At 68.3% G+C, this 113,825-nt stretch carries 102 protein-coding genes and 1 pseudogene; 55 read left to right on the forward strand and 48 right to left on the reverse strand.

What is annotated here, in order from left to right; all coding sequences use genetic code 11:
* Positions 1–77 precede the first annotated feature (77 nt).
* Together KPB06_RS26785 and KPB06_RS26790 are read left to right on the forward strand one after the other, a co-directional pair.
* Positions 78–344, forward strand: a complete 267-nt coding sequence (locus KPB06_RS26785) for a lipase chaperone (protein ID WP_059582530.1) — start codon at positions 78–80, stop codon at positions 342–344.
* A gap of 202 nt (positions 345–546) precedes the next feature.
* On the forward strand, positions 547–1,098 hold the full coding sequence (locus KPB06_RS26790) for a DUF3005 domain-containing protein (protein ID WP_275905910.1): 552 nt from the start codon (positions 547–549) through the stop codon (positions 1,096–1,098).
* 129 nt (positions 1,099–1,227) lie between these two features.
* Here the strand turns inward: KPB06_RS26790 and KPB06_RS26795 are convergent, their stop codons facing one another.
* Both KPB06_RS26795 and KPB06_RS26800 read right to left on the reverse strand, forming a co-directional pair.
* Entirely contained in the window at positions 1,228–1,989 is a 762-nt protein-coding gene (locus tag KPB06_RS26795) for a DUF4397 domain-containing protein (RefSeq protein WP_275905909.1), read from the reverse strand.
* 496 nt (positions 1,990–2,485) lie between these two features.
* On the reverse strand, positions 2,486–2,671 hold the full coding sequence (locus KPB06_RS26800) for a hypothetical protein (protein WP_230951184.1): 186 nt from the start codon (positions 2,669–2,671) through the stop codon (positions 2,486–2,488).
* On the opposite strand from KPB06_RS26800, the gene KPB06_RS26805 reads away from it, so the two are divergent.
* On the forward strand, positions 2,610–2,852 hold the full coding sequence (locus KPB06_RS26805) for a hypothetical protein (RefSeq protein ID WP_230951180.1): 243 nt from the start codon (positions 2,610–2,612) through the stop codon (positions 2,850–2,852). The genes KPB06_RS26800 and KPB06_RS26805 overlap by 62 nt on opposite strands.
* Positions 2,853–2,968: 116 nt before the next feature.
* Here the strand turns inward: KPB06_RS26805 and mmsB are convergent, their stop codons facing one another.
* The 3 genes from mmsB to KPB06_RS26820 all read right to left on the reverse strand — a co-directional run bounded on the left by mmsB (position 2,969) and on the right by KPB06_RS26820 (position 6,848).
* Positions 2,969–3,859 (reverse strand): 3-hydroxyisobutyrate dehydrogenase, encoded by an 891-nt coding sequence (gene mmsB, locus KPB06_RS26810; RefSeq protein WP_059582520.1) that lies wholly within the window; start codon positions 3,857–3,859, stop codon positions 2,969–2,971.
* 17 nt (positions 3,860–3,876) lie between these two features.
* Positions 3,877–5,403, reverse strand: coding sequence for a CoA-acylating methylmalonate-semialdehyde dehydrogenase (locus KPB06_RS26815; RefSeq protein ID WP_059582517.1), 1,527 nt, complete (start codon positions 5,401–5,403; stop codon positions 3,877–3,879).
* A 125-nt stretch (positions 5,404–5,528) separates the two neighbouring features.
* Complete coding sequence (locus tag KPB06_RS26820) at positions 5,529–6,848, reverse strand: MFS transporter (protein WP_275905908.1); 1,320 nt, start codon at positions 6,846–6,848, stop codon at positions 5,529–5,531.
* A gap of 158 nt (positions 6,849–7,006) precedes the next feature.
* Between KPB06_RS26820 and KPB06_RS26825 the strand changes: the two genes are divergently transcribed.
* Complete coding sequence (locus KPB06_RS26825) at positions 7,007–7,966, forward strand: LysR family transcriptional regulator (protein ID WP_089465524.1); 960 nt, start codon at positions 7,007–7,009, stop codon at positions 7,964–7,966.
* 98 nt (positions 7,967–8,064) lie between these two features.
* Positions 8,065–8,856, forward strand: a complete 792-nt coding sequence (locus tag KPB06_RS26830; protein WP_089465525.1) for a uracil permease — start codon at positions 8,065–8,067, stop codon at positions 8,854–8,856.
* 56 nt (positions 8,857–8,912) lie between these two features.
* Here KPB06_RS26830 and KPB06_RS26835 read toward each other — a convergent pair whose 3' ends face one another.
* The 3 genes from KPB06_RS26835 to KPB06_RS26845 form a co-directional block, all read right to left on the reverse strand.
* Positions 8,913–9,635, reverse strand: coding sequence for a haloacid dehalogenase type II (locus tag KPB06_RS26835; RefSeq protein WP_089465526.1), 723 nt, complete (start codon positions 9,633–9,635; stop codon positions 8,913–8,915).
* A 241-nt stretch (positions 9,636–9,876) separates the two neighbouring features.
* On the reverse strand, positions 9,877–10,278 hold the full coding sequence (locus KPB06_RS26840) for a hypothetical protein (protein ID WP_275905907.1): 402 nt from the start codon (positions 10,276–10,278) through the stop codon (positions 9,877–9,879).
* The gene (locus tag KPB06_RS26845) at positions 10,229–11,737 is read right to left on the reverse strand and encodes a sulfatase family protein (RefSeq protein WP_275905906.1); all 1,509 of its coding nucleotides are present in this window, start codon (positions 11,735–11,737) and stop codon (positions 10,229–10,231) included. Before KPB06_RS26845 ends, KPB06_RS26840 begins: the two co-directional genes overlap by 50 nt.
* A 135-nt stretch (positions 11,738–11,872) precedes the next feature.
* Between KPB06_RS26845 and KPB06_RS26850 the strand changes: the two genes are divergently transcribed.
* Together KPB06_RS26850 and KPB06_RS26855 are read left to right on the forward strand one after the other, a co-directional pair.
* The gene (locus tag KPB06_RS26850; protein ID WP_089465778.1) at positions 11,873–12,922 is read left to right on the forward strand and encodes a LysR substrate-binding domain-containing protein; all 1,050 of its coding nucleotides are present in this window, start codon (positions 11,873–11,875) and stop codon (positions 12,920–12,922) included.
* A 285-nt stretch (positions 12,923–13,207) separates the two neighbouring features.
* Positions 13,208–15,457, forward strand: a complete 2,250-nt coding sequence (locus KPB06_RS26855) for a putative bifunctional diguanylate cyclase/phosphodiesterase (RefSeq protein WP_059582503.1) — start codon at positions 13,208–13,210, stop codon at positions 15,455–15,457.
* 27 nt (positions 15,458–15,484) lie between these two features.
* Here the strand turns inward: KPB06_RS26855 and KPB06_RS26860 are convergent, their stop codons facing one another.
* Both KPB06_RS26860 and cheB read right to left on the reverse strand, forming a co-directional pair.
* Complete coding sequence (locus KPB06_RS26860) at positions 15,485–16,546, reverse strand: response regulator (RefSeq protein WP_275905905.1); 1,062 nt, start codon at positions 16,544–16,546, stop codon at positions 15,485–15,487.
* A 67-nt stretch (positions 16,547–16,613) separates the two neighbouring features.
* Positions 16,614–17,618, reverse strand: a complete 1,005-nt coding sequence (cheB, locus tag KPB06_RS26865) for a chemotaxis response regulator protein-glutamate methylesterase (RefSeq protein WP_275905904.1) — start codon at positions 17,616–17,618, stop codon at positions 16,614–16,616.
* Between the two features lie 311 nt (positions 17,619–17,929).
* Here cheB and KPB06_RS26870 point away from each other — a divergent pair, with 311 nt between their 5' ends.
* Complete coding sequence (locus tag KPB06_RS26870; protein ID WP_059582492.1) at positions 17,930–18,358, forward strand: hypothetical protein; 429 nt, start codon at positions 17,930–17,932, stop codon at positions 18,356–18,358.
* 43 nt (positions 18,359–18,401) lie between these two features.
* Here the strand turns inward: KPB06_RS26870 and KPB06_RS26875 are convergent, their stop codons facing one another.
* Complete coding sequence (locus KPB06_RS26875; protein WP_050013757.1) at positions 18,402–18,626, reverse strand: hypothetical protein; 225 nt, start codon at positions 18,624–18,626, stop codon at positions 18,402–18,404.
* A 274-nt stretch (positions 18,627–18,900) separates the two neighbouring features.
* On the opposite strand from KPB06_RS26875, the gene KPB06_RS26880 reads away from it, so the two are divergent.
* From KPB06_RS26880 to KPB06_RS26895, 4 genes are all read left to right on the forward strand, one after another.
* Complete coding sequence (locus tag KPB06_RS26880; protein ID WP_059582489.1) at positions 18,901–19,590, forward strand: DUF969 domain-containing protein; 690 nt, start codon at positions 18,901–18,903, stop codon at positions 19,588–19,590.
* On the forward strand, positions 19,587–20,537 hold the full coding sequence (locus KPB06_RS26885) for a DUF979 domain-containing protein (protein ID WP_099317303.1): 951 nt from the start codon (positions 19,587–19,589) through the stop codon (positions 20,535–20,537). Before KPB06_RS26880 ends, KPB06_RS26885 begins: the two co-directional genes overlap by 4 nt.
* 19 nt (positions 20,538–20,556) lie before the next feature.
* A complete protein-coding gene (locus tag KPB06_RS26890) occupies positions 20,557–21,579 on the forward strand; it encodes a DUF2891 domain-containing protein (protein WP_059639264.1) in 1,023 nt (340 codons plus the stop codon).
* A 156-nt stretch (positions 21,580–21,735) separates the two neighbouring features.
* Positions 21,736–22,800, forward strand: a complete 1,065-nt coding sequence (locus KPB06_RS26895) for an asparaginase (RefSeq protein WP_099317304.1) — start codon at positions 21,736–21,738, stop codon at positions 22,798–22,800.
* 58 nt (positions 22,801–22,858) lie between these two features.
* Here the strand turns inward: KPB06_RS26895 and KPB06_RS26900 are convergent, their stop codons facing one another.
* Positions 22,859–23,833 (reverse strand): LysR family transcriptional regulator, encoded by a 975-nt coding sequence (locus KPB06_RS26900; protein WP_275905903.1) that lies wholly within the window; start codon positions 23,831–23,833, stop codon positions 22,859–22,861.
* A 142-nt stretch (positions 23,834–23,975) separates the two neighbouring features.
* Here KPB06_RS26900 and KPB06_RS26905 point away from each other — a divergent pair, with 142 nt between their 5' ends.
* Together KPB06_RS26905 and KPB06_RS26910 are read left to right on the forward strand one after the other, a co-directional pair.
* Positions 23,976–25,382, forward strand: coding sequence for an aspartate ammonia-lyase (locus KPB06_RS26905; protein WP_060311148.1), 1,407 nt, complete (start codon positions 23,976–23,978; stop codon positions 25,380–25,382).
* A 77-nt stretch (positions 25,383–25,459) separates the two neighbouring features.
* Positions 25,460–26,965: an amino acid permease gene (locus KPB06_RS26910; RefSeq protein ID WP_059582475.1), complete on the forward strand. Its 1,506-nt coding sequence runs from the start codon at positions 25,460–25,462 to the stop codon at positions 26,963–26,965.
* A 73-nt stretch (positions 26,966–27,038) separates the two neighbouring features.
* On the opposite strand, the gene KPB06_RS26915 is transcribed toward KPB06_RS26910, so the two are convergent.
* Positions 27,039–27,722 (reverse strand): alpha/beta hydrolase, encoded by a 684-nt coding sequence (locus KPB06_RS26915; RefSeq protein WP_089465528.1) that lies wholly within the window; start codon positions 27,720–27,722, stop codon positions 27,039–27,041.
* Positions 27,723–27,981: 259 nt separating this feature from the next.
* On the opposite strand from KPB06_RS26915, the gene KPB06_RS26920 reads away from it, so the two are divergent.
* The 9 genes from KPB06_RS26920 (at position 27,982) to KPB06_RS26960 (ending at position 35,774) form a co-directional block, all read left to right on the forward strand.
* Positions 27,982–28,224, forward strand: coding sequence for an antitoxin (locus KPB06_RS26920; RefSeq protein ID WP_089465529.1), 243 nt, complete (start codon positions 27,982–27,984; stop codon positions 28,222–28,224).
* Positions 28,221–28,628, forward strand: a complete 408-nt coding sequence (locus KPB06_RS26925; protein ID WP_275905902.1) for a type II toxin-antitoxin system VapC family toxin — start codon at positions 28,221–28,223, stop codon at positions 28,626–28,628. Before KPB06_RS26920 ends, KPB06_RS26925 begins: the two co-directional genes overlap by 4 nt.
* 399 nt (positions 28,629–29,027) lie before the next feature.
* Positions 29,028–31,415: an MCP four helix bundle domain-containing protein gene (locus KPB06_RS26930; RefSeq protein ID WP_275905901.1), complete on the forward strand. Its 2,388-nt coding sequence runs from the start codon at positions 29,028–29,030 to the stop codon at positions 31,413–31,415.
* A 22-nt stretch (positions 31,416–31,437) separates the two neighbouring features.
* Positions 31,438–32,166, forward strand: a complete 729-nt coding sequence (locus KPB06_RS26935) for a methyl-accepting chemotaxis protein (RefSeq protein ID WP_059583079.1) — start codon at positions 31,438–31,440, stop codon at positions 32,164–32,166.
* The gene (locus tag KPB06_RS26940; RefSeq protein WP_059582463.1) at positions 32,163–32,744 is read left to right on the forward strand and encodes a hypothetical protein; all 582 of its coding nucleotides are present in this window, start codon (positions 32,163–32,165) and stop codon (positions 32,742–32,744) included. The genes KPB06_RS26935 and KPB06_RS26940 overlap by 4 nt, the downstream gene beginning before the upstream one ends.
* Before the next feature lie 22 nt (positions 32,745–32,766).
* Positions 32,767–33,726 carry a chemotaxis protein CheX gene (locus KPB06_RS26945; protein ID WP_275920557.1) on the forward strand — a complete coding sequence of 320 codons (960 nt, stop codon included), beginning with the start codon at positions 32,767–32,769 and terminating at the stop codon, positions 33,724–33,726.
* Positions 33,727–33,762: 36 nt separating this feature from the next.
* Positions 33,763–34,128 (forward strand): response regulator, encoded by a 366-nt coding sequence (locus KPB06_RS26950; RefSeq protein WP_059583076.1) that lies wholly within the window; start codon positions 33,763–33,765, stop codon positions 34,126–34,128.
* Positions 34,129–34,326: 198 nt separating this feature from the next.
* Positions 34,327–34,797 carry a DUF3592 domain-containing protein gene (locus KPB06_RS26955; RefSeq protein WP_059582456.1) on the forward strand — a complete coding sequence of 157 codons (471 nt, stop codon included), beginning with the start codon at positions 34,327–34,329 and terminating at the stop codon, positions 34,795–34,797.
* Between the two features lie 23 nt (positions 34,798–34,820).
* Positions 34,821–35,774 (forward strand): hypothetical protein, encoded by a 954-nt coding sequence (locus tag KPB06_RS26960; RefSeq protein ID WP_059582453.1) that lies wholly within the window; start codon positions 34,821–34,823, stop codon positions 35,772–35,774.
* 21 nt (positions 35,775–35,795) lie between these two features.
* Here KPB06_RS26960 and KPB06_RS34520 read toward each other — a convergent pair.
* Positions 35,796–35,976: pseudogene (locus KPB06_RS34520) on the reverse strand (LysR family transcriptional regulator); the annotation flags it as partial.
* Between the two features lie 205 nt (positions 35,977–36,181).
* Between KPB06_RS34520 and KPB06_RS26965 the strand changes: the two are divergent.
* Complete coding sequence (locus KPB06_RS26965) at positions 36,182–36,976, forward strand: enoyl-CoA hydratase (RefSeq protein WP_059582451.1); 795 nt, start codon at positions 36,182–36,184, stop codon at positions 36,974–36,976.
* Positions 36,977–37,172: 196 nt separating this feature from the next.
* Here the strand turns inward: KPB06_RS26965 and alr are convergent, their stop codons facing one another.
* Entirely contained in the window at positions 37,173–38,294 is a 1,122-nt protein-coding gene (alr, locus tag KPB06_RS26970) for an alanine racemase (RefSeq protein WP_059582448.1), read from the reverse strand.
* Positions 38,295–38,595: 301 nt separating this feature from the next.
* Between alr and KPB06_RS26975 the strand changes: the two genes are divergently transcribed.
* Positions 38,596–38,967 (forward strand): MAPEG family protein, encoded by a 372-nt coding sequence (locus KPB06_RS26975; RefSeq protein ID WP_059582445.1) that lies wholly within the window; start codon positions 38,596–38,598, stop codon positions 38,965–38,967.
* A 46-nt stretch (positions 38,968–39,013) separates the two neighbouring features.
* Here the strand turns inward: KPB06_RS26975 and KPB06_RS26980 are convergent, their stop codons facing one another.
* A complete protein-coding gene (locus tag KPB06_RS26980; RefSeq protein ID WP_059582443.1) occupies positions 39,014–39,961 on the reverse strand; it encodes a LysR family transcriptional regulator in 948 nt (315 codons plus the stop codon).
* Between the two features lie 119 nt (positions 39,962–40,080).
* Between KPB06_RS26980 and KPB06_RS26985 the strand changes: the two genes are divergently transcribed.
* The 6 genes from KPB06_RS26985 to KPB06_RS27010 all read left to right on the forward strand — a co-directional run bounded on the left by KPB06_RS26985 (position 40,081) and on the right by KPB06_RS27010 (position 48,172).
* Positions 40,081–43,620: an ABC transporter ATP-binding protein/permease gene (locus tag KPB06_RS26985; protein WP_275905900.1), complete on the forward strand. Its 3,540-nt coding sequence runs from the start codon at positions 40,081–40,083 to the stop codon at positions 43,618–43,620.
* A gap of 186 nt (positions 43,621–43,806) precedes the next feature.
* Complete coding sequence (locus KPB06_RS26990) at positions 43,807–44,184, forward strand: hypothetical protein (RefSeq protein WP_275905899.1); 378 nt, start codon at positions 43,807–43,809, stop codon at positions 44,182–44,184.
* A gap of 15 nt (positions 44,185–44,199) precedes the next feature.
* On the forward strand, positions 44,200–45,534 hold the full coding sequence (locus KPB06_RS26995) for an aspartate aminotransferase family protein (protein WP_275905898.1): 1,335 nt from the start codon (positions 44,200–44,202) through the stop codon (positions 45,532–45,534).
* Positions 45,535–45,559: 25 nt separating this feature from the next.
* Positions 45,560–46,114: a carboxymuconolactone decarboxylase family protein gene (locus KPB06_RS27000; protein ID WP_275905897.1), complete on the forward strand. Its 555-nt coding sequence runs from the start codon at positions 45,560–45,562 to the stop codon at positions 46,112–46,114.
* A 207-nt stretch (positions 46,115–46,321) separates the two neighbouring features.
* Positions 46,322–47,221 (forward strand): lipid A hydroxylase LpxO, encoded by a 900-nt coding sequence (gene lpxO / locus KPB06_RS27005; RefSeq protein ID WP_060311132.1) that lies wholly within the window; start codon positions 46,322–46,324, stop codon positions 47,219–47,221.
* A gap of 159 nt (positions 47,222–47,380) precedes the next feature.
* Complete coding sequence (locus tag KPB06_RS27010; RefSeq protein ID WP_275905896.1) at positions 47,381–48,172, forward strand: extensin; 792 nt, start codon at positions 47,381–47,383, stop codon at positions 48,170–48,172.
* Positions 48,173–48,267: 95 nt separating this feature from the next.
* Here the strand turns inward: KPB06_RS27010 and ahpF are convergent, their stop codons facing one another.
* From ahpF to KPB06_RS27035, 5 genes are all read right to left on the reverse strand, one after another.
* The gene (gene ahpF / locus KPB06_RS27015) at positions 48,268–49,869 is read right to left on the reverse strand and encodes an alkyl hydroperoxide reductase subunit F (protein WP_060311130.1); all 1,602 of its coding nucleotides are present in this window, start codon (positions 49,867–49,869) and stop codon (positions 48,268–48,270) included.
* A 118-nt stretch (positions 49,870–49,987) separates the two neighbouring features.
* Entirely contained in the window at positions 49,988–50,551 is a 564-nt protein-coding gene (gene ahpC / locus KPB06_RS27020) for an alkyl hydroperoxide reductase subunit C (protein WP_011547973.1), read from the reverse strand.
* Positions 50,552–50,775: 224 nt separating this feature from the next.
* Positions 50,776–51,141, reverse strand: a complete 366-nt coding sequence (locus KPB06_RS27025) for a type II toxin-antitoxin system VapC family toxin (protein WP_089465535.1) — start codon at positions 51,139–51,141, stop codon at positions 50,776–50,778.
* Positions 51,135–51,353: a ribbon-helix-helix protein, CopG family gene (locus tag KPB06_RS27030; protein ID WP_089465536.1), complete on the reverse strand. Its 219-nt coding sequence runs from the start codon at positions 51,351–51,353 to the stop codon at positions 51,135–51,137. Before KPB06_RS27030 ends, KPB06_RS27025 begins: the two co-directional genes overlap by 7 nt.
* An 89-nt stretch (positions 51,354–51,442) precedes the next feature.
* A complete protein-coding gene (locus KPB06_RS27035) occupies positions 51,443–52,339 on the reverse strand; it encodes a LysR substrate-binding domain-containing protein (RefSeq protein ID WP_060311128.1) in 897 nt (298 codons plus the stop codon).
* Positions 52,340–52,518: 179 nt separating this feature from the next.
* Between KPB06_RS27035 and KPB06_RS27040 the strand changes: the two genes are divergently transcribed.
* Genes KPB06_RS27040 through KPB06_RS27050 form a run of 3 tightly spaced genes read left to right on the forward strand, consistent with a single transcriptional unit; the run spans position 52,519 to position 55,478 of the window.
* Positions 52,519–53,685, forward strand: coding sequence for a branched-chain amino acid ABC transporter substrate-binding protein (locus KPB06_RS27040; RefSeq protein ID WP_226094274.1), 1,167 nt, complete (start codon positions 52,519–52,521; stop codon positions 53,683–53,685).
* Positions 53,686–53,710: 25 nt separating this feature from the next.
* A complete protein-coding gene (locus KPB06_RS27045; RefSeq protein WP_275920558.1) occupies positions 53,711–54,235 on the forward strand; it encodes an L-2-amino-thiazoline-4-carboxylic acid hydrolase in 525 nt (174 codons plus the stop codon).
* Positions 54,228–55,478: a Zn-dependent hydrolase gene (locus KPB06_RS27050; protein ID WP_275905895.1), complete on the forward strand. Its 1,251-nt coding sequence runs from the start codon at positions 54,228–54,230 to the stop codon at positions 55,476–55,478. The genes KPB06_RS27045 and KPB06_RS27050 overlap by 8 nt, the downstream gene beginning before the upstream one ends.
* Positions 55,479–55,514: 36 nt before the next feature.
* On the opposite strand, the gene KPB06_RS27055 is transcribed toward KPB06_RS27050, so the two are convergent.
* From KPB06_RS27055 to KPB06_RS27100, 10 genes are all read right to left on the reverse strand, one after another.
* Entirely contained in the window at positions 55,515–56,351 is an 837-nt protein-coding gene (locus KPB06_RS27055) for a c-type cytochrome (protein ID WP_060967646.1), read from the reverse strand.
* Between the two features lie 277 nt (positions 56,352–56,628).
* Complete coding sequence (locus KPB06_RS27060) at positions 56,629–57,897, reverse strand: hypothetical protein (RefSeq protein ID WP_275905894.1); 1,269 nt, start codon at positions 57,895–57,897, stop codon at positions 56,629–56,631.
* Positions 57,894–59,717 (reverse strand): glutamine--fructose-6-phosphate transaminase (isomerizing), encoded by a 1,824-nt coding sequence (glmS, locus tag KPB06_RS27065; RefSeq protein WP_060311123.1) that lies wholly within the window; start codon positions 59,715–59,717, stop codon positions 57,894–57,896. The genes KPB06_RS27060 and glmS overlap by 4 nt, the downstream gene beginning before the upstream one ends.
* 119 nt (positions 59,718–59,836) lie before the next feature.
* The gene (locus KPB06_RS27070) at positions 59,837–60,325 is read right to left on the reverse strand and encodes a hypothetical protein (RefSeq protein ID WP_060311122.1); all 489 of its coding nucleotides are present in this window, start codon (positions 60,323–60,325) and stop codon (positions 59,837–59,839) included.
* Positions 60,303–61,574, reverse strand: coding sequence for a poly-beta-1,6-N-acetyl-D-glucosamine synthase (pgaC, locus tag KPB06_RS27075; protein WP_275905893.1), 1,272 nt, complete (start codon positions 61,572–61,574; stop codon positions 60,303–60,305). The genes KPB06_RS27070 and pgaC overlap by 23 nt, the downstream gene beginning before the upstream one ends.
* Entirely contained in the window at positions 61,571–63,664 is a 2,094-nt protein-coding gene (pgaB, locus tag KPB06_RS27080) for a poly-beta-1,6-N-acetyl-D-glucosamine N-deacetylase PgaB (protein WP_275905892.1), read from the reverse strand. Before pgaB ends, pgaC begins: the two co-directional genes overlap by 4 nt.
* A gap of 13 nt (positions 63,665–63,677) precedes the next feature.
* Positions 63,678–66,290, reverse strand: coding sequence for a poly-beta-1,6 N-acetyl-D-glucosamine export porin PgaA (gene pgaA, locus KPB06_RS27085; protein ID WP_275905891.1), 2,613 nt, complete (start codon positions 66,288–66,290; stop codon positions 63,678–63,680).
* A gap of 52 nt (positions 66,291–66,342) precedes the next feature.
* Positions 66,343–67,101 (reverse strand): hypothetical protein, encoded by a 759-nt coding sequence (locus KPB06_RS27090; protein WP_275905890.1) that lies wholly within the window; start codon positions 67,099–67,101, stop codon positions 66,343–66,345.
* Between the two features lie 63 nt (positions 67,102–67,164).
* Entirely contained in the window at positions 67,165–67,590 is a 426-nt protein-coding gene (locus KPB06_RS27095) for a hypothetical protein (RefSeq protein ID WP_060311732.1), read from the reverse strand.
* Between the two features lie 634 nt (positions 67,591–68,224).
* Positions 68,225–69,220, reverse strand: coding sequence for a LysR substrate-binding domain-containing protein (locus KPB06_RS27100; RefSeq protein WP_059582392.1), 996 nt, complete (start codon positions 69,218–69,220; stop codon positions 68,225–68,227).
* Positions 69,221–69,797: 577 nt separating this feature from the next.
* Between KPB06_RS27100 and KPB06_RS27105 the strand changes: the two genes are divergently transcribed.
* The 7 genes from KPB06_RS27105 to KPB06_RS27135 all read left to right on the forward strand — a co-directional run bounded on the left by KPB06_RS27105 (position 69,798) and on the right by KPB06_RS27135 (position 81,050).
* The gene (locus KPB06_RS27105; protein ID WP_059582390.1) at positions 69,798–71,213 is read left to right on the forward strand and encodes a circularly permuted type 2 ATP-grasp protein; all 1,416 of its coding nucleotides are present in this window, start codon (positions 69,798–69,800) and stop codon (positions 71,211–71,213) included.
* Between the two features lie 64 nt (positions 71,214–71,277).
* A complete protein-coding gene (locus tag KPB06_RS27110) occupies positions 71,278–72,219 on the forward strand; it encodes an alpha-E domain-containing protein (RefSeq protein WP_059582387.1) in 942 nt (313 codons plus the stop codon).
* Positions 72,220–72,227: 8 nt separating this feature from the next.
* Positions 72,228–73,247, forward strand: a complete 1,020-nt coding sequence (locus KPB06_RS27115) for a transglutaminase family protein (RefSeq protein WP_059582386.1) — start codon at positions 72,228–72,230, stop codon at positions 73,245–73,247.
* 93 nt (positions 73,248–73,340) lie between these two features.
* A complete protein-coding gene (locus KPB06_RS27120; RefSeq protein WP_275905889.1) occupies positions 73,341–76,754 on the forward strand; it encodes a transglutaminase family protein in 3,414 nt (1,137 codons plus the stop codon).
* A 214-nt stretch (positions 76,755–76,968) separates the two neighbouring features.
* Positions 76,969–79,575, forward strand: a complete 2,607-nt coding sequence (locus KPB06_RS27125; protein WP_059582381.1) for a circularly permuted type 2 ATP-grasp protein — start codon at positions 76,969–76,971, stop codon at positions 79,573–79,575.
* The gene (locus tag KPB06_RS27130; RefSeq protein ID WP_059582378.1) at positions 79,569–80,600 is read left to right on the forward strand and encodes a transglutaminase family protein; all 1,032 of its coding nucleotides are present in this window, start codon (positions 79,569–79,571) and stop codon (positions 80,598–80,600) included. Before KPB06_RS27125 ends, KPB06_RS27130 begins: the two co-directional genes overlap by 7 nt.
* A 177-nt stretch (positions 80,601–80,777) precedes the next feature.
* On the forward strand, positions 80,778–81,050 hold the full coding sequence (locus KPB06_RS27135) for a hypothetical protein (protein ID WP_059582375.1): 273 nt from the start codon (positions 80,778–80,780) through the stop codon (positions 81,048–81,050).
* A gap of 60 nt (positions 81,051–81,110) precedes the next feature.
* Here KPB06_RS27135 and pip read toward each other — a convergent pair whose 3' ends face one another.
* Positions 81,111–82,043 (reverse strand): prolyl aminopeptidase, encoded by a 933-nt coding sequence (gene pip, locus KPB06_RS27140; RefSeq protein ID WP_275905888.1) that lies wholly within the window; start codon positions 82,041–82,043, stop codon positions 81,111–81,113.
* 327 nt (positions 82,044–82,370) lie between these two features.
* Here pip and KPB06_RS27145 point away from each other — a divergent pair, with 327 nt between their 5' ends.
* Positions 82,371–83,522, forward strand: coding sequence for an acyltransferase family protein (locus KPB06_RS27145; protein ID WP_275905887.1), 1,152 nt, complete (start codon positions 82,371–82,373; stop codon positions 83,520–83,522).
* 29 nt (positions 83,523–83,551) lie between these two features.
* On the opposite strand, the gene KPB06_RS27150 is transcribed toward KPB06_RS27145, so the two are convergent.
* Together KPB06_RS27150 and KPB06_RS27155 are read right to left on the reverse strand one after the other, a co-directional pair.
* Positions 83,552–84,370 (reverse strand): PA3715 family protein, encoded by an 819-nt coding sequence (locus tag KPB06_RS27150; RefSeq protein WP_059582371.1) that lies wholly within the window; start codon positions 84,368–84,370, stop codon positions 83,552–83,554.
* Positions 84,371–84,691: 321 nt separating this feature from the next.
* Positions 84,692–84,979 (reverse strand): hypothetical protein, encoded by a 288-nt coding sequence (locus tag KPB06_RS27155; protein WP_081066423.1) that lies wholly within the window; start codon positions 84,977–84,979, stop codon positions 84,692–84,694.
* 347 nt (positions 84,980–85,326) lie between these two features.
* On the opposite strand from KPB06_RS27155, the gene KPB06_RS27160 reads away from it, so the two are divergent.
* Both KPB06_RS27160 and KPB06_RS27165 read left to right on the forward strand, forming a co-directional pair.
* Complete coding sequence (locus KPB06_RS27160; protein ID WP_059582368.1) at positions 85,327–85,563, forward strand: hypothetical protein; 237 nt, start codon at positions 85,327–85,329, stop codon at positions 85,561–85,563.
* Positions 85,564–85,655: 92 nt separating this feature from the next.
* Positions 85,656–85,973 carry a hypothetical protein gene (locus tag KPB06_RS27165; protein ID WP_059582365.1) on the forward strand — a complete coding sequence of 106 codons (318 nt, stop codon included), beginning with the start codon at positions 85,656–85,658 and terminating at the stop codon, positions 85,971–85,973.
* Positions 85,974–86,067: 94 nt separating this feature from the next.
* On the opposite strand, the gene KPB06_RS27170 is transcribed toward KPB06_RS27165, so the two are convergent.
* The 7 genes from KPB06_RS27170 to KPB06_RS27200 are packed head-to-tail and all read right to left on the reverse strand — an operon-like array spanning position 86,068 to position 93,288.
* Positions 86,068–87,132: a 2-aminoethylphosphonate aminotransferase gene (locus tag KPB06_RS27170; RefSeq protein ID WP_059582362.1), complete on the reverse strand. Its 1,065-nt coding sequence runs from the start codon at positions 87,130–87,132 to the stop codon at positions 86,068–86,070.
* Positions 87,132–88,313 carry a phosphonopyruvate decarboxylase gene (aepY, locus tag KPB06_RS27175; protein WP_059582360.1) on the reverse strand — a complete coding sequence of 394 codons (1,182 nt, stop codon included), beginning with the start codon at positions 88,311–88,313 and terminating at the stop codon, positions 87,132–87,134. The genes KPB06_RS27170 and aepY overlap by 1 nt, the downstream gene beginning before the upstream one ends.
* Positions 88,310–89,995: a phosphoenolpyruvate mutase gene (gene aepX / locus KPB06_RS27180; protein WP_089465543.1), complete on the reverse strand. Its 1,686-nt coding sequence runs from the start codon at positions 89,993–89,995 to the stop codon at positions 88,310–88,312. The genes aepY and aepX overlap by 4 nt, the downstream gene beginning before the upstream one ends.
* Positions 89,992–90,759 carry a phosphocholine cytidylyltransferase family protein gene (locus KPB06_RS27185; protein ID WP_059582354.1) on the reverse strand — a complete coding sequence of 256 codons (768 nt, stop codon included), beginning with the start codon at positions 90,757–90,759 and terminating at the stop codon, positions 89,992–89,994. Before KPB06_RS27185 ends, aepX begins: the two co-directional genes overlap by 4 nt.
* 35 nt (positions 90,760–90,794) lie before the next feature.
* A complete protein-coding gene (locus tag KPB06_RS27190; RefSeq protein WP_059582352.1) occupies positions 90,795–91,796 on the reverse strand; it encodes an HpnL family protein in 1,002 nt (333 codons plus the stop codon).
* Complete coding sequence (locus tag KPB06_RS27195) at positions 91,793–92,602, reverse strand: HalD/BesD family halogenase (RefSeq protein WP_059582349.1); 810 nt, start codon at positions 92,600–92,602, stop codon at positions 91,793–91,795. Before KPB06_RS27195 ends, KPB06_RS27190 begins: the two co-directional genes overlap by 4 nt.
* Positions 92,599–93,288, reverse strand: a complete 690-nt coding sequence (locus KPB06_RS27200; protein WP_059582348.1) for a CDP-alcohol phosphatidyltransferase family protein — start codon at positions 93,286–93,288, stop codon at positions 92,599–92,601. The genes KPB06_RS27195 and KPB06_RS27200 overlap by 4 nt, the downstream gene beginning before the upstream one ends.
* A gap of 654 nt (positions 93,289–93,942) precedes the next feature.
* Between KPB06_RS27200 and KPB06_RS27205 the strand changes: the two genes are divergently transcribed.
* Together KPB06_RS27205 and KPB06_RS27210 are read left to right on the forward strand one after the other, a co-directional pair.
* Positions 93,943–95,457 (forward strand): acetyl-CoA hydrolase/transferase family protein, encoded by a 1,515-nt coding sequence (locus tag KPB06_RS27205; RefSeq protein WP_059582345.1) that lies wholly within the window; start codon positions 93,943–93,945, stop codon positions 95,455–95,457.
* Positions 95,458–95,745: 288 nt separating this feature from the next.
* Entirely contained in the window at positions 95,746–96,171 is a 426-nt protein-coding gene (locus tag KPB06_RS27210) for a helix-turn-helix domain-containing protein (protein ID WP_059582342.1), read from the forward strand.
* A gap of 148 nt (positions 96,172–96,319) precedes the next feature.
* Here KPB06_RS27210 and KPB06_RS27215 read toward each other — a convergent pair whose 3' ends face one another.
* On the reverse strand, positions 96,320–97,201 hold the full coding sequence (locus KPB06_RS27215) for a helix-hairpin-helix domain-containing protein (protein WP_059582339.1): 882 nt from the start codon (positions 97,199–97,201) through the stop codon (positions 96,320–96,322).
* Positions 97,202–97,383: 182 nt separating this feature from the next.
* Positions 97,384–98,907, reverse strand: a complete 1,524-nt coding sequence (locus tag KPB06_RS27220; protein ID WP_059582337.1) for a sigma-70 family RNA polymerase sigma factor — start codon at positions 98,905–98,907, stop codon at positions 97,384–97,386.
* A 298-nt stretch (positions 98,908–99,205) separates the two neighbouring features.
* Here KPB06_RS27220 and KPB06_RS27225 point away from each other — a divergent pair, with 298 nt between their 5' ends.
* A complete protein-coding gene (locus KPB06_RS27225) occupies positions 99,206–99,661 on the forward strand; it encodes a hypothetical protein (RefSeq protein ID WP_059582334.1) in 456 nt (151 codons plus the stop codon).
* 33 nt (positions 99,662–99,694) lie between these two features.
* Complete coding sequence (locus tag KPB06_RS27230; RefSeq protein ID WP_059582331.1) at positions 99,695–100,540, forward strand: SH3 domain-containing protein; 846 nt, start codon at positions 99,695–99,697, stop codon at positions 100,538–100,540.
* Between the two features lie 121 nt (positions 100,541–100,661).
* Here KPB06_RS27230 and ilvD read toward each other — a convergent pair whose 3' ends face one another.
* From ilvD to KPB06_RS27255, 5 genes are all read right to left on the reverse strand, one after another.
* Positions 100,662–102,521, reverse strand: coding sequence for a dihydroxy-acid dehydratase (ilvD, locus tag KPB06_RS27235; RefSeq protein ID WP_059582328.1), 1,860 nt, complete (start codon positions 102,519–102,521; stop codon positions 100,662–100,664).
* Between the two features lie 304 nt (positions 102,522–102,825).
* A complete protein-coding gene (locus tag KPB06_RS27240) occupies positions 102,826–103,848 on the reverse strand; it encodes an Ldh family oxidoreductase (protein ID WP_059582324.1) in 1,023 nt (340 codons plus the stop codon).
* On the reverse strand, positions 103,841–105,433 hold the full coding sequence (locus KPB06_RS27245; protein WP_059582321.1) for an aldehyde dehydrogenase (NADP(+)): 1,593 nt from the start codon (positions 105,431–105,433) through the stop codon (positions 103,841–103,843). Before KPB06_RS27245 ends, KPB06_RS27240 begins: the two co-directional genes overlap by 8 nt.
* An 83-nt stretch (positions 105,434–105,516) precedes the next feature.
* On the reverse strand, positions 105,517–107,142 hold the full coding sequence (locus tag KPB06_RS27250) for an APC family permease (protein ID WP_059582319.1): 1,626 nt from the start codon (positions 107,140–107,142) through the stop codon (positions 105,517–105,519).
* A gap of 234 nt (positions 107,143–107,376) precedes the next feature.
* On the reverse strand, positions 107,377–108,297 hold the full coding sequence (locus tag KPB06_RS27255; RefSeq protein WP_059582316.1) for a dihydrodipicolinate synthase family protein: 921 nt from the start codon (positions 108,295–108,297) through the stop codon (positions 107,377–107,379).
* Positions 108,298–108,548: 251 nt separating this feature from the next.
* Between KPB06_RS27255 and KPB06_RS27260 the strand changes: the two genes are divergently transcribed.
* The 7 genes from KPB06_RS27260 (at position 108,549) to KPB06_RS27290 (ending at position 113,823) form a co-directional block, all read left to right on the forward strand.
* Positions 108,549–109,481 (forward strand): 4-hydroxyproline epimerase, encoded by a 933-nt coding sequence (locus tag KPB06_RS27260; RefSeq protein ID WP_059582314.1) that lies wholly within the window; start codon positions 108,549–108,551, stop codon positions 109,479–109,481.
* A complete protein-coding gene (locus KPB06_RS27265) occupies positions 109,478–110,605 on the forward strand; it encodes an NAD(P)/FAD-dependent oxidoreductase (protein WP_059583062.1) in 1,128 nt (375 codons plus the stop codon). The genes KPB06_RS27260 and KPB06_RS27265 overlap by 4 nt, the downstream gene beginning before the upstream one ends.
* 127 nt (positions 110,606–110,732) lie before the next feature.
* On the forward strand, positions 110,733–110,966 hold the full coding sequence (locus KPB06_RS27270; protein WP_059582312.1) for a 2Fe-2S iron-sulfur cluster-binding protein: 234 nt from the start codon (positions 110,733–110,735) through the stop codon (positions 110,964–110,966).
* Positions 110,963–112,231, forward strand: coding sequence for an NAD(P)/FAD-dependent oxidoreductase (locus KPB06_RS27275; RefSeq protein WP_059582310.1), 1,269 nt, complete (start codon positions 110,963–110,965; stop codon positions 112,229–112,231). Before KPB06_RS27270 ends, KPB06_RS27275 begins: the two co-directional genes overlap by 4 nt.
* A gap of 393 nt (positions 112,232–112,624) precedes the next feature.
* Entirely contained in the window at positions 112,625–112,975 is a 351-nt protein-coding gene (locus KPB06_RS27280) for an ArsR/SmtB family transcription factor (RefSeq protein ID WP_059582307.1), read from the forward strand.
* Positions 112,965–113,399 (forward strand): YeeE/YedE family protein, encoded by a 435-nt coding sequence (locus tag KPB06_RS27285; protein WP_060009452.1) that lies wholly within the window; start codon positions 112,965–112,967, stop codon positions 113,397–113,399. Before KPB06_RS27280 ends, KPB06_RS27285 begins: the two co-directional genes overlap by 11 nt.
* A 1-nt stretch (position 113,400) precedes the next feature.
* On the forward strand, positions 113,401–113,823 hold the full coding sequence (locus KPB06_RS27290) for a DUF6691 family protein (protein ID WP_059582301.1): 423 nt from the start codon (positions 113,401–113,403) through the stop codon (positions 113,821–113,823).
* Positions 113,824–113,825 lie beyond the last annotated feature (2 nt).

Here is a 113,825-nt window from a genome sequence, read left to right on the forward strand (position 1 = left end):
CGGCCGCGCCGGCCGGCGCGCGGCACGCAAATTGCGGGTCAACGGGTTCCCTTCACATCGACATCAGCGGAGGTGTCATGCAGCGATATTCATTTCGTCACGTATCGCGAGCCGTCTTCGCCGGCATCCTGATCGCGGGCCTCGCGGCAGGCGCCGGCTGCCAGAAGAAGAGCGACAACGCCGACTCGGGCGCATCGAGCGGCATGTCGGCCGCGCCTTCCACCGCGCCCTCCACCGCGCCGTCGGGCATGCCCAGCAGCGGGGCGGCCGGCAGCAGCGGCGACACCGGTGCGAGCCTGCCGGGCGCGGCTTCGGCGCCGGCCGGCGCGAGCGGCGGCGGTTGACCCGCGTCCGGGCGGCAGGCGGGCGGCGCGCGAGCGTGTCGCCCACTTCCCGGCCGCCGCAGTGCCCGACGGCAGGTGGGCCAGGCGGACGACGCGCGCGCGCAGCGCTGCGCATGAAAGATTTGCAAGGACCGTTGTAGCGATTTCCGGCCCGGCGGCGACGGCGTGACGCCGGCGTGCGTCGGCCGGCCAAGGAGGTGCGATGCAGAACGCGGAATCGAACCCTACCCCCGAAAAGCAGCGGGAACAGATCGAGAAGAGCCCGGTGAAGACGCCGGCCGCCGGCGACATGCCCGACGCGGCGACCCAGGCCGAGCAGGTCGCGCGGCGTCCGCTGACGCCGGAGGCAGTCGCCGGCAAGATGCCGACCGGCCTGCCGGAGATCGACGTCGATGCGCATGCGGTCGACAGCGGCGATCCGGTGCGTCGGGCCGCCGGCCGGATCGTCACGCTCGACAACGCGAACATGGCGATGACCGACAACACGGTCGACGTCGACGGCAAGGGCATGGAGGCGCGCACCGGCGCGTCCGAACTGCAGGACAACGTGATCTATTCGAACGCGTCGCTCGACGAAGCGGTCGATACGCCCGACGAAGGGCTGGGCGGGATCGAGAGCCGTCCGTCCGGCAACATGCCGCAGATCGCGACGCGGCCGGGCTGGCGCGTGCGCCATGTCGGCGACGTGGATATCGCGCACGGCGACGGCTCGCGTGCCGAGCACGTGATCTGCCTCGAGCGGGTGGACGACTGATAGCCGGCACTGATGCTGGCGGTTTGATCCCGCGACGTTTGATCCCGCGACGTTGGATCCCGGTATACGACACGCGGCGGCCGATGCAATCGCACCGGCCGCCGCGACCGTTTTCGGACCCTTGCCGCGTTACTGCGGCCCCAGCTCCTGCGCGGACGTATCGGCGTCGTTGCCCTGCGCGACCAGCACGTGGATGTCGTTCGGCGTCACGTCGCCGATGCCGCCGGACGGAATCGTCAGAAGCAGCCAGTCGGCGTTGTTGCCGATGTTGACCGGCGCGGTCTTGAGGATCGGCGACTTGCTGCCGGCCGTCGTGACGACCACCTGGTAGGTGCCGCCGTTCAGGTACACCGAATCCTGCGTCGTTGCCGGCACGGCATTCTGGTAGGCGGCGCCCGCCATCGTCGGGCTGACCGTCGTGATGTCGGTGCCCGGCGCCACGATGTACACGTCGACGTTCTGCGCATTCGGCGACGCGTTGAAGCTGCGCACGCGCGCCTTGTCGGACAGCAGCCCCTTGTCGTATGGATCGTCGATGACGGAGATCAGCGACGTCGTGCTCGGCAGCGCGATCGTCGTGTAATGGTGACCGTTCGCCGCGCTGAACGACTGGGACGCGATGGTCGTCGTCGTGCCCGATACGTCATAGCTCGCGGTCTGATTACCCGAATCGATGTCGTGATAGCGCGTCACGCCCTTGTAGGCGACGCCCGCCTGGTCGACCTTCGCATTCAGGTAGTAGTCGAGGTTCGGGCCGGCCGGCACCGCGTTGATGAAGCGCGCCTGCGGCTTCGAGATGCCGAGTACGGTCCCGGCGTCGTCGCCGCCGCCGCATGCCGTGAGCATGGAAATGACCGAGCACAGGGCCACTATCGTTCGTATTGATTTCATGTCGTCCTCTCGTTCAGGAAACCTGTATTGCGATGCCGGACCGCCGCGTGAACGATCGCGCGGGGCGCAGCGCCGGTTGGAAGGAAGTTGGCTGTCCGCCGGAGGGCGGGCGCGAGGATGACGCAATCGACGTGCCTGCGGGAAGACCAGGCGCGACGGACGCAGGCGGGCGGGCACTGGCCGGGATGGCGGCGCGAGGCGCGGGCGCGAACCGCGTGAGCGGCGCGGTTGTAAAAAGGGCGTGGCGCGTGCGGTCGCTAACCGGGCGGCATTAGGCAAGCGCCAGTGCGCCGCCGATCCCCATGCCCGCCGGGCGGCCCGACGCATCCCGCGTGGCCAGCGCGCCGGGCGAAATGACCTGCCGCACGAAAACGATGGCCGGCGGCGGCTGTAATTCTTGCCGGGTTCGGCCATCGTTTAACCATTCGAAACAATGTGTTCAGCGAAAGGGGCATGATCTCCGGCGATCGAGCAGGCATACTGTCGCCTATGTTGCTCAATGCGCGTCGAACGGCGTGCGCTTGCCCTCCATGTCCATTCCAGTCTCTTTTCGAACCTTGCGATGGTTGACCGTTGCGGCTACTGCATGCTTGCTCGCCGCGTGTTCGACCGCTTCCGACGTGACCACGACGTCGAACCCGAACGTATTCACCGTGACGACGCGCACGCTCGGCGTGTCCACGACATGGGCCGACGCCCATGCGAAGGCCGTCAGCGAAGCCACCAACTACTGCTCGCAGCGCGGGATGCGCGCGAGCGTGAAGCAGGAATCGCTGACCGGCGGCCGCCGCGTCGACGCGCGCTCCGAACTCGCGTTCGAGTGCCATCCGACCTTCGAGACGGCGTCTAACCCGCGCGGTTGACCGGCCGGCGGCATGACTGCGCCGCCCGCGTTTTCCTTCCCCCGCATGGCAAACCGACCCGCGATGCCGTACCGGCACGTCGCGGGCCGGCGCACGTCCGGCGTCGGCCCGGCGGGTCAGGCCGGCTGCGCCTCGTACAGCTTCACGCATGCGGAGAAGTCGAGCGTGCCGAGCCCCTGCTGGCTCATCGACTGATAGAGCTGCTGCGCGAGCGCGCCCATCCACACCGGCTGATGCGCGCCGCGTGCGGCTTCCGTCGCCAGCCCGAGATCCTTCAGCATCAGGTTCGCCGCGAAGCCGCCCGCATAGCCGCGCGCGGCCGGCGCCGCGTCGCTCACGCCCGGGTACGGGTTGTACGTGTCCGAGCTCCAGCAGCGGCCGGTCGACGTGTTGATGATGCCGGCCAGCACGGCCGGATCGATGCCGAGCGCGGCGCCGAGCGCCATCGCTTCCGCCACGCCCATCATCGAGATGCCGAGCAGCAGGTTGTTGCAGATCTTCGCGATCTGCCCGGTGCCGGTGCCGCCGCAGTGCACGACGTTCCTGCCCATGTCGAGCAGCACCGGGCGGATGCGCTCGAACAGCGGGCCGTCCGCGCCGACCATGAAGGTCAGCGTGCCGGCCTGCGCGCCGCCGGTGCCGCCCGACACGGGCGCGTCGGCGAGCGGGAGGTCGCGCCGCGCGGCGGCGTCGGCCACCGCGCGCACGGTGCCGGGATCGATCGTGCTGCAGTCGACCAGCGTCGCGCCGGCTCGGGCGCCGGCCAGTACGCCGTCGTCGCCGAGGTAGACGGCGCGCACGTGCTGCGCGGCCGGCAGCATCGTGATGATCAACGCGCCGCGCGCGGCGGCGTCACGCGGCGACGCCGCCGCCGTCGCGCCCGCGCGCACCGCGGCGTCGACCGCGTTCGCATCGAGGTCGAACACCGTCAGCGCGTGGCCGGCCTTGAGCAGGTTGGCGGCCATCGGGCCGCCCATGTTGCCGAGTCCGATGAAGGCGATTTCCATGTCCGGGCTCCGTCGGGTCAGCGCAACGCGATCGTCGTGTTCACGCCGCCGGCCGTCGCGTCGTCGTCGAACCAGCGCGCGGTGACCGTCTTCGTCTGCGTATAGAACTGCACGACCTGCTTGCCGTACGGGCCGAGATCGCCGAGCTTCGAGCCGCGCGAGCCGGTGAAGCTGAAGTAGGGCACCGGCACCGGAATCGGGATGTTGATGCCGACCTGGCCGACGTCGATTTCGCTCTGGAACTTGCGCGCGGCCGCGCCGCTCTGCGTGAACAGGCCCACGCCGTTGCCCATCGGGTTGCGGTTGACGAGCGTGATCGCCTCGTCGAGCGTGTCCGCTTCCATCACGACCACCACCGGCCCGAAGATTTCCTCCTTGTAGATCGACATGTCGGTCGTCACGCCCGAGAAGATCGTCGGGCCGACGAAATTGCCGTGCTCGTAGCCGGGCACCTTCACGTCGCGGCCGTCGAGCAGCAGCGTCGCGCCTTCGTTCACGCCGGCGTCGATCAGCGACAGGATGCGCGCCTTCGCCGCCTTCGACACGACCGGACCGACGTCGGTGCCGGCTTCGGCGCCCGCGTTGACCTTCAACGCCTTCGCCTTTTCGACGAGATCGGGCAGCCAGTCGCGCGCCTGGCCGACGAGCACGACGACCGACGTCGCCATGCAGCGCTGGCCGGCCGCGCCGAAGCCCGCGCCGACGAGCGCGTTGATCGACTGCTCGCGATGCGCGTCGGGCAGCACGACCGCGTGATTCTTCGCGCCCATCATCGACTGCACGCGCTTGCCGTGCTGGCTGCCGAGGTTGTACACGTGCGTGCCGACGCGCGTCGAGCCGACGAACGAGATCGCCTTGATGTCCGGGTGCGTGCACAGGCGGTCGACCACCGTCTTGCCGCCGTGCACGACGTTCAGCACGCCTTGCGGCACGCCGGCCTCGATCGCGAGCTCGACGAGCTGCATCGTCGACAGCGGGTCCTGCTCGGACGGCTTCAGCACGAACGTGTTGCCGCACACGATCGCCATCGGGAACATCCACAGCGGGATCATGCCGGGGAAGTTGAACGGCGTGATGCCCGCGCACACGCCGATCGGCTGGCGCAGCGTGTAGGTATCGACGCCGCCCGCGACGTTCTCCGCGAATTCGCCTTGCTGCAGCGTGCCGATCGAGCACGCGTGCTCGACCACTTCGAGGCCGCGGAAGATGTCGCCCTGCGCGTCGGGCAGCGTCTTGCCTTGTTCGGCCGTCAGCGTGTGCGCGATCCGTTCGAGATTGCGGCGCACGAGATCCTGGAACTTCAGCATGATGCGCAGCCGCGCGCCGATCGGCGTCGTCTTCCAGGTCTGGAACGCGCGCTGCGCGGACGCGATCGCGGCATCGACCTCGTCGAGCGTCGCGTACGGCACGCGGCCGATCACTTCCTGCGTCGCGGGGTTGACGATGTCGCCCCATTCGGCGCTTTGCGAATCGACGAACGCGCCGTCGATCAGCAGCTTGGCGGTGGGCAGGGCGAGGGTGGTCTGGGGGACTGCGGCGTTCATGGCATGCTCCGGGGAAACGGTGTGACGATGAAAAAGGGGCTGCGTCCGCCGCGCGCGCTGGCACGGCGGGCGGCAGGTCGAAGGGAAATCGAATGAATGCGGGCGGGCGATGCGAGCCGGTGGGCTTACGTCCGCGCCGGACGCATCAGCGCGGTACAAGCAAGCGCGAACACACCGAAGCCGACGAGGTACGCGATCACGTAGTGCGGCTGGCCGCCGCCGGCCTTCAGCAGAGACGTCGCGATCATCGGCGCGAAGCCGCCGCCGATCACGCCGGCCAACTGCACCGACAGCGAGATGCCGCTGTAGCGGATTTCCGCGGGAAACTGCTGCGCGAACAGCAGCGATTCCGGCGCATAGAGAATCGGGAACACGACGCCGAGGCCGAGCACGATCGCCCACCACGCGGTCGACGTCTGCTGCGTGCCGAGCATCATGAAGAACGGCGCGGCGAACGCGCACATCAGCACGAGGCCGATCGCGAACATCCGGCGCTGGCCGATGCGGTCGCTCAGATGCCCGCACAGCGGCATCGTCACGAGCGACAGCGCGGCGCCTGCCGTGATCGCGTGCAGCATCTCGGCCTTCGGCAGATGCAGCTGCTGCGTCGCGTAAGCGAGTGCGAACGTGACGACCATGTAGAACCACGTGTTCTCGGCGGCGCGCGCGCCGACGATCGTCAGCACTTCGCGCGGATGGCGGCGCAGCGCGGCCGTCACCGGCGATTTCTCGGCCTTGCCCTGGCGCTGCATCTTCTCGAAGTCGGGCGATTCGGGCACCTTCGCGCGGATGAACCAGCCGAGGCCGACGAGCGCGATGCTCGCGAGGAACGGCACGCGCCAGCCCCACGACAGCATGTCGCCTTCCGGCAGCGCGGCCACCGCGGCCATCGCCACCGACGACAGGATCAGGCCGAGCCCGACGCCCGTCTGCGGCAGGCTGCCGAACAGCCCCTTGCGGCCGTTGGGCGCGTGCTCGACGGCCATCAGCACCGCGCCGCCCCATTCGCCGCCCACGGCCATTCCCTGCAGGAAGCGCATCGCGATCAGCAGCGCGGCGGCCCAGTAGCCGATGCTGTCGTACGACGGGATCAGCCCGATGATCATGCTCGGTACGCCCATCAGCAGCAGCGTGATCATCAGCATCGACTTGCGGCCGATGCGGTCGCCGAAGTGGCCGAACACGATGCCGCCCATCGGTCGCCCGATGAAGCCGACCGCGAACGTGCCGAACGCGGCGAGCGTGCCGACGACCGGGTCCAGCGACGGGAAGAAGATGCGGTTGAACACGAGCGCGGCGGCCGTGCCGTACAGGAAGAAGTCGTACCACTCGATCGTGGTGCCGGCCATGCTGGCCCAGCCGGCCAGCAGGTAGTGCTTCGCGGTGCGCTCGGGCGCCGGCGTCGCGATGGTCGCATGCTCATCGAGGGTGGATCGGGTCTGCATGGTGTCTCCGGTTTTATTGCCCGCGGCTCATGGTCCGCAGGTCACGGTCGAGTATAGTTATGCGCGGATTCATGATGTACCGACAAAGAAACCGGTTGGATGTGCATTTATGCATATCGACGGCCGGCCCGGAGACGCCCGCCTTTTTCCCCTCGCCGATGCGACATGCCACCGAGCCGGTTTCCGGCAACCTGAACTGGGACGACCTGCGCTTTTTCCTCGAAGTCGCGCGCACGCAGCGCGCGAGCGGCGCGGCGAAGCGTCTCGGCGTCGACTACACGACCGTCGCGCGGCGCATTCGCGCGCTCGAGGCCGCGATGGGCACGCTGCTGTTCGACAAGTCGCGCTCCGGCGGCTTCACGCTGACGGCCGAAGGACAGCGGCTCGTCGCGTATGCGGATGCGATGGAGACGACCGTGCAATCCGCGTGCGATCAGGTCGCGAACACTGGCGAGGCGCTGTCGGGCCACGTGCGGATCGGGTCGACCGAGGGGTTCGGCTGTTTTTTCCTCGCGCCGCAGCTCGCGCGGTTCCGCGCCGCGCATCCGCACGTGACGGTCGATCTGCTGCCGGTGCCGCATTTCGTCAACCTGCCCAAGCGCGAGGCCGATCTCGCGATCACGCTCGAGCGGCCCGAGCGCGGGCCTTATGTGGTCACGAAGCTGTGCGACTACCAGTTGCGGCTCTATGCGACGCGCGACTATCTGGCGAACCACGCGCCGATTACCTGCACGGACGATCTCGCGCGGCACGCGTTCATCAGCTACGTCGACGATCTCGCGTTCAGCAACGAGCTGCTGTACCTCGATCGCGCGGTCCCCGGCGCGACGGCCGGGTTGCGCACGACGAGCGTGATCGCGCAGGTTTTCGCGGCGCTGCAGGGCGGCGGCCTCGCGATCCTGCCGTGCTTCATCGCGGCCACGCAGCCGGCGCTGGTGCCCGTGCTGCCGAACGACGTGGTCGTCACGCGATGTTTCTGGCTGACGTGCCGCGAGGATCTGCGCAAGCTGCGGCGCGTGACCGCGCTGTGGGATTACCTGCGCGCGGCGGCGGATGCAAACCGTGCGTTGCTGGCGGGGGAGTCGGGGGCGCTGAGGTTCGTTGGCGAGCCGGCATAGCGGGTTGCACGCGCGTCGCGACGGCGGCGCGATCGACATGACCGACGTGGATGACGAAACAGCCGGCGGCGATTCGACCGGCTATCGGGGGGAGGCAGATGGCTTTGACGCATGCGGGCAAGGTTTTCGTGGTGTGCGTGGTCGTATTCGGCGTGGCCGCTTACTGGCTCGCGTCGCGCATGGTGCGCCGCCAGACGGGCGGCAAGCGCGGCTCCGGCGGCGCGGTCGCGTTCTGGTGGCTCGTGTGTTTTTGCCTGGTGTCGCTGTTGTTCCCGTTCGCGTACTGGATCGGCGACGAGATTTACGCGCTTGCGGTGTCGCCGACGTACGAAGCGACCGTCGTGTCCTACCAGTCGGAGTGGGACACCTGCGAGCGCCGCGAAAGCTCGGGGCGAACCTCTTCGTACCGGTGCATCAAGTACACGTCGATCCTGGAAGCCGTGATGCCGAATGGCGAGCGCATCGTGCTGCCCGGCAACATCCGCTCGGGCGCCGTGCCCGAAATCGGCGAGAAGGTCGATGTCGTGTTGCCGCAAGGGGCGCGTCAACTGCACGAGCGCAGCGTGCGCAGTATCGGCCTGCTGGCCGGCGGCGCGGTGATGGTCGCGATCATCGGGTATTTCGTCTATCTGATCGCGGCGTACGGGGCCGGGAAGAAAATCGACAGCGCGGCCCGCTTCGGCATGGCGGCGGTGGTGAACGGGCTCGTGCCGCTCGGCGCGCTGCTGATGGAAATCGCATTCCTGAGCGTGCCGTACCGTTACTGGGTGCACGGGAATCCGCAGCAATGGCCGGTGTGGGTGCTCGCGCTGGGCATGCTGTTCGCGCTGGCGCTGCTGCCGTTGCTGCTGCTCTATGCGCGGGCCGCATGGCGGGCGGTCGTGAAGTAACGGCGCCCCGTCGCCTCGCGGTCGCGGCGCGGGGGGGGCGGCCGCGCCGCCGGTAGTCAACCGGGGCAGCCCAGCCGATCGGCGAGTTCGTTCAGATCCCTGACGTCGAAATCCCACGCGTCGTCGGCCTGCAGGTCGGTCGTCTGGCCGGGCCCGTGCTCGGTCGGCCGCAGCACGAACGCGGTCGACAGCCCGAGCCGGCGCGCGGCGGCCAGATCGCCGTTGTGCGCGGCCACGAGGCACAGCTCGGCCGGCGCGAGGCCGAGAATCTCGACCGCTTCGGTATAGACGGCCGGCGACGGCTTGTACGCGCGGGCGACCTCGGCGCCGAGAATCGCGTCCCACGGCAGCCCGCCGTGTTTCGCGACGTCGACCATCAGCCGGATGTTGCCGTTCGACAGCGGCGCGATGATGTAGCGCTGCTTCAGCCGGTGCAGCCCGGCGACGGAGTCGGGCCACGGATCGAGCCGGTGCCATGCGAGATTGAGCGCGTCGATGTCGGCATCGGGCGCGTCGACGATCCCGAAACGGTCGAGCGTGCGCACGAGGTTCTCGCGATGCAGCACGTCGAGCCGCACGTAGCGGCGGCGTCCGCTGCGGATTTCTTCCATCGACGGCGAATATTCGGCGCGCCACGCGTCGGCGAACGCGAACGGGTCGAGCGTCGGCGCGTGACGCTCAAGGAATGCGGCGGCGCCGCGCGCGACGCCGCTTCTCCAGTCGACGATCGTTCCGAAGACATCGAAAACGAGCGCCTTGATTTCGGCAGGGTTCGTCATGGTGATCGAGTGAAGGTCGTTCGATGAGGGGTCACATCGCCGTGCCGCCGGATGGCATGGCGCCGGTTCGATCGACATTGAATCACGGATACGAAAACCCGGCCCGGGAGGGCGCGGTGCGTGGCTCGCGCGCCGGTCGCGCCAGAGCCGGCGCGCGCGGCGACGGCGCGCGGCGGCCGGCCGGACGGTACCGGCTGACGCGCGCGCCGAACCTCGACTGGGGCCCGGTGCGTTCAGGCGGTCAGTGCCGCTTGCGGACCTGCACCTGCACCTTCCCGTGGCGAATCGGCATCACGTCCGGGCTGTCGTCGCCGACTTCGCTGGCGATCAGGTCGTTCAGGCGGCCGTTCATCGCGAGCAGCAATTCGCCGTGCTGCTTCCTGTCCATCGCGAGATTGCGCATCTCGCCCGGGTCGCTCGCGATGTCGAACAACTCGACGTCGTTGCGCGCGAACAGATCCTCCATCGTCGTCGGCCGGTTGAATTCGAGCGGCGAGAAATAGCGCGTGAAGCGGTAGCGGCCGTCGAACACGCTGCGGATCGTGCCGCGCAACCGGAAATCCGGCTGCTGCGCGAGCGCGCGGCGCAGCCGTTCATCCTCCGGCACGCCTTTCTGCCGCAGCGTGCCGAGTTCCTTCAGCATCCATTCGCTGTCGTAGTACAGCAGCATCGCGTAGTTGAACAGCGTCGCATCGCGCGCCGCGCCGTTTCGCGTCCGCCGGTTTCGCGAGCCAGCGCGTGAGGTCGTGCCCCTTCAACGCGCTGCCGCGGATCGTCGCGAGCCGCGCGGCGTCGAGGCCGGTGAGTCCGAGCAAGGTCGGCGCGATGTCGATGTGCGACGTCAGCGCATCGCACTGCATGCCGCCCGGATACGCGGGATGCCGGATCACGAGCGGCACGTGATTCTGCGGCTGGTACGCGGCCGCGCCCTTGCCGACGAGCTGGTGCGCGCCGACGTGGTCGCCGTGGTCGGCCGTCATCACGACGATCGTGCGTTCGTCGAGCTGGAGCGACCGCAGCGTCTGCAGCAGGCGCACGACGTGCGTGTCGCAATCGCGGATGCAGTTGAAGTAGTTGTCCTGATAGAGGCGCACGCGTTCGTCGGTGAACGGGTAGCGCCCGACGAGGTTCGCATGCGCGGCGTTGAACATGCCGTGCGCGGGCGGCCGCCCCGGCTCGTCGTACGGCTGCCGCCGCGACGCCGCGAGCGGCACGTCGCGCCATGACGTGCGGTACAGCGCGTCGTTCGGCGGCGGCGCGTTGCCGAGCATCGGATGGTTCGCATCCTGCACCGTCGAGCCGTTCGTGTCGGTGTTCACGAACATCGCGTCGTGCGGGTTCACGAGATTCACCGCGAGGAACCACGGCCTGCCTTCCTTCGCGAGGCGCGGCGCATGGTTGCGCATCCAGCTCACCGCGGCCTCGGCCGTGAGCCCGTCGTACTCGTAGCCGCCGCGCACCATGCCGATCAGGTCGCCCACGCCGAAGTAGTCGTCGAAGCCGTACGCGCGGATCGTGCGGTTGTAGTCGGCCACGGGCGCCGTGTACGGGCTCGCGGTTTCGTGCATCGACGCGCTCAAGTGCCACTTGCCGAGATACGCGGCGTAGTAGCCGGCATCGCGCAGCATGTGGCCGACGGTGCGTATGTCCGGCGACATGTCCTGTTGCCAGGGCAGGCCCGCGTTGTCGAGCACGCCGGTGTGCTGGATGTGCTGCCCCGTATAGACCGTCGAGCGCGACGGCGAGCACACGCATGCGGCGATCTGGTGATGCATGAACGTGATGCCGTCGCGGCGCAGCGCTTCGCGGCCGGGCACCGGGAACGGCCAGCGGTCGAAGTGGCGTTCCTGGTCGGTCAGGATGAACAGGATGTTGTAGCCGGCGGGCGGGGTGGCGGGCGCCGTTGCGGCGCCGCGCAAGCCGGGATCGACGGCTGAGGCGGTCGCGGCGGTCGCGGTACCGGCGGCCGGGGCCGGCGGCGGCGGGTTCGCGGCCAGCGCATCGGCGCCGATGCCGGCCGACGCGACGGCCGCACCGGCCAGCTTGAGGAACCGACGCCGCGCGGTGGGCTCGGTGGCGGGGGCGTCCTGATCGTCTTTCACGTCGGCTGTCTCCTGGTCATGCACGGCTCGTGCCGGGGGTTTTCATGCCGACGACTATGCGGCAGGATCGCGTATCGATCGATGAAAGATCAGGGTCGATCGATAACCTGACGAACATGAATGACGGAGGCGCCCGTGACCCTCGACCCCCGCGGCCCGGCCGGCCGCACGCGACCGGGCCCGCTCGCGCCGCCCGGCGCGCCGGCCCACGAGCAGCGCATCGCGCAGGCGCTGCGGCGGCTGCGTGTGCGCGACATGGAAACGCTCGATACGCTCGGCCGCACACGCAGCTTCGCGCGCACGTCCGAGGCCGCGTCGATCACGCAGCCGGCGTTGTCGAAATGGCTGCGCGAGCTCGAGGACTCGCTCGGCCTGCCGCTGTTCGAGCGCACGTCGCGGCGGGTCGCGCCGACGGCATACGGCGATGCGCTGCTCGAATGCATCGGCCGCGTGCTGACCGACATGCGCGGCGTCGCACCCGCGTTCGACGCATTGCGGACCGGCGCCGGCCGACCGGTGTCGATCGGCCTGCTGCCGAACATGGCACCGCAACTGATTCCGGGCGCGCTCGCGTGGCTGCGGGAAGCCGGCCGCCCCGTACAGCTCAATGTGCGGGAAGACACGCTCGACCGGATGCTCGTGCAGGCGCGGCGCCACGAGCTCGACCTGCTCGTGTGCCGGCTCGACGCGTCGGCGTTGAGCGCGGGACTCGCCGTCGCGCCGTTGTACCGCGACGACATGATCGTCGTATGCGGGCCGCGCCATCCGTTGCTCGGGCGTGCGCGGATCGGCTGGCGCGACGCCGCCGCGTTTCCGTGGATCGCGCCGCCGTTCGGTTCTCCCGCGCGCACGGCGCTCGATGCCGAGTTCGCGAAGGCCGGCCTGGCGCCGCCGGCCGTGCTGATGGAGTCGGTGTCGTGGCAGACCAACCGCGCGGTCGCCGACCAGTCGCCGTGCCTGTTCGTGCAGTCGGCCCGCGCGTTCGACCTCGCCGCGCGGGCTGGCGAGCGCGTCGGCCGGCTGCCGCTGAAGTTGTCGACGATGCCGGAGACGGTCGGTGCGTTGTATGCGGCGCCGGCGAGCGTGTCGGTCGCCGCGGCGATCGACGCGCTGAGCGCGGTGACGCGCACGCATCCTGGCGCGGACGACCGACCGGCGACGGAGCGGGGCACGGACACATTCTGACGGATCGCTTTCGGAGAACGCGCGCGCGGCCTTCGTGCGGTGCAGCAACCTGGCGGCGAACCGTTCGCCGCTGGCGGGGGCAGCGCGGCAACCGAGCGTATCCCCTGATGGAAGCAGGTATGCCGATCGTCACGGATTGGTGTTAAATAGATTTCGGCGCGCCCTCGCTCGGCGCGCAAACGGGGCGCACCGGGCATCGGCGTAAACCCGAGGCGGAACAGGGCACGAAATATCGAAAACGAATCGGGCGCATCAGACCCGGTCGGACAGACGGCAGGATTCACTTTGAATACCGAACCGCAAAGTTCTCGCTACAGCCTCGGGCTCGCCGCGGAAGTGCTCGCATCCGAGCAGAGCGTGCTGAGGCTGATCACACGCAACACGCCGCTGCCGGAACTGTTGATCGAGGTTTGCCGGCGTGCCGAGGCTTTGCTCGGCGACGGCGCGTCGTGCACGATCCTGCTGCTCGATACGGACGGCATGCACGTGCGCGTGGGCGCGGCGCCGTCGTTGCCCGCGCAGTACAGCGCGGCGATCGACGGCGCGACGATCGGGCCCGCGGCCGGCTCGTGCGGCACCGCGATGTACGAGCGCCGGATGGTCACCGTCGAGGACATCGAAACCGATCCGCTATGGGCCGACTACCGCGCGATCGCGTTGCCGCTGGGCTTGCGCGCGTGCTGGTCGGTGCCGTTTCTCGACGATGCGGGCGCCGTGCTCGGCGCGTTCGCCGTCTATCACCCGCGGCCGTGCCGGCCCAGCGACGAGGAAACCGCGCTGTTGCGCGATATCGGCAACAGCGTCGGCCTCGCGGTGCATCAGGACCGGATCGCGCGCCAGCTCGCGCGCAGCGAGGAACATCACCGGCTCGTCGTCAACAGCCTGAGCGAGGGCATCCTCGTCGTCTCGCGCGACGGCGTCGTGATCGCGAGCAATCCGAGCGCGAACCGGATGATGCGCGTGAAGGGCGAGCTCGTCGGCCGCCGGCTGTCGACGGTGATCCTGCGCAAGCTGCGCGAGGACGGCACGCCGATCGAGCCGCACGACTGGCCGAGCCGGCGCGCGCTCGAGACGGCCACGCCGATGCTCGACTATACGGTCGGCTTCGGTCTCGCGGACGGCGACATCATCTGGGTGCGCGGCAACGCGGTGCCGATCGTGAGGCCGGGCGACACGCAGGCCGATTCGGTGCTCGTGTCGTTCAACGACATCGGCCCCGTGCGCGAAGCGCAGCAGCAGTTGCGCTACATGGCGACCCGCGACGCGCTGACGGGCCTCTACAACCGCCGCTGGCTCGGCGACCGCATGCGCGAGCTGTTCGGCGCGCCCGACGCGGCGGGCGGGCCCGCGCGCGTCGCGATCCTGTTCATCGATCTGGTCGGCTTCAAGAAGGTCAACGACACGGCCGGCCACGACGCGGGCGACGCGCTGCTGCGCAGCGTCGCGTCGCGGCTCGCGGCCTGCGCGGACGGCCGCTACGCGCTCACGCGCGTCGGCGGCGACGAGTTCGTGATCCTCGTCGACGACTGCGACGATCCCGACCGTCTCGCGGTGCTCGCGCGCGAGGTGATCGACGCGATCGCGAAGCCGTTCGCGATCGCGAACAACGAATACTGGCTCGGCGTATCGATCGGCATCAGCGTCGCGCCGCGCGACGGCGACGATGCGGTGACGCTGATGCGCAACGCCGATTCGGCGATGTACGACGCGAAGCAGCGCGGCCGCAACCACTTCACGTTCTTCACCGCGCAGCTCAACCTGCGGCTGCAGCGCCGCTTCGCGATCGAGCAGTCGCTGCGGCGCGCGCTGGCGTCGGACACGCTGCGGCTCGCGTATCAGCCCGTCATCGATGCGCGCAGCGGCCGCACGGTCGGCGCCGAGGCGCTGCTGCGCTGGACGAGCCCCGAGCTCGGGCCGATGTCGCCGGCGGAATTCATTCCGGTCGCGGAAGATACGGGGCTGATCGTCGCGATCGGCCAGTGGGTGCTCGAAACCGCGTGCCGGCAGGCCGCCGAGTGGCGTCGCACGATCGCGCCGGACCTGATGCTGGCCGTCAACCTGTCGCCGCGGCAGTTCCATGAAGGGCTCGTCGAATCGGTCGGCCGCTGTCTCGCGCAAACGCGGCTCGACCCGTCCGCGCTGGAGCTGGAGATCACCGAAGGCGTGCTGATGAACGACACGGACACCGTGCTGCCGATGCTCGAAGCGCTCACCGACATGAACGTGCGGATTTCGGTCGACGATTTCGGCACCGGCTATTCGTCGCTCGCGTACCTGAAGCGCTTTCCGCTGCACAACCTGAAGGTCGACCGCTCGTTCGTGTCGGGCGTGCCCGATCATCACGACTCGGTCGCGATCACGCAGGCGGTCGTCGCGATGGCGCATTCGCTCGGGATGAAGGTCACGGCCGAGGGCGTCGAGACGCAGGCGCAGTCGTGGTTCCTGCAGCAGATCGGCTGCGACATGCAGCAGGGCTACCTGTTCAGCCGCCCGCTGGACGCGGGCGACTACGCGCGCCGGCTCGGCGCCGCCTGAGCGCGGCGCGTTCGCCGGTTGCAGCCGCTACCGAGCGCCGAACCCGCCGGCGCCCGGCGGCGTCGACGACGGATCGATCTCGACCCGGTTCTTGCCCGCGTGCTTCGCCCGATAGAGCGCGCGGTCGGCCGCCTCGATCAGGACGGTCGTCGGCAGGCCGGGCGCGGGCACGATGCTCGCGCCGCCGATGCTGATCGTCACGGTCTGGTTGCCCGTCGACGAATGCGCGTGCCGCAGTCGCAGCCCCTCGACCGCGAGCCGGATCTTCTCGCCGAGCAGCCGCGCGGCGCCGGGCGACGTGCCGGGCATCACGACCGCGAATTCCTCGCCGCCGAAGCGCGCGGCGAGATCGCCCGATTGCCCGAGGCAGCGCTCGATCGTCGACGCGATCTGCTTGAGCACGCTGTCGCCCGACACGTGCCCGTACGTGTCGTTGTACAGCTTGAAGTTGTCGACGTCGATCATCAGCAGCGACAGCTCGCTGCGCTCGCGCGCGCCGCGCCGCCACTCGGCGGCCAGGTATTCGTCGAGATAGCGGCGGTTCGACAGCCCGGTCAGGCCGTCGGAGTGCGTGAGGCGCCGCAGTTCGAGATTGGCCTCGAGCAGTTGCTGCTGCGACTGCCGCAACGCGCGATAGGCCTCGTCGCGCTGCAGCAGGTTCAGGTACGAGCGCGAGTGGTAGCGGATGCGCGCGACCAGCTCGATGCGATCGGGCAGCTTGACCAGATAGTCGTTCGCGCCGGACGCGAACGCGGCGCTCTTGATCACCGGCTCTTCCTGCGTCGACAGCACGATGATCGGCACGTCGCGCGTGGCCGGATTCGCGCGGTACGCCCGCACGAGGCTCAGCCCGTCGGTGCCCGGCATCACGAGGTCCTGCAGGATCACGGTCGGGCGCGTCTCGATCGCGGCGGCCATCGCGTCGTCCGAGCGCGGGCAGTAGTGGAAGTCGATGCCTTCCTCGTCGACGAGCGCGCGCCGCACGGCTTCCGCGACGATCGTCTGGTCGTCGACCAGCAGCACCATCGCCGGCGCGTCGGCGGGCGACGCGCTCGGGCCGCCGGGCGGGCGAGTCAGGTCAATCGTCATGGTCGATGCGGGTTGTTGCGGTTGTTGCAGGAGCAGGCATGGGTGTTGCACGTGGTCATCGTCGGGCTCAGATACGCGCGAGCGCGGCCAGTTCGCCCGCGATGCGCCCGAGCGGCAGGATCGCGCGCGCCGCGCCGAGCGTCGCGGCCGCCTTCGGCATCCCGTACACGGCGCTCGTCGCTTCGTCCTGCGCGATCGTATGGTAGCCCTTCATCCGCAGCGCCTTCAGGCCGATCGCGCCGTCGCGGCCCATCCCCGTCAGCAGCACGCCGATCACGCGGCCCGGCCAGTGCTCGGTCAGGCTGTTGAAGAACACGTCGACCGACGGGCGATACGGCGTGGCGGCCGGTTCCCGCGTGTATTCGAGCGTGCCGGCGCGCGTGACGCGCAGGTGATCGTCGGTCGCGGCGAGCAGCGCGACGCCCGGCTGCGGGCGGTCGCCGGCGCGGGCGACGCGCACGGTGAGCCGGGTCTGGCCGTCGAGCCATTGCGCCATGCCTTCGGCGAACGCGCGATCGACGTGCTGCACGATCACGATCGGTGCATTGAAATCGGCCGGCAGGCTGCCGAGGATCGACGCGAGCGCGCCGGGGCCGCCGGCCGATGCGCCGATCGCGACCAGCGGGCCGCCGCCGATGCGTGCGGCCGCGCCGGCGACGCGCGCGCCGCCCGGCGCGTCGAGCAGGTGGCCGATCTGGTCGATCTTCGCGAGCAGCAGTTTCGTCGTGTCGCCGGCCGCGCCGTCGCCGAGCCGCGGCGTGTCGACCGCGTCGAGCGCACCGGCGCCCATCGCCTCGAACACGCGCCACGCGTTCGCGCCGATGCAGCTCGTCACGATCAGGATCGCGCATGGCCGTTCGGAACGCATGATCCGGCGGGTCGCCTCGATCCCGTCACATTTCGGCATGATCAGGTCCATCAGGACGATGTCGGGCGGCTGCGTGGCGCACAGTTCGACGGCCTGCGCGCCGTCGGTCGCGACCCACAGCACGCGGTGCTCGGGCCGTCGCGCGATCGCGCGGCGCATCGCCTCGACGGCTAGCGGGAGGTCGTTGACGATGCCGATGTTCACAAGCGGAATTCTCCGGTCGGTTCGTGGTGTTGGAGCTGGGCCGGGTTCATGGAGGGGGCAGCCTGTTCGGCGCGGCCGAACGGCATCGGCGGCCGGACGGCGCGGCATTCTTTTCGGTTGGCGACGCCCGAATGCTGTCATGCGGCGCGGGCGGCGGCAATCGAAAAATTTGCGCATTGCGCCGTTTCAGTACGTTTCCTCTATGGCGATGCCGCATTGCGTGCCAGCGGGCCAGTCGATCCTGTCCCGGCAGGCCGCGAAAGTCCGCATGTTACCGTGCCGGCATCGACAAAAAGAAAGGAGGGAACCGGATGACCGCGCCCGAAACCGTACTCGTCAGCCGCGCTCCATACGCGCCGATCGTGATCGAGCAGGACGGCCGTTTGCTGTACCGAATCCACATCGAGAGCGGGCACGCGTCGTTCCACCGCGATTTCCCGGTCGAACCCGACGCGGTGCGCGTGCTGCGCGACGATGCCGAGCGCTACTACTTCCTGTTCGCCGCGCTTCACCATCCGTATCAGCTGCGCGCGACGAACCTCTCCGACGCGGAGCGCGAGCGCCATTTCGGCACGATCCTGTTTGCCGGCCGCGACGAGGTCGAAGCCTTCATGACGGAACGCGATCGCGCGAGCAACGGCGCGGTGGCGAACCTGCTGAGGATCTTCACGCAGGCCGATTACCGGCAAATGCGCGAGGGCCGGTGGTTCGGCGTGGGCGCGGGCACGCCGGCCGCGTAGCGGGCCGTACCGCGCATCGGGCAGCGGCCGCGCCGCCGCGCCGTCAATGGCTGCGCGCGTAGCCCTGGATCAGCGCGCGCATCATTCCCTCGACCGTCGCATCGCGCAGGTCGTCTTCCTGCTCCGCTTCCTCGACGAGCGCGGCATAGGCGGTCGCGAGCGTCACGCGGTCGACTTCATGGCGTTGCTCCATCAGCGTCACCATCCCGTCCTTCGCCAGATGGGCGGAGAACGCGCGGCTGCCGATGGTCTGGAATACGTCAATCATGGCGGCTCTCCCGTACGTTGCCGATGCTTTCCAGTGTAGTCGGCGTGCCGCGGCCGCGCCACGCGGGCGGGCCGGCACGCCCGATTCATCGGATGAAAGGCGGCCGACACACGGTGCGCGCACGGTGTGCCGCTTCAACGTTTACCCGAACCTGCAAATTGTCGACTTTTTATCGATAAAGTCTCGTGTTAGATTTCGCCGTCCGAGCCCGATGCAAACCGGGCCGGCCGCGCGTGGCCGACGTGCCGCGCGTCCCCAGACACGAGGAGGAGAAATGCTGGTGCTGATTGGGGTGCCGATCGTCGTGATCGGCTTCGCGCTGCGCTTCAATGCGCTGCTGGTGGTCACGATCGCGGGGCTCGCGACGGGGCTGGCGGGCGGGCTGAATCTCGTCGACATCGTCAGCGCGTTCGGCAAGGCGTTCACCGAGAACCGCTACATGGGGCTGATCTGGCTCACGCTGCCGGTGATCGCGCTGCTCGAGCGCAACGGGCTCAAGGAGCAGGCGAAGCGGATGATCTCGCGGGTGCAGGCGGCCACCACGGGCCGCGTGCTGATGCTGTACTTCGTGCTGCGCCAGGGGACGGCTGCGCTCGGCCTCACGTCGCTCGGCGGCCATGCGCAGATGGTGCGGCCGCTGATCGCGCCGATGGCCGAGGCCGCCGCGGTCGGCCGGCACGGCGAGCTGCCCGAGTCGGTGCGCCAGCAGATCCGCGCGCATGCGTCGGGCGCCGACAACGTCGCCGTGTTCTTCGGCGAGGACATCTTCATCGCGATCCAGTCGATCCTGCTGATCAAGGGCTTTCTCGAACAGAACGGCATCTCCATCGAGCCGCTGCACCTGTCGGTGTGGGCGATCCCGACCGCCGTCGCCGCGCTGCTGATTCACTGCACGCGCCTCGCGCTGCTCGATCGCCGGCTCGCGCGCGGCTTCGGCCTGGTGAAGCAGGAGGGCGCGCGATGATCGGCCTCGAATCGCTGTACACGCTCGCGGGGCTGATGTTCGCCGCGTTCGCGTACTTCAACCTGACGGACCGCACGAACCCGCGTCGCGTCGTCAATTTCGCGTTCTGGGCCATTTATGCGGTCACGTTCCTGTTCGGCGCGCTGCTGCCGCATTTCGTGACGGGCTGCCTCGCGATCGCGCTCGCGGTGATCGCCGGTTCGGGCAAGCTTGGCCGCGGCCAGTCCGACGAGGCGGGCGGTGCGGCGGCGGTGCGGCGCGAGACGCTCGCGCAGCGGTTCGGCAACCGGCTGTTCCTGCCCGCGCTGCTGATTCCGGTCGTCACGCTGATCGGCACGTTCGCGCTGAAACTCCTGCCGTTCGTCGAGCCGAAGAGCGTGACGCTGATCTCGCTCGTGCTCGGCACGATCGTCGCGTTCGTCGTCGCGCTCGCGATGCTGCGCGATTCGCCCGTGCATGCGCTGAAGGAAGCGCGTCACACGATGGATGCGGTCGGCTGGGCCGCGATCCTGCCGCAGATGCTCGCGGCGCTCGGCGCGCTGTTCGCGGTCGCGGGCGTCGGCGGCGTGGTGTCGGGGCTCGTGAAGGAGTGGGTGCCGATCGATTCGCCGTTCGCGGTGGTCGCGGCCTATACGGTCGGCATGGCGCTGTTCACGATGATCATGGGCAACGGCTTCGCCGCGTTTCCGGTGATGACGGCCGGCATCGGGCTGCCGTTGATCGTCCATCAATTCCACGGCAATCCGGCGATCATGGGCGCGATCGGGATGCTGAGCGGCTTCTGCGGTACGCTGATGACGCCGATGGCCGCGAACTTCAACATCGTGCCCGCGGCGCTGCTCGAACTGAAGGACAAGAACGGCGTGATCAAGACGCAGTGGCCGACGGCCGTGCTGCTGCTGGCCGTGAACACGCTGCTGATGTACGCGTTCGTATTCCGCTTCTGATTCGATGGAAGAGATCCTCATGACCGACCGACTCACCCCCGAACTCGCGTCGAAATTCGCGTCGCTCGCGCTCGCGCACCTGACTCGCGAATATCCGAACAAGCTCACGCATGCGCTCGAAGGGCCGCACGACGTGCAGGGCCCGCGTGCGCTGCACCCGATCTTCTACGGCAGCTACGACTGGCACTCGTGCGTGCACGGCTACTGGCTCGTGCTGCGCGTGCTCGAACGCTACCCGGCATTGCCGGAGGCCGAGCGCATCGTCGCGATCGTCGACGCGCACTTTACCGACGCGAACGTCGCCGGCGAACGCGCGTATCTCGCGCTGCCGCACAACGCGGGCTTCGAGCGGCCGTACGGCTGGGCATGGCTGCTCGCGCTCGCCGCGCAACTCGAGCGGCTTGCGCTGAAGGGCGCGCTGCCCCAGGCCGCGCGCTGGGCGAAGACGATGGCGCCGCTGGCCGACCTGTTCGTGTCGCGCTTCGAGACTTTCCTGCCAAAGGCCACCTATCCTCTGCGTGTCGGCACGCACTTCAACACCGCGTTCGCGCTGGCGCTTGCGCTCGATTTCGCCCGCGACACGCAGCGCGACGGGCTCGCCGCGCTGATCGTCGATACCGCGAAGCGCTGGCACCTGAACGACGTCGCGTGCCAGGCGTGGGAGCCGTCGGGCGACGAATTCCTGTCGCCCGCGCTGATGGAAGCCGAACTGATGCGGCGCGTGCTGCCGGCCGCCGAATTCGACGGCTGGTTCGCACGCTTCCTGCCCGATCTCGCGCGCGGCGAACCGGCGACGCTGTTCGAGCCGGCGACCGTCAGCGACCGCAGCGACGGCAAGATCGCGCACCTCGACGGGCTGAACCTGAGCCGTGCGTGGTGCCAGCGGTCGCTGGCCGGCGCGCTGCCGCACGGCGATGCGCGGCGCGCGAAGCTGCTCGACGCGGCCGACCGGCATCTCGCGAGCGCGCTCGCGCATGTGGCCGGCGACTACATGGGCGAGCACTGGCTCGCGACGTTCGCGTTGCTCGCGCTGGACGCGTAGCGCGCCCCAGGCGTTCGTGGGGCGCGCTTGCCTTTGCGTCGCATGCAACACCGCTTTCCATGTCAGGGCCGACGCGCGGCGGCGACGACTCGCTACACTGCCGTACCGGTTGGACGGGCCCCGGCATCAGGCCCCCGAGCAAGGAGACAAAAGAGGATGGACACCCCACGCGCAGCGGTCGTCACGTACCGCGGCAATGCGATCGAGAACACGCACGTCGCCCATGTGGCGGTCGTCGATGCACGCGGCCGGCTGCTGGCCCGGTTCGGCGATCCGTTCCGGATGACGCTCGCGCGGTCGGCGGCCAAGCCGGCCCAGGCGCTGTCGGTGATCGAGACGGGCGCGCCGGAGCGCTTCGGCTTCGACGACGCGGACATCGCGCTGATGTGTGCATCGCACAGCAGCGAGGACCGTCACATCGAACGCACGCGCGCGATGCTCGCGAAGGTCGCCGCGCACGAAGCGGATCTGCGCTGCGGCGGCCATCCGCCGTTGTCCGACGCGGTGTACCGTTCATGGATCAAGCGCGACTACACGCCGACCGGCGTATGCAGCAACTGTTCGGGCAAGCATGTCGGGATGCTGGCCGGCGCGCAGGCGATCGGCGCGGCGATCGCCGATTACCATCTGCCCGACCATCCGATGCAGGTGCGCGTGAAGCAGGTGGTGGCCGATGCGTGCGGCCTGCGCGACGACGAAGTCGTCTGGGGTATCGACGGCTGCAACCTGCCGACGCCGGCGTTTTCGCTGGATCGGCTGGCGCGCCTGTACGCGTCGCTGGCCGACGGCGCGGACGCGGTGGAAGCTGGCGGTGCCCACGTGACGGACCGGATCCGCGCACTGGCGCGCATTCATCGCGCGATGACCGCCCATCCGGAACTGGTCGCCGGCGAAGGACGCTATTGCACGGTGCTGATGAACGCGTTCGGCGGGCAGGTGGTCGGCAAGCTCGGCGCGGATGCGTGCTACGGGATCGGCGTGCGCGCGTCGGAACGCACGCGGCAACTCGGCGCCGATGGCGCGCTCGGCATCTCTGTGAAGATCGAGGACGGCAATCTCGACGTGCTGTATATGGTCGTCAGCGAAATCCTCGAGCGGCTGCAGATCGGCACGGCCGAGCAGCGTGCGCAACTGGCCGGCTTCCACCGCCCGCCGATGCTCAACACGCAGGGCGTCGAGTTCGGGCACGCGACGTTCCCGTTCGAATTGCAGGCGGCCTGAGCGCGGTTACCGCGCCGATGCCGCCGGCCCGTGACCCGGGCATGCGCATCGGCGCGCGCTACGCGCGGGCGTCGCGAATCCTCGCGAGTTCGCGCGCCGACAGCTCGCCGATCTGCGCGAGGTGTTCCACCAGAAAGTCCTTCAGCACGCGCAGCTTCGCCGAGCTGCGCCGGTTCGCCAGATACGCGATGTAGATGTATTCGCCGGTCAGCCGGTTCTGCAGCCGGTGCCGCGGCAGCACGGGTTCGAGCTCGCCGCTCGCGAGCAGGTCACGCACCAGCCAGATTTCGAATTCCGCGATACCGAGCCCCGCGCAGGTCGCTTCCAGTAGCAGCTCCGAATGGTCGGTGACGAGATTGCCGGCCGGCAGCACGCTGTGCCGCGCATCGCCGCTCACGAGCTCCCAGCGCGGATCGCCTTCGGGGTGCACGTAGCGCAGGCAGTTGTGGTGCTTCAGGTCGTCCGGCGTCGCCGGGCGCCCGCAGCGGTCGAGGTAGCTGGGCGTCGCGCACAGGATGCTGTCGTTGCGCGACAGCCGGTGGACGACCAGGTTGTCCAGGTAGTTCTCGCCTTCGTGGATGTCGAGATCGAAGCCGCCGGCCACGAGGTCGTTGTGGTTGTCGGTCAGCCGCACGTCGAGCTGGATCGTCGGATAGCGCGCCAGAAACGGCGCGATCAGCGGCGCGAGATGACGGCGGCCGAACGCGACGGGCGCGGTGAGCTTCAGCGGGCCGCTCGGCTGCGCATTCAGTTCGGCGACGACACGCAGCGTGTCGTCGAGATCGGCGATCAGCGTGACCGCGCGTTCCAGGTAGATATGGCCGGCTTCGGTGAGCGTCACGCTGTGCGTCGAGCGGTGCAGCAGCGCGACGCCGAGTGCCTCCTCGATCGCCGTGACCTTGCGCGCGACGGTGGACGTCGACACGTGCATCTCCTTCGCCACCGCCGAAAAACTCCCCGTTTCGACCACGCGCACGAACGCGCGCATCGCGCCGAGGTGATCGATGCCGGTTTCTCTCGCACCTTTTTTCATTCGATTCTCGCTGTTGCGTCCCACGCAAAACCGCTTTCGATAATACAGAAGCGAGCTTGTTTTTGCAAAGGCATAGAATGCGAACCCGTCGCGTCGGCAAGCGGCGGCCGGCGAGCGGCACGAGACATTTCAGGAGGGCACGATGGCAGAAAGCGGCTTCCGCGTCGAAGCGGATCTTTTAGGGAAACGAAGCATTCCGGCTACCGCGTACTACGGCGTCCATACGCTGCGCGCGAAAGAGAATTTCGACATTTCGGGACGCACCATCGCGTCGCTGCCGTACCTCGTGATGGCGCTCGCGGCCGTGAAGGAAGCGGCGGCCGACGCCAATTGCGAACTCGGTCTGCTGCCGCGGCCGTACCGCGACGCGATCGCCGCGGCGTGCGTCGAGATCCGCGAAGGACGGCTGCACGACCAGTTCGTCGTCGACGTCATCCAGGGCGGCGCCGGCACGTCGACCAACATGAACGCGAACGAGGTGATCTGCAATCGCGCGCTCGAAATCATGGGGTACGCACGCGGGCAGTACGAATATCTGCATCCGAACGAGCACGTCAATCTCGCGCAGAGCACCAACGACGTCTATCCGACCGCGATCCGGATCGCGACGTGCTTCGCGGTCGAGCACCTGCTCGAGGCGATGGCGCGGCTGCGCGATGCCTTCGCGGAGCGCGCCGACGCGTTCGCCGGCTTGCTGAAGCTCGGCCGTACGCAGTTGCAGGACGCGGTGCCGATGACGCTCGGCCAGGAATTCTCGACCTACGCGGTGATGCTGACGGAAGACATCGCGCGGCTGCAGGAGGCCGGCTGGCTGATTCGCGAGATCAACCTCGGCGCGACCGCGATCGGCACGGGCATCACCGCGCATCCGGAGTACGCGGAGAAGGCGCTGGCCGCGCTGCGCCGCATCACCGGGCTCGACCTGAGCACCGCGCCGAACCTGATCGAGGCGACGCAGGATTGCGGCGCGTTCGTCCAGGTGTCGGGCGTGCTCAAGCGGATCGCCGTCAAGCTGTCGAAGATCTGCAACGACCTGCGGCTGCTGTCGAGCGGCCCGCGCGCGGGCTTCGGCGAGATCAACCTGCCGCCCGTGCAGGCCGGCTCGTCGATCATGCCCGGCAAGGTGAATCCGGTGATCCCGGAGGTCGTCAACCAGGTCGCGTTCGAGGTGTTCGGCAACGACGTGACCATCACGTTCGCGGCCGAGGCCGGCCAGCTTCAGCTCAACGCGTTCGAACCGGTGATCGCGAGCGCGCTGTTCCGCAGCTTCAGCCATCTGACGGCCGCCTGCACGACGCTCGCGCAGCGATGCGTGAGCGGCATCACCGCGAACCCCGAGCGGCTGCGCGAAACGATGGAGCGCTCGGTCGCGCTCGCCACCGCGCTGAATCCGTACATCGGCTACAAGCGCGCGACCGCCGTGGCCGCCGAAGCGCACGCGACCGGCAAGTCGATCCGCGAGGTCGTGCTGGCGCGCGAACTGATGACCGAGGCGCAACTCGACGAAGCACTGCAGCCCGAAGCGCTGATCCGGCCGCGCGTGTTCTGACGCCGGCCGGGTCGCGGCCCAACCGAAAGCGCCCCCGCAGCGGGGCGAAACACATCGACAAACAACGGAGACTCACGATGAAACACCCCACCGAGCGCCCGGCCGGTCCGGCCGGCGGCGCGGATGCCGCGCATGCCGATCCCGATGCGATGTTCGCGTCGCACGAAGCCGGCTATGCGAAGCAGTTGAAGCCGCGGCACGTGCAGATGATCGCGATGGGCGGTGCGATCGGCACCGGCCTCTTTCTCGGCGCGGGCGGGCGCCTGCAAAGCGCGGGGCCGGCGCTCGCGCTCGTGTATCTCGTGTGCGGCGTGTTCGCGTTCCTGATCATGCGCGCGCTCGGCGAGCTCGTGATGCACCGGCCGACCAGCGGCAGCTTCGTGTCGTACGCACGGGAGTTCATGGGCGAGCGCGCATCGTTCGTCGCGGGCTGGATGTACTACCTGAACTGGGCGACGACCGGCATCGTCGACATCACCGCGGTCGCGATCTACATGAAGTACTGGGCCGTGTTCACCGACGTGCCGCAATGGGTGTTCGCGCTCGGCGCGCTCGGGATCGTGTCGGTGATGAACATGATCGGCGTGAAGGTGTTCGGTGAGATGGAGTTCTGGTTCTCGCTCGTGAAGGTGGGCACGCTCGCGGTGTTTCTCGCGGTCGGCGCCGTGTTTCTCGCGAGCGGCCATCCGGTGGCGGGACAGATGACGGGGCTGCATCTCGTCGCGGATCACGGCGGGATCTTCCCGCACGGGATCCTGCCGGCGGTGCTGATCGTGCAGGGCGTCGTGTTCGCGTACGCGAGCATCGAGCTCGTCGGTGTCGCGGCGGGCGAGACCGCCGACGCGCGCAAGGTGCTGCCGAAGGCGATCAACAGCGTGATGTGGCGCATCGCGCTGTTCTATGTCGGCTCGGTCGTGCTGTTGACGCTGCTGCTGCCGTGGACGGCGTACAGCGCGCACGAAAGCCCGTTCGTCACGTTCTTCAGCAAGCTGGGCGTGCCTTACGTCGGCACCGTGATGAACGTCGTGGTGCTGACGGCCGCGCTGTCGAGCCTGAATTCCGGCCTTTATTCGACGGGCCGCGTGCTGCGCTCGCTCGCGATGGGCGGCTCGGCGCCGCGCTTCGTGTCGCGGATGAACGCCCGCGGCGTGCCGTACGGCGGCATCCTGATCACGGTCGCGATCAATGCGATCGGCGTGCCGCTGAACTACATCGTGCCGGCCCAGGCGTTCGAGATCGTGCTGAACATGGCGTCGCTCGGGATCATCACGACGTGGGGCTTCATCGTGATGTGCCAGATCCTGTTCCGCCGCGCGGTCGATCGCGGCGAGATGAAGGCCGTGTCGTTCCGGATGCCCGGCGCGCCGTTCACGTCGTGGCTCACGCTCGCGTTTCTCGTCGGCGTGCTGGTGTTGATGGCGTTCGACTATCCGGGCGGCACGTGGACCATCGCGACGATTCCCGTCGTCGTGCTCGCGTTGGTGATCGGCTGGAAGCTGGCGAAACGTGGCGCCGAGCGCGAGCGGGCGGCGGCGGTGCCCGCATCCGTGCGTGGCGTGGCGGATCCCGCGCGGAACGCGTGACGAACGCGTGACGTCATGCGCCGGGGGTGCCGGTCCGTTCGCGGGCTGGCGCCCCCGGTCCGTTTGGTTCGAGTCAGTTCAACCCGGCGCGCTCACCGACCCATCGGCTGAAATCGCCGGCCATCTCCGCGGTCAGCTCGTGGCCGGCCGCATACAGCCGCGTGTCGTGCGCGACGCCGAGCGCCGTCAGCTTCGCGTCGGCCGTGTCGGCCCATGCGACGGGCAACTTGTCGTCGAAGCGGCCGTGCATCACCAGCGCGTGCAGCGTGCTCAATGCATCGCGCGGCGCGATCAACGGATCGATTTCCGGCAGGATGCGCCCGCACAGCACGGCGAACGCGCTCACGTCGCCCGGCGACGTGAGGCCGACGCTCGCGCTCATGATGCCGCCCTGGCTGAAGCCGGCGATCACGGTCGGCAACGCGGGGGCAGCGCCATCCCGCGCGCGGAGCGCATGCAGCAGCGTGATCAGTTGCACGCGGCTCTCGTCCGCACGCGCCGGATCGATTTCAGGGCCGTTCGGGCCGAAACGCACCGGAAACCATGCATGCTGATTGGGCCCGAACGTGAGCGGGCCGCGCAGGAACGCGATTTCGATGCGCGGATCGATCGTGTCGGCCACGTTCAACAGGTTGGTCTCGTTTCCGCCGACGCCGTGCAGCAGCAACAGGCGGGCGGCCGGGCCGCCAGTGGCCGGACGCAGCCGGTATTGAAGGCCGGATTCGGGCTCGGTGGTCAGCGGCAGGACGTCGGTCATTGCGTGGGTCCGAAAGGGGAGCGATGCAACAGTCTAGAGCGGGCGGATCGGGAGGGGAATCGCCGGGGCGGGATTGATTGTTTCGTGACCGGAACGAATCGGGGCCCGGTACGTTGCAGGAACGGATCGCGACGTCACGCGATCGGGCATGGGCCGGCGGCCCCGGCAATCCGTTCACGCCAGGCCGATCGGACGACTCGTCATTCTCACGTTCAATTGATAAAATAGATACATTCTGTAGATACGTGAGGGCGGGAACATGGATACTGCAAAGCTCTTCAAGCATGGCGGTTCGCAGGCCGTCCGGCTGCCGAAGGAATTTCGCTTCGATACGGCCGAGGTCCGCATCCGCCGCCACGGGGCGTCCGTCGTTCTCGAGCCGATGCCGCAGGACTGGGCCTGGCTGACACCGCTGATCGGCCCGGTCGACGCCGATTTCGAGGCTGCCGCGACTACGCAGCCGTCCGCTCAGGAGCGAGCGGGCCTGGATGTGTTCGAATGAAGTTCCTGCTCGATACCAACGCGGTGATCGCCATTCTCAAGGGCGAGCCGGCGATGCTGGCCCGTCTGCATGCGTGGCAGCCGGCCGATTTCGGCATCCCGGCGATCGTCGCGCACGAGCTTTACTACGGCGCGGACAAGAGCCAGCGCGCGGCGGCGAACGCCGCGCGTGTCGACGCGCTGCAGTTCGAGGTCGTGCCGTTCGACACCGAGGATGCGCAGCATGCGGGCGAAATTCGTGCGCATCTGATCGCGGCCGGCACGCCGATCGGCCCTTACGATGCATTGATCGCAGGGCAGGCGCGTGCGCGGCACCTGGTGCTCGTCACGCACAACGTCCGCGAATTCGAGCGCGTTCCGCGGCTGCAATTCGAAGACTGGCTCGCCGAGCCGAACGAAGGCTGAACAGTCGATCATGCGGTGGACACACTGACGAACCAGCCGGGCGAACGCTGCAACGATTATAAAAAATACCAAAACAAACCGGCTCGTCGATAATGGGCAAACGTTTTGCCGGCATTCAATAAAACGGATTTTGCGGAGCCGGCATAAAACAATAAATATCCGCTATTTCGACGATTGCTCAGGCGCAGCTTCCACGCCGGTAAGGCGGCGCGAAGTTAACGGCAAATCCGCAAAAGACTTTAGGCTTTTCCCCGCACAATTATTCATTCCATTTTCCTCAATGACCGATTGATTTTCGGTCATCGGACCGTCATACGCCATCCCCGATAATTCGGCGCTCACACTCTTTCAATAGACAAAAGGGCGATCGCACCCGGATCGCCGCGGGGAGCTGTACTCATGACCATCCGTCATCGCATTACGCTGCTAGTCGTCCTGACGTTCTTCGCGCTGTCCGCGATCGGCGTCTATGCCGTGTACCAGACGCGCAAGAGCGCGTCCGAGGTGCGTCAGATCACCCAGGGCATCGTGCCGAGCGCGCTCGCGTCGGCCGATCTCGTCGCCGAGGTGAAGAATATCCAGATCGCGGCGATGACGCTCGTCTACGCGCCCGACGCGAACACCGCCGCCCAGGCGCGCGACGAGCTGAAGGCGAAGCAGGCCGCGCTGCGCGCCGCGCTCGACGCGCAGGCGAAATCGGCGGTCGGCCGCGCGCAGGAAGGGCTCGTCACGCAGGCGAAGGACAGCGCCGCCAACTATTTCGCGGCGATCGAAGACACCGTGAAGATGAAGACGGACGGCAAGGCCGAGATGGCGCAGGCCTACCTGTTCGCGAACGTCGCGCAGTATCGCGACGAACTCGAAAGCATCGTCGACACGCTGCGCGTCGAGAAGAACCGCCAGAAGGACGACGCGATCGGCGCGCTGAACGGGATGCTCGCGACCACGGCCACCGCGATCGCGGGCGTCGCCGGCACGGTGATCGTGCTGCTGACCGCGCTCGGCTTCGTGCTGTATCGCCAGATCACGCGCCCGCTGATCGGGATGCAGACGGCGATGAGCGAGATCGCGACGAGCCAGGATTTCACACGCCGCGTGCCGGTGGGCCGGATGGACGAAATCGGCCATTCGATTGTCGCGTTCAACGGGATGATCGAGAAGATCCAGGAGAACGCCGCGCAACTGAAGCAGAAGACGGCCGATATCCAGGCGATGCTGCAGAACATGCAGCAGGGCATCCTGACCGTCGTCGAAGGCGGCGTCGTGCACGCGGAATATTCGGCATACCTCGAAACCATCTTCGAGACGAACGACATCGCCGGCCGCGACCTGATGGCGCTCGTGTTCGACGATTCGGCGATCGGCGCCGACGCGCGTTCGCAGGTCGACGCGGCCGTGCACGCGTGCCTCGGCGAGGACAGCATGAACTTCGAGTTCAACGAGCACCTGCTCGTCAACGAAGTCGCGAAGCGAATGCCGGACGGCCGCGAGAAGTGGCTCGACCTGAGCTGGTCGGCGATCACCGACGAAACCGACACGGTGGTGCGCCTGATGCTGTGCGTGCGCGACGTGACCGAGATACGCGCGCTGACCGCGCAGACCGGCGAGCAGCAGCGCCGCCTCGAGATGATCGGCGAGATTCTGTCGATCAGCCAGGACAAGTTCCACGACTTCGTGCACAGCGCGAAGGGCTTCCTCAGCGAGAACGAACGGATGATCCGCCAGCACGAGCGCGCCGATCACTCGATCGTCGCGGCGCTGTTCCGCAACATGCACACGATCAAGGGCAATGCGCGCACGTACAGCCTTCAGCACCTGACGAACATCGTCCACGAAGCGGAGCAGGCGTACGAATCGCTGCGCCGCGCGGACAGCGGCCCCGAGTGGAATCGCGACGCGCTGATGGAGGATCTGGCGCGCGTACGCGAAGCCGTCGACCACTACGCGACGATCAACGCGGTCACGCTCGGCCGCGGCGGTGAGCCGGCACCGAATGGCGCCGATTTCCTGATGGTCGAGCGCGCGCGCATCAGCGAGAGCCTGCGCGTGCTCGACGGCGCCGATCCGGCGAACGCGTCCGACTGGCATGCGGCGCGCGATGCGGTGCGCCGCATGCTGAGCCAGCTCGGCACGCAAGGGATCGGCGAGGCGCTCGGCGGCGTGATCGAGTCGCTGCCGTCGCTCGCGGCCGAGCTCGGCAAACCGGCGCCCGTCGTGCATATCGACAGCCACGGCCAGCGCGTGCGCAGCGAGATCGTCGCGACGCTGAAGAACGTCTTCATGCACCTGCTGCGCAATGCGATCGACCACGGGATCGAATCGTCCGACGAGCGGCGCGCGGCCGGCAAGGCGGCGTCCGGCACGATCGACATCGCGGTCGGCGTGGGCGGCGGCGAACTGTGGTTCGTGCTCGGCGACGACGGCCGCGGCCTCGCGCTCGACCGGATTCGCGGCATCGCGCGCGAGCGTGGCTGGATCGATGCCGCGAGCGAAGCGGCGATGTCCGACGAGGACGTCGCCGAGCTGATCTTCCGGCCGGGCTTCTCGACCGCGCAAGCGGTGACCGAAGTATCGGGGCGCGGCGTCGGCATGGACGCGGTGCGCAATTTCCTGAAGCGCGACGGCGGCGATATCGCGCTGCGCTTCACCGACGATCGCGTCGGAGCGCCGTATCGCGCGTTCGAGACGATCGTGTCGCTGCCGGCGCGCTTCGCGGCCGACGGCGCCGCGCATGGCGCGGGGCACGCGCAGCCGGCGCGCCTCGCGGATATCGGCGCGGCGGAGTGACGGCGTGATCGTGCAGGCGTGGATGATTCAGATGGCCGCCGCGCTCGCGGGCGGCGTGGTCGTCGCGGTGGCGGCGGCGATCGTGTGTCGTGTGATGCGCCAACGGCTCGTCGCGTCGATGGAGCGCGACGCGCATGCGTTGCGCGGTGCGCTCCACGCGGCCGAGGCCCGGGCGGAAGAGACGGCGTCGGCGCATGCGCAAGCGGCCGACGCATGGGCGCAACGCGAGGCGCAACTGGAAGAGGCGCTGGCGCGCGAGGTGTCCGAGAGCGCCGCGCAGCGCGACGCGTTGCAGGCGCTGTCGGCCGACCGCGCGGCGCTCGCGCAGCATGCGATGAAGATCGCCGACGAAGCCGCGCGCCTGCGCGGGCTCGCCGGGACGTTCGAGCGCTGGCACGAGCAGATGATCTCGCTGACCACGCAGAACCAGGACATGCGCGCGAAGAACCTGGAGCTGTCGGCGATCGTCGCGCACGTGTCGATCGTGTCGCTGAACGCGTCGATCGAGGCGGCGCGTGCCGGCACGGCCGGGCGCGGCTTCTCGATCGTCGCGAGCGAGGTGCGCGGGCTGGCCGCGCGTTCGCAGGAACTGTCGAACAGCTATCGCGACAGCCTGAACCGCAACGATCTCGTGACGGCCGCGACGTTCCAGGACATTCAGGCCGGCGGCAAGATGATCACGGCCGCGCTCGCGACGGTCGAGACGCTGGCCGGGCAACTGCACGCGCGGATCGAAGGAGCGGCCCCGTGATCAGCGCGCAGGCGAGGGCCGGTTTCGAGCGGATCTTTTTCGATGCCGCGCGCACGCGGCTCGCGGCCGGCGGCGCGTGCGACATCCGGCCGGCCGCCGGGCACGCACACGACGCGCCCGATCGCATGCACGCGAAGCCGCGCTCGAAGCCGACGGTAGCCGAACATGTGGTCGTGCTGACGATCTCGGCGCTGCATTTCCGCCTGCTGCTTGCGCTGCGCTTCAGCGACGACGACGCGACGCGCCGCCATTTCGCCGGCGCGACGGCGGGCGCGAGCAGCCAGCGGCCGCTGACCGACGCGTTCATGGAAGTCGCGAACCTGTGTTGCGGCGCGATCAACCAGGCGCTGACCGCACCGTTCCCCGATCTCGGGATGTCGACGCCTTGCCTGCTGAGCGGCGTGAGCATCGACGCCATGCACGCGCTCTCGCCCGATTACGTGGCCGCGTACGACCTGACGCTCGACGGCGACGTGCGGGTCGGCGCGACGCTGTGCGTGTGCGCGAACGCGCCGGTCGATTTCCATGTGCCGGAAACCGCCACAGCGGAGAGCGGCGGCGAGCTCGAACTGTTCTGACCGACCATCAGGAATCCATCCGATGACCGAAGACCAACCCGTCAGCAAGGTACTCGTGCTCGACGACAGCCGCGTGCATGCCGACGCGATCAAGCGTTTCTGCGACGAGCACAATCTGGTCGGCCTGACCGTGCGGCGCAGCCGGCTCTTGAAGGTGCTGCGCTCGAACATCGATCTCGGCGCGATCCTGCTGGCCGAGGATTACGGCGGCTCGCCGGCCGAGAGTGCGATCATCGCGACGCAGATCGACGCGCTGCGGCCCGAGTTGCCGATCATCCTGCGCCGCGAATCGCTCGCGTCGCGCGACGGACTGCCCGATGCGCTCGCGCGTGTGGCGTGCGCGGCCTACGTCGCCGACGACATGACGCCGCTCGCGCGCGCGATCGACGAATACCTGTTCGGCCGCGACTACCCGAACGCGCTGGTGCGCGGCATCTCGGAGATCACCGAGGCGCGCATCGACGGCCTGTTCCCGGGCATGACGATCGAGCACGACACGCCGTGCATCGTGCGCGACCAGATCATCTTCGGCGAAGTGTTCAGCCTGATCACGCTCGAAAGCGCGTGGTGCCGCGGCTACATGCTGCTGCAGACGAGCGAGCAGCCGCTGCTCGACATGCTCGGCGGCACGCGCGACAGCGGCCGCGCGCCGGATTTCCGCGACGTGAACAGCGTGCTCGGCGAACTGACCAACCTCGTGTGGGGCGCGTTCAAGAACCGCTATCTCGGCAACGCCGAGGCGCTGGCGCGCCATCCGGTGCAGGTGCCGCTCGTCGTCAATCACAAGCAGAAGTTCATCTCGTTCGGCGGCGACTGTCCGCAGCTCTGTTTCAAGTACCGGATGACCGATCCGGCTTCGGGGCGCTCGGTCCGTCTCGACCAGCGCTTCGTGTTCAGCCTGAGCTGGTCGCCGGAGGATTTCCGCGAATCGGTGCAGGACGTCGGGCCGATGGTCGAAGCGGGCGAACTCGAACTGTTTTGAATGTTGAAGTCGGCAACGACGAAAGGGGAATACGACATGGCAAAGATTCTGGTGGTGGACGATTCGGGCACGGTGCGCGACGAAGTGGCCGGCTTCCTGCGCGATCACGGGCTCGACGTCGCGACGGCCGTCGATGGCAAGGACGGGCTCGCGAAGCTCAAGGCGACGCCCGGCGTGCGCCTCGTGATCAGCGACGTGAACATGCCGAACATGGACGGCCTGACGATGGTCGAGAAGATTCGCGGCGAACTGGCGAACACGGCGGTCAACGTCGTGATGCTGACGACCGAAAGCAGCCCGGCGATGAAGGCGCGCGGCAAGGCCGCCGGCGTGAAGGGCTGGATCGTGAAGCCGTTCAAGGGCGATGCGGTGCTCGACGCGCTGAAGAAGCTCGCGGGCTGACGCGCCAGCGGGCCGTCGAACGGTTGCGCGCGCAATTTACAGCGCGCCGGGATGTCCGTATCCTGCCGGATGCCGAGGGCGGCGGGGGGGGGGGGGGGGGGGGGGGGCGCGGGGGCGGCGGCGGGGGGGCGCCGCCCCCCCCCCCCCCCCCCCCCCCCACGCCCGGCATTGACGAACATCAGGAACGGAACGAAACCGATGGCATCCGAATACGTGCGACCCGCTGTGCGGCACACGGAGACGCTGATCGCGAAGGGCGTCGTTTTTACCGTCGTGGGCACGTGCGTGCTGATCGGCGTCACGTTGCATGCGCAGTCGACGCGTGAATTCCTGCGCGCGTCGGTCGTCGTACCCGGGCGCGTTGTCAAGCTGAACGCAGGCCAGCATCATCCGGAGATCGCGTTCACGACGCTCGCGGGCGAGCAGGTCGAATATGCGCAGGGCGGCGAGGTCAGCGTGCAGGACGACGCGACGGTCGAGGTGCGCTATGCGCCGGACGCGCCGAGGATGACGGCGCGGCTCAATACGTTCGGCGCGATCTGGGGCGGCGTGCTGACAATCGGCGCGATGGGCGCGGTCTTTTTCGCCGTCGGCGTCGGTCAGTTGTGGTCGGGCGTGCGCGCGTGGCGCAGCGGGCGCAACCGGGTGCGCCCGCCCGCCGCGCACTGAAACACTTCACAGGACATTCCGGCATGACAATCCGCTTGATGCCGTGGCTCGTCGCGATCGGCGCCGCGTTCGCGGGCTGCGCCGCGCACGCGGCGGGCACCGCGCATTCGCTCGATCAGGTGCCCGGGAAATTCGATTCGCCTGACGCCCGCGCCGCGTATGCGCGCGACATGAGCGGCGCGCCGGAAGCGGACGGTTTCGGCGTTCACTTGCCGCCCGGCTTCACGAAGGAGGGGCTGGTGGCGCAGCTTGCGCCGGGCCAGCCGCTTGCGCGTGTCGTGCTGGCCGGCGCGAAACCGTGGCCGCAGCGTCCCGGCGCGTTCGTCGCGATCGTTTGCGTGGCGCCGACCGACGAGTCGGCGCGCGAGGCGCTGCGATTCCGTGCACCCACCGATTGCGAGGGCTTCGAGCGCCACGCCGAGGCCGATGACCAGAAGGAACTGGTCTGGCTGGGCGTGTTCGAGCGCGGCCCGGACGGCGTGCCGCGCCTCGTCGCGCGAACCGAACAGCCGCTCGACCAGGCCACCGACTGGAGCAACACGAATCTCGACAGTCCCGACTACCTCGAGGAGGCGAAGCCGTCGGGTGATCGCGTGCTACGTCCCGAGCGGTGGTCGCGGTTCGATCTCGCGCCGTATGCGCTGCGGGCGGGCGATGCCGCGTTCGGGGTGCGGGCGGGCTGGTCGATCGGTTATTCCGGCGGCGGTGCGTCGTTCGAGGCGTTGTACCTGTTCCGGATCGACGGCAAGACGCTGCGCGTCGTGTTCGCGCAGCCGATGATGTTCTACCGGGATATCGCAGGCGATTGGCATCGCAACGGCACGCGCGATCACGACATCACCGAAGGCAGCAATACGCTGAGCGTGCTGTCGACGTCGACGGATGGCTTCCGCGACCTGCAGTTGCGCGAGCGCGGCGGCAAATGGCGCCGGACGTTTCGCTGGTCCGCGGCGGACGGCGCGTATCAGCCGCGCTGACGCACCGGCCCTGGCGGTCCGCTATCGGCCCACGACCGGGCCCGCCGCCGCCGTCGCGAATTCGTCGGCGACGGCTTCGATCACCGCCCGTACATGCGGTCTTGTAGAGATCGGCATGGGCGACGAGCCACACGGTGAAATGATTGCATCGCCGCTCCATCAGGCGCACCAGTTCAGGCTCGGCGTCGGCGCGGAAGCACGGCGCGCAACGGCGCCGTTGACGGGCGAGCGGCATCGCACGTCGCGCGGTGGCCGACGGGCCGGCGTGCATGCGCATGCGGCGGCGCGGCTGGACGTCGTGCCGAATGTGGAGGACCATTTCCCCGATATGCCGCGAGCGGGCGGGCGCGATGGCCGCTCGTTCGCATCGCCCCTCAACCCTGCCGAACCCCGTCGAGCGGAACACCATGGAACCCATTCACGAGACAGCCGGGCCGGTCCTGCTGCGCGACGCGCGCGACGGCGTCGTCACGCTGCGCCTGAATCGCCCGCAGCAGTTCAACGCGTTGTCCGAAGCGATGCTTTCGGCCCTGCACGATGCGTTCGATACGCTTGCCGCCGATCCGCACGTGCGCTGCGTCGTGCTGGCCGCCGAAGGCAACGCATTCTGCGCGGGCCACGACTTGCGGCAGATGCGCGGCAAGCCCGAACTCGACTACTACCGCACGCTGTTCGCGCAGTGCAGCCGCGTGATGCTCGCGATGCGCGCATTGCCGGTGCCGGTGATCGCGCGCGTGCACGGCATCGCGACGGCGGCCGGCTGCCAGCTCGTCGCCGCGTGCGATCTCGCGATCGCGGCCGATACCGCGCGCTTCGCGGTGTCGGGCATCAACGTCGGGCTGTTCTGCTCGACGCCGGCCGTCGCGTTGAGCCGCAACGTCGCGGCCAAGCGCGCGTTCGACATGCTGGTGACCGGCCGCTTCGTCGATGCGGCGACGGCCGCCGCGTGGGGGCTCGTCAACGAAGCCGTGCCCGAGGACGCGCTCGATGCGGCCGTCGCGCGCAAGGTCGCGGAGATCGTCGCGAAGAGCCCGGCCGCGGTGCGATATGGCAAGCAGATGTTCTATCGTCAGCGCGAGCTGCCGCTCGACGAAGCGTATGCGTACGCGGGCGACGTGATGGCGCGCAACATGATGGAAGAGGATGCGGGCGAGGGCATCGACGCGTTTCTCGAGAAGCGCAAGCCGACGTGGCGTTCGTGATGCGTTGACGGAAGCGGACAGAGCGCGCGTCGGCGCCCGGCGTTGCGCAACGCGCAACGACGTACCGTGTCGTCGCCGGTGCGCGTGGGCGGTTCGCCGCAGAGCTGACGGGCCGCGTGAGGCGGCCGGCCAGCACGCGGCACGGCACGTGCGGCGACGCTGTCACGCATCGCAGCACCGCAGCACCGCCGGCCCGTCAGCGTCCGTAGCTGCCGGTCCGTAGCGCCGGCTGCACGCTCGTCGCCCCGGGCGGCACGATCACGACCGGCACGCGGCGCGCGAGCGCGCACATCAGCTCGTAGCCGATCGTGCCGCTGGCTTGCGCGACGTCATCCACCTTCACCTGGTCGCCCCACAGCTCGACGCTCGAGCCGATGCCCGCGTTCGGGCACGGCGTCAGGTCGACGGTCAGCATGTCCATCGATGCGCGGCCGACGACGCGCGTCATCACGCCGTCCACCGCGATCGGCGTGCCGGTCGGGGCATGGCGCGGATAGCCGTCCGCGTAGCCGCACGCGACGACGCCGATCCGCATCGCCCGATCGGCCGTGAAGCGGCGGCCGTAGCCGACGGTTTCCTCCGGCGCCAGCGTCTGCACGCCGATGATCCGGCTCGTCAGCGTCATCGCGGCCGTCAGCGGCGTGTCGGCGATATGCCGCGAGGCGCCCGTCGGCGAAGCGCCGTACAGAATCGTGCCGGGGCGCACCCAGTCGCGGTGCGCGCGCGGGTGCCACAGCACGGCCGCCGAATTCGACACCGAGCGCTCGCCCGGAATCCCGGCCGTGGTCGCGTCGAACTGGTCGAGCTGCCAGTCGACTTCGCCTTCGTCGGCGTTCGCGAAATGCATCATCAGCGTGATCTTGCCGATCGACGGCGCGCTCGCCGCGCGTTCCCACGCGGCGCGGAACGCGGCCGGCCGATAGCCGAGCCGGTTCATGCCGGAATTCATCTTGAGCTGGATGTCGATCGGCTGCCGCGGCTTCGCGGCGATCAGCAGGTCGAGCTGTTCGTCGCAGTGCACGGCGACCGTCAGCCGATGGTGATCGGCCAGCTCGACGTCGGCGGGCTCGAAGATCCCTTCGAGCAGCAGCACGGGCTTGTCCCAGCCGAGCTCGCGCACGCGCACGGCTTCGTCCAGATCGAGCAGCGCGATGCCGTCGGCGGCCGCGAGGCCCGGGTAGATCCGCTCGATGCCGTGGCCATACGCGTTGGCCTTGATCACGGCCCACACGCGCGATTGCGCGGCGGTGCGGCGGATGAAGTCGAGGTTGTGGCGGACGGCGTCGGGGCGGATATGGGCGACGATGGGACGGGGCATGGCAAGGGCTCGGGTCGGATGTCGTTCGGCGCACGGGGCGCGGAGTGAAACGGCAGGCCGGCGCGATCGCGCGCCCAGCCAGTGTTGAGCGCTATCTTATTGGTGTTAGACCAGTTTTAATTAACGTATTTGTCGATGATTTGGTGGAAATTCGGGTGCTGGGGCTCGCCGCGCACTGCCCACTTCGGCCTGGGCGGCCGAGTCTCCCGTCTAGAAAACCGGTGCGCGAACGGCACGGTGCAATGCTAAGCTCTCGGCGATCTTGTCATTGACCAATGTAATCATAACGGAGGAGACTTGGATGACGACGTCCCAGCTGTGCCTGTTCATCGTGGCGCTGTTGCCGTTCCCGATGACGTTTCTCGCCAAGGCCCGCAAGGGTTACGACAACCGTACGCCGCGCGATTACCTCGCGAAGCTCGAAGGCTGGCGCGCCCGCGCGCAGGCCGCGCATCAGAATTCATGGGAAGCGCTCGCGCTGTTCGCGGTCGCGCTGGTCGTGGCGTGGCACAACGGCGCGAACGTCCATCGCGTCGACCAGCTCGCGATCGCGTTCGTCGCGATCCGCATCGTGTATGCGCTGATGTACCTGTTGAACTGGGCGTCGCTGCGTTCGCTCGTGTGGTTCGGCGGGATGGCGTGCGTCGTCGCGCTGTTCTTCGCGACGCCGTAAGCGGCCGGTCATACGCAAACGCGCTGCCGGCGTTGCATGCGGCCCGTCAGGCCCCGCCCGCGCCCCGTGCGTGACTGTCGTTGGATGCGGGCGCAACGATCTTCGAGACGAACGGCGGCGCGTCCGCTTCGCTGCGCAGGAATGCGATCAACGGATCGAGCAGCCGGTGCCGCGTCGCCGGGTGGCGGCGCAGCACGAAGCGCCACGACGCGTCGCGCGCGAGGCCCGGCACCAGCGGCACCAGACGCCCGCTGCGCAGCTCGGGCTCGATCAGCGGCACGCGGCCGAGCGCGATGCCCGCGCCGCCGACGGCCGCGCCGATCACCTGGCTGAAACTGCTGTAACGGACGATCTTCGTCTCGAAGTCGTCCGGCAAGCCGAACTGCACGGCCCAGTTGCGCCAGTCGATCTCGGGGCTGTCCTCGTGCATTTCCTGCAGCAGCCGCGAGCGGCATACGTGCCCCGACGCGTACGGAAACAGCTCGGGGCTGCAGACCGGAAACACGGTTTCCCGCATTAGCACGTCGTCGTCGGCCCGCAGCCGGTGCGCCGGTACGTGCACGATCGCCAGATCGACGCTGCTGCGCGCGAAATCCGGCTCGTCGTCGAGCACGACCGCGTGCAGCGGGGTGTCGGGATGAAGCGACGAGAATTCCGCCAGCCGGCGCGCGAGCCACATCGACGAAAACGGTGCGTTGGCGGACACGGTGAGCCGTTGCGCGGCACCGCGAATCTCGCTGCACGCGTCGGTGAGACGCGACAGCGCATCGCTGACGGCCGGCAGCAGGCGTGCACCGGCCGGCGTGAGACCGATGCCGCCGAGCCCCGTGCTGCGTTCGAGCAGCCGCGCGCCGAGCGATTCCTCGAGCGAACGGATCTGGTGGCTGACCGCGCTGGTCGACACGTTCAGCTCGACCGCCGCGCGCGCGAACCCGCCGAGGCGGACGGCCGCCTCGAAAGCACGCAGTGCGCTGAGGGGAGGAAGGTGCGACATGCGGGGTATTGTAGTTGACTCAACACCCGTTGAAAAATCATCTTTTGCCGCGCGCGGGCGGCGCGGGTAGCCTCGATCCGGTCAACCAGAACGCAACCAAACACCGACCGGAGGGCTTCATGTATTTCGACCGACGACTATGGGCGATGATGGCGGGACTGCGCTGGCGGGTGGCGGCGGCCGTCGCGCTCGGGCTGCTCGCGATGGGTGTCGGCATCCTCCGCTTCGTGTTTCTCGGCCGCGTGCTGGCGCTGGTGTTTTCCGGCGCGCCGGCGCGCGGCATCGGCGAAGCCGTCGTTGCAACGGCGGCCTGCGTGCTGCTGCGCGCATGGCTCGATCATCGCCGCACGGTGCTCGCGCAGCATACGGCGGGCCGCGTGCAGGCGACGCTGCGCGCGCGGCTGTTCGACCGGATCGCCGCGCTCGGCCCCGCCTGGTTCAGCGGCGAACGCACGGGCGGCGTGATGCTCGCCGTCGTCGACGGCGTCGAGCAGTTGCAGACCTTCTTCGGCGTCTACCTGCCGCAGCTCGTGATCGCCGCGTGCGCGCCGCTCATGATCTTCGCGGTGCTCGCATGGTGGGACGTGCCGACGGCCGCGATCCTGCTCTTCGCGGCGCTCGTCACGCTCGCGTTGCCGCAGCTCGTGCATCGCGCCGACAAACGCGCGGCGCTCGCCCGTTCGGCCGCGTTCAAGGCGTTCGGCGAGGAATTTCTCGACGCGGTGCAGGGCCTGCCGACGCTGAAGGCGTTCGGGCAGAGCACCGCGTTCGGCGCGAAGCTGGCCGCGAAGGCGCGCGCGTTGTCGGACAGCACGTTCTGGGTGCTCGCGCTCGGCCTGCTGACACGGTTCTTCACGGATCTCGGCACCGGCCTCGGCGCGGCCGCGGCGATCGCGGTGGGCGCATGGCGCGTGCGGCACGGCGACATGAGCCTCGAAGCGCTGCTGATCGTGCTGATGGCCGGCAGCGAGATCTTCCGCCCGTTGCGCGACCTGCGCGCGGTGCTGCATCAGGGGATGATCGGTCAGTCGGCGGCGAATGCGATCCACGCGCTGCTCGACGCGGGCGGCGCCGCGCCTCGCGTCGATGCGCCGCGCGTAGCGGGCCTGCGGCCGGAGATCGCGTTCGACGACGTCAGTTTCGCGTATCCGGGGCGCCGCGCGGAGGCCCATGCGGCGCTGAGCTTCTCGGTACGCGCGGGCGAGACGGTCGCGATCGTCGGGCCGAGCGGAGCCGGCAAGTCGACCATCGTGCGCCTGCTGCTGCGCCAGCACGATGCGCAGGGCGGCGCGGTCCGGATCGGCGGCCACGACGTGCGCACGCTCGATGCCGATCAGGTGCGCGAGATGATCGCGGTCGTCGCGCAGGATGCGACGCTGTTCGATGGCAGCGTCGCCGACAACCTGCGGCTCGGCCGCCCCGACGCGAGCGACGCGGAGATGATCGCCGCCGCGCGCGCCGCCAACGCGCACGATTTCATCTCGGCGCTGCCCGATGGCTACGCGACGCGCATCGGCGAGCGCGGGCTCATGTTGTCGGGCGGTCAGCGCCAGCGCATCGCGATTGCCCGCGCGCTGCTGCGCGATGCGCCGATCCTGTTGCTCGATGAGGCGCTGTCGTCCGTCGATGCGGAAAACGAGGCGCTGATCCAGCAGGCGCTGGACCGGCTCACGCGCGGGCGCACGACGCTGGTGCTCGCGCACCGGCTGTCCAGCGTGATCGGCGCCGATCGCATCCTGGTGCTCGACCAGGGGCAGGTCGTCGACGAAGGCACGCACGCGGCGCTGATCGCACGCGACGGCCCGTATCGCCGCCTGATGGGGCCGCAACTGGAAGCGGTCGCCGAATCCGTCGGCGCGGCGACCCCGGCCGGCGCGACCGCGCGCGGGTCGTCGGGCCCGCAGGTGCGGCCGCTGAACGACGACGCGGCGACGATCGGCTGGCCGGAAACGTTGCGGACGCTGCTGCGCTTCGTGCGTCCATGGAAGGGCAAGGTGGTGCTCACCGTGCTGTTCGGGATCGGCCGCGTGCTCGCATTCATCGGCGTCGGCGTGCTCGGCGCGCGGGTGGTCGGCGCGGTGCCGACCGGTCATGTCGGCACCGGGCTGGTTGCCGCGCTGCTCGTGATCGCGCCGGTCGCGGCCGTGCTGCACTGGCTCGAATCGTGGCTCGCGCACGACATGGCGTACCGGCTGCTCGCGGAAATGCGCATCGCATTGTTCGCGACGCTCGAGCGGCTCGCGCCGGCCGGGCTGCTGCGTCGCCGTTCCGGCGATCTCGTGTCGCTGGCGACGCAGGACGTCGAGACCGTCGAATATTTCTACGCGCATACGCTCGCGCCCGCGTTCGTCGCGGTGCTCGTGCCGGCCGGCGTGCTGGTGCTGCTCGCGTCGGTCGCATGGCCGCTCGCGCTCGTGCTGCTGCCGTTCCTGCTGTGGGCCGGGCTCGCGCCCGTGCTCGCCCGCCGCGACGTCGACCGGCTCGGCACCGGCGCGCGCGAAGCGCTCGGCCGGCTTGGCGCGCACCTGACCGAAACGATCCAGGGGCTCGCGGAACTGACCGCGTTCCAGGCGATCGCACGCCGGCGCGCGGCATTCGTGGCCGAGGCCGATGCGTATCGTCGGCAACGCGCGAAGCTGCTCGACGATCTGTCGACGCAAAGCGCCGCGCTCGAAGTGGCGAGCGGGCTCGGCGGGCTGGTGGTCGCCGCGCTCGGCGCGTGGTTGTGCGCACGCGGCTGGTTCCCGCACGAGTCGTTGCCGCTGCTGGTGCTCGTCGCGGTGGCCGCGTTCATGCCGGTGGCCGAAATCGGTCAGGTCGCGCGCCAGCTTGCCGACACGATCGCGTCGACGCGCCGCTTGCGCGCGCTGGAGAAGGAGCCCGTGACGGTGACGGACGGCGCGCACGCGATGCCCGGGAATCCGGCGGTACGGTTCGACGCGGTGTCGTTCACGTATCCGGGCCGCGGCGTGCCCGCGATCGACCGCGTGAGCTTCGAGGTGCCGCCCGGCAGCACGGTCGCGCTGGTCGGTGCATCGGGTGCGGGCAAGTCGACCGTCGCGAGCCTGCTGCTGCGCTTCTGGGATCCGCAGCAGGGCCGCGTCACGCTCGGCGGCGTCGACCTGCGCGACCTGCGGCTCGACGATCTGCGGCAGCACATCGCGCTCGTCGCGCAGGATACCTATCTGTTCAACGACACGCTGGACGCGAACATCCGGCTCGCCGCGCACGATGCATCCGACGCGGACGTGCGGCGCGCGATCGACCACGCGGCGCTCGGCGATTTCGTCGCGCGGTTGCCGGACGGGCTCGCGACGCGCGTCGGCGAGCGCGGCGTGCAGTTGTCGGGCGGCCAGCGCCAGCGTGTGGCGATCGCGCGGGCGTTCCTGAAGGATGCGCCGGTGCTGATCCTCGACGAGGCGACGTCGCACCTGGACACGATCAGCGAGCAGCAGATCCGCGCGGCGCTGGAGGACCTGATGACGCAGCGCACGTCGATCATCATCGCGCACCGGCTGTCCACTGTGCGCCATGCCGACCTGATCCTCGTGATGGAGCAGGGCGCCGTGATCGAGGCTGGCCGCCATGCGGAGCTGATGGCGCGGCAGGGCGCGTATGCGCGGCTCGTGTCGCATCAGGCGAGCGGGGTCGCGGCGTGACGGGGCAGCGAGCGCGGCTGCATCCGGTGTTGTCCGTACCCAGGTATTGACAACATATGTTGTGTGATTGTCTAATTCGTCATCGCGTGTTGCGCGATCGTGACGACGTGCGTCCCGGCATCGTTTGACGGGGCGCGCCAACCCGGCGCACGCTACCTGTCACCGGAGTGGACTCTTTTGCACGACATGCCGCTTTCCCTTTCGCCCGTCATCGCCGGCACGCCGTTCGACATCGGCGTGCGCCTCGGCGAGCTTGCCCGGCCGGTATTCGACGCGTACTTGCGGCAGAGCCGTGCATGGCAGGCCGTGCGCGGCTGGCGCGGCCATCCGTTCGTCGCCGACGCGATCGACGAAGCCGCGCTGCTGCGCGTGCTCGGCGATCGTGCACCGGAAGGGCTGCCGACCTACCGCGACGGTCCGACCGATCGCGACGACGAGAACCCGCTCGCGACCGCGGTGTTCGAGATTCATGACACCGCGATCGCCTTCACCGTCCATCAACACCGCACGCAGCGCTTCGCGACGCGCATCGTGCCGTCCGCGCACGCGCCCGGCGCGTCCTGATCCTTGAGGTTACGCATGACGACCGTTTTCCATCGCGCTCCGCGCGCCACCTTGCCCGTCGCCGTCGCCGGGGACGGCATCGAGATCCTCGATTCGACCGGCAAGCGCTATATCGATGCGTGCGGCGGCGCGGCCGTATCGTGTCTCGGCCACAGCAACCCGCGCGTGATCGACGCGATCAAGCGGCAGGCGCAGCAATTGCCTTACGCGCATACGTCGTTCTTCACGACGGAAGTGGCCGAGGAACTGGCCGACCGGCTCGTCGACGGCGCGCCGGCCGGGCTCGACCACGTGTATTTCGTGTCGGGCGGCTCGGAGGCGATCGAGGCCGCGCTGAAGCTGGCGCGCCAGTACTTCGTCGAGAAGGGCGAGCCGCGGCGCCGTCATTTCATCGCCCGGCGCCAGAGTTATCACGGCAACACGCTCGGCGCACTCGCGATCGGCGGCAATGCATGGCGGCGTGAACCGTTCCTGCCGCTGCTGATCGACGCGCACCACGTGAGCCCGTGCTATGCGTACCGCGATCAGCAGGCCGGTGAAACGGAGGAAGCGTACGCGCAGCGCCTCGCGGACGAGCTCGAACGGAAGATCGTCGAGCTCGGCGCGGAAAACGTCGCGGCGTTCATCGCGGAAACAGTGGTCGGCGCGACGGCCGGCGCGGTGCCGCCGGTGCGTACCTACCTGAAAAAGATTCGCGCGGTGTGCGACAAGTACGGCGTGCTGCTGATCCTCGACGAGATCATGTCGGGGATGGGGCGCACGGGTTACCTGTATGCATGCGACGAAGACGGGGTCGCGCCCGATCTGCTGACGATCGCGAAAGGGCTCGGTGCGGGTTACCAGCCGATCGGTGCGACGCTGGTGAGCGATCGTATTTACCGGACGATCGTCGACGGCTCGGGCTTCTTCCAGCACGGTCACACGTACATCGGCCATGCGACCGCCTGCGCGGCCGCGCTCGAAGTGCAACGCGTGATCGCCGAGGAGAAACTGCTCGACAACGTGAAGGCGCGCGGCGAGCAGTTGCGTGCGTCGTTGCGCGCGCATTACGGTGCGCATCCGCATGTCGGCGACGTGCGCGGCCGCGGGCTGTTCGTCGGCGTCGAGCTCGTGCGCGATCGCGACACCAAGGCGGCGTTCGATCCTGCGTTGAAGCTGCACGCGGCAGTCAAGCGGGAGGCGATGCAGCGCGGCTTGATGGTGTATCCGATGGGCGGCACGATCGACGGCGTGCATGGCGATCACATCCTCATCGCGCCGCCGTTCGTCTGCACCGCGCAGCAGATCGATACGATCGTCGAGCGGCTGTCCGGCGCGATCGGCGCGGCGCTCGCATCGGCCGCCGCGTGAACCCCGACCCCACTGCATTCTCATCATGACAGACAGACTGCCTCCTTTCGATCCCGCGTCGGCCACCGACGAACAGAAGGCCGTGCTCGCCGATATCCTCAGCGGCCCGCGCGGCAACCTGAACGGGCCGTTCCTCGGCTGGATCGCGAGCCCCGAGCTGGCCCAGCACGCGCAGAAGCTCGGCGCGTTCTGCCGCTACCGCACGGGGTTGCCGCTGCGGCTGTCGGAGCTCGCGATTCTCGTGACGACCGCGCGCTGGCGCTCGCAGGCCGAGTGGCACATCCATCATCCGATCGCGCTCGAGGCCGGCGTGCCGGCCGCGACGGCCGACGCGATCCGGCTCGGCGTCGCGCCCGCATTCGAATCGGACGACGACGCGCTGATCCACGCATTCGCCACCGAGCTGTACGACACGCGCCGTGTGAGCGATGCGACGTTCGCGCGTGCGCAAGCCCGCTTCGGCCACGAGACCGTGGTGAACCTCGTCGCGCTGCTCGGCTATTACGCGCTCGTCGCGATGACGCTCAACACGTTCGATATGCGCGCGGACGGACAAACTGATTTGCCGTTTCCGGAATAATCGCTGCCGGCGCGAGCGGCAGCGGCACGCCGCACGCGCGTCCGGATGGCCCGAAAAGCACGTACGCGCGGGCTTTTCGGCGTTTCGGCACGAATCGTTTCGCGACTTCGGCGTGTTGTAAGACGTACACAGCACGACCTACCCGTCAGAGCAGGAAATTTTTCCCCTCCCTAGAATTTCGGCAAATAGCTTACGGGGGAAATATCGATGCGCTGGGTCCTGTTGATCGTGTTCATTGCGTGTGTCGTGTACACGCATCGGCGCGGCAAGGTTCGGCACCGGTTGTTCAGGCAACTATCCGACCACTCGACCTTTACCGCACCGCTGAACTGCTTTTCGTACGCGTTCTCGTCGGTGCCGACCACGCCGTTTCTCGATACGCGGCACTTTCCGGAGCTCGCGGTGCTGCAGCGCGAATGGCGCACGTTTCGCAGCGAAGCGCTCGCGTTGCGCGACGCGAGCCGGATCAAGGCGTCGGGCGAGTACAACGACATCGGTTTCAATTCGTTCTTTCGCCACGGCTGGAAGCGTTTCTACCTGAAGTGGTACGACGCGCCGCATCCGTCCGCGCAGGCATTGTGTCCGCGTTCGGTCGAAATCCTGTCGCGGATTCCGTCGATCAAGGCGGCGATGTTCGCGCAGTTGCCGCCGGGCGGGAAGCTCGGGCTGCATCGCGATCCGTATGCGGGCTCGCTGCGCTACCACCTCGGGCTCGCTACGCCGAACGACGACGCGTGCCGGATCGTCGTCGACGGCGAATCGTACGCATGGCGCGACGGCGAGGCCGTGATGTTCGACGAGACGTACCTGCACTGGGCCGAAAACCGCACCGCGCACGATCGCGTGATCCTGTTCTGCGACATCGATCGCCCGATGAAATACCGTTGGGCGCAGCGCATCAACGATGCGTTCGGGCAACTGCTGATGCGCGCGGCCGCATCGCCGAACGAAACCGGCGATCGCACGGGCGGGCTCAATCGCGCGTTCAGGTACCTGTATGCGATTCGCCGTGCCGGCAAGCGCTTGAAGGCGTGGAATCGCACCGTGTACTACATCGTCAAGTGGCTGCTGTTCGGCGGGATCGCGGTCGCGATTTTCTGCATCTGACGGGCGACGGCGGGCGTTTCTTCCGTCTGACGATAGGGCGTACGGCAGGGCGCCGACGGCCTCGGCCGCGATCAATGCAACCAAATGTATTCGTCCGGGATCAACGGACGCTGGCCGCGTATGATGGCTTGTTCACGTGGATATGATCGGTGAGCAAGCATGACGAGTACCCGTAAGACCATGATGATCGCCGGCGGGCTCCTGGTCGCCGCGGCCGGCACCGCGTACGTGATGCTGCTGCGCGCGGACCACCGTGCGATCGAAGACGCCGGCATCGGCGACGCAGCCGCACCCGTTGCGTCGGCGCCCGCGGGCAACGATCACGCGGCGCAGGGCGCGATCGCGCCGCCCGCACCGGCTGCCGCGACGGCGCCGAAGCAGGCGGCTGCTGCCCCGTCGCCTCCCGAACCCACACCCGCGCCGGCTGCAACCGCGCGCGTCGGCGCCGCGCCCGCGCCGGTTCCGGCGATTCCGGTCGTCAGCGACAGGCCGCAACCGGTGACGAAGCCGGCCGCACCGCCGCCGAAAGTCAACGTCGTGACGGTCGATGCGCAGGATTCGACCCCCACGCCGGCTCCCGCACCGGCCGCCAAGCCCGCTCAGTCGGCGCAGTCGGCCGCACCCGCGCAGGTCACGCAGCGCGCGCCGCGCAAGCGCGACGGCCTCGAACGCCATGCGGCCGCCGCGCGGCCGGCCGCGACGAAATCCGAAACGCCGGAGACGGCCGCGCTCGTCAGGGAATCGGCGAAGCTCGATCCGTCGCTGCCGCCGCCGTCGACGTCATCGATGCAGTCGATGTCGGCGAGCACCGGTTCGTACCGGCAGGGCGGTTCGTGCTCCGGCGCGAATCCGGTGGCCGCCGCGATGACCGAGCAACTGGTCAGGCAGTCGAGCAGTTTCAAGGCGACGGCGCCTGCGCCGGCGGACGGCGGCTCGGCCGCAACCAAGTAACCGCGCGCGTTTTCGGCATAAAAAGGGCCCCGCACGCCGACCAAGGCATGCGGGGCCAAGAGAGACAAACCTTGATGTCGTCGGGCCGACGTGCGTCAGGCGGCGACCGCTTCTTCGGCCTTCGGCTGCGCGGTTGCGACGGGCGCCGCCACATCCTGCCGGATCAGGTGGTCGAACGCGCCGAGCGACGCCTTCGCGCCTTCGCCGACCGCGATCACGATCTGCTTGAACGGCACCGTCGTCACGTCGCCGGCCGCGAACACGCCCGGCACCGACGTCGCGCCGCGCGCATCGACGACGATCTCGCCGTGCTTCGACAGCTCGACGGTGCCTTTCAGCCATTCGGTGTTCGGCACGAGGCCGATCTGCACGAACACGCCTTCGAGATCGATGCGCTGCGTGTCGCCCGAGCGCAGATCCTTGTAGACGAGGCCGTTCAGCTTGCTGCCGTCGCCGGTCAGCTCGGTCGTCTGCGCCTGCGTGACGATCGTCACGTTCGGCAGGCTGCGCAGCTTGCGCTGCAGCACTTCGTCCGCGCGCAGCTGCGCGCCGAATTCGATCAGCGTGACTTCCTTCACGATGCCGGCGAGGTCGATCGCCGCCTCGACGCCCGAGTTGCCGCCGCCAACCACCGCGACACGCTTGCCCTTGAACAGCGGGCCGTCGCAGTGCGGGCAGTACGCGACCCCGCGGTTGCGGTATTCGCGCTCGCCCGGCACGTTGATTTCGCGCCAGCGTGCGCCGGTCGCGAGGATGATCGTCTTCGCCTTCAGCACCGCGCCGTTCGCGAGACGGATCTGATGCACGTCGCCCGGAATCAGCGCGTCGGCGCGCTGCACGTCCATGATGTCGACGTCGTACTGCTTCACGTGCTGTTCGAGCGCGGTCGCAAACTTCGGCCCTTCGGTTTCCTGCACCGACACGAAGTTCTCGATCGCCATCGTGTCCAGCACCTGGCCGCCGAAACGCTCGGCGACCACACCCGTCGCGATGCCCTTGCGTGCCGAGTAGATCGCCGCGGCGGCGCCCGCGGGGCCGCCGCCGACGATCAGCGTGTCGAACACCGGCTTGTTCTCGAGCGACTTCGCCGCGCGTTCGCCGGCGCCCGTATCGAGCTTCGCGAGGATTTCCTTCACGCTGCTGCGGCCCTGGCCGAACGAGGCGCCGTTCAGGAACATCGTCGGCACGGCCATGATCTGGCGCGACTCGACTTCATCCTGGAACAGCGCGCCGTCGATCGCGACGTGGCGGATGCGCGGGTTGATCAGCGACATCACGTTCAGCGCCTGCACGACTTCCGGGCAGTTCTGGCACGACAGCGAGAAATACGTTTCGAATGCGTAGTCGCCGTCGAGCGCGCGAATCTGTTCGATCACGTCGTCGTCGAGCTTGATCGGATGGCCGCCCGTTTGCAGCAAGGCGAGCACGAGCGACGTGAATTCATGGCCCATCGGGATGCCGGCGAAGCGGATGCCGGCCGGCTTGCCGGGTTCGCCGATCGAGAACGACGGCTTGCGCTCGGCGTCGTCGCGGCGTTCGGTCACGGTCACGCGATCCGTCAGCGACGCAATCTCGTTCAGCAGCGCCAGCAGTTCCTGCGATTTCGCGCTGTCGTCGAGCGAGGCGACGAGTTCGATCGGGCGCGTGATCTTTTCGAGGTACGCTTTCAGTTGATTCTTGAGATTGGCGTCGAGCATGGCGTTTCGGATCCCGTATTGATTATGCTGGTCGGGCACGTCGTGCCAGAGGAGAGGGCGGGCCGCGCGATGCAATGCCCGCCGTCGCGCGCCTCGGGCGAGGCGCGCGGAGCGATCGTCAGATCTTGCCGATCAGGTCGAGCGACGGGGTCAGCGTTTCCGCACCCGGCGTCCACTTGGCCGGGCACACTTCACCCGGGTGCGCCGCGATGTATTGCGCGGCTTGCACCTTGCGCAGCAGTTCGCCAGCGTCGCGGCCGATGCCGTTGTCGTGGATTTCGCACAGCTTGATCTCGCCTTCCGGGTTGATCACGAACGTGCCGCGCAGCGCCATCCCTTCTTCCTCGATCAGCACGTCGAAGTTGCGCGACAGCGTGAGCGTCGGGTCGCCGACCAGCGGGTACTTGATCTTGGCGATCGTGTCCGACGTGTCGTGCCATGCCTTGTGCGTGAAGTGCGTGTCGGTCGACACGCCGTAGATTTCGACACCCAGCTTCTGGAATTCCGCGTAACGGTCGGCGAGGTCGCCCAGCTCGGTCGGGCAGACGAACGTGAAGTCGGCCGGGTAGAACACGACGACGGACCACTTGCCCTTGAAGTTCTCTTCCGAGACGGGCACGAATTCGCCGTTGTGGTAAGCGGTTGCCTTGAACGGCTTGATTTGGGTGTTGATGATCGGCATCTGGGTAATTCCTTTTCGTTAGTGGTGAGTGGAGTGTTGCCAGTATCCGGGTTCACCCTGTGTTTGTGAAATTGCTTGTTTCAATCCGGGGCATCGGGATTTTCTATCTGCTTCCGGCCCTTGATTGGGTGGGGGGAGCGGAGGGCGTTGATGCGGGCGCCCGCTCGGCATGAGGCGGGTCGGGGGACGTGCTGGGAAGGCGTATGCGCTGGGCGTACGCCGGCTTAGATCTGATACGGCACGCGAACGCCGGGTTCGGAGGCGGGAAAGTCCTTCGTGTTGCGCGATACGAGCAGCAGACCGTTCACTTGCGCCGATGCCCACACGATCGCGTCGGGCAGGCGTATCCGGCGGTCCTTGCGAATCGTCACCGCGCGATTTGCAACCGTGCTGTCGAGTGCGATGACGTCGAACGACGAGAGCCATGCACGGATGGGTGCCTCGTCCCTTGCGGACGCCCCGGCGAGGACTTCCATCCACGTGATCATGCTGATTGCGCGATAGTCGTAGCGGCCTAACTCCGCACGGGCGGATTCCACGCCGCCCAGATAATCGATCAGGATGTTGGTGTCGAAAAGGGCTTTTACCATTCCGAGCGCAATTCCTCTTGATAGGCGAGCCCATCGATCGTGCGATCTTTCCAGAGACCGAAGACGTCGTCGGCAAGCCGGGGCTTGTTCAGGGCAATGTAGGCGTCGATCGCGTCACGAATGATGGCGGCGCGGGGACGGTGTTGAGTCTCGACGATGACGGCCAATGCGTCTAGTTGGCCATCCGACAGATCGACCAGAATCCGACCCATGATAACCTCCGATATATGATATGCATATCATATATGCGGGCTTAAAAGTATGCAAGGCCCCGGCAGGACGACGCTGCAAGGAGCCCCGCTCAAATCCCCGCCATCTTCCTCAACCATTCCGCCAGCCGCCGCGCCCCGTCCGGCATGTCCGCGTCCTCGCGCGTGCACAGGTAGTAGTCGCGCCCGTCGTCGAGCGCATGGTCGAACAGTTGCACGAGTTCGCCGTTCGCCAGTTCGCGCTGGACCAGCGGCGCGCGCAGCAGCGCGGCGCCGAGGTCCGCGCGGGCCGCGCTCAGCGTGAGCTGGCCGTCCTCGAACATCGGCCCCACCGCGTGCGACATGTGCCGCACGCCGGCGCCCTGCAGCCAGTTGACCCACGTGCTGCGATCCTCGTCGTGCACGAGCGGCGCACGCGCGAGATCGGCCGGCGTGCGGAACGGCCCGTGACGCTTCAGGAACGACGGGCTGCACATCGGCACCATCGCGCCCGGCAGCAGCCGCTCGCAGCGGTAGCCGGGCCAGTCGCCGGTGCCGAAGCGGATCGACAGGTCCGATGCATCGCTTCGGTAGTTGCGGTGATGCGCGTACAGCACCGTGACGTCGACATCGGTGTTGTCGGCCAAGAACGCATGCAGCCGGGGAATGAACCAGCCGATGCCGAGCAGCGGAATCAGGCTGACGGTGATCTGGCGCAGCGACGAACGGTCGCGCACGAAGCGCGTCGCGCTGCGCAGCACCGAGAACGCCGCGCTGATCGACCGGTAGTAGTCGCGCCCCTCGTCGGTGAGCGCGAGCAGCCGGCCTTCGCGCACCGTCAGCGGCGTCTGGATGAACGCTTCGAGCAGTTGCAGCTGATGGCTGACCGCCGACGGCGTGATGTCGAGTTCGCCCGCCGCCGCGGTGACGGAGCCCAGACGCGCGAACGCTTCGAACGCACGCACCGCGCGCAGCGGCGGATCGTGCGGCAATTGTTCGATATTTTTCATGTATCGAATTTTATCGAAAAATCAGGGTAAGCGACAACACAAAAATATCGTGTATTTACAGAGACATATGGTAATTTGTCGAGAACGGTATAAGCATCCAACAATTGGGTATTTGGGGTTTGGTGGTTGAATATTTAATATTTTTCATGTTTATGATTCGATTCACCGATCCCTCGCACATGAAAATCGCTTTCCTCTCCGCCAGTATCGCCTTCTCCGCGGCCGCCCTCGTCGCCGCCGTTCCCGCGTTCGCGCAGTCCGCTCCGCAGACGGTCCTGATCGGCCTCGCCGCGCCGCTCACCGGCCCGTCCGCGCGGATCGGCAAGGATCTGCAGAACGGCGCGCAACTCGCGATCGACGACGCGAACGCCAAGCATCCAACCATCGGCGGCAGGCCGGTCGTCTACAAGCTCGTCGCGGCCGACGACCAGTCCGATCCGCGCACGGCCGTCGCGGTCGCGCAGCAACTCGTCGACCAGCACGTGATCGGCGTCGTCGGTCACTGGAACACGGGCTGCAGCGTGCCGGCGTCGCGCGTGTACCGCGATGCGGGCATCCCGCAGATCGCCCCGGCGTCCACCGGCCATCAATACACGCAGCAGGGCTACGCGACGGCGTTGCGCATCATGGGTCACGACGATGCGGGTGGCCACTTCACCGGTGCATACGCGGTGAAGACGCTGAAGGCGAAGCGCATCGCGGTGATCGACGATCGCACGTCATTCGGCGCGGGGCTGGCCGACCAGTTCATCCAGGGCGTGCAGGCGAACGGCGGCACGATCGTCGATCGCCAGTACGTGAACGACAAGACCACCGATTTCAGCGGCGTGCTGACCGCGATCAAGGGCAAGCGCGCGGATCTCGTGTTCTTCGGCGGCCTCGACGCGCAGGCCGCGCCGATCGCGCGCCGGATGCGCCAGCTCGGCGTGAACGCGCCGCTGCTCGGCGCGGGCGGCTTCGTGAGCCAGACCTTCCTGTCGCTCGCCGGCAAGGACGGCGACGGCGTGACGGCGCTCGAGCCGGGCCTGCCGCTCGACCGGATGCCGGGCGGCAAGACGTTCGATGCGCAATACCAGGCGCGCTATCACGCGCCGATCGAACTGCATGCGCCGTTCGCGTACGACGCGGCCGCCACGCTGATCGCGGCCGCGCAGAAGGCCGGCACGACCCAGCCGGCGAAGCTCGTCGCAGCCGTTCGCGCGATCGACCGGCCCGGCGTGACGGGGCGCATCGCATTCGACGCCGAAGGCAACCTGAAGGACCCGGCCTTCACGATCTACCAGGTGCGCGGCGGCAAGTGGGCCGTCGTCGACGTGCTCGGCGGCTCGCGTACCGCCGTCAAGTAACGATAAAACGACCAGGACGATCCCCATGACCGAAGCGAACCCGACATCCGCCGCCGCACCCGAGGACACACGCCTCGGGATTCTCGCGCGGCGCCGCATCGAAGCGGAAATCATCAAGCCGATCTACGAGATCATGAAGCGCGAGTTCGGCGCCGAGCGCGCGCAGGCCGTGATCGCCGAAGCCGTGCGCGGCGCGGCCGTCGATGCGGGCCGTACGTTCGCCGCGCAGGAGCCGGACGGCCCGAGCGTGAAGTCGTTCATCGCGCTGCAGGTGCTGTGGGAGAAGGACGATGCGCTCGACGTCGAGGTGCGGCGCGCGGACGACGCGCACTACGACTACGACGTGCATCGCTGCAGCTACGCCGAGATGTATCACGCGATGGGGCTTGGCGAGATCGGGCACCTGCTGAGCTGCGCGCGCGACAGCTATTTCATCCAGGGTTACGCGCCGGGCATCACGCTCACGCGCACGAGCACGATCATGCAGGGCGGCAAGCGCTGCGATTTCCGCTATGCGCTGCAACGCGCGCCGGAGCACGGCGATGCATGACGCTATCGTGACCATGCCGCGCGTCGACGGCGACCGTCTGTGGGCGTCGCTCGAACGGATGGCGCAGATCGGCGCGACGCCGAAGGGCGGCGTCTGCCGTCTCGCGCTGACCGATCTCGACCGCGAGTCGCGCGACCTGTTCGTGCAGTGGGCGCGCGACGCCGGCTGCACGGTGCGCGTCGATCGGATGGGCAACGTGTTCGCGCGCCGCGCGGGCCGCAATCCGGGCGCCGCGCCCGTGATGACGGGCTCGCACGCCGATTCGCAGCCGACCGGCGGCCGCTACGACGGCATCTACGGCGTGCTCGGCGGGCTCGAGGTCGTGCGCGCGCTGAACGACGCGGGCATCGAGACCGAACGCCCGGTCGACGTCGTGATCTGGACCAACGAGGAAGGCTCGCGCTTCGCGCCGGCGATGGTGGCGGCCGGCGTGTTCTCGGGCGTCTATACGCTCGAATACGGGCTGTCGCGCACCGACGGCGCGGGCCGGACGATCGGCGAGGAGCTCGAACGGATCGGCTACGCGGGCACGGAGCCGGTCGGCGGCTATCCGGTGCACGCCGCGTACGAACTGCATATCGAGCAGGGCGCGATTCTCGAACGGGCCGGCAAGACGATCGGCGTCGTGACGGCCGGGCAGGGGCAGCGCTGGTACGAGGTGACGCTGACCGGGGTCGATGCGCACGCCGGTACGACGCCAATGGAGTTTCGTCGCGACGCGCTGGTGGGCGCCGCGCGGATGATCTCGTTCGTCGACGAGCTCGGCCGCCGTTACGCACCGGATGCGCGCGCAACGGTCGGGATGATCGAGGCGCGGCCGAATTCGCGCAATACGGTGCCGGGCGGCTGTTTTTTCACGGTGGAATTCCGGCATCCCGACGATGCGGTCCTCGACGAACTGGACGCGGCGCTGCGCGCGGAGCTCGCGCGCGTGGCCGACGAAACCGGCCTCGGCGCGCGGATCGAGCAGATTTTCACGTATGCGCCGGTGCCGTTCGCGCCACGCTGTATCGACACGGTGCGCGACGCGGCCCGCGCGCTCGGGTTGTCGCACATGGACATCGTGTCCGGTGCGGGACACGACGCGTGCTATGTCGCGCGTGTCGCGCCGACCGGGATGATCTTCGTGCCGTGTGTGGACGGGCTGAGCCACAACGAGGCGGAAGCGATTACGCCGGAATGGGCGACGGCGGGCGCCGACGTGCTGTTGCGCGCGGTGTTGCAGAGTGCGCAGGAAGCGTAAGCGCGACGCGTGCGGCCGGGCGGCGGAGCGCTCGCGTTACTTCCCCGCCTTGCGCCGCGCCATATACGCGAGATACGCGACGATCTGGTCGAGTTCGCGGTCGCTCAACTGTTCGGGCGGAAACGCCGGCATGCTGCGGCCCGGCCAGTCGCGTACCGACGCCGGGTTGCGGATGTAGCGGCGCAGCGCGGCGGGCTGGAAATAGTCGACCGGGTTCATCGGCGTGTTCAGGTCGGGGCCGGCGTGGCTGCTGCCCGCGCCGTCGATGCGATGACACGCGAGACATTGCGTGACGAACAGCCGCTGGCCCGCGCGGGCCGGATCGTTCGCGGGCAACGCGGCATCGACCGCGAGCGACGGCCAGCGCGCGAGCGGCGACGATTCGATCGTGATGCGCACGATCTGGTACGGCCACTGCTCGCCGCGCACCGACGACGCGTCCGGCCCGAGCCACACGAGATAGAACGGCCCCGCGCCGACCTGCTTGCCGGGCAGCTTCGGCCACGGATGGGCCGGATCCTCGATCGCGAGCCACGGGACCGCGCCGGCCGGCGCGCGGCGGCGCACGAGATCGAGCGGCAATTGCGCGGCGAAACCGTCGGCCGCGCGCGTTTCGAGCACGCCGTCGGCCGGCAGCGGCGTGTCGCCGAGCAGCGCGGCGAACGGCACCGCGCGGAACGTCATCGGCCGACCGTATGCGATGTCGCGCGGCACGTGGATGTCGGTCGCGTCCGGACGCGCGAGCAGCGTCTGGCGGGTGAGGGCGCGGGCCGTGCCGTCGGTGTCGAGTTCGAGCGTGGACTGGGCCGACGCGCGTTGCCCGAGCAGGCAGACCGTCAGCAGCACGAGCGAAAACCACTGGCGCTTCAGCATTCGTTCTCCGGGAAGGGGCGTTCCGGCGGCGGCAGGCGAGCCGCCGCGGTCGATGGAAGGAATCGGGCGACAGTCTATCCGGTACGGGCGGCGCTGGCGAATTCGGCGCGCAAGGGCATGGCGGTCATGACCGGACCGGCCCGCGGCAGGGCTCGACCAACGGGGCGCCGAGTGGGCGAGGTGTCGTCATAGCGGTTCGGACCGCGGAGGACAAACGCTCACGGTGGCGATATGCGGTCTACCCGCGTTCACGACATTGCGTGACCGGCCATCGTCGTCAATGACTCGAACAAGCCGCTTCGCTCTTCGGCATGGGTGTGCGTTGCGCCGGTTCGAAATCGGCTTCACGCAGTCCCGACGGCGTCAGCGACACGAAATGCATCGCCGTGCCGCGCGCCGGGAAACCGGCGATGCCGGTCGAACCCCAAGGAATCGGCGAGCGTTGCACGCCGCTCACTGCAATGTCCGCCGGCCCAAGCGCGAGCGTCAGCAGCCGCCCGTCGCGGGTCGGCACATACGCGTGCGTGCCGGCGACACCGAGGTCTGATTCGCGCACCGACGCCGGCAGGCAATCGAGCGTCGCCGTGCGGCGGCCGTCCGGCGCGATCAGCATCGCGACGCCGCGATCGTCCGCCGTCGTCGTGACGACGATGAAACGGTCGATCTCCGGCACATAGGCGGCCGAATACACGTAGTACTGGATCGCGTCGTTCAGCGATCCGAGTTTTTCCAGCTTCGCGGTGATGGGGTCGAACATCGCGTATTCGAGCGTCGCGTCCGTGCTGCCTTCGATGAACTTCTGCCACACGAGCAACGCGTTGCGCGGCGAGCCCGCGATCACGGGCCACCACTCGCGGCGGCGCGGCGCGACCGCGACATGGTTCAGTACGCGCCCGGCCGCATCGTAGGTTTTCAGGTAGACACCGTTGCCGCTGCCGAGGTTGTCGACCCCGCCGCCGTTGACCCAGTCGGCCGAATAGAACACGACGAAGCGGTCGCCGGCCGTCGCGACATGCCCCGAATGGCCGCCCGATTCGACGTCGTTCGGGTAGGGCTTGACCGGTTTCAGGTCGCGGCGGTAGACGCCGTAGCGCTGGCTGACTTCCTGCGGCGCGTTCCAGCCGTCCTCGAACGTGACGAAGATGTCGCCGCGCGCGTTCTGCGCGATCGACACGGGTTCCTGCGCCTCGGGGCGGCTGATGAACGTGCGCACGTGCAGCACGCGCGTCCCGTCGGGCAGCCATTCGCCGACGTACACGTCATGCGGCCAGTTGCCGCCGCGGAGCGCACCGCGCGGCACGATGCCCGAGCTGCTGAAGAACACCCAGCGTTTGCCGTCGCCGGCGTCGGCCACGCCGATTCCGTGCATGAAGCGCCGCGGGTCGCCGCTGTCCTGCGGCGACGGGGCGGTCGACACCGTGACCGTATGCACGACCGGCGCGCCGGCGAAGGCCGGCGGCGACGCCGTGCCGATGCCGCCCGCGCCGCAAAGGGCAATTGCGGCCAGCCGCACGACGGACTGTACCGGGCGCGTTCGCCGCATCATTCGACGGTTACCGATTTCGCGAGGTTGCGCGGCTTGTCGACGTCGGCGCCGCGCGCGCAGCCGACGTGATACGCGAGCAGTTGCAACGGAATCACGTTGACGATCGGCGACAGCAGGTCGCCCGATTCGCGCACGCGGATCAGGTGCGTGTCGCGGTCGGCGTCGATCTCGAGCTGACTGCCGGCCAGCACGTAAAGCCGGCCGCCGCGTGCACGCACCTCGGCCATGTTGGACTTCAGCTTCTGGAACAGGCGGTCGTCCGGCGCGATCGTGACGACCGGCATCGCGCTCGTGACGAGCGCGAGCGGCCCGTGCTTCAGCTCGCCGGCCGCATAGCCTTCCGCGTGGATGTACGACACTTCCTTCAGCTTCAGGGCGCCTTCCAGTGCGATCGGGAAATGGATGCCGCGGCCGAGGAACAGCGCGTTCTCGGTGCGCGCGAATTTCGTGGCCCAGCCCATGATCTGCGTTTCCAGCGCGAGCGCGTGGCCGATGCGCCCGGGCAGCGCGCGCAACTGCTTCAGGTGCGTCGCGACTTGCGCGGCATCGAGCCGGCCGCGTAGTTGCGCGAGCGTCAGCGTCAGCAAGAACAGCGCGACGAGCTGCGTGGTGAACGCCTTGGTCGACGCGACGCCGAGTTCGGCGCCGGCCCGCGTCAGGAACCGCAGTGGCGCGTTGCGCGCGATCGTGCTGGTCGCGACGTTGCAGATCGCCATCGACAAATCCTGGCCCATCGTGCGCGCCTGCTCGATCGCGCCGATGGTGTCGGCCGTTTCGCCCGACTGCGAGATGCCGACGACGAGCGTGCGCGGATCGGCCACCGTGTCGCGGTAGCGGTATTCGCTGGCGATCTCGACCTGGGCCGGCACGCCCGCGATGCTTTCGAGCCAGTACTTCGCCGTGAGGCCCGCGTAGTAGCTGGTGCCGCAGCCGAGCAGCAGCACGCTTCTGACTCGCGACAGCAGCCCGCGCGTGCCTTCCGTCGCGTCGAACAGCGCCGGCGAGATCGTGTCGATGCCGTCGAGCGTGCTGTCGATCGCCTTCGGTTGCTCGAAGATTTCCTTCTGCATGAAGTGCTGGTACGGGCCGAGCGCGGCATCGTCCGCGCGCGCCTTCACTTCGCACAACGGGCGCCGTGCTTCCTGCCCGCCCGCATCGACCACGGCGATGCGATCCGGCGTGATCAGCGCGACGTCGCCGTCCTCCAGGTACACGAAGCGGTCGGTCAGGTCGCCGAGCGCCGCGCAGTCGGACGCGAGGTAGTTCTGCTCGGCGCCGATGCCGATCACGAGCGGCGAGCCGGCGCGCGCGGCGACGAGGCGCTGCGGCTCGCGCGCGCCGAGCACCGCGATCGCGTACGCGCCGTGCAGCCGTTTGACCGCGCGCACCACCGCGTCGAACAGGTCGTCGCGATAGAGGCTGTGGATCAGGTGCGCGATGACCTCGGTGTCGGTCTGTCCGCGAAACGTATAGCCGCGTTGCTTCAGTTCGGCGCGCAGCGTGTCGTGGTTCTCGATGATCCCGTTGTGCACGACGGCGATCGTGTCGCCCGACATGATCGGATGCGCGTTCATTTCAGACGGCGCGCCATGTGTCGCCCAGCGCGTATGCGCGATGCAGGTTTGCGCTTCGAGGCCGAGCGTCAGCACGCGGTCCTGCAGGTCCGTCACGCGTCGCAGCGTGCGTTCGCTGCGCAGGCGGCCGTCGCCCTGAACGGCGATGCCGCACGAATCGTAGCCGCGATATTCGAGCCGGCTCAGCGCATTGACCAGTTGCGGCACCTGATTGTTCAGGCCGCTTGCTCCGACGATTCCGCACATGATTCACCTCGTCTCCAGGAAGTTTTCTGGCTGGCGCGCGACGCGCGGCAGCACGATGTCAGGAGTGGTGCTGCGTCGCACGGCAGGCGTCGCGCGCGGCGCGGCACGTCTCCGGCGATCTATTCGCGGGGCTGCGGCCCGGCATGGGCGATCCATTCGATGCCCGAAATCGACCCGTTCGCATCGTGCGACGCGACGAGAATGCGCGTCGTGCGGCGCGCGCCGCGCCGGCGCTCGCTCGCGAACGCGGTCGGCGGTACCGAGCGCACCTTCACGCTGGCCGAGCGCCGCACCATCTTCGACACGCGCAGGCGATAGGCGAACGGATGCACGACGCGTCCCGCGATCAGCCACATGACGATCGTGCCGGCGATCAGCGCGATGCTCGTCACGTAGAACACGATCTGCTCGATCGGCATCTCGGCCTCGTTGAACGGCAGCAGGTAGCGGTACGTGTAGATGCAGATCGATGCCCATACACCGCCGACCAGCGCGGGCCGCACGAGGCGGAACCACGCGACGAGCACGGGCCCGACGATGCCGCCGCGTTCGGCGATCATGTCGCGCGGGGCGCGCAGGGAAAGGTCAATAATCGGCGCGTTCTTCATGTTGAATGCCTCGGTCGGGACTGATCCAGACGGCGCGCTTGCCGCGGCCCCGCAGTACGACGGCGGGCAGGGCAACGACGGTGGTGATCATGCTGATCAGCCAGAACGCGACGGGGTACCAGATGGTGTCAAGGAAATACATCAGGAGTTTTTCGTCGTAACGACGATCGATCATGCTGCCGATGATCAGTTGCAGGATGCAGGTCGCGACCAGCAGCATCCCGTGCCAGTGCGGCACCACGGACACATGCCAGTTCGCCGGAAGCGGGTAGACCACGTCGATCAGCGCGAGCAGCAGAATGAACGACATCGAGTACGCCCACGCGATGCCGATCAGGTACTCGACGAACAGCGGCCACATCATCATCTGCGTGGGCCGCATCAGCGTGCCCGCGTACTTGAGCAGCACCTGGATGCCGCCCTTGGACCAGCGCAGCCGCTGCCGGTAGAGCCCCTTGAGCGTCTCGGGCATCAGGATCCAGCTGAGCGCGTGCGGCTCGTACACGACGCGCCAGTCGCGGCACTGCAGCTTCCAGCTGATGTCGATGTCCTCGGTGAGCATGTCCGAGCTCCAGTAGCCGACGTCGGCGAGCGCGGTCTTGCGGAACATCGTGATCACGCCCGATACCGTGAAGATGCGGCCGTACACCTGCTGCGTGCGCTTGATCAGCCCGACGATCGACGAGAATTCGCCGACCTGCATGCGGCCGAGCAGCGACGTGCGCGTGCGGATGCGCGGGTTGCCGGTCACCGCGCCCACGCCCGGGTCGGTCAGGAAATGTTCGAGCATCCAGCCGATCGCGTCGTGCGCGAGCAGCGCGTCGCCGTCGATACAGAGCAGGTATTCCGCGTTGGATACCGCGGCCGCGGTCGTGAGCCCGACCGCCTTGCCTTCGTTGCGCGCGTGATGGATCACGAGCAGCCGCGGGATCTCGACGGCCAGCTCGTTGAGGATCTCGCCGGTGCGATCCTTGCTGCCGTCGTTGACCGCGATGATGTCGTAGTTCGGATACAGCATCCCGTTCAGATGGGCGATCACGCTGCGCGCGTTCGCGGCTTCGTTGAAGCAGGGCACGACGATCGACACCTTCGGGATGCCGCTCGACGCGATCGTGCGTGTCGACAGCTCGCGGCCTTCCTCGAGCAGGAAGTAGTGCACGACGCCGCCGATCATCCACAGATACGACATGAAGAACGGATAGTAGAAGACGAAATCCTGCAGGCGCTGGATCAGGCTATGGGAGGTCATGGCGTCTTGGTTCCCCGCGATTGCTGCATCTGCATCAGCGCGTTGATGGAGGTTGGGTCGAGGCGCGACTTCAGCGACATCACGTCGCGCATCGCGTCGAGCTCCGGCTGGCCGGTCAGGAAGTTGTCGGGGTAGTAGCCGAAATTCACGGCGCCCTTGCTGCGCAGCCGCCGCATCTGCGCGAGCAGCGTGCTGGCCGGCACCGCCTTCTGCCCGTGCCAGTCGTACGACTGCAGTTCGAACACGGTGCGCTGCAGCCCGCGCTGCTTCGCGCGCACCGCCTTCACGAGCTGGTCGAGCCAGCCTTCCGGGTCCTTCGCCTGTTCCATGTACGGCATCGCCATCAGCGCGACGTAGTCGTAGGCGGCGATGAAATCGTCGTAGTTCTGCGCATACCACGCTTCCGATTCGGGCTTGAGCACCGGCATCGCGAAGATGTTGCGCGCGGTCAGCACGTCGCCGGCGTTCTGGTGGGCCAGCACGATCTGTTCGAGCTGCCGGGTCATGTCGATCAGGTAGCGCGTCTTCTGGCGCGTCCAGCGCTTCATCAGGTCGGGGTTCTCGCGGATCTTGCCGACGTCGGCCGGCAGCCCCCATTGCGAATAGGTGCGCAGCGCATGCCGGCCCGCATCCTCGTAGTCGTCGAGCACGGCGTCGTCGCCGAACAGGATGCCGCTGAACGACGCGTGCTTGCTGAGATCCTCGTAGACCTGCTGGATCATCAGCCGCGCATCGGGATCGAACGGGCTCAGCCGGAACACGCGCGCGCCGTTCTCGCGGGCCGGCGCGCCGCCGTAGGCGCTGACGGCTTCGAGCGCGCGGAGCTTGTCGGCCGGCGGCCGGAACGCGAGCACCGGCATCCACGCGTATACCTGCACGTTGGACCGCGTATTGAGCTGCCACGCGGCACGAGAGAACAGGTCGGAACGCATCGGCAGATGCCGGTTCGGGAAATACACCGCTTCGGCCACGCCCGTCCCCTTCGGATCCGCATACGCCTGCAGGTACACCGATTTCGGCTGCATCCGGTAGATGCGCTCGATCAGCTTGCCGAGATTCGCTTCCTGCCGCGCGGGATCGGGGTCGTAGACCTGGTCGAGATCGACCTGCACGGTACGCTCGGGCATGTCGACGTCGCCGCGGTTCGACGCCGGCTCGCGCATCGAGCGCTCGAACCCGCCGATATCGACGTCGTACATCATCAGGATTCGTCTGAGCCGGTCGAGCGGCACGTCCGGCGTATTCGGGCCGGCATCGAGGCTGAACTGGATGTCCATGCCGAGCGATGTCGAGATCTGGCGCACGGGCTGGTTTTCCGCGCCGTACGGCCACACCATCGAGCGCGCGACGATGCCGGTGCGTTGGCGGATCTGCCGCACGCAAGTCTGCAGGTCGTCGTGCACGCGGGCGTGGAATTCGGCGTCGGTTTCATAGCGCTTCTGGTCTTGCAGGTACAGGTGCGACGTGGTCGCCGGCAATTCGTTGCCTTGCGGATTCGCGATCGCGCCATGATGCAGATTGTGGGTGTGGCAGCCGAGCTCGACGAATTCCGACTGCCCGAGCTTCTTCACCTCGTCCCACGACAGGAAGTAGTCGCGCGGCACCTGAACCTTGTCGCTGATGCGGATCGGCGTATCCGGCGGCATGTCGATCCACGCGGTGACGAGGCCCATCACGGCCGGATACTTGAAGCGCTCCAGCAGCGGCAGCACCTTCGTGTAGTGGCTGCGAAAGCCGTCATCGAACGTCAGGAGCACCGAGCGCGGCGGCAGCGGCTTGCCGCCGTGCCGCGATGCCTCGATCTGCTTGACGGTGATGGTGTGGTAGTTGTTGGTCTGCAGCCACGAGAAGATCGCGGTCAGCGTACCGGTATCGACCGCGAACGGATCGATGATCGCGGTCGGCGACGAAAACGACGCCATCAGGTTGTCGCGCACGTCGTGCATGCAGATCACGCGAAACGTCTTGCCGTCGGCCGGGTCGGACGGCGGCAGCAGGTCGATCATCTTGGCGCCGCTCACGCCCGGGAACAGCGAACAGGCGGCAAACGTGCCGAGGCATCCGCACATGAAGGTCCGTCTGGATTGCATTCAGCGCTCCTTTCTAAAACGGCAGGTTGAGCGACAGGAAGCCGGTTTCGGAGCGCTCGCGCTGGCCGTCGTACGCGTGGCTGCTGACCTCGACGCCGTAGCTCAGCGTGATGTCGTGCTTGAACGTCCACGCGTGCTCGATGCGCGCGCTCCACAACGGGCTGGTGCCGAAGCCGCGCTCGTTGTACGCGCCGCCCGACACCGACACGCGCTGTTGCAGCCCCAGGTCGCCTCGCTTCCACAGTGTCAGTTGATGCATGACCGTCACGGCGGCCGCGTAATCGCGACCGGGGCTGAAGTAGGGCGCGTCCCGGCGCGTGTTGCTGTCCGTGCCCAGGTTCAGCGAGACGTTGACGAGCTGGTTCGCGGCCGTGTACACGCGCTGCGTGGCGGTCGCCGCGATCTCCTGGTGCAGGTTCGAATCGCTGTAGCGGCTCACGCCGTAGCTGAGCTTGACTTCGCGCCGGTCGTTCTGGCGATACACGACCTCGACGTTCGCGGAGCGGCCCCAGATGTGCGCGGCATACGCTTTCCACGGCAGCGAGTTGTCGTTGGTGTCGAGCCCGGCGCTGACCGTCCAGTAGTCGTTCAACGCGTACGCGATCGTCCCGCGGCCGCCGGTTCGGCCGTCCCCGCCCATCGAGCGCGTGACTTCGCCGAGCACGGTGAGCGGCCCGTGCCGGTAGTCGCCGCCGATGCCGGTGCGCGTGCGGCTGAGGTTGCCGTCGTCGGTCTGCGCGAAACCATAGAACGTGTGCGAAAACACGCGCCAGTTGTCGCCGAACGGTTGCGAATACACATAGCTGTCCGACGTGAAGCTGTTGTTGGCCAGCGCGCTGTTGCCGTGCTCGAAGCTCAGGTCGGTCGTGAACACCGGGCTGCGGTATGCGTTGTAGTCGCGCTTGAAGCTGCGCACCGCACCGCTGTCCGGGAACGTGTTGCCGAGGGTCTGGTCGACGGTTTTCGCGGTCGCGTAATCGTCCGCCGTGAGCGATGCGCGGCCGAGGCCCGCGAGCATCTCGACGCTGTCCGGGTGATCGGTCAGCGACGCGCGATACATCGAGATCGCCTGGCGCGGATGAGACTGGCCCGACACGGCGTCGGCGTGCGCGGCACGCACCTCTGCGTTGAACGGCACCTCTTTCTCGAGCTGTTCGAGCGCGGCGATCCCTTCGTTCACGTGACCCGTGAAGATCAGGTATTGCGCGCGCAGCCGGTAGTAGCGCAGATAGTCGCTTTCTCCCGGGCCGACGTTGGTCACCTGCTTGGCAGGCGGCAACGACTTCTCCATGTCGTCGAGCACCTGCTTCGCTTCCGGCGCGCGTGCCTGGTCGACGTACGACCAGAACAGCCCTTCCTGCAGCTCGATCGGTCGCGTGCGGGAGCCGTACTGGAAGCCGCGGGTCGCGCGATCGGTCGGCGACGCGGTGGCCTGTTTCAGCGCGCGCGCGTACACGGCGTTCGCCTTGGCCGGCTCGCTCAGGTACAGGTATGCGTCGCCGACGGCCGCCAACGCGTCGATCGAGATTTCCGCGCTGGACGGAATCGTCTCGAACGTCGCGACGGCCGTTTTCATCTCGCCGCGTGCGGCAAGGGCGACGACCCGGTCGCCCGCGAGTGCGGTGCGGACCGGGGTGTACTCGGGTGTCGCGGGTATCCGCTTGTCGAGGTCGTCCGCCGCGCGCAGCGCGTCGTCGATTCCGTCGAAGCGGTCCGAACTCGTCATCGAGCGCGACTTGTCGCGTCCGCCGCGCACCTGCTGGCGAATCGACAGCTCCTCCAGTTGCGCGATGTCGACGGCGGAGAACGCATCGGGCCGGGCCTTCGCTTCGTCGAGCGCTTTGACCGCGCCGCCGCTCGCCGCGAGGCCGAACACGTCGTTGCGTACCGTCTCGACGTCGGCGGTGCGGAGATTCGGCGCCCGCGCATTCGGCGCTTCGACGTCGGGCCCCTGCGATCGCTGGGTCGGCTCGCCGGGGAGCTGGGCGCCGGGCGTCTGTGAATTCGGCGGCTGGGACGACGGCAGTTGCGCGCCGGGCGTCTCGGTCGCAGGCGTGGGCGAGTTCGGCGTCGGTGTGCCGGATGCCTGCGCGGTGAGCGTCGGCATGGTCGGCGCAGCCGGCGGTGCGGTGGTCAGGGGGTGGGCGGGCTGCGGCGGTGCATCCGACGTTCGCGCGCGCGGCGCCGACGTATCCGGCGGCGGGGTGTCGAATGCCTGCGCAAGCAGCATCGATGCGTTCGGCGATGCTGCGACCGGCGCCGGTGCGCTCGGCTGCGCAGCATCGGGGTCCACCATGACCGTGGTCGGCATCGCCGGGTTCGGCGCCTGCGCGATCTGCAGCGACGCGTCCGAGGCCCGCGCGATCGGCGTGGGCGCAAGCGGGGGCTGCGTGCCCGAACCCTGCGCGGCCTGCGTCGACGCGCCCGTTGGCCGCAGGTCGGGTGGCAGCGCATCCGGCGCACCGCGGGATCCGGCGATTTCGCTCGCGCCGCGCGGTTCCGCGTCGCCTTCGGCGGAAAGACACGGGCCGGACGCGACGAGCAGGCACAGCAGCGGCGCATGCAGGAGGATCCGCCGGTTCGGCGGAGCGACGGTGGTGCATTGTTGGTGACGATTGTTGGCCACGGTGTCTCCTCACTTTGAAACGATCACGTCGATTGCACGCCCGAGGGCCGGTTCACAGGCGGTTGCGAATCGCCTGCCCCAGCAGTGCGCGCGATTCGCTGTTCGTCGGGTCGATGGCGAGTGCTCGGCTCGCGTTCTGCTCCACGCAGCTCCATTCGTCGATCTCTGCGCACCGGCGCGCCTTGGCCAGAGCGCGGGCGCCTTCCAGCTCATCGCGCGTGACGCGGGCGGTCTCCATGTGCGGCGTGCCGGCGAGGCTCGACTGCGGCGGCCGTTCCGTCGCGGGGTCGGGGCGTTTTCTCGTGCGTGCCAGCGCCTGCGAGCGCGACGTCCGGTGCGCATCGCCGGGGCGCGCCGTGCGACTGCCGGTCGACGCCGCGTGCGGGCTCGCCGCCAGCTTCGTCGGCGGCACGTGCGCGGCGCGCGGTGGGCTCGTGTCGGAGCGGGCCGTCGCTTGCGGCGGCACGGCCGGTTCGGCCGGAGCCGACACGGCGGGCGCCGTCGAGGCGGACGGCGGAACCGGCCCGGCCTGCGCGACCGTCGACGTCGAGCCGGCGGGCGCCGTTGTGTGGGACGAGCCGCCCGTCGCCGCGACGATGAGCTGGCGGTACTTGCCGACGACGTTGCCGATCACGCCGGCGATATCGTGCGTCACGCTTGCGTGGCCGATCCTCGCGTCCCGCTCGACGTACGCGAACGCGCCGAAGATCGCGGCAAATGCAGCGACGCTGAGCGCCGCATTCCTTCCCGGACCCCACGAGGGTTTCGGCTGACGGTCGGGCGAGTCGTCCGGTCGTTCTGGACGGGGCATTCAAGTCTCCTGGATTCGATGCGCTCCATGAATGACGCGATCGGAGCGGGGCGGTGCGACGTTTCACCATCGCAACTGCGTCGTGAGCGCACCCGTCTCGACGATCGCGAACTGGGTTGCTCCCTGATAGGTCCCTTCGACCCGGTAGCTCGCGTCCGGCACGCTGAACAGGCAGCGCGATCCCGATGCATTGAATTCGACGAGCACGCGCCCATGCCGGCGCAGGCGCACCTGCACGTTGGAGAGGGGCTGGCCGGTGCTCCCCGACACGAACGACACGCCCAGGTTGTACGGGCGCCCGTCAGGGGGAAGCGGCGCGGTGCCGTCGATCCGCGCATCGCCGCAGATATACGAAATCACGTACCGGTTTGCCCCCGGACCGGACGCCGGCGGCGGGGCCGCCGATGTCTGGGCCATGGCGTTCATGCAGAGCGTGGAGAGCACGACGCTCAGGAAAGGGCGAGCCTGCTGTCGAAGCGAAGGTGACATTGCAATCTCCCGTCCGGAATCGATGACGCGCATCGACTCGGAGTCGAATTTGCCAACGTTCTTTTTGCGACACGCTATTGATACACGATGGCTTTTGAACCAACAACCGCGTGTGACCCGAATGGGACGGGAGCGAAAGATCCTATCTAAATAGGATAAGAATGGATTGGTAAGGATGTCTTAATTCTGAATAAAGTCGATATTCCCGGACATGAAAATTGCTCACCGGTAGCGATGATCGAGCACGCTTTGAATCACGTCGGAGGTATCGACGTTCGTGCCGAAAAATAACGACTGATGAAAGAAACTGTTGCGCCTGTATTCGAGAAGAATCGATGAATGTTCGGATACAGACCGCATGTCGAGAAATGAGGGTGCGACGTTTTTGATCATTCCGGCTGTTACAGGTAAATAGAAACTTGTGTAACAAGGTATTTCTGTCTGGAAAATCAGTCCGAATATTCTTACTTAATACGGGAAGCAGTAAAAAGTACGACACGGATTCGCAAACGTTTGCGTTTTAATGGCGGCGGATTGGGGCAGGTGAGGGATTTTATGGAATCCGGCGGATTATCGATTGCCGTCGAAAGAATACGCATGCGCGCCATGGATATCCACGGCGCGGACACAGCGTTCAGCGACTGCCGCCCGCGCTTCGTCGCGCGCCGCGCATTGCCGGCGCGGCCGCCTCTTCGGTGCCGATCGCCGCGTCGAGGGCCGTGCGCGGCCGGTTCATGATGTAGGCCCACAGCTGCTCGGCCGCGAGCCCGCGCTTGCGCGCCGATCGATACAGGCGGATTTCGAGTTCGGTGATCCAGTCGCCGGTGCCGGCGCAGACGAGCGTGCCGTCCGCGAGCTCTTTCGCGACGCAGCTTTCCGGCAGCCAGCCGATGCCGTGCCCGGCCACGACCATGCCTTTCAGCGCCTCGGACATATGCGTCTCGAAACACCGGTGCAGCACATACGGCTCGGTCGCGTTCAGCAGCAGCATCTCGACGATGTTGCCGAGAAAGGCGCCCGACGAATACGCGAGCAGCGGCAGCGGCGCATCGGGCGTGCCGGGCAGCTGGAACACCGGCTTGCCGCGTGCATCGGGCGACGACACGGGCAGGATTCGTTCGACGCCGAGGCTGACGAACGGAAAGTGGTTCGGATCGAGCACGATCGGCAACTGCGGATGGTGATAGCCGAGCAACAGGTCGCATTCGCCTTCGACGAGCTGCTGCACGCCTTCCGGCACGTTCACCGCATTGACGCGCGCGGTCACGTGGCCGACCTCGCTGTTGAGCTGCTTGAGCCATTCCGGAAACAGCGTGAACACGAGCGTATGCGCGACGGCGAAGCGCACGACCTGGTCGCTGGCCGCGAACTGGTCGTAGCCGTTCACGAGATTGCGCGCCGCATACATGCTGCGCAGGATGTCCGCGGCGAGCCCGCGGAACATCTGGCCGGCCGGCGTCAGTGCGATCGGATTGATGCTCCGGTCCACCAGCTTCGCGTCCATCCAGGTTTCGAGGGCGGCGATTCGTCTACTGAACGCCGATTGCGTCAGGTGCCGATGACGCGCGGCCCGGGAAAAGCTCTTGGTATCCGCCAGGCTCAGGAAATCTTCCAGCCACTTTGCTTCCATTTCGATCTTCGCTTTTTATAGTCGGGCGCCTGAAAGGGGGCGCCGTCTGCTGCGCAAACGTTCTAGCGTACCGCGCATCGCGTCGGTCGGGCCGATGTTTTTTTTCGATCGGTGTCAGTCGAAATATGCATGGGCGTTGTCGGCGGGATTACGGCTACATAGCGTTGAGGGGCCGGACCGAGTTAACCGGACAGTTCATCGCGTCGGACTGTCCGGCCCGCCCGGACGGCGCTTCCCCCGGGCCGGCTGCGCCGTGTGCGTGCCGGCCCGCCCGTTCGGGCCGGTGCCCGCCTCGTCGCTTTTGGTGCAGTGCAGATTGCACATCCGTGACACGCGGGAGAACTATGTTCGTCGGATGCGGCGCAGCATCGGCCATGCGCGTCGGCGGCGCACCGCGAGTGCGCGCCGCGTCGGCGATGCACCGTTGTGGTGCGAAACGTGGCGCGGGCGTGCCCGGCGCGGCGCAAAAACAGGGGGATATCGACGGGAGCGAACACGGCACGTTCCTTGCAAAGCATTGGTTACGCCGGTCCGGCATGCGCAATGCCGGGGAAAACGATCGATGGAGAAAAAATCGATGAAGCCATTCGATGAAATGCTGCAATCCGGCGACATGGTAAGGGCGCCTTACGCGCGCCTGAAGCAATGGCTCGACACGCAGAATCCCGCGAGCCTCGCCCAGAAGGCCCACGATGCGGAAGGCGTGTTCCGCAAGACGGGCATCACGTTCGCCGTCTACGGCGACGCGGAGGCCGCCGAGCGGCTGATTCCGTTCGACATCGTCCCGCGCATCATCTCGGGGGCGGAGTGGAGCCGGCTGTCGCTCGGCATCGAGCAGCGCGTGATGGCGCTCAACGCGTTCCTCGACGACATCTACCACCGCCAGGAAATCGTGCGCGCGGGCATCGTGCCGAAGCACCTGATCGCGCACAACGACGCGTTCATCCCGGAGATGATCGACTTCCGGCCGCCCGGAAACGTTTACACGCACATCATCGGCGTCGACATCGTGCGCACCGGCGAGAACGAGTTTTACGTGCTGGAGGACAACGCGCGCACGCCGTCCGGCGTGTCGTACATGCTGGAAAACCGCGAAACGATGATGCAGCTCTTTCCGGAGCTGTTCCAGCAGGTGAAGGTGCGCCCGGTCGAAACTTATCCGCAGATGCTGCGCCAGTCGCTCGCGGCCGTGTGCCCGCCGGGCGGCAACACCGACAACCCGACCGTCGCGGTGCTCACGCCCGGCATCCACAATTCCGCGTACTACGAACATTCGTTCCTCGCCGACCAGATGGGCGTGCACCTCGTCGAGGGCAGCGACCTGCAGGTGATCGACGGCCGCGTCGCGATGCGCACGACCGAAGGCTTCCAGCCGATCGACGTACTGTATCGCCGCGTCGACGACGCGTTCCTCGATCCGCTCACGTTCCGCCCCGATTCGGTGCTCGGCGTGGCCGGCATCATGGACGTGTACCGCGCCGGCAACATCACGATCGCGAACGCGCCCGGCACCGGCATCGCCGACGACAAGGCGATCTACTCGTACATGCCGGAGATCGTCGAGTTCTACACGGGCCGCAAGGCGCTGCTGGAGAACGTGCCGACCTGGCGCTGCGGCGAGGCCGACAGCCTGAAGTACGTGCTCGAGCATCTGGACGAACTGGTCGTGAAGGAAGTGCACGGCTCGGGCGGCTACGGGATGCTGGTCGGGCCGTGCGCGTCGAAGGCCGAACTCGACGCGTTTTCCGCGAAGCTGCGCGCCCGTCCCGCGAACTACATCGCGCAACCGACGCTCGCGTTGTCCACGACGCCGATCCTGACCGACGCCGGCCTCGCGCCGCGCCACGTCGACCTGCGGCCGTTCGTGCTGGTGTCGGACCGGATCCGCATCACGCCGGGCGGGCTCACGCGCGTCGCGCTGAAGGAGGGATCGCTCGTCGTCAACTCGAGCCAGGGCGGCGGCACCAAGGACACCTGGGTGCTGGCCGACTGAGCCGGACGCGACCGCGCGCGCCGGAGCCGGCGCGCGAACCGAACGAAGACGGAGTGGACACGAGATGCTTCTGGGACGTACTGCAAGCGGGCTCTACTGGATGTACCGCTATATCGAACGCGCGGAGAACATCGCGCGCATCGTCGATGCCGGGCTGCGGATGGCGCTCACGCGCACGGCCGACGCGCCGGCCGAATGGTCGTCGGTGCTCGTCAGCTCGGGCGCCGACGACGGCTATCGGCAGAAATACGACGCGTACGCGGCCGATACCGTGACCGACTACCTGCTGCGCGACCGCGACAACCCGTCGAGCGTGCTGTCGTGCATCGAAGCCGCGCGCTCGAACGCGCGGATGGTGCGCACGGCGCTCACGCGCGAGGCGTGGGAAAGCGTGAACGGCGCGTGGCTCGCGCTGCGCCGCGCGCTCGCGCAGCCGGTGCCTGAAAGCGAGCTGCCGGCCGTGCTCGACGAAGTGAAGCGCGAAACCGCGCTGATCCTCGGCAGCTTCTACAGCACGATGCTGCGCAACGAGATCTTCGATTTCGCGCAGATCGGCGCATTCATCGAGCGCGCCGACAACACCGCGCGGATCATCGACGTGAAGTACCACCTGCTGCTGCCGTCGGTGTCGCACGTGGGCACGATCCTCGACAACTACCAGTGGGAGACGATCCTGCGCTGCGTGGCCGCGCATCGTTCGTACCGCTGGGTGTACGACGTGCAGTACAAGCCGCTCAACATCGCGGACTACCTGATCCTGAACGGCCGCATGCCGCGTTCGCTGCGCTATTGCTACGGGCGCGTCGTGTCGAGCCTGAACCTGCTCGCGAAGGATTACGGCGTGACACACCCGTGTCACGACACGGCCACGAAGATCCTCCAACTGCTGTCCGATACCTCGGTCGAGCGGATCTTCAAGAGCGGCCTGCACGAATTCCTGACCGACTTCATCGGCCGCAACAACAGCCTCGGGCTCGAAATCGCCCAGGCTTACAACTTCGACTGAGGCTTGCCATGCGACTCGCCATTCGACACATTTCGCGTTATCGGTTCGACGATCAAGCCAGCCATGCGCTGCAACGGCTGCGGCTGCGCCCGCAATCCGGCCCCGGGCAGACGGTGCGCGCGTGGCAGGTCACGATCGACGGCGTCGAGCCGACGCTGTCGTACGCCGACGGGCTCGGCAACCGGATCGACCTCGTGCGCCACGATCGCGGCGCGAAGGACGAGATCGTGGTCGTGGCGGCCGGCGTCGTCGAGACGCAGGACCGCGCGGGCATTCTCGGCAATTCCGAAGGCTATGCGCCGCCGTGGATCTTCGAGCGCGAGACCGCGCTCACGAAGGCGGGCGACACCGTGCGCGCGCTCACGGACGCGCTGCCGATCGAGCCGCACGGTCTCGACGCACTGCACTGGCTGATGACGGAAGTGCACGGCCGCATCGCATACGCGCCGAACCTGGCGGCCGATGCGCCCGTCGATGCGGAAACCGCGCTGCAAAGCGGCGAGGGCACGAGCCGCGACCATGCGCACGCGTTCATCGCGGCCGCACGCGTGCTGAAGATCCCCGCGCGCTACATCTCGGGCTACGTGTTGGCCGACAGCGCGATGCAGCGCATCGCCGATTCGAAGCAGCATGCGGGCGACGTCGAGGAAGAGGCGGCGCTCGCGCTGCAGAGCGGCGACGGCATGCAGCAGGCGCTCGGCGCGTCGCATGCCGCGCAATCGCAATCGCAAGGGCAATCGCAGTCGCAGTCGCAGTCGCAATCCCAGGGGCAGCCGCAGGCGGCGCTCGGCGCGCAGCCGCAAGCCGCGTCGCTGACGCAGCAACCGGCCGGCCATGCATGGGCCGAGGCCTATGTCGAAGGGCTCGGCTGGGTCGGCTTCGACCCGTTCATGAACCGTTGCCCGGACGAACGCTACGTGCGCATCGCGGTCGGCCTCGACCATCGCGACGCGCAGCCGGTGACGGGGCTCGGTGCGACGGCCGTCGCCGTCGAGATCAGCGTCGTGCAGTCGCCGGAACTCGTCTGACCGGCGGCGCGCTTTCGCCGAATCCGCCATGCCGGGCCGCCGCGTCGACAGCGACGCGGCGTGCGCGGCCGGCCCAACCCGACCCGAGCTCCCATGTCCATCCACGTCGCGCTGCATCACACCACCCGCTATCGCTACGACCGGCTCGTCAACCTCGGCCCGCAGGTCGTGCGGCTGCGGCCCGCGCCGCATTGCCGGACACCGATCCTCGCGTATTCGATGACGGTCGAGCCCGCGCAGCACTTCATCAACTGGCAGCAGGACCCGTTCTCGAACTATCTGGCGCGCCTCGTGTTTCCGGAGCGCACTGAGCACTTCGAGATCACCATCGATCTCGTCGCCGAGATGTCGGTGTACAACCCGTTCGACTTTTTCCTCGAAGCGAGCGCGGAGCAATATCCGTTCAGCTATGACGACGCGCTGAAGACCGAGCTCGCGCCGTATCTCGCGTGCGATCCGCAGACGAGCGCCGCGCCGCTGTTTCGCGCGTATCTCGACGGTGTGGACCGCACGCCGGCCGGCACCGTGAACTTCCTCGTCGCGCTGAACCAGCAGCTTCAGCGCGACATCGGCTATCTCGTGCGGATGGAGCCCGGCGTGCAGACGCCCGCGCAGACGCTCGAGCTCGCGTCCGGTTCGTGCCGCGACAGCGCGTGGTTGCTCGTGCAGCTGTGCCGCCATCTCGGCATCGCCGCGCGCTTCGTGTCGGGCTACCTGATCCAGCTCACGCCGGACGTCAAATCGCTCGACGGCCCGAGCGGCACGTCGGTCGATTTCACCGATTTGCACGCGTGGTGCGAGGTCTATCTGCCGGGCGCCGGCTGGATCGGCTTCGATCCGACGTCGGGCCTGCTCGCCGGGGAAGGGCATATTCCGCTCGCGTGTACGCCGCAGCCGACGAGCGCGGCGCCGGTCGAAGGGCTGATCGACGAATGCGAGGTGTCGTTCGAGCACGAGATGAGCGTGACGCGCGTGTACGAATCGCCGCGCGTGACCAAGCCGTATACGGAATCGCAGTGGGATGCCGTGCTGGCGCTCGGCACGCAGGTCGACGGCGCGCTGGCCGCCGGCGACGTGCGGCTCACGCAGGGCGGCGAGCCGACCTTCGTGTCGATCGACGATCGCGACGGCGCCGAGTGGAACACCGATGCGCTCGGCCCGACCAAGCGCGGCTACGCGACCGAACTCGTGCAGCGGCTGCGCGCCGAATACGGCGACGGCGGCTTCCTGCATTTCGGGCAGGGCAAGTGGTACCCGGGCGAGCAACTACCGCGCTGGGCGCTGTCGATCTTCTGGCGCGCGGACGGTCAGCCCGTGTGGCACGATCCGTCGCTGTTCGCCGACGAGCGCGAGCCGTCCGCGTATACCACCGACGACGCGAAGCGCTTCATCGATGCGCTCGCCGCGCGGCTGAACCTGAGCGGCGAATTCATCCGGCCCGGCTACGAGGACGTCTGGTACTACCTGTGGCGCGAGCGCCGGCTGCCCGTCAACGTCGATCCGTTCGACGCGCGCCTCGACGACGAACTCGAGCGCGCGCGGCTGCGCAAGGTGTTCGAGCAGCAGCTCGACAGCGTGGTCGGCTACGTGCTGCCGGTGAAGCGGGTGGATGACACGCCGGGCCTCGACGGGCCGCGCTGGCAGACGGGGCCGTGGTTCTTCCGCGACGAGCGGATGTACCTCGTGCCGGGCGATTCGCCGATGGGCTATCGGCTGCCGCTCGACTCGCTGCCGTGGACGGCCCGCGCCGACTATCCGTACCTCGTCGAGCGCGATCCGTTCGCGCCGCGCGACGCGCTGCCGGCCGCTGCCGCCATGCGCGCCCGCTATGCGGGCCCGGCCGACGCGCCGCGCTATCTGGCCGGCGTGCATCGCGAAGCGTCCGCGCCGACCGTGATGCAGTGGCGCGACGACGGCGCGGCCGCGAGTGTGCGTGCGGGCGCCGTGGACCCGCATCGCCGGCCCGAGCGTTTCGAATCGGCCGCGTGGATCACGCGCACCGCGCTGTGCGTCGAAGTGCGCAACGGCATTCTGTATCTGTTCATGCCGCCGCTCGCCGCGCTCGAGGATTATCTCGACCTGCTCGGCGCGATCGAGCTGACCGCGCACACGCTCGGCGTGAAACTCGTGCTCGAAGGCTATCCGCCGCCGCGCGACGCACGGCTGAAGCTGCTGCAGGTGACACCCGATCCGGGCGTGATCGAGGTGAACATCCATCCGGCCGCGAGCTTCGACGAACTCGTCGACCACACCGAATTCCTGTACGACGCCGCGTGGCAGTCGCGGCTGTGCAGCGAGAAGTTCATGGTCGACGGGCGGCACGTCGGCACGGGCGGCGGCAACCACTTCGTGCTCGGCGGCGCGACGCCGGCCGACAGCCCGTTCCTGCGCCGCCCGGACCTGCTCGCGAGCCTGATCGCGTACTGGCACAACCATCCGTCGCTGTCGTACCTGTTCTCGGGGCTCTTCATCGGGCCGACGAGCCAGGCGCCGCGCGTCGACGAGGCGCGCAACGACCAGCTCTACGAGCTCGACATCGCGTTCGCGGAAATCCAGCGCAACAAGCTGCTGTTCGGGCAGGACATGCCGCCGTGGCTCGTCGATCGCGTGCTGCGCAACCTGCTGATCGACGTGACGGGCAACACGCACCGCAGCGAGTTCTGCATCGACAAGCTGTATTCGCCCGATTCGTCCACCGGCCGGCTCGGCCTGCTCGAACTGCGTGCGTTCGAGATGCCGCCGCATGCGCGGATGAGCATCGTGCAGCAACTGCTGCTGCGCGCGCTGGTCGCGCGCTTCTGGGCCGCGCCGTATACGACGCCGCTCACGCGCTGGGGTACCGCGCTGCACGACCGCTTCATGTTGCCGGAATTTCTTCGGATGGATTTCGACGACGTGCTGGCCGAGCTGCGCGACGCCGGCTTCGCGTTCGATCCGGCGTGGTTCGCGCCGCACTTCGAATTCCGTTTTCCGCTGTTCGGGCAGATCGCGGTGAACGGGATGCAGCTGTCGCTGCGCGGCGCGCTGGAACCGTGGAACGTGATGGGCGAGGAGGGCGCGCCCGGCGGCACGGTGCGCTACGTCGATTCGTCGGTCGAACGGCTCGAAGTGCGCGTGACGGGGCTGAACGACAACCGGCACGTCGTGACCGTCAACGGCCGCGCGCTGCCGCTGCAGCCGACCGGCACCGTCGGCGAATACGTGGCGGGCGTGCGCTACAAGGCATGGGCGCCGCCGTCGGCGCTGCATCCGACCATCGGCGTGCACGCGCCGCTCACGTTCGACATCGTCGATACGTGGCTGCAGCGCTCGCTCGGCGGCTGCCGGTATCACGTCGCGCATCCGGGCGGGCGCAACTACGCGACGTTCCCGATCAATGCATACGAAGCCGAGAGCCGCCGGCTCGCGCGCTTCGTCGAGATCGGCCACACGCCGGGGCGGATGGAGGTCGCGGCTGCCGCGCCGAGCCGCGAATTTCCGTTCACGCTCGACTTGCGGCGGCCGTGATCGATCGATGACAGGGAGGACGACGATGCGCGGATCGCGACCTCCGGGCCCGCCGGTCGGTCGCGACGCCCCCGGAGTGCTAGGATGCGGGCAGATTGCGGTTCCGCGCTGCGGCTTGCCGCCCGACTGGCGGCGCGCGTGCGCGGCCGCACCCTGACGACGGAACGACATCGTGCCGCCCATTGACCTCGATCATCTCGCCGCCCTCGACGCGATGCCCACGCTTTTCGATACCGGCGCCCAGCCGGACGCCGCCGAACTGGCCGCCGCGCTCGCGGCGCCGGCCGCCGCCGGCCGTTACGACGAACTGCGCGGCAGCGCGGCCGGCCTGCACGCGCCCGCGCTTGCGCCCGCATGGCGCAGTTTCTTCACGTCGATCGGCAGCGACGGCGTGGCCGACCTCGACCGCCGCGCCGATGCACTGCACCGGCGCATGCGCGAGAACGGCCTGTTCTACCAGTTGCACGAGCAGCGCGCCGGCGACGGCGCGGTCGGCCCGTGGTCGCTCGACCTGCTGCCACTGATCGTCACACCGGAGGATTGGGTCGGGATCGAGCGCGGCGTGCTGCAGCGCGTGCGGCTGCTCAACGCGACGCTGGCCGACCTGTACGGGCCGCAGACGATCCTGCAACGCGGGCTGCTGCCGCCCGCGCTCGTCACCGGCCATCCGGGCTATCTGCGCGCGATGCGCGGCGCACGCGTGCCGGGCGATACGTGGCTGCACGTCGTCGCGTTCGATCTCGCGCGCGGCCCCGACGGCCAATGGCGGATCGTCGCGCAGCACACGCAGGGCGCGGCCGGGCTCGGCTACCTGCTCGAAAACCGGCTGATCGTGTCGCGGCTCTTTCCGCGCGGGTTTCGTGGGCTGCGCGTGCAGCGCCTCGCATCCGCGTATCGCGCGCTGCTGCAAAGCATGCAGTCGCTCAGCCCCGCCGCGAAGAATTCGCGGATCGTGCTGCTGACGCCGGGGCCGCACAGCGCGACCTATTTCGAGCATGCGTATCTCGCGCGCTATCTCGGCCTCACGCTCGTGGAAGGCGGCGACCTGACCGCACGCGACAATCGCGTATTCCTGAAGACGCTCAGCGGGCTCGAGCCGGTGCATGGCATCCTGCGGCGCGTCGACGATGCGTGGCTCGATCCGCTCGAACTGCGGCCCGATTCGATGCTCGGCGTGCCGGGGCTGTTGCAGGCCGTGCGCGCGGGCAACGTGCTGCTCGCGAACGCGCCGGGCTCGGGTTTCCTCGAATCGCCGGCGATGCTCGGCTTCATGCCGCGTCTCGCGGAAGCGCTGCTCGGCGAAACGCTGACGCTGCCGGCCGTGCATTCGTGGTGGTGCGGCGAGGCGGCCGCGTGCGACGACGCGCTGCCGCAGCTCGCGCGCAGCATCGTCAAGGCATCCTATCCGCCCGACGTGCAGGAAGGCGGGGCGTTCGAACCGGTGATCGGCGCGCGGCTCACGCAGGCGCAACTGGCGGAATGGCGCGCGCGGATTCTCGCGCGGCCCGAACACTATACGGTGCAGGCCGACCTGCCGCTGTCGCAGGCGCCGACCTGGCCGCGGCCCGACGCGCCCGACGGCAACGGCAGTGCACGGATCGTGCCGAAGCCGCTGCTGCTGCGCGTGTTCGCGCTTGCGGACGGCGCGCGGCGCTGGCGGCTCCTGCCGGGCGGGCTGTCGCGGGTCGGCACGCGCGACGCACTGTTCAACGCGCCGATGCCGCGCGGCGGCAGCACTGTCGATACGTGGGTGATGACCGAAGGCATCGTCGATTCGACGACGCTGCTGCAGACGCACCTCGGCCCCGACGATCTCGTCGAGCGGCCGCGCGCGATCGCGAGCCGCGCGGCCGAGAACCTGTTCTGGCTCGGCCGCTACACCGAGCGCGCGACCAACCTGATGCGCCTCGCGCGCGCCGCGCTCGAACGGCTGCGCGGCGAAGACGACGTCGACAGCCCCGCGCATCTGGAACTGATCGACACGCTGTGCCGCGACACCGGGCTGGTCGCGGCCGACGCGCCGCACGCGGTCGATGCGCCGCAGGCATTTCAGTACGCGCTGGCGACGTCGCTCACGCGCGGCGCCGATCGCACGTCGGGCATCGCGTCGTGCCTGTTTGGCATGCGCGGCGCGGCGGCCGCGATCCGCGAACGGCTGTCGAGCGATCAGTGGCGGCTGATCGACGACGCGACCCAACTGTTCGCGGACAGCGCAGGGCAGCCGGAAGCCGAGGAGCAGATCGGCAACGACGCGCTGCAGTTGCTGGAGCGCCTCGGGCTGCTGCTCGGCGCGATCACCGGCGCGCAGACCGACAACATGACGCGCGACGACGGCTGGCGATTGCTGTCGATCGGCCGGCAGATCGACCGGCTCGACTTCCTGTGCAGCGTGCTGAAGTTCGCGTTCGACGAAGGGGCCGTGCATCGGCAGGACGGCTTCGAACTCGTGCTGGAACTGTTCGACAGCACGATCACGTTCCGTTCGCGGTTCCAGCGCGGCTTCGACGTCGCGCCGCTGCTGTCGCTCGTCGTGCTCGATACCGACAATCCGCGCTCGCTCGGCTGGGTCGTGCAGGCGCTGCGCGGCCGGCTGACGAAGGTCGAGCGCAGCGAAGGCTACGCGCTGTCCGAGCTGGCCGAGACGGTTCCGGACATACCCGCGTGGTCGCTCCACGAGCTGTGCGAGACCGCCGAAGGCGGCCGGCACGACAAGCTGCTCGCCGCGCTCGACACGACGGTGAAGGCGGTGTGGGAACTGTCGAACCGGATCGGCGAGCGCTATTTCAGCCACGTGCGCGAGGCGGGCAGGACGCTATGGTGATGATGAAAGGCGCACCGAAAACGCCATCCGGTGCCGGCCATGCACGGCAGGCAGCGGCCGAGGCTCCGGCCGCCGTCGCGCCGGGCCGGTTGCTGCGCGTCACGCACGACACCGAATACCGCTACGCGGCGCGTGTCGAATCCGCGCAGCACCAGGCTCGCCTGCAACCGCTCGCGACGCCGCGCCAGCAGATGCTGTCGTTCTCGCTCGACATCGAGCCCGCGCCGGAATCGGTCTGCACCGAGATCGACGCGTTCGGCAACGCGCGTGCGTCGTTCGCACTGAACCAGCCGCACGACGCGCTGCTCGTGCGCAGCCGCAGCACGGTGCGCGTGACGCCGCCGATGTGGTCGCTTGGCGCCCGCGGCGAGCCGCCGCCGTCGATCGCGAATCCGGACGCCGCGCACGCCACCGCATGGGAGGCCGTGCGCGACCGCTTGCGGTTCCGCGCGGGGCAGCCTTACGACCCGGCGAGCGAGTTCGTGTTCGCGTCGCCGCACGTGGCGTGCGACCCCGAACTCGCCGCATACGCGGCCGCGAGCTTCACGCCGCAACGGCCGCTCGTGCAGGCGGCGTGGGATCTGATGCGGCGTGTGCATGCCGATTTCGCGTACACGCCGAACAGCACCGACATCACGACGTCGGCACTCGACGCGCTGCGGTTGCGCAAGGGCGTGTGCCAGGATTTCGCGCACGTGATGATCGGCGCGCTGCGCTCGCTCGGGCTGGCCGCGCGTTACGTCAGCGGTTACCTGCTCACGCAGCCGCCGCCCGGGCAGCCGCGGCTGATCGGCGCCGACGCGTCGCATGCGTGGGTCGACGTGTACGATCCGGCGTGGCCCGAGGATGGTGGCTGGCTGCAACTCGATCCGACCAACGATCGTGCGCCCGGCGACGACTACGTGATGCTGTCGGTCGGCCGCGATTATGCCGACGTGACGCCGCTGCGCGGCGTGATCCGCGGCGGCGGCGCGGATCAGGAGCTGAAGGTCGGCGTGACGGTCGAGCCGCTCGATGCGGCTTGACGGTACTGCCGGGCGGGGCTCGCACCCTTTAAGTCTTCGTTAATACTGCACGCCTAGCATGGTGGTGCTGGCGAACGGTCCGAACTCAGGTCCCGCGCGCCGGCGGCACGCGCGGGTGCGTCGACGTCACGGCGCCGCGCCGTCGCGCGTCGCCATTTCCATGCAACGGCGGCGGACATGATCAAGCACTTCGACTACACGCTCGGCAACGAGACGATCGAGCTTTGTGCGAGCTTCGGCGCGGGTCCGGCGTTTCGGCGCGTGCTCGTGAGCCGCGCGGATTCGATGGAAACGCTCGTGGTGCTCGATGCGCGCGGGCTATCGGGCTTGCTGAAGGTGGCGACCGAGGAACCCGAAGGGCTGCTCGACGACGCGATCCGCAAGGTCGGCGACGAACAGCTCGTCGAACGGGCGATCAGCGGCCGGACGATCGTCGAAGCCGCGTTGTGACCGGCGGCGCGTAAGCGTGCCCGTAGGCACGGAGACACGCGCCGCGCCGCATTCCGTCGATCACGCAGCGAACCGGTCCGTCGCCGCGACGAGCGCCTCCAGAATCCCCGGCTCGTTGTACGCATGCCCCGCGCCGGGCACGATCTCGAACGCCGCGTCCGGCCACGCCTTCGACAGCTCCCATGCGGTGCGCGCCGGGGTCGCGATGTCATAGCGGCCCTGCACGATCACGCCCGGAATGCCGACGAGCCGATGTGCGTCGCGCAGCAACTGGCCTTCCTCGACGAAACCCTTGTTCACGAAGTAGTGGTTTTCGATCCGCGCGAACGCGAGCGCATAGTGGCCGTCCCCGAAATGCGCGGCGAGCGCGGGATCGGGCAGCAGCGTGATCGTCCGGCCTTCCCAGATGCTCCACGCGCGTGCGGCTTGGAGTTTCGCGGCTTCGTCGTCGCCGGTGAGCCGGCGATGGTAGGCGGCCATCAGATCGCCGCGCTCGGCTTCCGGAATCGGTGCGAGGAAGTCTTCCCAATGATCGGGAAACAGCCACGACGCGCCTTCCTGGTAGTACCACAGCAGTTCCGCGCGACGCATCGTGAAGATGCCGCGCACGATCAGCGCGCTCACGCGTTCGGGGTGGGTCTCCGCGTACGCGATCGCCAGCGCGCTTCCCCACGAGCCGCCGAACACCAGCCATTGTTCGGCGCCGACCATTTCGCGCAGGCGTTCGATATCGGCGACCAGATCCCACGTCGTGTTGTTCTCGAGACTCGCATGCGGCGTCGAGCGCCCGCAGCCGCGCTGGTCGAACAGCAGGATGTCGTAGCGCTCGGGATCGAACAGGCGGCGGTGGTCCGGGCCGCAGCCGGCGCCGGGGCCGCCGTGCAGGAACACGGCGGGCTTGCCGGCCGGGTTGCCGCAGCGTTCCCAGTAGATGCGGTGGCCGTCGCCGGTGTCGAGATGGCCGTGGGCGTAGGGTTCGATCGGTGGGTACACAGGCAGGCTCCGGGTGAGGGTCGACAGGGGCGGACGAGGCGCGGACCGGTGTGCGGGCGGGTACGGTACCGCGGGTGTTGCTGCGCCGCAAAATTCGTTGCGTAGGCATCGGACCGGCCGCCGCCGGACAAGGCTTGTCATTATGCCCATTCGTCGCGCAGGGCGTGGGCGCGCCGTGGCGCGGCGTCGCCGACGGCGTTCTGTCGCGCGGATTTTTGAAGCAATTTCATTCCGATATTTTTCATACAAAATCCCGGCGACATGTCGGCGGGCCGGTCGGGCGCCGGCCGATTCCTGTTCCTTTACCGTGCCAACGGAAACCAGCCGATGAACCATCGCGTCACGCAGTTGACCGGGTTGCGCGCCGTCGCGGTCGCGATGGTCGTCGTCGGTCACGCCGAGCATGTGCTGCCCGGCGGCTATACGGGCTGGTACGCGCCGTTGCGGCTGATCGCCGACGGCCGGCTCGGCGTGCTGATCTTCTTCGTGCTGAGCGGTTTTCTGATCACCAATGTGCTGCGCGCCGAGTTCGCGCGCACGGGCGGCATCGCGCTGACGTCGTTCTACGTGCGCCGGGCGCTGCGGATCTGGCCGGCCTGCTATGTGTATCTCGCGGCCGTTGCGATCGTCGCGTTCACCGGCGGGGTCGACGTCGATCGTCGGCAGTGGCTTTATGCGGCGCTGCACCTGTGGAATTACTCGGCGTGGTTCGGGCTGACCGGCGACAACGCGCTGCACCCCGACGGCGCGTGGTATCTCGGCCATTTCTGGTCGCTCGCGCTCGAGGAGCAGTTCTACTGGTTCTGGCCGTTGCTGTTCGTGCTCGGCATCCGCCGCGCCGGCACGCGCTGGCTGGCCGCGCTGATCCTGGTCGTGCCGCTGGTGCGCACCGTCACGTATTTCGTTGCGCCGGCGCTGCGCGGGCAGCTCGGGATGATGCTGCACACCGGTGTCGATCCGATCCTGATCGGCTGTTATGCGTCGCTCAACCGCGAACGGCTCGAAGCGTGGATCGGCTGGTGGCGCGGCGAGGCGCGCATCGTGACGGCGCTCGTCTTCGTCGTGCTGATCGGCATGCCGTTCGCCGAGCACCGGCTCGGCGGCTTCTGGAATGCGACGTACGGCGTGACGCTCGAAGCCGCGCTGATCGCGATCGTGATCGTCGTGCTGAATTTTCGCGGCGAGTTCTGGTGCGCGCGGTGGTTGCGTACGCGGCCGGTCGTGTTCGTGGGTACGATCTCGTTCAGTCTTTATCTGTGGCAGCAGCCGTTCGCGAACCCGCATCTGCCCGTGCCGCATGGGTTTCCGCTTGGTATCGTGTGGGCACTGATTGCCGCGACCGCCAGCTACTTCCTCGTCGAAAAACCGTTCCTGCGGCTGAAGGATCGCTATACGGCGCGCGAGGCGCGGCGTGTGCGGGATGACGCGTTGCGGATGCCGGCGCCGACCGACGCGATCGGGGCGAAGGTGGTGGAGTAGGGGGGGTAGCGCCGCGATTCACTGCGGTCTTACTGGAAGCGCTTCATTGCGGCGGGCGAATACCAGAAGTTCCGGAACATGTCGATTCCATAGGACTTGCCGTCGTAGTGGACGACCGTGCGCACCGTGCGCTTGCCCGTATCCGAGTAATCACCGTTCTTGCGCTGCGTCGTCGTGATGTGCGCCGTGATCGACAGGTCGGCAAAGCCGTGGCTAGATGTTTTCTCGACGGCGATCGTCATACGGGCCTCTTCACTGCGCGCATCGCCGACGCCAGGGCCGCAGGCATCGCCTTCGACGCTGATCCATCCGTAGAGGTTGGTGCCGAACACCGGGCGGATTCGGTTGCCTTCACGAATCCACAGCGTCAGCTCTTCGCTCGCATTCGCGTCGGGGCAACTTGGCCCGCGTGCGCTGCTGGTAAACACGACGCCGAACGCCCGTACGTCGGGCGAGAGCCGGTAGGGCGCCGTGTCGATGCGGTAGCTGTTCTCGCCGATTTCCGTTGCCGCATCCTCTTCGACCACCGATCGATCGGCCGCCACGACCTTGCCGCCTTCGACGAGCGCGACCACCTGCAGTTTTTGGCTTTCGTTCGGATTCTTGCTCTTCGGCAGCGAATCGAACGCGACGGCGGCGATCGTCGTTTCCGGCGCGTTCGGCGTCGCCTTGCATGACGATGCGACGACGAGCCGGTCCGCGTCGCGCGTGGCGATGCGCGCGCTCGCGACACCGGCCCAGCGGGCGACGGCTGCGACGACTGCGTCGCTGCAAGACTGGCTGTCGGCAGCGTGAACGACGGGGGAGGCGACGAGCGTCAGCATTGGGGCGAAGCGCAAGATTCTCATTGTCGCGATCGGAAATGTGTCTTCATCGGTATTCGTGGGCGTTGCCTCCCGACCCACTTCCGTCGGCCGATTCCAACGGGATTGACGTTCGGCATTGACGGACCATCGGTCGTTCAGGATGGCGGGCATGCGTCGTTCGCGATCGAAGCGGGTGCACGGAGGTTGTTACCGTCGACAGGTGCACGAGACGGCTTGCTTCGCGGCGCGAACACGACGCTCGGCATTCGGCACACTCGTCGGCTCGCGGCACGCACGCAGCACATGGTAATGAGGCATTCCGTCCCGGTCGATGTGCACGGCCGATACCGACGGACGGCGCTTTCATAGATCGACAACTGACGCGCCGTTCACCTTCCCGTCGACGATGTCCTTGCCTTGCTGCCGGGCCGCCCGCCTCGCCACTCCAAAGTCGGAGAATGTGTGGGGCTGGTTCAGTCGGAAAACACGGCTTGAAGGCGCGCTTGCCATCGAGGCCGGGCGACATATGCGCACGGCGATGTCATACCCTTCGGCGTAACGGGAATGCCTGTCAAAGCGATGGAACGTGCAGGAGAAGACAAGGGGATGAAGTTCGTACCCCTTATAGAGAAGAAACGGATAGGTTGGCATGTTGGTTGCTCCATAAGGGGAAGCCCACTATACACGGAACGGTTGGGGCGGGGTGACGCGGATGACGAGGCGCGCATCCGCACTCGTCGCGGCCAGCCGAAATAAAGTGGTTGCCTGTCCGGCGATACGCGTATGATGGTTTCATCCGAGCCGCATGCGTATCGATGGCTCCCCCTTCCAGCCTGGGCCGCACCCCTGGCTTGCGCACGGTATTTCCGTCTCTTCGACCCGCGGTGCCGTGCGGCATGCATCCGTCGGAACCGGCTCCCGTGCCGCCGTTCGAGCGAACCCTGGTGTTCTCGCTGGGCATCGATTCAAGATGCAAATATTAATCAAAGGCGGCGAACATGAGCTGGTACTGCGATGTGGAGCGCGAATTGGTACATATCAGGCGATCGATCGGGCTGCTTGAACAAGCCCAACACGCCTTCGTCAACAAATCGTCCGTAAGTGATCCTTCGTATTGGCGGATCAGGCTCAACAAACTCCGCAAGCAATCCAACCGAAACAGGATCCTCGAGCTCCAGGTGGACGAGCTTTTAGGGCGCATCGACGGAATTCAAGTTCCGCGCTGCGGCAAATAGGCCTCTGTTCCGCCACCGTTGTTATTCCGCGGCTGCACGCGTAACCGGGGGGGCAGCTCGAGCAAGCCGATTTCAAATTCAGGAGCAACATCATGATTGACGCCAGCCCAAGCAACACGTTTCGACATCTCCCGCTCTCGCCGGAGCAAGACGCGGAAATCCGGCATTACATAAAGAGGAAGGAGCAAAGGGGCGAGCAATGGGATACCCAGGAACTGGCAATGATGCTCGGCGACATGCTTGCGCCTCCGCCGGGCGACGACGAGAAGCCGGAGCCCACCGTTGAAGAAACGAGACTGGCATGCGAGTTTGCATTGGCATCGATCGACGAAGCCATGGGATCTGTTTCCGCCAGCGAAGAACGGCTCGCCGCGGTGGAGGCCGAGGAAATGAAACACCCCAGGGGATAGGGCATTGCCGACACCCATGCGTCACGTCCACGATTGTGAAGGACAAGAAAAAAGGCCCTTGCGGGCCTTTCGTGGACGAAGGTGAGGGCAGCGCTTACCGCGTCAACTGGGTAAAACCATCCAGCAACCGTTCGACATCGGCCGCCTGAATCGCCCCCATCGTCGAGATCCGGAACAGTTCCTTCGACAGCCCGCCTTGCCCGGCGTAGATCACGAAGCCGCGCGCCTTCAGCCCGTCGTGCAGGGTTTCGTACGTCACACCCTGCGGCAGCCTGTACGCACGCAAAACCACTGACGACTCGCCTTCCGGCAGCACCAGCGGCATCCCGCGTGCAACAAGCCCCGCCTGCGCCTGATCGGCAAGCGCCTTGTAATGCGCATGCCGAGCACGCCAGCCGCCGGCCTCATCGAACTCGCGCAGCGCTTCGACCAACGCGTAATACGCATGCACGGACGGCGTAAACGGCGTATTCCGCTGATCCTGCAGCTTCGCAAGCCGGCCGAGATCGAGATAGTACGTGCGGCTCGCGGCCTTCGCGAGCGCACTACGGCGCACGATCACGAACGCGGCACCCGGCACACCATGCAGGCACTTGTTCGCGGTCGCGGCAACCGCATCGATGTCGCCACCTGCAAAATCGATCGCTTCCGCGCCGAAGCTGCTGACGCCGTCCACGAGCATCTTCACGCCGCGCGCACGGCACACCTCGGCGATGGCGCCGAGGTCGTTCAGCCGGCCCGTCGTCGTTTCGTGATGGATCACCGCGACATGCGAGTAGCGGCCCGCGTCGAGGCGAGCGCCAATCTGTGCGACATCCGGCGCCTGCATCCACTCGTGCTTCAGCACATCGTGCGCGATGCCGTACTGCGTGGCGATCTGCGTGATCCGCTCGCCGTACACGCCGTTCTCGATCACGAGCAGCTTGCCGTCCTGCGGCACGAGCGCGGCGATCATGCTTTCGACGGCGGCGGTGCCGGAACCCGTCATCAGCACGGCGGCCCATTCGGCCGGGTCGAGTTCATACGCGGCAACGAGCCGCGCGCGCGCTTCATCCTGCAAGTCGAAGAATTCGCCTTCGCGATGGCACAGGTCGGGTTGCAGCAGGCTGCGGCGCACGCGTTCGGAGAGCGTGACCGGGCCGGGGTTCAGCAGCAGCATCAATGGGCTCCTTCGACGTGGGCTTCGGTCTGCGCGGCGCCGATGTGCCGCATCAGACGGGTCTTGACCTCGACCGGCGTGACGGTCGGGCGCGGCAGGCCGTCGGGCACGCCGGTGCGGATTGCAATGCGCACGAACTGTGCACCGTCGCCCGTGGCAGCCAGCGCCGCATCGAGCACGTCGAGCGTATCGCCTTCGACCGCCGACGCATAACCGCACGAAGCGGCGACACCCGCGAACGACACATGCTGCGACACCGTCGCCTGGCCGCCCGTCGATTCGTGCGCGCCGTTGTCGAGCAGCACGTGCGTGAGGTTGGCCGGGCCGTAGGTGCCGAGCGTCGCGAACACACCCATGCGCATCAGCGCGGCGCCATCGCCGTCGACGGCCACCACGCGCAGGTCGGGCCGTGCGAGCGCGAGGCCGAGCGCGAGCGGCGTCACGCAGCCCATCGAGCCGACCATGTAAAGCTGGTTCGGGCGATCGTCGAGCGCGTAGAGTTCGCGGCCGCAGAAACCGGTCGACGCGAGCACGACGGTCGAATCGACCGGCGTATGCGCGATCACGCGCTGCAGCGCGTCGTGACGGGTCGGCCATGCATCGGCCGACGCGGCGCGCGCCGACGATTGTGCGGCGACGTGCGCGCGCGGCGTCGCGGCCGGGTTCGCCTTCAGTTCATACGGCGCGACGCTGCCTTTCTGCATCACGAGCGCGTACGGGCGGCCCGTCGCGTCCATGTGCGCGATCGCGCGGTCGAGTGCCGGGCCGACCTGTTCCGGGTCGGTCGGGAACGTCTCCCACGGGATCTCCATCGTGTCGAGCATCGCGGGCGTGATCGGGCCCATCAGCGCGTGCTGCGGCTCGTCGGCCACGCCCGGCTGGCCGCGCCACGTGACGATCAGCAACTGCGGCAGGCGGAACGTCCAGGTGAGCGACGTGAGCGGGCTCACCGCGTTGCCGAGCCCCGAGTTCTGCATCATCGCGATTCCGCGCTTGCCGCCGAGCGTCGCGCCGGCGATCAGTGCGACCGCGTCGCCTTCGTTCGCGGCCGACACGTAATGCAGCGTCGGGTCCTGCAACACGTAATTGATGAACGGCGTCAGGTACGAGCAGGGCACGCCCGCGTACCAGTCGAAGCCGCGTTCGCGCGCGGCCTCGACGAACTGGGCCGCTTCGATCATTGCGCGCCCCCGTTGGCGGTGCCCGGCTCGGACAGCGGCGTCTGGCCGTGTGCGAAATCGCCCGCGCGGCGGAAGTCTTCGAGGTCGTTGACGCCGCGCCAGTGGCCGTGCACGTACTGCACTTCGATCTTCTCGCCGGCGGCAATCAGTTCGTTCAGCAGCGACGGGATGTCGAGCGTGTCGAAATCAGGACGCGCCTGCAGCGTCGCGAGCATCGCCTTCAGGCGGTCGACGCCGGCGCCGCGCACGTTCAGCAGGCCGATCCAGCGGCCGTGCGGGGTGCCCGCGGCGACGTCGCTCGACACGCGCTGCAGGTAGGTCTTCTGGCCGAACAGGCCGCGATCGTCGGCCGCCGAGCAGAGGGCGAAGTCGCGCACGCTCTGGTTGGTCTCGGTGAGCGACGAATCGACCACCACGCTGAACTCGGCCTCGCTCTCCGCGAGGTCGCGCACGATGTAGCTGCGGAACAGCAGGTCGCCGTACGAGATCACGGTGTCGCCGGTCAGGCGGTCGGCCGCGCAGGCGAGCGATGCGAGTTCGCCCGTCTGCGCATGGCGCTCGTTGACGACGAGCTTGATGCCCGACGTGTCGATCGCATCGGCGCGATAGCCGCCGACCACGGTGATGTCGTTTACGCCGTGCGTCTTGAAGCCGTCGACGAGCCAGCGCAGCAGCGGCTTGCCGGCGACCGGCAGCATGACCTTGGGTTTATCTTCGGTGACGGCTTCGAGGCCCTTGCCGCGGCTCGCGGCGAGCACGATCGCCGCATTCGACGCGCGCGACGACGAAGACAGGTAGATACGCTCGGCCGCCGAGTACTCGTCGGCGTCCTGCAGGCGGAAGATCTCGTTGACCGATGCGACGCGGTCCTCGACGTTGATCAGCGTTTGGCTCTCGTAGATCTCGCGCGCGGTCGCCTGCATCGCGGATGCCGACGCGCGGATCAGGTGGTTCGCCCAGATCACGGTGCTGATGCCGGCCTGGCGGAACACGTCGGTCGGCGTGCTGTAGTACTTGGTCGGCACGATCACGAGCGGCGCCTTGCCGCTCCATTCGCGCGCGAACTGCAGGATTTCGTCGGGGCGCGACAGCTTGCTGTGGATCAGGATCGCGTCGGCGCCGGCTTCCGCGTACGCGTTCGCGCGGCGCAGCGCCTCGTCCATCCCCCAGCCCGCGATCAGCGCTTCGACGCGCGCGACGATCGAGAAGTCGGGGTCGGTCTGCGAATCCTTGCCGGCCTTGATCTTGCCGCAGAATTCGTCGATCTCGGCGAGCGGCTGGCGTTCGCCGCCGATGAAGCTGTTGGTCTTCGGAAACTGCTTGTCCTCGATGCACACGCCGGCGATGCCGCGCTGCTCGAGCTTCTTCACGAGACGGCGCACGTTGTTGAAGTTGCCGTAGCCGGTGTCGCCGTCGAGCAGGATCGGCAGGTCGCTCGCGTCGGCCATGAATTCGAGCACGTCGACGACCTGCGTCCAGCTCGCTTCGTTGTTGTCGCGCACGCCGAACTGCGCGGAGATCGCGAGGCCCGAGGCCCAGATGCCCTTGAAGCCGGCCTCGCGGACGATCCGCGCGGACAGGCCGTTGTGCGCTTCCATCAGGAATTCGAGATCGCTGCTGACGAGCATGCGGCGCAGGCGCGCGCTGCGCGATTCGGTGAAGTTGGGTTCGCGTGCGTTCATCGTGCGGCTCCGGCGGTAGTGCGTTGAATCAGGGGAAGAATGTCTTGCGTCGCGCGTGCGACGTCGTTCGGGAAATCGATCTCGATCCACGGCGAGCCGGTGACGTCGGCGACGTCGAACGAATGGCCGCCTTCGAGCAGCAGGTCGCGCACGGCTTCCTCGTGCGGCATGTTCGCGCGGCCGCTGTCGACGTAGCCCGCGACGATCGTCGCGAGGCGGCGCGCGGTGCCTTCGGTGAAGCGGAAGAAGCCGACCGATTCGCCGATCGTGTCGTAGTCGAGGTCGACCGCGAGCTGCTTGCGCAGCTCGACCGGCACGCCGTTCTTCAGGCACAGCTTGACGGGCTCGTCGCCGGCCTCGAAGTCGCGGTCGATCAGCAGGCGGTCGACCGCGCGATCGGAATCGGCCACCAGCGCGTGCAGGATGTTCTCGTCGTACAGCACGTCCGCGTCCATCAGCAGCACGTCGCCGCCGCGCGTCATCGCCTCGGCGACGGTATGCACGGTCAGCACGCTGCCGAGGTCGTAGCGGTCGTTGATCACGATCTCGGCGGTGCGGCCGAGGCGCTTCAGTTCCTGCTCGACCTTCTCGTGCTGAAAGCCGAGCCCGAGCACGATCTCGTCGACGCCCGCGGCGTCGAGCACGCGCAGATGGCGCTCGAGCAGCGACACGTCGTCGAAGCGCAGCAGGCACTTCGGAAACTGCGCTTCGGGCGGTTGTTGCAGGCGCAAGCCGAGGCCTGCCGCAAGAATGATGGCTCGCATGGGTTCTCCAACCAAAAAGCCGGCGATCTGAACGATCAGTCGGCGAGCGGCTGCGGCGCACGGCGCCGCTGCCAGTTTCTTTCACTGAAATGCAGATAGAGCAGGCCGGGCAGGCCGAGCGCGAGTTCGCGCGCACGCTTCGCGAGCGACAGCGCGAGCGCCGCGTCGGGCGGCAAGCCGACCAGCGGCGCGAGCAGCAGGTAGCCGCCTTCCTGCGCGCCGAGCGAGCCCGGGATCGCGAAGGCCGCGCCGCGAATCGCCTGGCCGACGCTTTCGAGCAGCAGCGCGTCGAGCCAGCTCACCGGATGCCCGAGGAAGTGCAGCGCGAGCCACACTTCCGCGGTGCCGACGATCCAGCCGACGAGGCTCAACGCGAAGGTCTTCGCGACTTTCGCGCGATCGCGGTACAGCGCGCCGACGGCGCCGTCGATCGCGTCGGCGCGCGTGGCGAGCGACGACCAGTCGCGCGGGCCGAGCAGCTTCGACGCGAGGCGCAGGCCGCGGCCGAACAGGCCGCGCCGCTGCGCCAGATAGAACATCACCGCGAGCGCGCCGAGCACGCCGGTGGCGATCAGCGCGGGCGTGCGCAGGTGCGCGACCGACTCGTGCGTCGCATACAGGCTGAACGCGGCGATGCCGATCAGCGCGAAGGCCATCTGCGAGAGCGCCTGCATCGTCGTGCCGACGGTCACGGCGGCGGCCGCGTCGGCCATCCGCGTGCCGCGCTGCGCGAGGTGGCGCACCATCAGTACGGGGCCGCCGATCTGCCCGGCGGGCAGCAGGCTGTTCACCGATTCGCCGACCCAGCGCGCGCGCAGCGCATTGCCGAGTTCGGCGCCCGGCTGCCCGCGGCGGAACATGACCGTAATGGCTACTGCGTCGATCACGAGCGGCACGACGTGGAACGCCGCGACGAGCGCGAGGCCCCAGCCGGCCGCGAGGAACGTGGACGCCACCGCGCCGACGCCTTGCCAGGCCAGCAGGGCGATGAAGAGTGCGGTCCCGAGGGACAGCAGGATGAGGCCCGCGCGTGTCATGACCCGCTCGTGCGTCGCGTCGCCAACTGCTTGAAGACCTGGCGGAAACCGAAATACGCGATCGCGTCCTTCATGTTCGAGATGAAGCGCTTCCACGGCCGCATGCCGGGGTTCGTCACGTATTCGAACGTGAGCGACACGCGCATCTCGTTCTGGCCGAGCGGCGTGATGCGGTGGCGCAGCTTGTCGCCGTCGAACAGCACGATGCCGCCGTCGGCGATCTGCACGGAGCCCGGTTCGTCGGGCACGTCCGGGTTGCGCGTATGCAGCTCGTAGTCGAGTCGGCACGACGATTCGTCGATAACGCCGATCAGCAGCGTGTAGCGGCGGCCGTCGTAGTACGACGTATCGTAGTGCCAGCCGATGTGGTCGCCGGGTTTCGTGTAGTAGTAGAGCGCGTACGCGTGCGGATCGTCGTCCGGCGACAGCATCAGCTTGTCGCCGGTGATTTTCTCGAGGAAGCCGATCAGCGCCTTCGAGCGATACAGCTCGGCGATGTACGGCGCCTGCTCGTCGATCGTATGGCGGCTCACGCTGCCGCCCTGCTTGTGGCCGGGCAGGTAATTGCGGTTCAGGCCGGCCTGCATCGCGCGCGCGGCATCCGCCAGCTTCGCGTGCGCGTCGGCCGGCAGGAATGCGTCGAGATAGAGGAACGAGCCCTGGCGCGTGTAGTCGCCGCGCAGGCGCTCGAGGTCGAGCCGGCCGACGCAGTCGGCCACGGTGCGATCGGGATCGGCCGCCTTCGCGCGCACGGGCGCGGGGCGTGCCGGGCTCAGCACGGAATCGTCGCGCGTGCTAGGAGTCATTTGGAAGCCTGGATTTCGGTTGAATTCTGCGAAAGGTCGCCGCGGTTGCCGCGCCGCACGACGCGCCACCAGTCGATCACGACCCAGGCGGCGAACAGCGGGGCGCCGATCGACGCCGCGAGCAGGAACGGCTGCACGCCGTCGACGAGCGTCACGATCGGCAGCAGGTACAGCACGTCCTCGGTTTCGAAGCCGCCGGCGAACGCCTGCTTGGTGCCGGCCTTGCCGGCGATCGATTCGATCCGCATGCGCAGGAAGAAGATCAGCGCGACGGCCGCGCCGGCCACGGCGCCGAGCAGCACCGGCGACGCGGCCATCTGGCCGCCCTGGGCGACGATGCCGACGCCCATGCTGACGAACAGCGCGACCGTGACGAGCGCATCGGCCGCGAGGTCGTAAAAATGACCGATCTTGCTGGACTTGCCGCTGATGCGCGCGAGCTCGCCGTCGGTATGGTCGACGAAGTTCGACAGCACGATCAGGAACGCACCCGCATTGCTCCAGCCGAAGCCGCCGTGCGCGAGGCACCAGGCGCCGGCGAGGCCGATCAGCAGACGAAGGGTGGTGAGGTGATTCGGGGTGACCGGCGTATCGACGAGCGGTCGGACAAGCGAGCGCGCGAGCCGCGCATCCCACGTGCGTGGCAGGGGCGGTTCGGGGTGTGTGGCGGTTTTTCTTTGGTCCATCGGCGAAATATATACGGAATTGTAATTTGTTGCTTTTTATTCGATCAATGTCCTGACATGCGGGAGTGTTACCGCGTCTTGCAGGCATCGGGCGGTTCGAAAACGCGCCGGCGAACGAGGCCGCCGACCGGGCGGCCGGACCCACTTTCCAGTGTGGTCCGCATCGCGCGGCTGTCAAGGCCGCAGGGGCTTCGCGGGCCGGCGCGGCGGCGCTTCTCGCGCCGGCCGGCCGGCGGCGCGCGATGGACCGGAGCTTGACCTCCGTCAGGCCGGGAAAGAGCGCAGCGGGCGACAATCGGCCACGCCGGACGGGTGTCGTCCGTTGCCGAACCAAAGGCCGTCAATGTCGAGGGACATCCGTCGATTGATGCGCGACGGCCGGCGATCGCGAACCGGCGATTCCGCCCCGGTGCTTTCACGTACCTTTCGCGCGCATCGCGCGGGCCGATCGCCTGTCACGGAACGACCGTTCGATACCCGACAAATCCGGCAAGGATCTTTTGCATCCAGCGGACATTTCGCGGCGATCGCCTCTGCGATACTCCGACCGTGCCCGTGGTGCCGGGCCGCCCCTCGCGGCCCCAAGGGCTTCGCGTCGCTCAGGAGACACCCCCCGCGACGTCAACGACAGACCAAAGCGTCAGATAACCAGCCATGTCTTCATCACGCATCCTCGCTCCCGCCCTGCGTTCGCTCGTCCGCACCGCCGACGAAGCCGCCGCGCTGATCCGCCCCGGCATGACCGTCGCCATGAGCGGCTTCACCGGGTCGGGCTATCCGAAGGCCGTGCCGGCCGCGCTGGCCGCCCATATCGACGCGGCGCACGCGCGCGGCGAGGACTTCCGGATCAACGTGCTGACGGGCGCGTCGACCGCACCGGAACTCGACGGCGCGCTCGCCCGCACCGACGGCATCTCGATGCGGCTGCCGTACCAGTCCGACCCGACGTTGCGCGACAAGATCAACGGCGGCGAAGTCGATTACCAGGACGTCCACCTGAGCCACGTCGCGCAATACGCATGGTTCGGGCTGTACGGCGATCTCGACGTCGCGATCGTCGAAGTCGCGGGCATCCGCGAGGACGGGCTGCTGATTCCGTCCGCGTCGATCGGCAACAACAAGACCTGGCTCGAGCGCGCGAAGCACGTGATCCTCGAAGTGAATGCGCGCCAGCCGCTCGGCCTCGACGGGATGCACGACATCTACTACGGCACCGCGCTGCCGCCGCACCGCAAGCCGATTCCACTGACGAAGAGCGACGACCGGATCGGCGAGCCGTACCTGCGCTGCCCGGCCGACAAGATCGTCGCGATCGTCGAAACCGACGCGCCGGACCGCAGCAATGCGTTCACCGCGCCTGACGCGACCTCCAGGCAGATCGCGCTGCACCTGATCGACTTCCTGCGCCACGAAGTGAAGCGCGGCCGCCTGCCGGAAAACCTGCTGCCGCTGCAGTCGGGCGTCGGCAACATCACGAACGCGGTGCTCGCGGAACTGAGTTCGGCCGGCTTCTCGAACCTGACGGCCTACACCGAGGTGATCCAGGACGGCATGCTCGACCTGCTCGACGACGGCACGCTGAGCTTCGCGTCGGCTACCGCGCTGTCGCTGAGCCCGGCCGCGGTGCAGCGTTTCGCCGACGACATCGCGACGTTCCGCGAGAAGATCGTGCTGCGCCCGCAGGAGATCAGCAACCATCCGGAACTCGTGCGCCGCCTCGGTTGCATCGCGATGAACGGGATGATCGAGGCCGACATCTACGGCAACGTGAATTCGACGCACGTGATGGGCACGAAGATCCAGAACGGCATCGGCGGCTCGGGCGACTTCGCGCGCAACGGCTATCTGTCGTGCTTCATGTCCGCGAGCACCGCGAAGGGCGGGGCGATCTCGCGGATCGTGCCGATGGCGAGCCACGTCGACCATACCGAGCACGACGTCGCGGTGGTCGTCACCGAGCAGGGGCTGGCCGACCTGCGCGGCCTGTCGCCGAAGCAGCGCGCGCGCAAGATCATCGCGACCTGCGCGCACCCGGACTACCGCCCGATGCTCGAGGATTACTTCGAGCGCGCGTCGCGCGAAAGCTTCGGCAAGCACACGCCGCATCTGCTGGCCGAAGCGCTGTCGTGGCACGAGCGCTACGTGCGCACCGGGACGATGAAGGCCTGACGAGCGGGCCCGCGGCGGACGCGCGCCCGTCGCAGTCGAGCGACGGAATGCCGGGCACCCGCCGCAGGAACAGCGTCGACAGCTCCATCGCGAGCGTGGCGCCCGCGTCGATCACAGCAGTTCGAACGGGCCGCCGGGCGTGCTCGTCGCGCACGTCGGCCGCGGACGGCGATGGTGCGGCGGCGCGACGGAGTACGACGCGGGGCCAACGGTTTCATGGGGGGGCCGGACTTGTCTTGATGGAGTCGAGCGACTATCTTGCAACCTCAAGCGAACTTGAGGTCAAGCATGAGCCGACTGGACATTGCGGAGGTAGCGCGGCGCACGGGACTGCCTGCATCGACGCTGCGTTATTACGAGGAAAAGGGACTGATCGTCCCGATCGGCCGGCATGGGCTGCGGCGGCAATACGACGAGTCGGTGCTGGAGCGTCTGGCGTTGATCGCGCTCGGCCGCGAGGCCGGTTTCTCGCTCGACGACATCCTCGCGATGGTCGGCACCGAGGGCCGGCCCGCGATCGACCGCGCGAAACTCGATGACAAGGCCGACGAGCTCGACCGCACGATTCGCCGTCTCGGCGCGGTGCGCGATGCGCTGCGGCATGCGGCCGTATGCCCGGCGGCGAACCATCTCGAATGCCCGTCGTTCCAGAAGCTGCTGCGCATTGCCGCGCATCGTCATCCGGCGCGCCGCGCGAAGCCGGAAGGTGCGTAGGCAGCGAGCCCGCGCGAGGCAGGATGCGCCGCGATAGCCGTTCGACGGAAGGACGGCTACGTGGCGACGTCACGGGTTCGACGTGCCGAATGCGACGAGGCGACATCGTCCGTGCCGGCTTCGGCGTCCGCGAAACAGCCGCGCCTGCTCATCCCGCGTAATACACGCGGCATTCCATTTCGCGCCCGCGCACGATTCGCTTGCCGACGAGTGCGCCGTACGTTTCGGTGAACACGGTGCGCTGGTGCTCGCACTGCGCGGCGTCGTAGAAGTAGAGCGACACCCAGTCGGTCGGGCGCCCGGCTTCCGGCGTGCGCATGGCGGCCTGCTGGCTCAGCGCCGTGAAATGCCAGCCGCCCTTGGTCATGTGCATCACGGGCGGCGGCACGTAACCGTCCGCGTTCGGGCGCCGGTGCGTGAGCGTCGGCAGCACGCCGGCGGCCGCCTTGTTGCGGTACTGGCGATCGATGTAAAGCAGCAGTTCGACCGGCGGCTCCGTGCCGGGGCCGGCGTTTCGCATGTGACCTTGCCAGCGTCGGCGGCGGCTCAGCACGTCGTCGAGCGCGGCGCGGATGCCGACCGCGCGCCGCGGGCCGACGCCCGCGATCGTTTCGAGCTGGCCGTTGCGGGCCGCGCGTTCGAGTTCCTCCAGCGTATCGATGTGCAGCGCGTCATGAATGCGCAGCGCGAGCGCGTGACCGATGCCCGGCACGGCTTCGAATGCGGACGCGCGTTCCGCGTCGCCGCGCAGGCGGTCGAGCTGGCGCCAGCGGCCGGTCACCAGCAGCTCGGCGATCGCCTGCGCGACGCCCGCGCCGACGTCGGGCAGCGCGCCGAGCGCCTCGACGCCGCCGGTTTCGAACACGGTGCGGACGTCGCGGTCGAGCGCATCGACCGTGTCGGCCGCCGCGCGGTACGCGGCGACCCGGTACGGATTCGCGCCCTGGTCGACGAGCCGTTGCGCGGCCTCGCGCAGGCAGGCCGCGATAGGCTGGTTTTCCTCGTACGTCTGGCTGACGGTCGACTGCATGGCGACGGACCCGAAAAGCACAAACGGAATGGCTGCGGCGAGCGATGCGCCGGTCGGCTTTCAACCATTGTCGTGACGCGCGATGAAGAAAACTTGATGTGCGTCAATGGCAAACGTAGCACAGGCGCGCCGTGCACGGTCATGCAGCATTTCGGCACGACCGTGCGCGGCGCGCGATGCGGTTACGCGTCGAGAAACGACTGCGCGTTCTCGGCCTCGGCGGCCGTGCGCAGCGCGGCGAGCGCCCGTTTCTCGATTTGCCGCACGCGCTCGCGCGACATTCCCGCATCCTGCGCGATCGCGTCGTAGGTGTCGGGCTCGGCGCCACCCAGGCCGAACCGCCGGCGCAGCACGTCGGCCTCGGTCGGCGTGACCGACCGCAGCAGCGACAGCACGCATTCGCGCATGCGCGTGTCGGCCAGTTGCTCGAACGGGCTGGCCGATGCCCGATCCTCGATCAATTCCACGAGGCCGGTATCCGCATCGGGCAGCGGCGTGTCGAGCGAAACCGGCTCGGCCGGCAGCGCGAGCACCGCGCGCAGCTTGTCTTCGTCGAGGCCGGTTTCGGCCGCGAGTTCGGCCGGCGTGGCCCGACGGCCCGTCCGCTGGCGAAAGCGCAGCACATGCCGCTGCACGCGCTGATACTGGTCGCCGACGTGCACCGGCACGCGGATCGTGCGGGAGCGATCCGCGACCGCCCGTGCGATCGCCTGGCGGATCCACCACGTCGCATAGGTCGAGAACTTGAACCCGCGCCGGTATTCGAATTTCTCGATCGCGCGCATCAGGCCGAGGCAACCGTCCTGCACGAGGTCGGACAGGTCGACGCCGCGGTTCAGGTACTTGCGCGCGATCGACAGCACGAGCCGCAGGTTCGCCTCGAGCATCGCGCGCGTTGCATCGCGCACCTTTTGCTGGCCGTCGCTCAGCGCCGCCGCGAGCGCGCGCCGTGCGACCGCATCGAAGTGCGCTGCATCGACCGCCGACGGATCGTGCGGTGCGCTCGCGAGTGCGCGCACGGTACGGCTTGCGTCGTCGACGGCCGGCGCGACCCAAGCGAGCGAGCCGAGCAGGGCGGCCACGTGGTTGCGCGCGTCGCGATATTCGTCCGAACGGCTGCCATGCGCATGCAGCGCGCCGCGCAGCGCCGAGACCGCCGCGTGCAGCGCATCGTAGCGGGCGGGCGCCGGCGTATCGTCGTCGCCGTCGGCCGACCCGGTCGCGCCTGTCGTGCGATGACGCTCGAGCAGCACGTCGACCGCGGGCGGATAGCCGGCGATCGCATGCAATACCTGATGACGGCCCGTCTCGATTTCGCGGGCGAGCGCGATTTCGCCTTCGCGCGTGAGCAGCGGCACCGCTTGCATGCGCCGCATGTAGAGCGCGAGCGGATCGGTCGACGCGCTCGTGCCGCGTGCGAGGTCGCCGAGCATGGCCCTGCCTTCGTCGAGCGCGTCGCGATCGACCTCGACCGGCGCCGCGCCGGCGAACGGTGCGGGCGCGGCCGGCTCGTCGAGTACCGCGATGCCGATGTCGGCGAGCGCGGCGCGTACGACGTCGAGCGCATCGGGGCTGTCGCTTTCGGGCGGCAGCGCGTCGACGAGGTCGGCGTGCGTCAGATAACCCTGCTCGCCGGCGAGCGCCAGCAACTGGATGATCGGATCGAGCGGTGTGTCCGCCCGGAGAGTGGGGCGTGGCGTAGTCATGTCGATGGCGGCGCGAGCCGCGTTCCTGTCTGGGCGGGCCGAAGCTCGCCGGTTTGCGGTTGCCGGTGGATCGCGGACGCCCGTCCGCGCCGGTCAGCCCGACATCGTTCAAGTTGAGGGCATTTGCGCCAACTTCAACGCCGGCGCCGCGGACGGGCCAGCACGCGGCGTGCCCGCGCGGCGCGCCGGAGCAGGAAACAAAAAGTAACCGATCATACGCGCGGAAATCCGCAGGGGACGTAAGCTAGAGTCACGCGCGCCGCCTGGCGGTGGCGCACGGATTCCGCCGGAGTACGAGATGAACCCGATTCCCGCCGCGAGGCCGGCCGTCGTCGCGCTGGCCGCACTGATGCTTGGCGGCTGCTACTACACGAGCCCGTACGGCTATGCACCTTATTACGCACCCGTGCCCGCCACGGTGACGCAGCGCGAGATTCCGGCTGCACCGGCCACGCCTGGCCCGGCCCAGTCGACCGTGCCGCAAGCGCAGGTCGACGCCGGCACGGCGGTGCCCGTGTATGTCGCCCCGGCCTACGTGCCGGCGCCGTATCCGTATTACTACCCGGCGTACTACTCAGGCTGGTACGGGCCGCCCGTGACGATCGGCTTCTGGGGCCGCTGGGGCGGCGGCGGATACTGGGGCGGGCGCGGCGGGTACTGGCATCGTCCGTGGGGTGGCGGGCATTGGGGTGGCGGCCATGGGGGCGGGGGCCACTGGGGTGGCGGCCACTGGGGCGGCGGCCATCGGCACTGACGGGCGCGCGGCGGCGCGGCGCGGGAGAGCATCATGTTGAACACGATTGTCCGAAGTCTGTGCGTCGTCCTGGCCGGCCTCGCGGCCGTGCCGGGCGTCGCCGATGCGCAGAGCAGCGCTTACACGAATTCGCCGGCCGAGCTGTTTGCGGGGCCGGCGCCCGATTATCCGGTGGTCGCGCAGATTCCGCCCGGCACCGCGCTGGACGTATTCGGCTGCCTGAGCGACTACACGTGGTGCGACGTCGCGCTGCCGGGCGTGCGCGGCTGGATCGATGCGCAGTTGCTCGACTATCCGTACCAGGGCAACTATGTGCCGCTGCTCGAGTACGGCGCGATCATCGGTGTGCCGGTGACCGGATTCGCGATCGGCGCGTACTGGGACCGCTATTACCGGCACCGCCCGTGGTATCCCGACCGCGATCGCTGGGCGCGCCGTGCGGAGCCGCGGCTCGGTCCCGGCGGCATGCCGCCGGGGCAAGGGCGGCCGCGGCCGGGCGCACCGATGCAGGTCGCGCCGGCCGGCCCGCCGCCCGTGCATGACACGCGGCCATCGGCCACGCGCGGCGGCTGGAACGGCGCGAATCGCGTGCCGCCACCGGCTGCTCCTGCACCGACACCGATGCCGGGTGGAGTGGGTAATGCGCGCCCGGCCAGCCCGCCAGCGCCGACCCCGATGCCGGGTGGGGTGGGTAATGCACGTCCGGCCAGCCCGCCGCCGGCCGTGCCGCGCCCGTCATCGCCCATGCCGGGCGGCGAGGGCCACATGATGCCGCCGCCGGTGCGGCAGGGGGGCGGCGGTTATGCGCGGCCGCAAGGCGGCGGAAATGGCGGCGGTAATCGCGGCGCAGGCGGTGGCCCCGACGAACTCCGTCACTGAGGGCGCCGGTGCCGCGGCTTCTCCGGGCAACGGACGAAAAAAAGCCGCTCCGAAGAGCGGCTTTCGGATCGGGCGAACGGGAAGCGGGCAAGCCGCTACCCGCCGCCTGTAGCGCGTCGCATCAGTCGTCGAGCAGGGACAGGTCGCGTACCGCACCCTTGTCGGCCGACATCACCAGCTTCGCGTATGCCTTCAGCGCCGCGGACACCTTGCGCGGACGCGGCTGGGCGGGCTTCCAGCCCTTCGCGTTCTGCTCCTCGCGGCGGCGCGCCAGTTCCTCGTCCGACACCAGCACGTCGATCGTGCGGTTCGGGATGTCGATGCGGATGCGGTCGCCGTCGCGCACGAGGCCGATCGCGCCGCCCGCTGCCGCTTCCGGCGAGCAGTGGCCGATCGACAGGCCCGACGTACCGCCCGAGAAACGGCCGTCCGTCAGCAGCGCGCATGCCTTGCCGAGGCCCTTCGACTTGATGTAGCTGGTCGGGTAGAGCATTTCCTGCATGCCCGGGCCGCCCTTCGGGCCTTCGTAGCGCACGATCACGACGTCGCCGGCCTTGACCTTGTCGTTCAGAATGTTCTCGACCGCTTCGTCCTGCGATTCGGTCACGTGAGCCGAGCCTTCGAACACGAGGATGCTCTCGTCGACGCCGGCCGTCTTCACCACGCAGCCGTCGAGCGCGATGTTGCCGGTCAGCACGGCGAGGCCGCCTTCCTTCGAGAACGCATGCTCGTACGAGCGGATGCAGCCTTCGGCGCGGTCGAGGTCGAGGCTCGGCCAGCGCGTGTTTTGGCTGAACGCGACCTGCGTCGGAATGCCGGCCGGGCCGGCCAGGTAGAACGTGCGGACCGCTTCGTCCTGCGTGCGGACGATGTCCCACTGGTCGAGCGCGTCCTTCAACGTCGGCGCGTGGACGGTCGGCACGTCGGTGTGCAGCTTGCCGGCGCGCTCGAGCTCGCCGAGGATCGCCATGATGCCGCCTGCGCGGTGCACGTCCTCGATGTGGTACTTGTTCGTGTTCGGCGCGACCTTGCACAGCTGCGGCACGGTGCGCGACAGGCGGTCGATGTCCTTCATCGTGAAGTCGATGCCGGCTTCCTGCGCGATCGCGAGCAGGTGCAGGATCGTGTTGGTCGAGCCGCCCATCGCGATGTCGAGCGTCATCGCGTTCTCGAACGCCTTGAAGCCGACCGAGCGGGGCAGCACGCGTTCGTCGTCCTGCTCGTAGTGCTGGCGCGTCAGTTCGACGATGCGGCGGCCGGCGCGCTTGAACAGCTGTTCGCGATCGGCGTGCGTGGCGACGACCGTGCCGTTGCCGGGCAGCGACAGGCCGAGCGCTTCGGTCAGGCAGTTCATCGAGTTCGCGGTGAACATGCCCGAGCACGAGCCGCAGGTCGGGCACGCCGAGCGTTCGACTTCGGCGACGTCGGCATCCGAATACGACTGGTCGGCCGCGATCACCATCGCGTCGACGAGGTCGAGCTTCTTCAGTTCGATGGCTTTGGTGACCGGGTTCGCGAGGCGCGTCTTGCCGGCTTCCATCGGGCCGCCCGACACGAAGATCACCGGAATGTTCAGGCGCATCGCGGCCATCAGCATCCCCGGCGTGATCTTGTCGCAGTTCGAGATGCATACCATCGCGTCCGCGCAGTGCGCGTTCACCATGTATTCGACCGAGTCGGCGATGATGTCGCGGCTCGGCAGCGAGTACAGCATGCCGTCGTGGCCCATCGCGATGCCGTCGTCGACCGCGATCGTGTTGAATTCCTTCGCGACGCCGCCCGCGGCTTCGATCTCGCGCGCGACGAGCTGGCCGAGATCCTTCAGGTGCACGTGCCCGGGCACGAACTGGGTGAACGAGTTGACGACCGCGATGATCGGTTTCGAGAAATCGTCGTCTTTCATGCCGGTGGCACGCCACAGCGAGCGCGCACCTGCCATGTTGCGGCCGGCGGTGGAGGTTTTGGAACGGTAAGTGGGCATGGTGAAAGCTGAAGAAATATCGCGGGAAAAGGGTGGAGGCTCGGGAATAAAGGCCTCTCTCGCGCCCGTGCGAACAACCTCTTGAGCTGCGCCCTGGGCAAACTTCGCGATTATCCCACAGCCGCCGGGCCCGTGGCGCCGGCGGGAGCGGGCGAGCGGCGCGCCGGCCAGGGGCCATGCTCGCCCGGCGCGCCCGGGCTCGCCGGCACGCAGCCCGACGCAGGTCATTGCCGGCGCAACGGGCGCGCGGCTTCACCGCCCGTTCTGCCGATGGTGAAGCCGCGCCGTGCGGCTCGATCGCGCGTCAATCGAGCAGCGTCAGGATCTCGTCGTACAGCGCCTTCGGAATCCGCACGCCGTTTGCGATGCTGCGCGCGCGGGCGTCGAAGCGCCGTTGCGACGGCAGTCGCGCGCCTTGCGCGACGATCGATTCGAACATCCGTTCGCCGCGCGCGAGCCCCGCGTCGAGATCGTCGCCGAGAAACACCTTCGGGTCGAACGCGATCACGAGCTCGCCGTGGCAAGGCGTCGCGCCGACGCCTTCGTCGAAATCCATCGATTCCCGGCTCGTCATGTCGCCGATCAGCGCGCCGCCGAGCAGCTCGACCATCGCCGCGAGCGCCGAGCCCTTGTGCCCGCCGAACGTGCGCATCGCGCCCTGCAGCGCGGCTTTCGGGTCGGTGGTCGGCTGGCCGTCGGCGTCGATCGCCCAGTGCGGCGGAATCGTCTTGCCCTGTTTCGCGTGCAGCTCGATGTCGCCGCGCGCGATCGCGCTCGTCGCGAAATCGAACACGAACGGCTCGCCGCCCGGGCGCGGCCATGCGAACGCGATCGGGTTGGTGCCGAACACCGGTTCGCGGCCGCCTTCCGGCGCGACCCAGCTATGGCTGGGGTTCATCGCGATGCCGACCAGCCCTTCGGCGGCGATCGCCTCGACCTCGGGCCACAGCGCGGAGAAGTGGTAGCAATGGTTGATCGCCATCGCGGCGATGCCGTGCTGCTTCGCCATCTCGACCAGCACGGGCAGCCCGGTCTCGAAGCTCAGCAGCGAGAAGCCGCGATGCGCGTCGACCGCGACGATCGATGACGACAGCCGGCGCAGCGTCGGCACGGCTTGCGGATCGACCTTGCCTTTTTTCAGCGAGCGCACGCAGACGAGCAGCCGGTACACGCCGTGCGAATGGCACTCGTCGCGCTGGCCCTGCGTGATCACGTTGGCGATGGCGTGCGCATGCGCGTCGGACATCCCGTTGTGCGTCAGCACGCGCAGCGCGAGTGCGCGCACTTCATCGAGCGACAGGACGACTTCGGTTGCGCGCTCAGCCATGGTTCACCTCGCGCGGGGCGGGCACGCCGTCGATGCGTTGCGGCACGTGCAGCGGATTGCCGCTGCGAATCGCGTCCGGCAGCAACGCGTCCGGCACGTCCTGGTACGACACGGGGCGCAGGAAGCGCTCGATCGCGCGTGCGCCGACGGACGTCGTGCGCGTGTCGGACGTCGCCGGGAACGGGCCGCCGTGCACCATCGCGTGGCCGACCTCGACGCCCGTGCCGAAACCGTTGACGAGAATGCGGCCGGCCTTGCGTTCGAGCGTCGGGCGCAGCGCGGCGAACAGTGCCGCGTCGCCGTCGGCGAGATGCGCGGCGATCGTCAACTGACCTTCGAGCGACTTCAGCACGCGATGCAGCGTGTCGGCGTCCGCGCAGCGGACGATCAGCGACGCGGGGCCGAATACTTCGTCGCGCAACTCGGGGTGGGCGATGAACGCATCGGCGGACGTCGCGAACAGCGCCGCGCGGGCCTGGTGACGGCCGCCTTCCGCGCCTTCGGCCAGCAGCTCGACCGCATCGTGATCGCGCAGCGCCGCGACGCCTTGCGCGTAGCTCGCGTGGATAGCCGGTGTCAGCATCGTCTGCGCGGCGACGGCACGCACGGCATCGGCCGCCGCGGCTTCGAATGCGCGCAGCGCGGGGCCGTCCACCGCGAGCACGAGGCCTGGATTCGTGCAGAACTGGCCGGCGCCGAGCGTGAGCGACGCGACGAACTGCGCTGCGATGGTGTCGTGACGGGCGTCGAGCGCGGCGGGACACAGCAGCACGGGATTGATCGAGCTCATTTCCGCATAGACGGGAATCGGCTCGGCTCGCGCGGCCGCGATATGCATCAGCGCGACGCCGCCGCGGCGCGAGCCGGTGAAGCCGACCGCCTTGATGCGCGGATCGGCGACGAGCGCCTGACCGATCTCGCGCGATGCGTCGAACAGCAGCGAGAACACGCCGGTCGGCATCCCGCATTCGCGCACGGCCTGCTGGATCGCGCGGCCGACGAGTTCCGACGTGCCCGGATGCGCGGAATGCGCCTTGACGATCACCGGGCAGCCGGCCGCGAGCGCCGACGCCGTGTCGCCGCCGGCCACCGAGAACGCGAGCGGGAAGTTCGACGCACCGAACACGGCGACGGGCCCGAGCGCGACGTTGCGCAGGCGCAGGTCGACGCGCGGCAGCGGCTTGCGCTCGGGACGCGCCGGATCGATCCGCGCGTCGAGAAAGCCGCCGTCCCGGACGAGCGACGCGAACAGCGCGAGCTGCCCGACCGTGCGGCCGCGTTCGCCTTCGATGCGTGCGCGCGGCAGCCCGGTTTCGACGACGCAGCGCTCGATCAGGTCGTCGCCGAGCGCCATGATGTGGCGGCCGATCGCGTCGAGGAACGCGGCGCGCGCGTCGGGCGACGTTTCGCGATAGGTGTCGAACGCGTCGTCGGCGAGCGCGCACGCCGTTTCGAGGTCGTGCAGGCTCGCGCCGCCGAACGCCGGTTCGAGCGGTTCGCCGGTGGCGGCGGCGAGCGCGTGGAGGGTGCCGTTCTGCCCGGTGACGGCCGACGGGCCGATCAGGAGCTGACCTGTGAGTTGCATGGTTTTCCTCGGAAAAGGCAGGGCCGGGCGTACTGCGCCCGGCCGTTGGAAGGGGAAAAGGGCTGAAAAAGGGCGCGGGCGCGTCAGTCCTCGTCGTCGTCGAGTTGCAGCTTGTCGGCGCGCACGCCGGTGTTTGCGCCCCAGTAGTAGATGACGAGCGCGACGGCCGCGACGACGACCGTGTCGTACGGATGCGCGAGCCGGCCCGTGCCGCCGAAGCCGCCGAGATACGACAGCACGATCATCGCTGCATAGAACGCGATCAGCCACGCGGACGAACGCACCTGCTCGGCGAGGCTCAGCTGCGCGGTCGGCACCCAGCGGCGGCACGCGAGATAGATGACGAACATCACGATCTGCAGCCCGAGCAGCCAGGACACGGTGCTCCAGCCCGACCAGTAGACGATCAGCGCGGCGATCACGAACGACGCGGGGCCGGTGACGCCGAACGCGCTGGCGCGGAACGGCCGCGGCAGGTCGGGCGCGGTGCGGCGCAGCGCGGCGACCGACACGGGCGCGACCGCATAGCTCAATACCAGCGCGGCCGACACGATGTTGATCAGCGCTTCCCACGACGGAAACGGCAGCGTCCAGAAGATCGCGAGGCCGAACGTGAGCCACAGGCCCGCGCGCGGGATGCCCGACGCTTCGTCGACGCGTGTGAACACCTTGAAGAACGTGCCCGTTTTCGCCCAGCCGTAGACCACGCGCGGCGTCGCGTTCATGTAGATGTTGCCGCAGCCGCTCGGCGAGATCATCGCGTCGGCGACGACCATCACCGCGAGCCAGCCGACGCCGAGTGCAAGGGCGATGTCGCGGTACGGCAGTGAGAACGCCTTGCTCACGTCGTGCCAGCCGGCGGCGAGCATGGCCGTCGGGATGCTGCCGATGAACGCGAGTTGCAGCAGCACGTAGATCAGCGTCGACAGCAGGATCGACAGGATCAGCGCGATCGGGATCGTGCGCTGCGGATTGCGCACCTCGCTCGCGACCGAGACGATCGGCGTGAGCCCGAGATACGCGAAGATGATGCCGCCGGCCGACACGGCCATCTCGATGCCCGGCATGCCGAACGGCGCGAAGCCGTGCACGGTCAGGTTCGCGGGCTTGAAGAACGTGAACAGCACGCCGATCACCGCGAGCGGCACGATGAACTTGAAGACGCTGATGATGTTGTTCGCCTTCGCGAACGTCTTCACGCTCGAATAGTTCAGGTAAAAGAAGAAGCAGAGCAGCGCCGCCTGCACGAGCCAGCCGAGTGTCGTCGGGTCGCTCGATCCTTCGATCGTCAGGCCCGGAAACCACGCGGCCGCGTACTGGCGCGCGGCGACCACTTCGATCGCGATCAGGCTCGAGAACGCGATCAGCGTGATGAAGCCCATCAGGTAGCCGAGCAGCGGGCCGTGCGAGAACACCGGGTAGCGCACCACGCCGCCCGCGCGCGGCAGCGCGGCGCCGAGTTCGCAGTAGACGATGCCGAGCAGCAGCACCGCGAAGCCGCCGAGCAGCCACGAGAAGATGCCGGCCGGGCCCGCGATCGTCGATACGTGACTCGCGGCGAACAGCCACCCCGAACCGAAAATGGCGCCGAGACCGATGAACGTGAGATCGGTCAGCGACAGCTGTTTCTTGAACTTGCCGTGACCCGCGTCGGGGCGCGCGGAACGGGAAAGCGGGACGGACGGGTGTGCGTTGCCTTGGCCTGGCATGGGCTTGTCTCCTGGAGGGAATATCGGCACAGGCTCGATGTGCGCCGCGCTCCGACGGAGCAGTGGCGCTCGCCTGCAGGCCGGCGTCGCCCGGTTCGAACGACCGGGGCGGGCCGCGGCCCGTTCACGCGCGGCGTGACGCCGGGGTGGGCGTGAACGGCCCGCGGGCCATGCCGGACCGGAGACGGCGGCGCGTAGCGGGGCAAGCCCGCGCGCCGCCGCCGGGGGCGTCGATCAGAGACCGACGTCGGGCAGTACCGGGCGCGTTTCCAGCGCCTTCGCGACGATCGCCTTCACTTCCGCGAGCGTGTCGCCTTGCAGCGCGAGGCGCGGCGGACGCGTGATCGCGCTGCCGCGGCCGACCAGCTCTTCGCACAGCTTGATGCACTGCACGAGGTCCGGGCGTGCGTCGAGGTGCAGCAGCGGCATGAACCAGCGATACAGCGCGAGCGCTTCGTCGAAGCGCTTCTGCTTCGCGAGGCGGAACAGCGTTTCGCCTTCCTTCGGAAATGCGTTCGACATGCCCGACACCCAGCCTTCGGCGCCGACCGCGATGCTCTCGACCACGACGTCGTCGAGGCCCGCGAACAGCACGAAGCGATCGCCGACCGCGTTGCGCAGGTCGATGAAGCGGCGCGTATCGCCCGACGAATCCTTGAAGCAGACGATGTTCTCGCAATCCTGCAGCGCGATCAGCACGTCGGGCGTCACGTCGTTCTTGTAGATCGGCGGGTTGTTGTAGACCATCACCGGCAGGTCGGTGCTCGTCGCGACCGCGCGAAAGTGCGCGGCGGTTTCGTGCGGTTTCGCCGAGTAGACGAGCGCGGGCATCACCATCACGCCGTCGACGCCGACGCGCTGCGCTTCGCGCACCGTGTTGCGCGCGAATTCGGTCGTGAATTCGGCGATGCCGGCGATCACGGGAACCTTGCCGCCGGCCGCGTCGCGTGCGGCTTCGATCACCTGGAGCTTCTCGCTCGTCGACAGCGACGTGTTTTCGCCGACCGTGCCGCAGACCACGAGGCCCGACACGCCGTCGTTCACCAGGTTCTTGACCACGCGGTGCGTGGCGTCGATGTCGAGGGAAAAGTCCGGCTTGAACTGCGTGCTGACGGCCGGGAAAACCCCGGTCCACTGAATGGCGTTTCGGCTCACTGAAATCTCCTACGTGTTCGTATCGGTCGGCCGACAGGTGTCGGTGTGGCAACCAGTATCGCCGCGCAAACGCCCATCACGCTTGAGTCGTATCGCGGAGCAAAATGACGAAATCGGCACAGCGGCCGGCAGGGGCGCCGGGGGCGCGTGGCACTATGCCGATTTCGTCGTCGTCCTCATCGAAAAGCCACAAGCGGACGGACGCGCGACGGAGGAAGCTATGCTCCTTTCCCCACTTCGGACGGCTCATGATGAAGCGCATCCAGATCATCGATTCGCACACGGGCGGCGAACCCACTCGGCTCGTCGTGTCCGGCTTTCCGTCGCTCGGCAACGGCACGATGGCCGAGCGTCGCGACGTGCTCGCGCGCGAGTACGATCGCTACCGCACCGCGTGCATCCTGGAGCCGCGCGGCAGCGACGTGCTGGTCGGCGCGCTGCTGTGCGAGCCCGTCTCGCCGGACGCGGCGGCCGGCGTGATCTTCTTCAACAATAGCGGCTACCTGGGCATGTGCGGGCACGGCACGATCGGCGTCGTGCGCACGCTGCATCACATGGGCCGCATCGCGCCGGGCGTGCACCGGATCGAGACGCCGGTCGGCACCGTCGAGGCGACGCTGCACGACGACCTGTCGGTCAGCGTGCGCAATGTGCCCGCGTATCGCCACGCGCAGGCCGTCGAAGTCGACGTGCCGGGATACGGCCCCGTGAAGGGCGACGTCGCGTGGGGCGGCAACTGGTTCTTCCTGGTCAGCGACCACGGGCAGCACATCGCCGGCGACAACGTCGCGGCGCTTACCGCGTATGCGTCGGCCGTGCGCGCAGGGCTCGAACGCGCGGGCATCACCGGCGCCAACGGCGGCGAGATCGACCACATCGAGCTGTTCGCCGACGATCCCGCGCACGACAGCCGCAGCTTCGTGCTGTGCCCGGGGCTCGCTTATGACCGTTCGCCGTGCGGCACCGGCACCAGCGCGAAACTCGCGTGCCTCGCGGCCGACGGCAAGCTCGCGCCGGGCGCGGTGTGGCGGCAGGCGAGCGTGATCGGCAGCGTGTTCCACGCGAGCTACGAGCTGGCCGACGGCGGCATCGTGCCGACGATTCGCGGCAGCGCGCATCTGAGCGCGGAAGCGACGCTGCTGATCGAGGAAGACGATCCGTTCGGGTGGGGCATCGGGTCGTGAGCGAAACGAAGACCGACGTCGTCGTGATCGGCGCCGGCATCGTCGGCGCGGCGTGCGCGCACGAACTCGCGCGGCGCGGGCTGCGCGTGCTCGTCGTCGACGACGCGAGCGGCGGCGCGACCGGCGCAGGCATGGGGCACCTCGTCGCGATGGACGACAACGCGGCCGAACTCGCGCTGAGCCATTACTCGATCGAACTCTGGCGCGCGTTGAGCGGCGAGATGCCCGACGGCTGCGCATACCGCAATTGCGGCACGCTGTGGCTCGCGGCCGATGCGCACGAGATGGATCTGGCGCGCGCGAAACAGGCGACGCTCGCCGCGCACGGTGTGGCCGGCGAGCTGATCGATGCGGCAGCGCTCGCGCGACTGGAGCCGATGCTGCGCGCGGGCCTCGGCGGCGCGCTGAAGATTTCCGGCGACGCGATCCTCTACGCGCCCGTCACCGCGAACTGGCTGCTGCAGCGCGCGCCGCGCATCACGTTGCGTCGCGACAGGGCCGTCGCGGTCGATGGCCCGAGCGTGATGCTCGCGAGCGGCGACGTGCTGCGCGCGGAGCGTGTGGTCGTCGCGAACGGCGTGGCGGCGCGCGCGCTGCTGCCCGAACTGCCGCTGCGCCCGAAAAAGGGCCATCTGCTGATCACCGACCGCTATCCGGGCCACGTGTCGCACCAGCTCGTCGAGCTCGGCTATGCGGCGAGCGCGCACGCGAGCGACGGCACGTCGGTCGCGTTCAACGTGCAGCCGCGGCCGACCGGTCAGTTGCTGATCGGCTCGTCGCGCCAGTTCGACACCGAGGATGCGCAGGTCGAGCCGCCCGTGCTCGCGCGCATGCTGCGCCGCGCGGCCGGCTACCTGCCGGATCTGGCCGAGCTGAACGGCATCCGCGCATGGACCGGCTTCCGCTCCGCGAGCCCTGACGGCCTGCCGCTGCTCGGCGAGCATCCGTCGCGCCCGGGCGTGTGGCTCGCGGTCGGGCACGAAGGGCTCGGCGTGACGACCGCGCCGGGCAGTGCGCGGATCGTCGCCGCGCTGATGGCCGGCGAGCGGCCGCCCATCGATATCGAACCGTATTTGCCGGGACGCTTCTTGAGCGCGTCCCGCGTAGCCGGAGCGCTGACATGAAACGACCCCCACGTTCACTTCGTCCGCTGTCGACCGGAGTTGGCGCTTCGGCGCTGGCGTCGGTCCCATGCAAGGCGTCCCCCGCGAGGGCGGTCAGCCGCCTTGGGGCGGCCCGGCGGAGGCTGACATGATCATTCATCTGGACGGCCGCGCGATGACGGTGGCCGATGGCGCGACCGTCGCGGCCGCCGTCGCGGCGAGCGGCGACGACACGACGCGCGTGTCGTGCACGGGCGCGGTGCGTGCCCCGTTTTGCGGGATGGGTATCTGCCAGGAGTGCCGGATGACGATCGACGGCCGGCGCCGGCTCGCGTGCCAGACGCTGTGCCGCGACGGCATGCAGGTGGAGCGCACGCGATGAAACAGGAACGATTGAGCGTCGACGTCGCGATCGTCGGCGCGGGCCCGGCCGGGCTGTCGGCCGCGCGGGCCGCCGCACGAAGCGGCGCGACGGTTGCGATCGTCGACGACAACCCGCGCGCGGGCGGGCAGATCTGGCGGCAGCCGGCAGCAGTCGCACCGACGCCGGCCGCGGCCGCACGCCTCGCCGTGCTGCGCCAGCCGAACGTCACGCATCTCGCGGCGACGCGCATCGTCGCCGAAACGCAGCCGGGCACGCTGCTGCTCGAAGACGACGAACGCGGGCGGCTGCTCGATTTCCGGACGCTGATTCTCTGCTGCGGCGCGCGCGAGCTGCTGCTGCCGTTTCCGGGTTGGACGCTGCCGGGCGTGACCGGCGCGGGCGGCGTGCAGGCACTGATCAAGTACGGGCTCGACGTGCGCGGGCAGCGCATGGTGATCGCAGGCAGCGGGCCGCTGCTGCTGGCGAGCGCGGCGACGGCCCGGCAGGCCGGCGCGCGCGTATCGCACGTGCTCGAACAGGCCGCTTGGCGCGACGTGGCCGGCTTCGGTACGGGGCTGTGGCGCTGGCCGTCGAAGCTCGCGCAGGCCGCGAAGCTCGTCACGACCGCGTATCGGCCCGCTGCGTACGTCGTCGAGGCGTTCGGCGACGAGCGGCTCGAACGCGTGCGGATCCGGCACGGCGATCGCGAATTCGACGTCGACTGCGACCGGCTCGCATGCGGCTTCGGCCTCGTGCCCAATACCGTGCTGCCGCGGCATCTCGGCTGCCGGATCGAGAACGACGCGGTGGCCGTCGACGCGCACCAGCGCACGAGCCGCGACGGGTATTTCGCGGCGGGCGAGTGCACGGGCGTCGGCGGCAGCGAGCTGGCGATGGTCGAAGGTGAGATCGCGGGCTACGCGGCGACGGGGCAAACGGCACTGTTGGCCGCTCTCGTCGCCCGGCGCGCGCACTGGCAGGCTTTCGCGGATGCCGTGCGTGAGCGCTTCGCGATCCGCGAACCGATCCGCCGGCTCGCGCGGCCCGACACGCTGCTGTGTCGTTGCGAAGACGTGCGGTTCGACGCGGTCGCGCGGGAACCGGGCTGGACGGCCGCCAAGCTGCAGTCGCGTTGCGGGATGGGCGCGTGCCAGGGGCGCGTGTGCGGCGCGGCCGCGCAGGCGCTGTTCGGCTGGACGCCGCCCCTGCCTCGCACGCCGCTCGTGCCCGCGCGGATCGGCACGTTGATGCTCGACGGCACGGGGGCCTGCGACAGCGCATGATGCGTGACGCTGGCGGACTGTGATGAAGCGGCCCCGGTTTGCGCCGGGCCGTGCCGCTCCTTCCATCTTTATTTCACCTTCACTTTTCCTGGCCGCCGGCCTCGGCTCGCCACCAGCGCGCAGGCGATCGAGCGTCGTGGGCATGGGCACGGGTGGCGGCTCCTTCTGTCGCGGTGCCAGTTCATCGACACAGTGCCCGCGCCGTCGAGCTCCATCGGCAGGATGCGATCGCAGTTCAACTGCATGAGGCGCCGCGCGGCGGGGCCCGCGTGACGGTAGGCAAGGAGGTCTGATTGAGGGTGATCAACCGAATTGCCGATCCGGCAAGCAGCGGGAAAAATAACAATATACAAAATAATATAATATTGATTCTTTAATCATATCCCTCCGCCGATGAACGACGATTTCCCGGCCGGGCTACCCGGCCCCGACCAGATGCGCGCCGCCGCCGGATCGGCCTGTGCGCTCCTGAAGGTGATGTCGAATCCCGACCGTCTGCTGCTGCTGTGCGAACTGTCGCAGGGCGAGCGCTGCGTGAGCGATCTCGAGGCGCGCCTGGACATCCATCAACCGACGCTGTCGCAGCAGCTCGGCGTATTGCGGGACAACGCGCTGGTTCGTACGCGCCGCGAAGGCAAGGCGATTCACTATTCGCTCGACAGTCCGGCCGCGATTGCGGTGATGGGCGTGCTGTACGAACAGTTTTGCGGGGCGACCGTGAAGGAGGTACGCGATGCAGATTGATGCGCTTCATTTCACGCCGTGGCTGTCGCTCATCGGCGGCGTGATGATCGGGTGCGCGGCCGTGTGGCTGGTCGCGTTCAACGGCCGGATCGCCGGTATCAGCGGGATCGTCGGCGGCCTGCTGACGGCGGGCCGTGCAGAGCGCGGCTGGCGCGCGGCGTTCGTCGCCGGGATGATCGTCGCACCCGTCGTCATGCGTTTCGCCGGGAGCAACTCGATGCCGCAGGTCGACGCCAGTTGGCTTGACGTGATGGCGGCCGGGCTGCTGGTCGGGATCGGCACACGATACGCGGGCGGCTGCACAAGCGGCCATGGTGTATGCGGAATTTCGCGCGGGGCGCTGCGCTCGGCGGTCGCGACGGCGACCTTCATGGTCGCCGGCTTCGCGACCGTGTTCGTGCGGCTGCACGTTGCGGGGGGCTGACATGCAGGCAGGATTCGCGTTTCTGGCAGGGCTGCTGTTCGGCGTCGGCCTCATCGTGTCGGGTATGGCCGATCCCCGGAAGGTGCTCGGTTTTCTCGACCTGGCGGGCCGCTGGGATCCGTCGCTTGCGCTCGTGATGGCGGGCGCGATCGGCGTTGCGGTGTTCGGGTTCGCGTGGGCGAAGCGCCGCACACGGTCGTGGCTCGGCCTGCCGATGCAGTTGCCCGCGCAGCGGGCGATTACCGTGCGCCTCGTCGCGGGAAGCGCAGTATTCGGCATCGGCTGGGGGATTGCCGGGTTTTGTCCCGGCCCTGCGATCGTGTCGATCGGCTTCGGAGTGGCCGAGGGAATCGGGTTCGTCGTCGCAATGCTGGCCGGAATGGCGTTGTTCGAATGGATCGAGCGACGGCGGAATGGGCCGTGAGG

Source organism: Burkholderia semiarida (assembly GCF_029268935.1).
In the GTDB taxonomy this organism is placed as follows: Bacteria; Pseudomonadota; Gammaproteobacteria; order Burkholderiales; family Burkholderiaceae; genus Burkholderia; species Burkholderia semiarida.

Excerpts from the sequence above, each read along its gene's own strand:
- KPB06_RS27290 (WP_059582301.1), top strand. The coding sequence starts at position 113,401 with ATGCAGGCAGGATTCGCGTTTCTGGCAGGGCTGCTGTTCGGCGTCGGC.
- KPB06_RS27275 (WP_059582310.1), top strand. The coding sequence starts at position 110,963 with ATGAAACAGGAACGATTGAGCGTCGACGTCGCGATCGTCGGCGCGGGC.
- KPB06_RS27040 (WP_226094274.1), top strand. The coding sequence starts at position 52,519 with ATGAAAATCGCTTTCCTCTCCGCCAGTATCGCCTTCTCCGCGGCCGCC.
- KPB06_RS27205 (WP_059582345.1), top strand. The coding sequence starts at position 93,943 with ATGTCTTCATCACGCATCCTCGCTCCCGCCCTGCGTTCGCTCGTCCGC.
- KPB06_RS26885 (WP_099317303.1), top strand. The coding sequence starts at position 19,587 with ATGATCGGCCTCGAATCGCTGTACACGCTCGCGGGGCTGATGTTCGCC.
- KPB06_RS27000 (WP_275905897.1), top strand. The coding sequence starts at position 45,560 with ATGACAGACAGACTGCCTCCTTTCGATCCCGCGTCGGCCACCGACGAA.
- KPB06_RS27130 (WP_059582378.1), top strand. The coding sequence starts at position 79,569 with ATGGTGATGATGAAAGGCGCACCGAAAACGCCATCCGGTGCCGGCCAT.
- KPB06_RS27090 (WP_275905890.1), bottom strand. The coding sequence starts at position 67,101 with ATGCCCCGTCCAGAACGACCGGACGACTCGCCCGACCGTCAGCCGAAA.
- KPB06_RS27100 (WP_059582392.1), bottom strand. The coding sequence starts at position 69,220 with ATGGAAGCAAAGTGGCTGGAAGATTTCCTGAGCCTGGCGGATACCAAG.
- KPB06_RS27070 (WP_060311122.1), bottom strand. The coding sequence starts at position 60,325 with ATGAAGAACGCGCCGATTATTGACCTTTCCCTGCGCGCCCCGCGCGAC.
- KPB06_RS26820 (WP_275905908.1), bottom strand. The coding sequence starts at position 6,848 with ATGCAGACCCGATCCACCCTCGATGAGCATGCGACCATCGCGACGCCG.
- KPB06_RS27045 (WP_275920558.1), top strand. The coding sequence starts at position 53,711 with ATGACCGAAGCGAACCCGACATCCGCCGCCGCACCCGAGGACACACGC.
- KPB06_RS26960 (WP_059582453.1), top strand. The coding sequence starts at position 34,821 with ATGACAATCCGCTTGATGCCGTGGCTCGTCGCGATCGGCGCCGCGTTC.
- KPB06_RS27240 (WP_059582324.1), bottom strand. The coding sequence starts at position 103,848 with ATGGCTGAGCGCGCAACCGAAGTCGTCCTGTCGCTCGATGAAGTGCGC.
- KPB06_RS27245 (WP_059582321.1), bottom strand. The coding sequence starts at position 105,433 with ATGCAACTCACAGGTCAGCTCCTGATCGGCCCGTCGGCCGTCACCGGG.
- KPB06_RS27115 (WP_059582386.1), top strand. The coding sequence starts at position 72,228 with ATGCGACTCGCCATTCGACACATTTCGCGTTATCGGTTCGACGATCAA.
- KPB06_RS26835 (WP_089465526.1), bottom strand. The coding sequence starts at position 9,635 with ATGACGAACCCTGCCGAAATCAAGGCGCTCGTTTTCGATGTCTTCGGA.
- KPB06_RS26905 (WP_060311148.1), top strand. The coding sequence starts at position 23,976 with ATGGCAGAAAGCGGCTTCCGCGTCGAAGCGGATCTTTTAGGGAAACGA.
- KPB06_RS27165 (WP_059582365.1), top strand. The coding sequence starts at position 85,656 with ATGATTGACGCCAGCCCAAGCAACACGTTTCGACATCTCCCGCTCTCG.
- KPB06_RS27105 (WP_059582390.1), top strand. The coding sequence starts at position 69,798 with ATGAAGCCATTCGATGAAATGCTGCAATCCGGCGACATGGTAAGGGCG.
- KPB06_RS27270 (WP_059582312.1), top strand. The coding sequence starts at position 110,733 with ATGATCATTCATCTGGACGGCCGCGCGATGACGGTGGCCGATGGCGCG.
- KPB06_RS26790 (WP_275905910.1), top strand. The coding sequence starts at position 547 with ATGCAGAACGCGGAATCGAACCCTACCCCCGAAAAGCAGCGGGAACAG.
- KPB06_RS26995 (WP_275905898.1), top strand. The coding sequence starts at position 44,200 with ATGACGACCGTTTTCCATCGCGCTCCGCGCGCCACCTTGCCCGTCGCC.
- KPB06_RS27200 (WP_059582348.1), bottom strand. The coding sequence starts at position 93,288 with ATGGACCAAAGAAAAACCGCCACACACCCCGAACCGCCCCTGCCACGC.
- KPB06_RS26785 (WP_059582530.1), top strand. The coding sequence starts at position 78 with ATGCAGCGATATTCATTTCGTCACGTATCGCGAGCCGTCTTCGCCGGC.
- KPB06_RS26945 (WP_275920557.1), top strand. The coding sequence starts at position 32,767 with ATGACCGAAGACCAACCCGTCAGCAAGGTACTCGTGCTCGACGACAGC.
- KPB06_RS26795 (WP_275905909.1), bottom strand. The coding sequence starts at position 1,989 with ATGAAATCAATACGAACGATAGTGGCCCTGTGCTCGGTCATTTCCATG.
- KPB06_RS27195 (WP_059582349.1), bottom strand. The coding sequence starts at position 92,602 with ATGACTCCTAGCACGCGCGACGATTCCGTGCTGAGCCCGGCACGCCCC.
- KPB06_RS27125 (WP_059582381.1), top strand. The coding sequence starts at position 76,969 with ATGCCCACGCTTTTCGATACCGGCGCCCAGCCGGACGCCGCCGAACTG.
- KPB06_RS27025 (WP_089465535.1), bottom strand. The coding sequence starts at position 51,141 with ATGGTAAAAGCCCTTTTCGACACCAACATCCTGATCGATTATCTGGGC.
- aepY (WP_059582360.1), bottom strand. The coding sequence starts at position 88,313 with ATGATCGAAGCGGCCCAGTTCGTCGAGGCCGCGCGCGAACGCGGCTTC.
- KPB06_RS26990 (WP_275905899.1), top strand. The coding sequence starts at position 43,807 with ATGCCGCTTTCCCTTTCGCCCGTCATCGCCGGCACGCCGTTCGACATC.
- ahpF (WP_060311130.1), bottom strand. The coding sequence starts at position 49,869 with ATGCTCGACGCCAATCTCAAGAATCAACTGAAAGCGTACCTCGAAAAG.
- KPB06_RS26910 (WP_059582475.1), top strand. The coding sequence starts at position 25,460 with ATGAAACACCCCACCGAGCGCCCGGCCGGTCCGGCCGGCGGCGCGGAT.
- mmsB (WP_059582520.1), bottom strand. The coding sequence starts at position 3,859 with ATGGAAATCGCCTTCATCGGACTCGGCAACATGGGCGGCCCGATGGCC.
- ahpC (WP_011547973.1), bottom strand. The coding sequence starts at position 50,551 with ATGCCGATCATCAACACCCAAATCAAGCCGTTCAAGGCAACCGCTTAC.
- KPB06_RS26915 (WP_089465528.1), bottom strand. The coding sequence starts at position 27,722 with ATGACCGACGTCCTGCCGCTGACCACCGAGCCCGAATCCGGCCTTCAA.
- KPB06_RS27250 (WP_059582319.1), bottom strand. The coding sequence starts at position 107,142 with ATGCCAGGCCAAGGCAACGCACACCCGTCCGTCCCGCTTTCCCGTTCC.
- KPB06_RS27215 (WP_059582339.1), bottom strand. The coding sequence starts at position 97,201 with ATGCAGTCGACCGTCAGCCAGACGTACGAGGAAAACCAGCCTATCGCG.
- KPB06_RS27210 (WP_059582342.1), top strand. The coding sequence starts at position 95,746 with ATGAGCCGACTGGACATTGCGGAGGTAGCGCGGCGCACGGGACTGCCT.
- KPB06_RS26985 (WP_275905900.1), top strand. The coding sequence starts at position 40,081 with ATGTATTTCGACCGACGACTATGGGCGATGATGGCGGGACTGCGCTGG.
- KPB06_RS27010 (WP_275905896.1), top strand. The coding sequence starts at position 47,381 with ATGACGAGTACCCGTAAGACCATGATGATCGCCGGCGGGCTCCTGGTC.
- KPB06_RS27035 (WP_060311128.1), bottom strand. The coding sequence starts at position 52,339 with ATGAAAAATATCGAACAATTGCCGCACGATCCGCCGCTGCGCGCGGTG.
- KPB06_RS26925 (WP_275905902.1), top strand. The coding sequence starts at position 28,221 with ATGAAGTTCCTGCTCGATACCAACGCGGTGATCGCCATTCTCAAGGGC.
- ilvD (WP_059582328.1), bottom strand. The coding sequence starts at position 102,521 with ATGCCCACTTACCGTTCCAAAACCTCCACCGCCGGCCGCAACATGGCA.
- KPB06_RS26975 (WP_059582445.1), top strand. The coding sequence starts at position 38,596 with ATGACGACGTCCCAGCTGTGCCTGTTCATCGTGGCGCTGTTGCCGTTC.
- KPB06_RS27150 (WP_059582371.1), bottom strand. The coding sequence starts at position 84,370 with ATGAGAATCTTGCGCTTCGCCCCAATGCTGACGCTCGTCGCCTCCCCC.
- KPB06_RS27110 (WP_059582387.1), top strand. The coding sequence starts at position 71,278 with ATGCTTCTGGGACGTACTGCAAGCGGGCTCTACTGGATGTACCGCTAT.
- KPB06_RS27285 (WP_060009452.1), top strand. The coding sequence starts at position 112,965 with ATGCAGATTGATGCGCTTCATTTCACGCCGTGGCTGTCGCTCATCGGC.
- KPB06_RS27135 (WP_059582375.1), top strand. The coding sequence starts at position 80,778 with ATGATCAAGCACTTCGACTACACGCTCGGCAACGAGACGATCGAGCTT.
- KPB06_RS27095 (WP_060311732.1), bottom strand. The coding sequence starts at position 67,590 with ATGTCACCTTCGCTTCGACAGCAGGCTCGCCCTTTCCTGAGCGTCGTG.
- KPB06_RS26895 (WP_099317304.1), top strand. The coding sequence starts at position 21,736 with ATGGACACCCCACGCGCAGCGGTCGTCACGTACCGCGGCAATGCGATC.
- KPB06_RS27225 (WP_059582334.1), top strand. The coding sequence starts at position 99,206 with ATGAACCCGATTCCCGCCGCGAGGCCGGCCGTCGTCGCGCTGGCCGCA.
- glmS (WP_060311123.1), bottom strand. The coding sequence starts at position 59,717 with ATGTGCGGAATCGTCGGAGCAAGCGGCCTGAACAATCAGGTGCCGCAA.
- KPB06_RS26920 (WP_089465529.1), top strand. The coding sequence starts at position 27,982 with ATGGATACTGCAAAGCTCTTCAAGCATGGCGGTTCGCAGGCCGTCCGG.
- KPB06_RS26890 (WP_059639264.1), top strand. The coding sequence starts at position 20,557 with ATGACCGACCGACTCACCCCCGAACTCGCGTCGAAATTCGCGTCGCTC.
- KPB06_RS26830 (WP_089465525.1), top strand. The coding sequence starts at position 8,065 with ATGGCTTTGACGCATGCGGGCAAGGTTTTCGTGGTGTGCGTGGTCGTA.
- KPB06_RS26875 (WP_050013757.1), bottom strand. The coding sequence starts at position 18,626 with ATGATTGACGTATTCCAGACCATCGGCAGCCGCGCGTTCTCCGCCCAT.
- KPB06_RS26860 (WP_275905905.1), bottom strand. The coding sequence starts at position 16,546 with ATGACGATTGACCTGACTCGCCCGCCCGGCGGCCCGAGCGCGTCGCCC.
- KPB06_RS27030 (WP_089465536.1), bottom strand. The coding sequence starts at position 51,353 with ATGGGTCGGATTCTGGTCGATCTGTCGGATGGCCAACTAGACGCATTG.
- KPB06_RS27055 (WP_060967646.1), bottom strand. The coding sequence starts at position 56,351 with ATGCTGAAGCGCCAGTGGTTTTCGCTCGTGCTGCTGACGGTCTGCCTG.
- KPB06_RS26840 (WP_275905907.1), bottom strand. The coding sequence starts at position 10,278 with ATGCTGAAGGAACTCGGCACGCTGCGGCAGAAAGGCGTGCCGGAGGAT.
- KPB06_RS27050 (WP_275905895.1), top strand. The coding sequence starts at position 54,228 with ATGCATGACGCTATCGTGACCATGCCGCGCGTCGACGGCGACCGTCTG.
- KPB06_RS27280 (WP_059582307.1), top strand. The coding sequence starts at position 112,625 with ATGAACGACGATTTCCCGGCCGGGCTACCCGGCCCCGACCAGATGCGC.
- alr (WP_059582448.1), bottom strand. The coding sequence starts at position 38,294 with ATGCCCCGTCCCATCGTCGCCCATATCCGCCCCGACGCCGTCCGCCAC.
- KPB06_RS27155 (WP_081066423.1), bottom strand. The coding sequence starts at position 84,979 with ATGCCAACCTATCCGTTTCTTCTCTATAAGGGGTACGAACTTCATCCC.
- KPB06_RS26950 (WP_059583076.1), top strand. The coding sequence starts at position 33,763 with ATGGCAAAGATTCTGGTGGTGGACGATTCGGGCACGGTGCGCGACGAA.
- KPB06_RS27220 (WP_059582337.1), bottom strand. The coding sequence starts at position 98,907 with ATGACTACGCCACGCCCCACTCTCCGGGCGGACACACCGCTCGATCCG.
- KPB06_RS26955 (WP_059582456.1), top strand. The coding sequence starts at position 34,327 with ATGGCATCCGAATACGTGCGACCCGCTGTGCGGCACACGGAGACGCTG.
- KPB06_RS27160 (WP_059582368.1), top strand. The coding sequence starts at position 85,327 with ATGAGCTGGTACTGCGATGTGGAGCGCGAATTGGTACATATCAGGCGA.
- KPB06_RS27230 (WP_059582331.1), top strand. The coding sequence starts at position 99,695 with ATGTTGAACACGATTGTCCGAAGTCTGTGCGTCGTCCTGGCCGGCCTC.
- KPB06_RS27120 (WP_275905889.1), top strand. The coding sequence starts at position 73,341 with ATGTCCATCCACGTCGCGCTGCATCACACCACCCGCTATCGCTACGAC.
- KPB06_RS26900 (WP_275905903.1), bottom strand. The coding sequence starts at position 23,833 with ATGAAAAAAGGTGCGAGAGAAACCGGCATCGATCACCTCGGCGCGATG.
- KPB06_RS26965 (WP_059582451.1), top strand. The coding sequence starts at position 36,182 with ATGGAACCCATTCACGAGACAGCCGGGCCGGTCCTGCTGCGCGACGCG.
- KPB06_RS26870 (WP_059582492.1), top strand. The coding sequence starts at position 17,930 with ATGACCGCGCCCGAAACCGTACTCGTCAGCCGCGCTCCATACGCGCCG.
- KPB06_RS26815 (WP_059582517.1), bottom strand. The coding sequence starts at position 5,403 with ATGAACGCCGCAGTCCCCCAGACCACCCTCGCCCTGCCCACCGCCAAG.
- KPB06_RS26980 (WP_059582443.1), bottom strand. The coding sequence starts at position 39,961 with ATGTCGCACCTTCCTCCCCTCAGCGCACTGCGTGCTTTCGAGGCGGCC.
- KPB06_RS27170 (WP_059582362.1), bottom strand. The coding sequence starts at position 87,132 with ATGCTGCTGCTGAACCCCGGCCCGGTCACGCTCTCCGAACGCGTGCGC.
- KPB06_RS26930 (WP_275905901.1), top strand. The coding sequence starts at position 29,028 with ATGACCATCCGTCATCGCATTACGCTGCTAGTCGTCCTGACGTTCTTC.
- pgaB (WP_275905892.1), bottom strand. The coding sequence starts at position 63,664 with ATGCAATCCAGACGGACCTTCATGTGCGGATGCCTCGGCACGTTTGCC.
- KPB06_RS27145 (WP_275905887.1), top strand. The coding sequence starts at position 82,371 with ATGAACCATCGCGTCACGCAGTTGACCGGGTTGCGCGCCGTCGCGGTC.
- KPB06_RS27060 (WP_275905894.1), bottom strand. The coding sequence starts at position 57,897 with ATGATGCGGCGAACGCGCCCGGTACAGTCCGTCGTGCGGCTGGCCGCA.
- KPB06_RS26880 (WP_059582489.1), top strand. The coding sequence starts at position 18,901 with ATGCTGGTGCTGATTGGGGTGCCGATCGTCGTGATCGGCTTCGCGCTG.
- KPB06_RS27190 (WP_059582352.1), bottom strand. The coding sequence starts at position 91,796 with ATGACACGCGCGGGCCTCATCCTGCTGTCCCTCGGGACCGCACTCTTC.
- KPB06_RS27185 (WP_059582354.1), bottom strand. The coding sequence starts at position 90,759 with ATGCGAGCCATCATTCTTGCGGCAGGCCTCGGCTTGCGCCTGCAACAA.
- pgaC (WP_275905893.1), bottom strand. The coding sequence starts at position 61,574 with ATGACCTCCCATAGCCTGATCCAGCGCCTGCAGGATTTCGTCTTCTAC.
- aepX (WP_089465543.1), bottom strand. The coding sequence starts at position 89,995 with ATGAACGCACGCGAACCCAACTTCACCGAATCGCGCAGCGCGCGCCTG.
- KPB06_RS27260 (WP_059582314.1), top strand. The coding sequence starts at position 108,549 with ATGAAGCGCATCCAGATCATCGATTCGCACACGGGCGGCGAACCCACT.
- lpxO (WP_060311132.1), top strand. The coding sequence starts at position 46,322 with ATGCGCTGGGTCCTGTTGATCGTGTTCATTGCGTGTGTCGTGTACACG.
- KPB06_RS26935 (WP_059583079.1), top strand. The coding sequence starts at position 31,438 with ATGATTCAGATGGCCGCCGCGCTCGCGGGCGGCGTGGTCGTCGCGGTG.
- KPB06_RS26825 (WP_089465524.1), top strand. The coding sequence starts at position 7,007 with ATGCGACATGCCACCGAGCCGGTTTCCGGCAACCTGAACTGGGACGAC.